This window comes from Streptomyces sp. NPDC051051 (assembly GCF_040682975.1).
Classification (GTDB): domain Bacteria; phylum Actinomycetota; class Actinomycetes; order Streptomycetales; family Streptomycetaceae; genus Streptomyces.
On sequence record NZ_JBFBCB010000010.1, the window covers coordinates 54,056 to 164,860 of the forward strand.

The 110,805-nt window shown below is 72.3% G+C and carries 120 protein-coding genes and 3 pseudogenes (1 of these 123 running past the window's edge); 95 read left to right on the top strand and 28 right to left on the bottom strand.

The window, feature by feature from the left end; translation table 11 throughout:
* The first annotated feature begins 104 nt into the window (after nt 1–104).
* Nucleotides 105–347 carry a hypothetical protein gene (locus AB0N31_RS10455; protein WP_366058000.1) on the top strand — a complete coding sequence of 81 codons (243 nt, stop codon included), beginning with the start codon at nt 105–107 and terminating at the stop codon, nt 345–347.
* Here the strand turns inward: AB0N31_RS10455 and AB0N31_RS10460 are convergent.
* Entirely contained in the window at nt 344–1,393 is a 1,050-nt protein-coding gene (locus AB0N31_RS10460; RefSeq protein WP_366058001.1) for a helix-turn-helix transcriptional regulator, read from the bottom strand. The two genes, AB0N31_RS10455 and AB0N31_RS10460, sit on opposite strands and share 4 nt — an antisense overlap.
* Before the next feature lie 101 nt (nt 1,394–1,494).
* Here AB0N31_RS10460 and AB0N31_RS10465 point away from each other — a divergent pair, with 101 nt between their 5' ends.
* The 4 genes from AB0N31_RS10465 to AB0N31_RS10480 all read left to right on the top strand — a co-directional run bounded on the left by AB0N31_RS10465 (nt 1,495) and on the right by AB0N31_RS10480 (nt 4,567).
* On the top strand, nt 1,495–2,088 hold the full coding sequence (locus AB0N31_RS10465; RefSeq protein ID WP_366058002.1) for a hypothetical protein: 594 nt from the start codon (nt 1,495–1,497) through the stop codon (nt 2,086–2,088).
* Between the two features lie 189 nt (nt 2,089–2,277).
* Nucleotides 2,278–2,676, top strand: coding sequence for a hypothetical protein (locus tag AB0N31_RS10470; protein WP_366058003.1), 399 nt, complete (start codon nt 2,278–2,280; stop codon nt 2,674–2,676).
* An 80-nt stretch (nt 2,677–2,756) separates the two neighbouring features.
* On the top strand, nt 2,757–2,930 hold the full coding sequence (locus AB0N31_RS10475; protein ID WP_366058004.1) for a hypothetical protein: 174 nt from the start codon (nt 2,757–2,759) through the stop codon (nt 2,928–2,930).
* Between the two features lie 137 nt (nt 2,931–3,067).
* Nucleotides 3,068–4,567, top strand: a complete 1,500-nt coding sequence (locus AB0N31_RS10480) for a recombinase family protein (protein WP_366057952.1) — start codon at nt 3,068–3,070, stop codon at nt 4,565–4,567.
* Here AB0N31_RS10480 and AB0N31_RS10485 read toward each other — a convergent pair.
* Together AB0N31_RS10485 and AB0N31_RS10490 are read right to left on the bottom strand one after the other, a co-directional pair.
* A complete protein-coding gene (locus AB0N31_RS10485) occupies nt 4,547–4,897 on the bottom strand; it encodes a hypothetical protein (RefSeq protein WP_366057953.1) in 351 nt (116 codons plus the stop codon). The two genes, AB0N31_RS10480 and AB0N31_RS10485, sit on opposite strands and share 21 nt — an antisense overlap.
* Nucleotides 4,898–5,007: 110 nt before the next feature.
* Nucleotides 5,008–5,478, bottom strand: a complete 471-nt coding sequence (locus tag AB0N31_RS10490) for a hypothetical protein (RefSeq protein ID WP_366057954.1) — start codon at nt 5,476–5,478, stop codon at nt 5,008–5,010.
* Between the two features lie 171 nt (nt 5,479–5,649).
* Between AB0N31_RS10490 and AB0N31_RS10495 the strand changes: the two genes are divergently transcribed.
* From AB0N31_RS10495 to AB0N31_RS10710, 44 genes are all read left to right on the top strand, one after another.
* Nucleotides 5,650–5,892: a helix-turn-helix domain-containing protein gene (locus AB0N31_RS10495; RefSeq protein WP_366057955.1), complete on the top strand. Its 243-nt coding sequence runs from the start codon at nt 5,650–5,652 to the stop codon at nt 5,890–5,892.
* Nucleotides 5,889–6,062: a hypothetical protein gene (locus AB0N31_RS10500; RefSeq protein ID WP_366057957.1), complete on the top strand. Its 174-nt coding sequence runs from the start codon at nt 5,889–5,891 to the stop codon at nt 6,060–6,062. The genes AB0N31_RS10495 and AB0N31_RS10500 overlap by 4 nt, the downstream gene beginning before the upstream one ends.
* A gap of 86 nt (nt 6,063–6,148) precedes the next feature.
* Nucleotides 6,149–7,138 carry a hypothetical protein gene (locus AB0N31_RS10505; RefSeq protein ID WP_366057958.1) on the top strand — a complete coding sequence of 330 codons (990 nt, stop codon included), beginning with the start codon at nt 6,149–6,151 and terminating at the stop codon, nt 7,136–7,138.
* Entirely contained in the window at nt 7,135–7,791 is a 657-nt protein-coding gene (locus AB0N31_RS10510; RefSeq protein WP_366057959.1) for a hypothetical protein, read from the top strand. Before AB0N31_RS10505 ends, AB0N31_RS10510 begins: the two co-directional genes overlap by 4 nt.
* Nucleotides 7,788–8,309: a hypothetical protein gene (locus AB0N31_RS10515; protein ID WP_366057960.1), complete on the top strand. Its 522-nt coding sequence runs from the start codon at nt 7,788–7,790 to the stop codon at nt 8,307–8,309. The genes AB0N31_RS10510 and AB0N31_RS10515 overlap by 4 nt, the downstream gene beginning before the upstream one ends.
* Nucleotides 8,306–8,533: a hypothetical protein gene (locus AB0N31_RS10520; RefSeq protein WP_366057961.1), complete on the top strand. Its 228-nt coding sequence runs from the start codon at nt 8,306–8,308 to the stop codon at nt 8,531–8,533. Before AB0N31_RS10515 ends, AB0N31_RS10520 begins: the two co-directional genes overlap by 4 nt.
* Entirely contained in the window at nt 8,533–8,730 is a 198-nt protein-coding gene (locus AB0N31_RS10525; RefSeq protein ID WP_366057963.1) for a hypothetical protein, read from the top strand. Before AB0N31_RS10520 ends, AB0N31_RS10525 begins: the two co-directional genes overlap by 1 nt.
* Before the next feature lie 82 nt (nt 8,731–8,812).
* Nucleotides 8,813–9,409: a hypothetical protein gene (locus tag AB0N31_RS10530; protein ID WP_366057964.1), complete on the top strand. Its 597-nt coding sequence runs from the start codon at nt 8,813–8,815 to the stop codon at nt 9,407–9,409.
* Nucleotides 9,406–10,002, top strand: a complete 597-nt coding sequence (locus AB0N31_RS10535) for an HTH domain-containing protein (protein WP_366057965.1) — start codon at nt 9,406–9,408, stop codon at nt 10,000–10,002. Before AB0N31_RS10530 ends, AB0N31_RS10535 begins: the two co-directional genes overlap by 4 nt.
* Before the next feature lie 163 nt (nt 10,003–10,165).
* Entirely contained in the window at nt 10,166–10,390 is a 225-nt protein-coding gene (locus AB0N31_RS10540) for a hypothetical protein (RefSeq protein ID WP_366057966.1), read from the top strand.
* Nucleotides 10,387–10,785, top strand: coding sequence for a hypothetical protein (locus tag AB0N31_RS10545; RefSeq protein WP_366057967.1), 399 nt, complete (start codon nt 10,387–10,389; stop codon nt 10,783–10,785). The genes AB0N31_RS10540 and AB0N31_RS10545 overlap by 4 nt, the downstream gene beginning before the upstream one ends.
* Nucleotides 10,782–11,024, top strand: coding sequence for a hypothetical protein (locus AB0N31_RS10550; RefSeq protein ID WP_366057968.1), 243 nt, complete (start codon nt 10,782–10,784; stop codon nt 11,022–11,024). The genes AB0N31_RS10545 and AB0N31_RS10550 overlap by 4 nt, the downstream gene beginning before the upstream one ends.
* A gap of 6 nt (nt 11,025–11,030) precedes the next feature.
* The gene (locus AB0N31_RS10555) at nt 11,031–12,563 is read left to right on the top strand and encodes a hypothetical protein (RefSeq protein WP_366057969.1); all 1,533 of its coding nucleotides are present in this window, start codon (nt 11,031–11,033) and stop codon (nt 12,561–12,563) included.
* 19 nt (nt 12,564–12,582) lie between these two features.
* Nucleotides 12,583–12,921: a hypothetical protein gene (locus tag AB0N31_RS10560; RefSeq protein ID WP_366057970.1), complete on the top strand. Its 339-nt coding sequence runs from the start codon at nt 12,583–12,585 to the stop codon at nt 12,919–12,921.
* Nucleotides 12,918–13,541 carry a hypothetical protein gene (locus AB0N31_RS10565; RefSeq protein WP_366057971.1) on the top strand — a complete coding sequence of 208 codons (624 nt, stop codon included), beginning with the start codon at nt 12,918–12,920 and terminating at the stop codon, nt 13,539–13,541. The genes AB0N31_RS10560 and AB0N31_RS10565 overlap by 4 nt, the downstream gene beginning before the upstream one ends.
* Nucleotides 13,538–13,759, top strand: a complete 222-nt coding sequence (locus AB0N31_RS10570; protein ID WP_366057972.1) for a hypothetical protein — start codon at nt 13,538–13,540, stop codon at nt 13,757–13,759. Before AB0N31_RS10565 ends, AB0N31_RS10570 begins: the two co-directional genes overlap by 4 nt.
* On the top strand, nt 13,756–14,109 hold the full coding sequence (locus tag AB0N31_RS10575; RefSeq protein ID WP_366057973.1) for a hypothetical protein: 354 nt from the start codon (nt 13,756–13,758) through the stop codon (nt 14,107–14,109). The genes AB0N31_RS10570 and AB0N31_RS10575 overlap by 4 nt, the downstream gene beginning before the upstream one ends.
* A 66-nt stretch (nt 14,110–14,175) precedes the next feature.
* Entirely contained in the window at nt 14,176–14,937 is a 762-nt protein-coding gene (locus tag AB0N31_RS10580; protein WP_366057974.1) for a hypothetical protein, read from the top strand.
* Nucleotides 14,938–15,044: 107 nt separating this feature from the next.
* The gene (locus tag AB0N31_RS10585; RefSeq protein WP_366057975.1) at nt 15,045–15,287 is read left to right on the top strand and encodes a MerR family transcriptional regulator; all 243 of its coding nucleotides are present in this window, start codon (nt 15,045–15,047) and stop codon (nt 15,285–15,287) included.
* A gap of 209 nt (nt 15,288–15,496) precedes the next feature.
* Nucleotides 15,497–15,934: a hypothetical protein gene (locus tag AB0N31_RS10590; protein ID WP_366057976.1), complete on the top strand. Its 438-nt coding sequence runs from the start codon at nt 15,497–15,499 to the stop codon at nt 15,932–15,934.
* A gap of 66 nt (nt 15,935–16,000) precedes the next feature.
* Nucleotides 16,001–16,294 (top strand): HNH endonuclease, encoded by a 294-nt coding sequence (locus AB0N31_RS10595; protein ID WP_366057977.1) that lies wholly within the window; start codon nt 16,001–16,003, stop codon nt 16,292–16,294.
* Between the two features lie 204 nt (nt 16,295–16,498).
* Nucleotides 16,499–16,813 (top strand): hypothetical protein, encoded by a 315-nt coding sequence (locus AB0N31_RS10600; protein WP_366057978.1) that lies wholly within the window; start codon nt 16,499–16,501, stop codon nt 16,811–16,813.
* A gap of 109 nt (nt 16,814–16,922) precedes the next feature.
* Nucleotides 16,923–17,459 carry a helix-turn-helix domain-containing protein gene (locus tag AB0N31_RS10605; RefSeq protein ID WP_366057979.1) on the top strand — a complete coding sequence of 179 codons (537 nt, stop codon included), beginning with the start codon at nt 16,923–16,925 and terminating at the stop codon, nt 17,457–17,459.
* Nucleotides 17,425–18,966, top strand: coding sequence for a terminase (locus AB0N31_RS10610; protein WP_366057980.1), 1,542 nt, complete (start codon nt 17,425–17,427; stop codon nt 18,964–18,966). The genes AB0N31_RS10605 and AB0N31_RS10610 overlap by 35 nt, the downstream gene beginning before the upstream one ends.
* Before the next feature lie 12 nt (nt 18,967–18,978).
* Entirely contained in the window at nt 18,979–20,193 is a 1,215-nt protein-coding gene (locus AB0N31_RS10615; RefSeq protein WP_366057981.1) for a phage portal protein, read from the top strand.
* Nucleotides 20,190–20,867: an HK97 family phage prohead protease gene (locus tag AB0N31_RS10620; protein WP_366057982.1), complete on the top strand. Its 678-nt coding sequence runs from the start codon at nt 20,190–20,192 to the stop codon at nt 20,865–20,867. The genes AB0N31_RS10615 and AB0N31_RS10620 overlap by 4 nt, the downstream gene beginning before the upstream one ends.
* Nucleotides 20,864–21,154 carry a hypothetical protein gene (locus AB0N31_RS10625; RefSeq protein WP_366057983.1) on the top strand — a complete coding sequence of 97 codons (291 nt, stop codon included), beginning with the start codon at nt 20,864–20,866 and terminating at the stop codon, nt 21,152–21,154. Before AB0N31_RS10620 ends, AB0N31_RS10625 begins: the two co-directional genes overlap by 4 nt.
* Before the next feature lie 136 nt (nt 21,155–21,290).
* Nucleotides 21,291–22,682, top strand: coding sequence for a hypothetical protein (locus tag AB0N31_RS10630; protein WP_366057984.1), 1,392 nt, complete (start codon nt 21,291–21,293; stop codon nt 22,680–22,682).
* An 11-nt stretch (nt 22,683–22,693) separates the two neighbouring features.
* Nucleotides 22,694–22,885, top strand: coding sequence for a hypothetical protein (locus AB0N31_RS10635; RefSeq protein WP_366057985.1), 192 nt, complete (start codon nt 22,694–22,696; stop codon nt 22,883–22,885).
* A gap of 68 nt (nt 22,886–22,953) precedes the next feature.
* Entirely contained in the window at nt 22,954–23,163 is a 210-nt protein-coding gene (locus AB0N31_RS10640; protein WP_366057986.1) for a hypothetical protein, read from the top strand.
* Nucleotide 23,164: 1 nt separating this feature from the next.
* Nucleotides 23,165–23,758 carry a phage gp6-like head-tail connector protein gene (locus tag AB0N31_RS10645; protein ID WP_366057987.1) on the top strand — a complete coding sequence of 198 codons (594 nt, stop codon included), beginning with the start codon at nt 23,165–23,167 and terminating at the stop codon, nt 23,756–23,758.
* Nucleotides 23,759–23,769: 11 nt separating this feature from the next.
* Entirely contained in the window at nt 23,770–24,219 is a 450-nt protein-coding gene (locus tag AB0N31_RS10650; protein WP_366057988.1) for a hypothetical protein, read from the top strand.
* Nucleotides 24,216–24,425: a hypothetical protein gene (locus AB0N31_RS10655; protein ID WP_366057989.1), complete on the top strand. Its 210-nt coding sequence runs from the start codon at nt 24,216–24,218 to the stop codon at nt 24,423–24,425. The genes AB0N31_RS10650 and AB0N31_RS10655 overlap by 4 nt, the downstream gene beginning before the upstream one ends.
* Complete coding sequence (locus AB0N31_RS10660; protein WP_366057990.1) at nt 24,422–25,159, top strand: hypothetical protein; 738 nt, start codon at nt 24,422–24,424, stop codon at nt 25,157–25,159. The genes AB0N31_RS10655 and AB0N31_RS10660 overlap by 4 nt, the downstream gene beginning before the upstream one ends.
* A 63-nt stretch (nt 25,160–25,222) precedes the next feature.
* Nucleotides 25,223–25,633 (top strand): phage tail tube protein, encoded by a 411-nt coding sequence (locus AB0N31_RS10665; RefSeq protein ID WP_366057991.1) that lies wholly within the window; start codon nt 25,223–25,225, stop codon nt 25,631–25,633.
* Complete coding sequence (locus AB0N31_RS10670; RefSeq protein ID WP_366057992.1) at nt 25,633–26,145, top strand: hypothetical protein; 513 nt, start codon at nt 25,633–25,635, stop codon at nt 26,143–26,145. The genes AB0N31_RS10665 and AB0N31_RS10670 overlap by 1 nt, the downstream gene beginning before the upstream one ends.
* A 10-nt stretch (nt 26,146–26,155) precedes the next feature.
* Nucleotides 26,156–26,569, top strand: coding sequence for a hypothetical protein (locus AB0N31_RS10675; protein WP_366057993.1), 414 nt, complete (start codon nt 26,156–26,158; stop codon nt 26,567–26,569).
* A gap of 179 nt (nt 26,570–26,748) precedes the next feature.
* A complete protein-coding gene (locus AB0N31_RS10680) occupies nt 26,749–29,067 on the top strand; it encodes a phage tail tape measure protein (RefSeq protein ID WP_366057994.1) in 2,319 nt (772 codons plus the stop codon).
* A gap of 16 nt (nt 29,068–29,083) precedes the next feature.
* Nucleotides 29,084–32,275, top strand: a complete 3,192-nt coding sequence (locus AB0N31_RS10685; protein WP_366057995.1) for a hypothetical protein — start codon at nt 29,084–29,086, stop codon at nt 32,273–32,275.
* A gap of 11 nt (nt 32,276–32,286) precedes the next feature.
* Nucleotides 32,287–32,724 (top strand): hypothetical protein, encoded by a 438-nt coding sequence (locus tag AB0N31_RS10690; RefSeq protein ID WP_366057996.1) that lies wholly within the window; start codon nt 32,287–32,289, stop codon nt 32,722–32,724.
* Between the two features lie 74 nt (nt 32,725–32,798).
* A complete protein-coding gene (locus tag AB0N31_RS10695) occupies nt 32,799–33,902 on the top strand; it encodes a peptidoglycan-binding protein (RefSeq protein ID WP_366057997.1) in 1,104 nt (367 codons plus the stop codon).
* A gap of 6 nt (nt 33,903–33,908) precedes the next feature.
* The gene (locus tag AB0N31_RS10700) at nt 33,909–34,190 is read left to right on the top strand and encodes a hypothetical protein (RefSeq protein WP_366057998.1); all 282 of its coding nucleotides are present in this window, start codon (nt 33,909–33,911) and stop codon (nt 34,188–34,190) included.
* Nucleotides 34,187–34,528 carry a hypothetical protein gene (locus AB0N31_RS10705; RefSeq protein ID WP_366057999.1) on the top strand — a complete coding sequence of 114 codons (342 nt, stop codon included), beginning with the start codon at nt 34,187–34,189 and terminating at the stop codon, nt 34,526–34,528. Before AB0N31_RS10700 ends, AB0N31_RS10705 begins: the two co-directional genes overlap by 4 nt.
* 152 nt (nt 34,529–34,680) lie before the next feature.
* The gene (locus AB0N31_RS10710) at nt 34,681–34,923 is read left to right on the top strand and encodes a hypothetical protein (RefSeq protein ID WP_366058000.1); all 243 of its coding nucleotides are present in this window, start codon (nt 34,681–34,683) and stop codon (nt 34,921–34,923) included.
* Here AB0N31_RS10710 and AB0N31_RS10715 read toward each other — a convergent pair.
* Nucleotides 34,920–35,969 carry a helix-turn-helix transcriptional regulator gene (locus AB0N31_RS10715; RefSeq protein WP_366058001.1) on the bottom strand — a complete coding sequence of 350 codons (1,050 nt, stop codon included), beginning with the start codon at nt 35,967–35,969 and terminating at the stop codon, nt 34,920–34,922. The two genes, AB0N31_RS10710 and AB0N31_RS10715, sit on opposite strands and share 4 nt — an antisense overlap.
* 101 nt (nt 35,970–36,070) lie before the next feature.
* Between AB0N31_RS10715 and AB0N31_RS10720 the strand changes: the two genes are divergently transcribed.
* The 4 genes and pseudogenes from AB0N31_RS10720 to AB0N31_RS10735 form a co-directional block, all read left to right on the top strand.
* Nucleotides 36,071–36,664, top strand: a complete 594-nt coding sequence (locus AB0N31_RS10720) for a hypothetical protein (RefSeq protein ID WP_366058002.1) — start codon at nt 36,071–36,073, stop codon at nt 36,662–36,664.
* A gap of 189 nt (nt 36,665–36,853) precedes the next feature.
* Nucleotides 36,854–37,252: a hypothetical protein gene (locus tag AB0N31_RS10725; RefSeq protein WP_366058003.1), complete on the top strand. Its 399-nt coding sequence runs from the start codon at nt 36,854–36,856 to the stop codon at nt 37,250–37,252.
* Nucleotides 37,253–37,332: 80 nt separating this feature from the next.
* Entirely contained in the window at nt 37,333–37,506 is a 174-nt protein-coding gene (locus AB0N31_RS10730; protein WP_366058004.1) for a hypothetical protein, read from the top strand.
* A gap of 91 nt (nt 37,507–37,597) precedes the next feature.
* Nucleotides 37,598–38,194: pseudogene (locus tag AB0N31_RS10735) on the top strand (cytosine permease); the annotation flags it as partial.
* 75 nt (nt 38,195–38,269) lie between these two features.
* Here AB0N31_RS10735 and AB0N31_RS10740 read toward each other — a convergent pair.
* A complete protein-coding gene (locus AB0N31_RS10740; protein ID WP_366058005.1) occupies nt 38,270–38,953 on the bottom strand; it encodes a hypothetical protein in 684 nt (227 codons plus the stop codon).
* Between the two features lie 297 nt (nt 38,954–39,250).
* Nucleotides 39,251–39,730, bottom strand: a complete 480-nt coding sequence (locus tag AB0N31_RS10745) for a YbhB/YbcL family Raf kinase inhibitor-like protein (RefSeq protein ID WP_366058006.1) — start codon at nt 39,728–39,730, stop codon at nt 39,251–39,253.
* 319 nt (nt 39,731–40,049) lie between these two features.
* On the opposite strand from AB0N31_RS10745, the gene AB0N31_RS10750 reads away from it, so the two are divergent.
* Complete coding sequence (locus AB0N31_RS10750; RefSeq protein WP_366058007.1) at nt 40,050–40,442, top strand: DUF3224 domain-containing protein; 393 nt, start codon at nt 40,050–40,052, stop codon at nt 40,440–40,442.
* Nucleotides 40,443–40,580: 138 nt separating this feature from the next.
* Here the strand turns inward: AB0N31_RS10750 and AB0N31_RS10755 are convergent, their stop codons facing one another.
* Nucleotides 40,581–40,859 (bottom strand): hypothetical protein, encoded by a 279-nt coding sequence (locus AB0N31_RS10755; RefSeq protein WP_366058008.1) that lies wholly within the window; start codon nt 40,857–40,859, stop codon nt 40,581–40,583.
* Between the two features lie 173 nt (nt 40,860–41,032).
* Here AB0N31_RS10755 and AB0N31_RS10760 point away from each other — a divergent pair, with 173 nt between their 5' ends.
* From AB0N31_RS10760 to lpdA, 7 genes are all read left to right on the top strand, one after another.
* Entirely contained in the window at nt 41,033–42,862 is a 1,830-nt protein-coding gene (locus AB0N31_RS10760) for a gamma-glutamyltransferase (RefSeq protein ID WP_366058009.1), read from the top strand.
* A gap of 139 nt (nt 42,863–43,001) precedes the next feature.
* Nucleotides 43,002–43,850 carry an inositol monophosphatase family protein gene (locus AB0N31_RS10765; RefSeq protein ID WP_366058010.1) on the top strand — a complete coding sequence of 283 codons (849 nt, stop codon included), beginning with the start codon at nt 43,002–43,004 and terminating at the stop codon, nt 43,848–43,850.
* A gap of 152 nt (nt 43,851–44,002) precedes the next feature.
* Nucleotides 44,003–45,415, top strand: coding sequence for an NAD(P)/FAD-dependent oxidoreductase (locus AB0N31_RS10770; RefSeq protein ID WP_366058063.1), 1,413 nt, complete (start codon nt 44,003–44,005; stop codon nt 45,413–45,415).
* Nucleotides 45,416–45,525: 110 nt separating this feature from the next.
* Complete coding sequence (locus tag AB0N31_RS10775) at nt 45,526–46,035, top strand: O-acetyl-ADP-ribose deacetylase (RefSeq protein ID WP_366058011.1); 510 nt, start codon at nt 45,526–45,528, stop codon at nt 46,033–46,035.
* Between the two features lie 369 nt (nt 46,036–46,404).
* Nucleotides 46,405–50,682, top strand: coding sequence for a molybdopterin-dependent oxidoreductase (locus AB0N31_RS10780; RefSeq protein WP_366058064.1), 4,278 nt, complete (start codon nt 46,405–46,407; stop codon nt 50,680–50,682).
* 168 nt (nt 50,683–50,850) lie between these two features.
* Nucleotides 50,851–54,747, top strand: a complete 3,897-nt coding sequence (locus tag AB0N31_RS10785; protein WP_366058012.1) for a glycoside hydrolase family 2 TIM barrel-domain containing protein — start codon at nt 50,851–50,853, stop codon at nt 54,745–54,747.
* A 167-nt stretch (nt 54,748–54,914) separates the two neighbouring features.
* Nucleotides 54,915–56,327: a dihydrolipoyl dehydrogenase gene (gene lpdA, locus AB0N31_RS10790; protein ID WP_366058013.1), complete on the top strand. Its 1,413-nt coding sequence runs from the start codon at nt 54,915–54,917 to the stop codon at nt 56,325–56,327.
* A 187-nt stretch (nt 56,328–56,514) separates the two neighbouring features.
* Here lpdA and AB0N31_RS10795 read toward each other — a convergent pair whose 3' ends face one another.
* Nucleotides 56,515–56,871 (bottom strand): metalloregulator ArsR/SmtB family transcription factor, encoded by a 357-nt coding sequence (locus AB0N31_RS10795; RefSeq protein ID WP_366058014.1) that lies wholly within the window; start codon nt 56,869–56,871, stop codon nt 56,515–56,517.
* A 44-nt stretch (nt 56,872–56,915) separates the two neighbouring features.
* Here AB0N31_RS10795 and AB0N31_RS10800 point away from each other — a divergent pair, with 44 nt between their 5' ends.
* From AB0N31_RS10800 to AB0N31_RS10820, 5 genes are all read left to right on the top strand, one after another.
* Nucleotides 56,916–58,910 carry a heavy metal translocating P-type ATPase gene (locus AB0N31_RS10800; RefSeq protein WP_366058015.1) on the top strand — a complete coding sequence of 665 codons (1,995 nt, stop codon included), beginning with the start codon at nt 56,916–56,918 and terminating at the stop codon, nt 58,908–58,910.
* Nucleotides 58,911–59,002: 92 nt separating this feature from the next.
* Nucleotides 59,003–60,583, top strand: a complete 1,581-nt coding sequence (locus tag AB0N31_RS10805) for an AlkA N-terminal domain-containing protein (protein WP_366058065.1) — start codon at nt 59,003–59,005, stop codon at nt 60,581–60,583.
* 23 nt (nt 60,584–60,606) lie between these two features.
* Nucleotides 60,607–61,098 (top strand): methylated-DNA--[protein]-cysteine S-methyltransferase, encoded by a 492-nt coding sequence (locus AB0N31_RS10810; RefSeq protein WP_366058016.1) that lies wholly within the window; start codon nt 60,607–60,609, stop codon nt 61,096–61,098.
* Nucleotides 61,099–61,343: 245 nt separating this feature from the next.
* Nucleotides 61,344–62,909: a right-handed parallel beta-helix repeat-containing protein gene (locus AB0N31_RS10815; protein WP_366058018.1), complete on the top strand. Its 1,566-nt coding sequence runs from the start codon at nt 61,344–61,346 to the stop codon at nt 62,907–62,909.
* 150 nt (nt 62,910–63,059) lie between these two features.
* A complete protein-coding gene (locus AB0N31_RS10820) occupies nt 63,060–63,260 on the top strand; it encodes a type II toxin-antitoxin system VapB family antitoxin (RefSeq protein WP_366058019.1) in 201 nt (66 codons plus the stop codon).
* 59 nt (nt 63,261–63,319) lie between these two features.
* Here AB0N31_RS10820 and AB0N31_RS10825 read toward each other — a convergent pair whose 3' ends face one another.
* A complete protein-coding gene (locus tag AB0N31_RS10825; RefSeq protein ID WP_366058020.1) occupies nt 63,320–63,811 on the bottom strand; it encodes an NUDIX hydrolase in 492 nt (163 codons plus the stop codon).
* 75 nt (nt 63,812–63,886) lie between these two features.
* Nucleotides 63,887–64,963: an ADP-ribosylglycohydrolase family protein gene (locus AB0N31_RS10830; RefSeq protein WP_366058021.1), complete on the bottom strand. Its 1,077-nt coding sequence runs from the start codon at nt 64,961–64,963 to the stop codon at nt 63,887–63,889.
* 240 nt (nt 64,964–65,203) lie between these two features.
* Between AB0N31_RS10830 and AB0N31_RS10835 the strand changes: the two genes are divergently transcribed.
* Nucleotides 65,204–66,322: a glycerate kinase gene (locus AB0N31_RS10835; RefSeq protein WP_366058066.1), complete on the top strand. Its 1,119-nt coding sequence runs from the start codon at nt 65,204–65,206 to the stop codon at nt 66,320–66,322.
* A gap of 111 nt (nt 66,323–66,433) precedes the next feature.
* Here the strand turns inward: AB0N31_RS10835 and pssA are convergent, their stop codons facing one another.
* The 9 genes from pssA to AB0N31_RS10880 all read right to left on the bottom strand — a co-directional run bounded on the left by pssA (nt 66,434) and on the right by AB0N31_RS10880 (nt 77,382).
* Nucleotides 66,434–67,252 (bottom strand): CDP-diacylglycerol--serine O-phosphatidyltransferase, encoded by an 819-nt coding sequence (pssA, locus tag AB0N31_RS10840; RefSeq protein ID WP_366058067.1) that lies wholly within the window; start codon nt 67,250–67,252, stop codon nt 66,434–66,436.
* A 22-nt stretch (nt 67,253–67,274) separates the two neighbouring features.
* Nucleotides 67,275–67,931, bottom strand: a complete 657-nt coding sequence (locus AB0N31_RS10845) for a phosphatidylserine decarboxylase (protein ID WP_073496205.1) — start codon at nt 67,929–67,931, stop codon at nt 67,275–67,277.
* A gap of 170 nt (nt 67,932–68,101) precedes the next feature.
* On the bottom strand, nt 68,102–69,307 hold the full coding sequence (locus AB0N31_RS10850; protein ID WP_366058022.1) for an acyl-CoA dehydrogenase family protein: 1,206 nt from the start codon (nt 69,305–69,307) through the stop codon (nt 68,102–68,104).
* Nucleotides 69,308–69,309: 2 nt separating this feature from the next.
* Nucleotides 69,310–69,822: a MaoC family dehydratase gene (locus tag AB0N31_RS10855; protein ID WP_366058023.1), complete on the bottom strand. Its 513-nt coding sequence runs from the start codon at nt 69,820–69,822 to the stop codon at nt 69,310–69,312.
* A 5-nt stretch (nt 69,823–69,827) separates the two neighbouring features.
* Nucleotides 69,828–70,787, bottom strand: coding sequence for a CoA ester lyase (locus AB0N31_RS10860; RefSeq protein ID WP_366058024.1), 960 nt, complete (start codon nt 70,785–70,787; stop codon nt 69,828–69,830).
* On the bottom strand, nt 70,784–72,811 hold the full coding sequence (locus tag AB0N31_RS10865; RefSeq protein WP_366058025.1) for a protein meaA: 2,028 nt from the start codon (nt 72,809–72,811) through the stop codon (nt 70,784–70,786). The genes AB0N31_RS10860 and AB0N31_RS10865 overlap by 4 nt, the downstream gene beginning before the upstream one ends.
* 17 nt (nt 72,812–72,828) lie before the next feature.
* Nucleotides 72,829–74,166, bottom strand: coding sequence for a crotonyl-CoA carboxylase/reductase (gene ccrA, locus AB0N31_RS10870; protein ID WP_366058068.1), 1,338 nt, complete (start codon nt 74,164–74,166; stop codon nt 72,829–72,831).
* A gap of 461 nt (nt 74,167–74,627) precedes the next feature.
* Nucleotides 74,628–75,440 carry a TetR family transcriptional regulator gene (locus AB0N31_RS10875; RefSeq protein ID WP_366058026.1) on the bottom strand — a complete coding sequence of 271 codons (813 nt, stop codon included), beginning with the start codon at nt 75,438–75,440 and terminating at the stop codon, nt 74,628–74,630.
* A 136-nt stretch (nt 75,441–75,576) separates the two neighbouring features.
* Nucleotides 75,577–77,382: a 3-hydroxybutyryl-CoA dehydrogenase gene (locus AB0N31_RS10880; protein ID WP_366058027.1), complete on the bottom strand. Its 1,806-nt coding sequence runs from the start codon at nt 77,380–77,382 to the stop codon at nt 75,577–75,579.
* A 402-nt stretch (nt 77,383–77,784) separates the two neighbouring features.
* Between AB0N31_RS10880 and AB0N31_RS10885 the strand changes: the two genes are divergently transcribed.
* Nucleotides 77,785–78,360 carry an adenylosuccinate lyase gene (locus tag AB0N31_RS10885; RefSeq protein ID WP_366058028.1) on the top strand — a complete coding sequence of 192 codons (576 nt, stop codon included), beginning with the start codon at nt 77,785–77,787 and terminating at the stop codon, nt 78,358–78,360.
* Nucleotides 78,361–78,377: 17 nt separating this feature from the next.
* Here the strand turns inward: AB0N31_RS10885 and AB0N31_RS10890 are convergent.
* The 4 genes and pseudogenes from AB0N31_RS10890 to AB0N31_RS10905 all read right to left on the bottom strand — a co-directional run bounded on the left by AB0N31_RS10890 (nt 78,378) and on the right by AB0N31_RS10905 (nt 82,116).
* Nucleotides 78,378–78,904: pseudogene (locus AB0N31_RS10890) on the bottom strand (GNAT family N-acetyltransferase).
* A complete protein-coding gene (locus tag AB0N31_RS10895; protein WP_366058029.1) occupies nt 78,901–79,299 on the bottom strand; it encodes a RidA family protein in 399 nt (132 codons plus the stop codon). Before AB0N31_RS10895 ends, AB0N31_RS10890 begins: the two are co-directional and overlap by 4 nt.
* A gap of 60 nt (nt 79,300–79,359) precedes the next feature.
* Complete coding sequence (locus tag AB0N31_RS10900; protein WP_366058030.1) at nt 79,360–80,937, bottom strand: alpha/beta hydrolase; 1,578 nt, start codon at nt 80,935–80,937, stop codon at nt 79,360–79,362.
* A gap of 135 nt (nt 80,938–81,072) precedes the next feature.
* Complete coding sequence (locus AB0N31_RS10905) at nt 81,073–82,116, bottom strand: Rv2578c family radical SAM protein (RefSeq protein WP_366058031.1); 1,044 nt, start codon at nt 82,114–82,116, stop codon at nt 81,073–81,075.
* A 179-nt stretch (nt 82,117–82,295) separates the two neighbouring features.
* On the opposite strand from AB0N31_RS10905, the gene AB0N31_RS10910 reads away from it, so the two are divergent.
* The 10 genes and pseudogenes from AB0N31_RS10910 to AB0N31_RS10955 all read left to right on the top strand — a co-directional run bounded on the left by AB0N31_RS10910 (nt 82,296) and on the right by AB0N31_RS10955 (nt 94,498).
* Nucleotides 82,296–82,739 (top strand): SRPBCC family protein, encoded by a 444-nt coding sequence (locus tag AB0N31_RS10910; RefSeq protein ID WP_366058032.1) that lies wholly within the window; start codon nt 82,296–82,298, stop codon nt 82,737–82,739.
* 180 nt (nt 82,740–82,919) lie between these two features.
* Nucleotides 82,920–85,334, top strand: a complete 2,415-nt coding sequence (locus AB0N31_RS10915) for an MFS transporter (protein WP_366058034.1) — start codon at nt 82,920–82,922, stop codon at nt 85,332–85,334.
* A gap of 142 nt (nt 85,335–85,476) precedes the next feature.
* Nucleotides 85,477–87,993, top strand: a complete 2,517-nt coding sequence (locus AB0N31_RS10920) for a SpoIIE family protein phosphatase (protein WP_366058035.1) — start codon at nt 85,477–85,479, stop codon at nt 87,991–87,993.
* A gap of 229 nt (nt 87,994–88,222) precedes the next feature.
* Nucleotides 88,223–88,357 (top strand): annotated as a pseudogene (locus AB0N31_RS10925) (SAM-dependent methyltransferase); the annotation flags it as partial.
* A 149-nt stretch (nt 88,358–88,506) separates the two neighbouring features.
* Nucleotides 88,507–89,340: a M55 family metallopeptidase gene (locus AB0N31_RS10930; RefSeq protein ID WP_366058036.1), complete on the top strand. Its 834-nt coding sequence runs from the start codon at nt 88,507–88,509 to the stop codon at nt 89,338–89,340.
* On the top strand, nt 89,333–90,637 hold the full coding sequence (locus AB0N31_RS10935) for a M20/M25/M40 family metallo-hydrolase (RefSeq protein WP_366058037.1): 1,305 nt from the start codon (nt 89,333–89,335) through the stop codon (nt 90,635–90,637). Before AB0N31_RS10930 ends, AB0N31_RS10935 begins: the two co-directional genes overlap by 8 nt.
* A gap of 11 nt (nt 90,638–90,648) precedes the next feature.
* A complete protein-coding gene (locus tag AB0N31_RS10940; RefSeq protein WP_366058038.1) occupies nt 90,649–92,601 on the top strand; it encodes a prolyl oligopeptidase family serine peptidase in 1,953 nt (650 codons plus the stop codon).
* Nucleotides 92,598–93,521 (top strand): LD-carboxypeptidase, encoded by a 924-nt coding sequence (locus tag AB0N31_RS10945; protein ID WP_366058039.1) that lies wholly within the window; start codon nt 92,598–92,600, stop codon nt 93,519–93,521. The genes AB0N31_RS10940 and AB0N31_RS10945 overlap by 4 nt, the downstream gene beginning before the upstream one ends.
* Before the next feature lie 129 nt (nt 93,522–93,650).
* Nucleotides 93,651–93,899 (top strand): DUF1049 domain-containing protein, encoded by a 249-nt coding sequence (locus AB0N31_RS10950; RefSeq protein WP_366058040.1) that lies wholly within the window; start codon nt 93,651–93,653, stop codon nt 93,897–93,899.
* A 20-nt stretch (nt 93,900–93,919) separates the two neighbouring features.
* A complete protein-coding gene (locus AB0N31_RS10955; protein WP_366058041.1) occupies nt 93,920–94,498 on the top strand; it encodes a GNAT family protein in 579 nt (192 codons plus the stop codon).
* Here the strand turns inward: AB0N31_RS10955 and AB0N31_RS10960 are convergent.
* Complete coding sequence (locus AB0N31_RS10960; RefSeq protein WP_366058042.1) at nt 94,443–94,829, bottom strand: DUF6204 family protein; 387 nt, start codon at nt 94,827–94,829, stop codon at nt 94,443–94,445. The two genes, AB0N31_RS10955 and AB0N31_RS10960, sit on opposite strands and share 56 nt — an antisense overlap.
* Nucleotides 94,830–94,918: 89 nt before the next feature.
* Here AB0N31_RS10960 and AB0N31_RS10965 point away from each other — a divergent pair, with 89 nt between their 5' ends.
* Entirely contained in the window at nt 94,919–95,818 is a 900-nt protein-coding gene (locus AB0N31_RS10965) for an arginase family protein (protein WP_366058043.1), read from the top strand.
* A gap of 27 nt (nt 95,819–95,845) precedes the next feature.
* Here AB0N31_RS10965 and AB0N31_RS10970 read toward each other — a convergent pair whose 3' ends face one another.
* A complete protein-coding gene (locus tag AB0N31_RS10970) occupies nt 95,846–96,196 on the bottom strand; it encodes a VOC family protein (protein WP_366058044.1) in 351 nt (116 codons plus the stop codon).
* A gap of 132 nt (nt 96,197–96,328) precedes the next feature.
* Between AB0N31_RS10970 and AB0N31_RS10975 the strand changes: the two genes are divergently transcribed.
* Nucleotides 96,329–96,808, top strand: coding sequence for a phage holin family protein (locus tag AB0N31_RS10975; RefSeq protein ID WP_366058045.1), 480 nt, complete (start codon nt 96,329–96,331; stop codon nt 96,806–96,808).
* Between the two features lie 76 nt (nt 96,809–96,884).
* Here the strand turns inward: AB0N31_RS10975 and AB0N31_RS10980 are convergent, their stop codons facing one another.
* A complete protein-coding gene (locus AB0N31_RS10980; RefSeq protein WP_366058046.1) occupies nt 96,885–97,838 on the bottom strand; it encodes an LLM class F420-dependent oxidoreductase in 954 nt (317 codons plus the stop codon).
* Nucleotides 97,839–98,023: 185 nt separating this feature from the next.
* Here AB0N31_RS10980 and AB0N31_RS10985 point away from each other — a divergent pair, with 185 nt between their 5' ends.
* The 13 genes from AB0N31_RS10985 (at nt 98,024) to AB0N31_RS11045 (ending at nt 108,142) form a co-directional block, all read left to right on the top strand.
* Complete coding sequence (locus tag AB0N31_RS10985) at nt 98,024–99,646, top strand: FAD-dependent oxidoreductase (protein ID WP_366058047.1); 1,623 nt, start codon at nt 98,024–98,026, stop codon at nt 99,644–99,646.
* Nucleotides 99,647–99,650: 4 nt separating this feature from the next.
* A complete protein-coding gene (locus AB0N31_RS10990) occupies nt 99,651–101,507 on the top strand; it encodes a transketolase (protein ID WP_366058069.1) in 1,857 nt (618 codons plus the stop codon).
* Nucleotides 101,508–101,605: 98 nt separating this feature from the next.
* Nucleotides 101,606–102,508: a non-homologous end-joining DNA ligase gene (ligD, locus tag AB0N31_RS10995; RefSeq protein ID WP_366058070.1), complete on the top strand. Its 903-nt coding sequence runs from the start codon at nt 101,606–101,608 to the stop codon at nt 102,506–102,508.
* A 105-nt stretch (nt 102,509–102,613) separates the two neighbouring features.
* On the top strand, nt 102,614–103,012 hold the full coding sequence (locus AB0N31_RS11000; RefSeq protein WP_366058049.1) for a gas vesicle protein: 399 nt from the start codon (nt 102,614–102,616) through the stop codon (nt 103,010–103,012).
* A gap of 65 nt (nt 103,013–103,077) precedes the next feature.
* On the top strand, nt 103,078–103,503 hold the full coding sequence (locus tag AB0N31_RS11005; protein ID WP_363088720.1) for a gas vesicle structural protein GvpA: 426 nt from the start codon (nt 103,078–103,080) through the stop codon (nt 103,501–103,503).
* Nucleotides 103,500–104,252 (top strand): GvpL/GvpF family gas vesicle protein, encoded by a 753-nt coding sequence (locus AB0N31_RS11010; protein WP_366058050.1) that lies wholly within the window; start codon nt 103,500–103,502, stop codon nt 104,250–104,252. Before AB0N31_RS11005 ends, AB0N31_RS11010 begins: the two co-directional genes overlap by 4 nt.
* A gap of 29 nt (nt 104,253–104,281) precedes the next feature.
* On the top strand, nt 104,282–104,545 hold the full coding sequence (locus AB0N31_RS11015; protein ID WP_366058051.1) for a gas vesicle protein GvpG: 264 nt from the start codon (nt 104,282–104,284) through the stop codon (nt 104,543–104,545).
* A complete protein-coding gene (locus AB0N31_RS11020; protein WP_366058052.1) occupies nt 104,542–105,339 on the top strand; it encodes a hypothetical protein in 798 nt (265 codons plus the stop codon). The genes AB0N31_RS11015 and AB0N31_RS11020 overlap by 4 nt, the downstream gene beginning before the upstream one ends.
* The gene (locus tag AB0N31_RS11025) at nt 105,339–106,487 is read left to right on the top strand and encodes an SRPBCC family protein (RefSeq protein ID WP_366058053.1); all 1,149 of its coding nucleotides are present in this window, start codon (nt 105,339–105,341) and stop codon (nt 106,485–106,487) included. Before AB0N31_RS11020 ends, AB0N31_RS11025 begins: the two co-directional genes overlap by 1 nt.
* The gene (locus AB0N31_RS11030; RefSeq protein WP_366058054.1) at nt 106,484–106,825 is read left to right on the top strand and encodes a gas vesicle protein; all 342 of its coding nucleotides are present in this window, start codon (nt 106,484–106,486) and stop codon (nt 106,823–106,825) included. Before AB0N31_RS11025 ends, AB0N31_RS11030 begins: the two co-directional genes overlap by 4 nt.
* Nucleotides 106,822–107,673 carry a GvpL/GvpF family gas vesicle protein gene (locus tag AB0N31_RS11035; RefSeq protein ID WP_366058055.1) on the top strand — a complete coding sequence of 284 codons (852 nt, stop codon included), beginning with the start codon at nt 106,822–106,824 and terminating at the stop codon, nt 107,671–107,673. Before AB0N31_RS11030 ends, AB0N31_RS11035 begins: the two co-directional genes overlap by 4 nt.
* On the top strand, nt 107,670–107,858 hold the full coding sequence (locus tag AB0N31_RS11040) for a gas vesicle protein (RefSeq protein ID WP_363088727.1): 189 nt from the start codon (nt 107,670–107,672) through the stop codon (nt 107,856–107,858). The genes AB0N31_RS11035 and AB0N31_RS11040 overlap by 4 nt, the downstream gene beginning before the upstream one ends.
* Nucleotides 107,855–108,142: a gas vesicle protein K gene (locus AB0N31_RS11045; RefSeq protein WP_366058056.1), complete on the top strand. Its 288-nt coding sequence runs from the start codon at nt 107,855–107,857 to the stop codon at nt 108,140–108,142. Before AB0N31_RS11040 ends, AB0N31_RS11045 begins: the two co-directional genes overlap by 4 nt.
* Nucleotides 108,143–108,198: 56 nt before the next feature.
* Here AB0N31_RS11045 and AB0N31_RS11050 read toward each other — a convergent pair whose 3' ends face one another.
* Together AB0N31_RS11050 and AB0N31_RS11055 are read right to left on the bottom strand one after the other, a co-directional pair.
* Nucleotides 108,199–108,369: a hydrophobic protein gene (locus tag AB0N31_RS11050; protein WP_366058057.1), complete on the bottom strand. Its 171-nt coding sequence runs from the start codon at nt 108,367–108,369 to the stop codon at nt 108,199–108,201.
* A 42-nt stretch (nt 108,370–108,411) separates the two neighbouring features.
* Nucleotides 108,412–109,233: a methyltransferase domain-containing protein gene (locus AB0N31_RS11055; protein WP_366058058.1), complete on the bottom strand. Its 822-nt coding sequence runs from the start codon at nt 109,231–109,233 to the stop codon at nt 108,412–108,414.
* 256 nt (nt 109,234–109,489) lie between these two features.
* Between AB0N31_RS11055 and AB0N31_RS11060 the strand changes: the two genes are divergently transcribed.
* The gene (locus AB0N31_RS11060) at nt 109,490–110,146 is read left to right on the top strand and encodes a histidine phosphatase family protein (RefSeq protein WP_366058059.1); all 657 of its coding nucleotides are present in this window, start codon (nt 109,490–109,492) and stop codon (nt 110,144–110,146) included.
* A gap of 83 nt (nt 110,147–110,229) precedes the next feature.
* Nucleotides 110,230–110,805: the beginning of an ATP-binding cassette domain-containing protein gene (locus AB0N31_RS11065; RefSeq protein ID WP_366058060.1), read on the top strand. 1,044 nt of this gene lie beyond the right edge of the window; 576 of the gene's 1,620 nt are visible here — the first part of the coding sequence; the start codon lies at nt 110,230–110,232; the stop codon falls past the right edge of the window.

Here is a 110,805-nt window from a genome sequence, read left to right on the forward strand (position 1 = left end):
GTCATTTGCTGCCCACGCTGTCATGGGTGGCCGTTATGCTGCCTGTATCGCCCCGGGCCCCGACACCTGGGGCGCTCTGCTGTCGGGAGTAGAAGGGCGCCGTCATGACCAGCCGTTACCTGGTGAGGTACCGAGTCCTGCCGCCTGGCGCCGGGCCGGACGACTATGAGCCTGCCGACCTCCCGCTGCGCGAGGAGGAGTTCGAGTTGTCCGACCCGGAGCCTGCGGGCGAGGCCGGTGGACAGGCACTCCGCTACGGCCCTCATCACCACGAGGTCGAGGCCGCTGTGCGCGAGCGCCTGGCCGACGGCGAAAGCCCGCTCATCCTCCGCTACGACCTGGTCTAGGCCCGCTGCTCGGCGTCCTCCGCCCGGGCCTGGTAGTACGCGTAGTCCCTGGGGTAGCCGGCCAGGGCGGGTAGCGCCTGGCGGAAGCCGTCCGCGGCGTCCCGCCATCTGTGGCAGGCGTAGGCGGCATCGGCGACCTGCAGCTGAGACCTGGTCGCGTCGAGCCAGTACAGCCAGCCCGGGCGTTCCTCCTCTTCCGGTGCCCGCAGCGCGAGGGCGTGGGCCTCGTCGGCGAGCCGCGCCGCCCGGTTCCGCTCGCCGAGCCGGGCGGCCGCCATCGCCTCCTGGTGGACAGCCACCGCCTCCGCCGCGGGAGAGAGCGGCCTCGGGCCCACATACCGGGCGGCCTCAGCCGTGCGCAGGGCACGCACCGGATCGCCGTACGTCAGGCTGTAGTACGCCCGTACGCGCTGGGCCCAGGACGCCATGTCCGCGTGGCCGCCGTCGACAGCCCAGCCGTGCGCGAGGTCGATCCACGACAGGGCCGGTCCCCGCTGTTCTTCCTGCCAGGCCACCCACGACAACCAGTGCGCGTGCTCCGCGGCGAGCAGCATGAGGGAGTCCGCGGCCGCGCCGGCGGCGAGGGGGATGAGCTGTGTGACCGCGTCGAGCTGCGAGCGGACGACGGGCCACAGGGCGCGGCCGCCGATCGTGTCCTCGGCGCGTCGGTGCTGGCTGAGTACGACGCCGATCCAGTCGGCCGTACGCAGGTCCGCGCGGCCGGTGGTGTGGGCATGGGCTATCCGGTCGCGCAGCTCTGCGGACGGAGCCCACTGCTGTGACTCGTCGCCGCTGTTGCGTACGCCGCCCAGTTCGATCGGCACTTGCAGTCCTCTCACGAATCGGGCGATGACGTCTTCACTGACCACCCGCAGCCTGCCCCGTTCGAGGCGGGACACGTAGCCCTGCGTCATCCCGACCAGTTCGCCGAAGCGCTGCTGCGAGATGCCCGCCAGGGCCCGGTACCGGCGGATGAGCGTGGGCCAGTCGCGGGCAGCCCACGCTGCACGCAGACGCCCGTCAGCCCAGAGTTCCCGACCACTCATGCCGTGACCATACGGCCACGGTATGTCAGGTTGGTATGGGATCGGCGAATCTTCCTCCTGACGATGGGGCTCCATACCGAGTCGGGTCGGAAGGAAAGCGCATGTCGTCCCACATCAGGGCTCTGTCGCCCGTACAGACGGACCCCGGAGTGCTCGTGCACCCGGGAGCCGATCGTCGACTGGCCACCGAGCACTGGCTGTTGTCCACTCTCCCGAAGGACGCCCGGGAACGGGCACGCAAGGAGTGGGGTGAGCACCGGATCGCGATGCTGCCGCTGGGCACGTTGTTCTCCGCCGTACGGCTGCCCGCCCACCTGGTCTACGCGGTGGCCGGCGGGACCCGGCCCTCGAGGGAGGTCGATGCCTTCCTCGACGAGGCCCTCGACGGAGGCCCGGTCATCTGCGACCCGCACGGCCGCCGCTACTACCTCATCGTCCCGGCCAGCATGCCGAGGACGTGGAACGAGGCCGTCGACGACTGGCGCCGGCGGGACCACGAGGTCGACTTCCTCGGCCGCGAGTCGTACCTGGGAGTGCCACGGCTGGACGTCACGGACCCGGACCCGGCGATCGCCTCCTACTGGGCGGTCCCGATGTCCTCTGCCGCGACGCTGTGTGCGCCGCTCACCGTCGCGCGGCTGATCTCCGCCGCGGTGCACATGCTCGGGAAGGGGGCCGACGATGCGCAGGATTGACTGGCGCCTGGTCGCGTACCTCACGGTCCTGGCCGCACTCGGAGCCGCACTGACCTGGGCAATCGCTGATTGCACCTGCTAGGCCGCGTACCAGACGGCTGTCGTTCTTCGCCGATCGGGGCGTCGGCATGTCGCCCGCCCCCCGCTCCTAGACTGGCGCGGCCAGCCCGCCACGAAAGGGAGATCCACATGCGTCCACGAAGGCTTCAGGACTTCGTCCTCGACACCCTGAAGAACACCGCGGGAGCCCTCCAGGTGCGGACCCTGGCGGAGGCCGGCGACGACAAGCACCCCTTCGGTATCGCGGTCAGCACGGCAGACGGCGAGGCCCGCTGGCAGATCATCGGCCAGCTCGCCGACGGCGAGCGCCACGACCACCAGGAGCAGCCTGTCGAGGGCGAGCCGGCCGCATGGACCGACGCAGTCCCTGGGGACAGCCCCGAGGGCTGGCTCGCCGGGGCGATCGGCCAGGCACGCTCGCCGGAGATCGCGCGCATCGAGCGCTGGTCGACCCGCGACGGCAAGCAGGAGCAGGGGATGACCCTGTACTTCCACAACGGCGCGAAGGCGTACGTGCGGAAGCTCTGACCCTCCCCGCCCGGCCGGCCGGGCGGGGAGCAGCACAGCACCACCTGTCAGCACCACCCACACGACGTGAGGAGCTCGATATGGAGGAATGCATGCACGCCCGCCCCGGTGGCCGGTTCGACCCGGGCATGACCGAAGGCTCGTGCCCTGTCTGCGGGGCCGGCGTCGGCGCCGCACCCGGTGAGCCCGTGGCCATGCACCAGCGGCAGGGCTCGCTGGAGACCTGCCCCGGCAGCGGCCAGCCCGCCAGCTGACGACCCCACCCGCGCGGCCGCCGCACCCCCCCGGTGCGGCGGCCGCAGCGCGTTGGCACCACACCTTTGGTTCCTTTAACAGACAGACTGTGGAGAATCAGCTTCATAGAGGACCCAGACTCTGGTAGACCGTACGCATGTGGGATGTGCGAGGGCTGAGGGCCCGGGAGTACCGGCGGCTGTCCGACCGTAAGGGCGGCCGGTCCATCGAGGATCAGGGGCGGGACAACCGGCTCGCCGCCGACGACCAGGAGTGGACGCTCGGGGAGCCGTACATCGACGACGGCCGCAGCGCGAGCCGGTACGCGCGGCGCCGGCGCGACGACTTCGATCGCCTGGTGGCCGACCTCCAGACCGGCCCGACCGGCAGGCAGAGCGCGTTCGGCGCGGACGTCCTGATGCTCTGGGAGTCCAGCCGCGGCAGCCGCAAGGTGGGCGAGTGGGTTGCCTTCATCGAGCTGTGCGAGCAGCAGGCCGTCCGTATCTGGGTCACCACCCACGAGCGGCTCTACGACCCCGCCAACGGCCGCGACCGCAAGGCGCTCATCGACGACGCGGTGGACTCCGAGTACGAGTCGTACAAGACACACCGGCGCCTGGTGCGCACCGCGCCGGCGGACGCCGAGCGGGGCCGCCCGTACGGGAAGGCGCCGTATGGACTGCGGCCCGTCTACGACCAGAAGAACGGGCGACTCCTCACGTGGGAGGCGGACCCGGCGCGCGCCTACGTCGTCCAGGAGCTGTTCAGGATCCTGGAGGCAGGGCACACCCTGGCGGCCGCCGAGCGGGAGTTCCTCGGCCGCGGCCACCTCAACGCGAGCGGCCGGCCGTTCCAGCGGGAGCAGCTGCGGGCCATGGCGCTGCGCCATGCGTACGCGGGCCTGCGCTACTACAAGGGCACGGTCTATCAGGGCATCTGGAACGGCATCGTGCCCGAGCCGCAGTTCTGGAACGTGCACGGCATGCTCACCGCGTCCGGCCGTGGGACCTCCCCCGGCGGGGAGCTGTTGCACGCCGTCACGGCCGCACTGACGTGCGGCCGCTGCTGGACGCTCCTGGGGCCCCGGTATGAGGAAGGCCGGCCGGACGTCTACCGGTGCGCGAAGTGCGGCGGGTCCAAGATCCAGAAGGACCCGGTGGACGACTTGCTGATCGGGACGGCAGAGGAGCCCGGGGTGATGCTCGCCTACCTCGCCCGCCCCGACATCTACGAGGTGCTGAGCGCGCCCGCCGGCACTGACACCACCGTCCGCCAGGTGCAGGCGGACCTGGCCCGCGCCCGGGCGGAGCGCGACGAGCTGAGAGCGGCGACCGGCGAGACGCTCGCCGAGGTCCGGCTGCTGGCGGCCTCGCTGGCCAAGAAGGAGCAGCAGGTCTTGGAACTGGAAGCCAGGGAGCGCGCGCTGCTGCTGCCGTCGGTGGTGCAGAGCATCGTGCAGCCCGGTAGGGACGTGGGGGAGTCCTGGGCCGCCGCTCCGTTGAAGGCGCAGCGGATGCTGGTCCGGTTGATCTGCAGGCCCGGCTATCTCGGCCGGCCCTGCGTCATACCCAGCACGCATGCCGGCCGCAATCAGCCGCCTGTCACCACCCGGATCGAGTGGCGGCATGAGATCCCGTCATCTGCGCTGGAAGCGTGATCTGCGCCGGACCGGAGTCGGGCGGCTGGACCGCTGAGGTCTGCTGCTGGCGGTCGACGGAGCCGCGGCCGGCCGTATGAGCAGCCGGAGATGGGCCTTCGCGTACACCTCGACCGATGCGTCCGCGCCCGACTCTTCGCTGTCTACGTCCGGCGGCCAGTCACGCCGGTACGACTCCACACCGGCCACGATCGCCTGCACTGCAGTATCGATCCTGCGCTGCCGCTCGGCCCTTCGCTCGACATCCCTCGCATTGACGACGAGCACCGCGGCGATACCGAGCAGGGCGCCGCCCGCGAGGGCTGCAACGAGCTGGCCGAAATTAGACATGTGCGACTCCCCCAGTCCATGTATGTGGCATATGCAGTGACTGGGGACCACTGTCTGTAAGACGAGTGTCACTCTGGTAGAAACTGAAACGGTTCGTGACCTTACCGTTACTATCCAGTGCGGTCATTTCGGTCATTACCCCCGCTATCACCCTTACGTGACCGGTGGGTAACCTCGATATTCAGCCGCACCCGCTGCCATACCTCGTCAGCCTCTTCGCGTGACAGCTTCATCTCCCGGACGGTTGCCGCAAGAAGGCGTTCGGCCAGCTCCAACTCCTGCCCGAGCGAGGGCCCTTGAGGGGGTGATTCAGCGTCGGGGGCTGGCGGGGCCGGCGCCTCCAGCAGTGTCGGCTCGCCGCCGTCGAGGACTGAGGCGATGCTGCCCCGACCCCATTCCAGGGCCCTCTCCAGCTTGAGGTATGTAGAGCCGCGCGCCTTCATGCCCTTGCGGATCTTGCCGAGCGTCTCGTCGGAGATCTCCGCGCGTCGGCAGACCTCTGCGTACTCCAGGGCCAGTGCCGCGATCCGGCGTTCGATGTACTGCGCGAGCCGGACTCTGGGCTCAGGGGCAGCTGTCATGGGCCGAGAGTACATGGGCACTCCAATGCATTCCAATGTTGTCGAATGTGGCCCTGCGCTGCGGGTCTGCTGCCTCGCGGAGCGCTGAGTAACTCCAATGTCACCCAATCACTGTCCAAGTTACTCCACGGTAAGGATTGAGAAATCCAATAAGTGGAGTACCTTGGAGTCATGTTGAGCCGGAAGATATCCGGGGCCAAGCTCCGGCGTGCTCGCGAGGATCGGTGCCTGAAGGTATCCGAGGTCGCGGAAGTCGCCGGATGCTCGCGCTGGAACATCTACAAGATCGAGCAGGGCGAAACCCAGCCTTCCCCGCAGGTGTACGCGGCCCTGAAGACCGTTCTGCAGGTCGCGGACGAGGACCTCGTCGACGAGATCCCCGCCGGAGCCAGCGCTCCCAGGAGCGCGGGGTGACCGCGGAGGAACGGCAGGCCTACGTCCGCCGGATCGCCAACGCTGCGCCTCCGCTGTCCCGCGAGGACGCCGACCTGGTACGCGCGCTCATGCCGCTGCAGTCGCGCCTCGCCGCAGAGCGCGCGGTCGTCCACGGCCGGCCGCAGCCGGTGCACCGCCACGCCGCCTGACCCCCAGACATCAGTACGGGGCCGCGCCCGGCTCGACCCCGGAACGCGACCCCTCGGCACATCCACACACCACAGGAGTGGAAACCGTGACCACAGCATCTCAGACCCCCGGAGCACTGCCCCCGGAGACGCCGCCCGCGCGGCCGCCGCTGCCGCTCAGCGAGGCACTCGCCGCCCCGACGCCGAACCCGGAGGTGCCCCACCGCCTCCGTGCGCCGTTCCCCGAGCCGGCCATGCCCGAGTGCTGCATGTGCAGCACGGGCCCGCAGGCCGGCCCCCTGTCCCCGGACCCGCGCGGCCGCCGGTACGAGTCCGGTGCCCAGGTCCTGTACTGCAAGGCGTGCCTGCCTCCGCCTCTGCCGGTGCAGGCCGCCGAGGGCGTCATCGCTGCGGCGATGAAGGCCGGTGCGGTGACGTCCCGTGAGATCGCGCAGGCCGAGCACGAGGCCGGGATCCTCTTCGACGCGCAGGCCGCCGCCGACATCGCGGCCGCCGCGTACGAGCAGGCCCAGGCCGAGGACGAAGCCGAGCTCGTCGAGCGCGGCCGTCAGCTCGCCCGCATGGCCGGCGACCACCGCAAGCTCACCGCGGTGCTGCGTCTCATCGAGGGCCGCCCGGGCACCGACCTGCTGACCGTCGCGCAGATCGCGGTGGCCGCCGAGTACGGCACCACCGCCCTGGACTCCTTCCCGATGACGCTGGCCTGGAACGGCAGCGTGGACATTCCCGGGCCCGGCGACACGCACAAGAAGGCCGTCATCGGGTGCACGTCGTCCTACGGCGGCCGCGCGGACCTGGTCGTCGAGGGCGACGCCCGGATCCGGCTCGCGTCCCTCGTCGACGCCGAGGTCCGCGACGTCCACGCGCCGTGCCCCACCGATGGCTGCGGCACGGTCGAGACTCCGCGCTTCGGTACGGCCCTGTCGGGCTGGGTGCGCATCGAGGTCGCTGGCACCGAGGACACGGCGCCGCGCTGGTACTGCTCGCCGATGTGCGTGTCCGACGCGCTGGCCCGCGCCGGCGAGCAGCTGGCCGCCGCCGACGACCAGGCCGCGGCCGCCGGCGGTGAACTGTGAACTCGGCCCTCGACACCTACCTCGGCTGGGAGCAGCCGCAGCACCGCACGGGCTGCAAGCGCCCGTCGTGGGAGATCGGCCTCCGCCGTGAGGAGAACGCCTACCGCCGCACCTGGCACGGCGACCCGCCGCTCACGCACTCCTGCCCCCAGGAGGAGTGCGGGCACGGCAACAGCTACGAGCAGACGATGGTCCGGATCGTGTGCCGCTCGTGCGGCGCCGCGCAGGTGATCACCGGCGAGGCCACCGTGGACACCGGCACCACGATGACCAGCACGAAGACGCTCGGCTACGGCCTGCCGCCGCGCCAGGCGGCCGGCCTGCTGCTGTGGCCCGGTCAGCCGTGGCTCGACTTCGGGCGCGCCGTCGACGACGAGCCGCACGACTTCGTCGTCACCCGCACCGGCACCAAGGAAGTCACGAAAGACACCGTCGTCGGGCAGATCAGCCAGGGCCGCGGGAAGCTCGGCGGCATCCTCTGGACGGCGCTCGCCGTGCCCGACCCGCAGGGGCCGTACGGCTACGGGCAGCACGTGCGGTGGGCGCACGCCAGCGACGGCCGTGGCCGCGGTGGTTCGCCCCTGCGTACCGTCGCGGCGGCCGCGAGGTGGATCGGCGCCCGCCTCGCCGAGCAGACGGGCGGTGCGAAGTGAGCGCCGCGGGCCAGGCCGCCGTGGCGGACGTGTCCGGGAAGAGCACCCACGACAGCGCGCTGTCCGTGGACGACGCCACCCGCGCCACCCTGCCGCAGCTGCCCTACGCCGACGCCGTGCATGGCGCGCTCGCGGAACTCGTGCTGCTGCCGGACACGGTGGAGACCGGCATGCGGATCGAGGGCGACAGCCGCCGCCGTGAGCTGTTCTTACGGCTGGAGTGGCTGCCCGGCCACGACGACCTGGTGCAGCCCGAGGCCTGCGCGTCCGGGATGACGGTGCAGTGGTCGCACCTGGCCGGCTGGTCCGTGGCCGCCGCGGGCGACCTGGTCGTCCTCGACGTCGACGAGCTGGCCGACCCGGCCATGGTCGCAGAGGCCGCAATGCACGCCGCCCTGTGCGGCCTGCGCTGCGCCTGCGAGCGGGCCCCCGGCCAGGACGCCCGATGGGACCAGGCTGTCTACCTCGACATCGCCCTCGTCGCCTACGACGAGCGCACGAACGGGGTGACCGGATGATCTGGCTCATCGTCCTCGCCGCGGTCCTGGCCGCGTTCGTCGTCCTCGCCGCCGACGACACCCGGTGGAGACGACGGCGCCTGCCGCCGGTGACCCAGCGCCCGCCGCGCGTGCCGTACCTGCCCGAGACCACCACCGGTCCGTGGCATGCCCAGTTCCACCTGACCCGCGGCCGACGCGTCCGCCAGGCCCGCGCCCGCTACCGCTACCCACAGGAGCCCTGATGGCCCGCACCGGCATCGTGACCGCCGCCGCGATCGACCTCCTCTCCGCTGCTCTGTCCCGCGAGTTCCGGCTGGAGCAGGACGAGCTGCGCCGCATCGCCGAGCGCCAGGCCGCCGACCTCGCCCGCGCCGGCTTCCGCGTCACGGTCCCGGTGGAGGCCCTCCCGACCACTCGGCGCCGCACCCGCGGCGCCTGACCACCCGAGACCGCCGGGCGGGCGGGACGTGCCCTGACGACCGTCCCGCCCGCCCGGCCACCACCTCAGCGAAGGACACCCCATGCGCCGCACCGAGGCATTGCAGATCATCACCCGCGTCCTGAAGAAGCCGGTCGACGACGTCGTCACGGCCGACATGATCAGTGGCTACCCCGCCGCCTACTTCGACCCCCAGGTCACCGAGCGCCCCCAGCCGTGGGCCATCCAGGTCGACGTGCTCGCCATGCGCATCGCCGCCCAGCTCCCGCTGAGCGACGACGTGGACCAAAGCCCGCTCGCCCAGGCCGAGGACGCCAAGCGTCGCCGTGACCTCGGCGGCGAGATCGACGCCCTCATGAAGGCGGGCAACGCGCTGGAGTCCGCGCCCTGGTACCCGGCCCGGCCCGGGGACCTGGTCCACGTCCACTACCCGGCCGCCGGCGACTTCCCCGCCTTCGGCGAGACGTACATCGTCGGCGACGCCGGCGACGGCCTGCTGTCCCTGCAGCCGCTCGCCCACACGCTGCCCGACACCGTCGAGCACGCCGCGGGCATGGTCGGCTGCTTCGCCACCGAGGCGGCCGACGAGCCGCTCTACGAGCTCTGGTTCGAGGCGGGCCCGCACCTGCTGACCATCGTCCGCGACGGCCGCCCCGTCCACACCGGAGGCACCCGGTGAGCCCGGCGTCCGCGCGCGCATTGCGCCGCCGCCGGGTGGCCGAACTGCGGGCCGCCGAGCCCGACCTGAGCCTGCGCCAGATGGCCGACCGGCTGGGCATCTCACGCGACACCGTGACCCGCGACCTGGAGGAGATCGACCGCGCGGCGGCCGATTCTGCGCCACCGACCGACGAGCCCGTACGGCCGGTGGACGATTCTGCGCCGCAGGCCAGCGCCGGTGACAGCCCCGTATCGGTCACCCCGGCGGCCGAGGACGCGCCACCGGCCGAACCGGTCCAGGCCGCCGGCCCCGACCGACCGGCCGAGACTGCGCCGACCGCTCTGCCCCGGCGCACTCCGGCCGAGGAAGTGGTGATCGACCTCGGCCAGTGGCCGAGCCTGCGCCGGGACCTGGCCGTGCTCGCATCGGCCGGCCTGAGCCACCAGGAGGCGATCGCCCAGGCGGTGAACGTGCTGGCGGCCGGCTACCGGCAGGGCATCACCCGGCAGCGCATCCAGCCGGGCCCGTTCGTCGTGCGGGACGTGATCGTCGGCCCACTGCTGCCCGACCAGTTCCGGCCGCGCAAGCCCACCGTGCCCGAGAGGGCCTGAGACCGGTCCGGCCGCCCCACCGTTCACCCCGCGGCGGAGGGCGGCCGGACCACCCCACCAATTCGAACACATAACCGAATCGAGGACCTGTGTACCGGACCTGGCTGCTCGTATCGACGCTCATGCTCGCCGCGGTCCTCGACGCCGCCGGCCAGCTGCCGACGTGACCCACTGGCCGCCCGCGCTCGCCTTCTTCGGCCTGCACGTCGACGGCGGCCACTGGCACAACGACCGCCGCATCTGGCTGCGGCTGCCCGTCGCCCGCTTCACCTGTCGCCACGGCTGCGAGTACACCGCGGTCGGCGCGGCTGACGTCGCCCACCTCACCCAGACCATCACCGCCACCCACGCCCGGACCTGCCCCGGGCCGTCAGAAGGAACCGCATGAACACGAGAACCGCACCCACCCCGGCCGTCCTCGCCCCGCCCCGCGGCTACGACCGCGACCGCTGGGTCAGCGCCGTCCTGGCGAGCAACCTGCAGCGCAACCAGCGCCACCTCGCGCTCATCCTGGCCCACCGCGCCGGCCCGTCGGGGGAGCTGCCCGCGGGCGGTAAGCACCAGGAGGCCGGACACCTCGCCGGCGACATGCACCTCGACCCCAAGCGCGTCCGCCTGGTCCTGACCGAGCTGGAGCTGGCGGGCTGGATCCGCCGGCCGGACATCCACACCTGGAGCCCCGGCTACATGGTCCGACCGATCACCCTCGTCTTCCCCGTGGTCGCAGACGCGCCCTGTGCCGACCGCACCGAGCCAGCCCATACCGGCGAGCCCGCCTCATGACCGACAGCCACCAGGCGCCGGGGCAGTTACCGCTGCTGCCCGCCGACCCGCCCCGCTGGGGCGGCCCGGCCGCCGTCACCGCGGACCCCATCGCCACCTCCGGCCGCACCGAGTACACGGTGCGCTGCGACGGCGAAGGAGGCTGCGGCCAGCGCCACCGCCACACCGCCCCGGGCATCCGCACCGCCCCCTGCGGGGCCACCTACACCGTCCCCGAGTCCGACGACGACACCAGCTAGGACACCGTGACCCGCCAGCCCGCGCGCTCCGCCGAGCCCCGCCACTCCCGTGGCGGGGCCGGTGGTGCTGCGGGTGCGGACGCGGAGCCCTGGTACGGGCAGAAGGTCAAGGTTCCCAGGCGCGTGTGGGGGAGCGGCCGTTACAGCCCCGGGGCCGTGGCCTGGCACGCGCAGATCACCGCTCTGCAGAAGCGCCCGGAGCGCTGCCGTGCGTCCGTCGCGCGGCTCGCCGGGTGGATGGGCGACAGCAAGCGGACCGGCGAGCGCTACCTGGCCGAGCTGCACGCTCCAGGCCCGGACGGTGTTCCCGAGCTGACCACGATCCGGCACACCGACTCGGCCGGCGATGGCGAGACCGCCGAGCGCTGGACCCGTTCCCTCGCCCGTGACGAGCACTTCGCGTACGTCCCGGTCCTCGCCGCGAAGACGCTGCGCCACCGCCTGTTCGTCCTGTACTGCGCCCTCGCCTACGCCGTCGCGACCCGCACCCCGGCCACCGCCGTCGACCTCGCCGGCGTCCTCGGCGTCACCGAGATGACCGCCCGCCGCATGACCACCGAACTCGAGGGCCTCGGCTGGATCACCGTCCACCGCCGCGCCGGCGCCCACGGCCGCCACGACTACGAGGTCCACGACGGCCCCCTGCACGCCGTACCCGCGCCCGCGGCCGTGTCGTCAGATGGCGGATCGGGAGCGAGCGCAGGTGGCGGATCCCTCGCGACTAAGGAAGACGCTGTACTGACAGACCAGAGAAACAACCCGCCCACCGCCGTCTTGGGTATCCGCCGTAGGCGACCTACAGCAACCAGCGCGTGCGAACGCGACCTGGTCGTGGACACGTTCGGACGGCGCACCGGCCTCGACCTCACCGCTGCCGCCTGGAAGACCGTCCACGCAGTCCTGGCCCCCGTACGACACGAACTCCCCAGGCTGACCGGCTGGGAGTGGGAACGGGCCGTCCACGAGGTCCTGCGCCACCTCGGCGACGGACAGCACCCCGACCGCCTCCGAGACCGACTCCAGCGCCGCTACCCCCAGATGCGCTCCGCAGGTACCCCCGACGACGGCCGCCCCGCTGTGCGCTCTTTCGCCCGCTGGCTCATCGGAGCCGCCCTCGTCCGCCGCGGCTGCGCCGACCCGCGCTGCGAGACCGGCGTCATCTGGTCAGCCGACCCCGACGACCACCAGGCCGGCACCGACTGCCAGACGTGCGCCTACGCCCGGGAAGCAGCCACCGCCCACAGACAGCTCCTGCGGGAGATCGAGGAGAGCGAACGCCGCGTTGCCGCCCGACGCGCCCAGAAGCGACCCCACACGCCCCCACAGGCACCTCCGGCACCCGAGCCTGCCCCGGGCTCCCCTCACGCCCCACAAGCGCCCCCGCACGCCCCCACCGGCCCCGTAGGCCCACCACCCGGCACCGGCGGATGGCGCGCCCTCGTCGCCCGCGAACGCCCCCACGCCGCCGCCCAGGCCTACCAACATCGCTGGACCGGCGACCACGCCGAACACATCCGCCCCGCCCGCGACACCGCCTGACCAGAACGGACCCGATGCCATGTCCACCCCGATACCCCGCCCGGCTCCCACCACCGGCTACGGAACCTGCGACGACTGCGGAGCCCGCGTCCTGTGGTGCCTCACCGAGGCCAACCGCCGCCGCATCCCCATCGACCCGCCCGAGGACCCCACCGGCAACCAGGCCGTCCGCGTCGACGCCGACGGCACCTACTGGGCTCGCCAGCTCTCCCGCAGCCGCCCCCACGTCGAGCTGCGCGAGGTCCTGCGCCGCCCCCACATCGCCAGCTGCCGCATCGCCCGCGCCCGGGCCGCCGCCCGCCGCCGCACCCCCCACCGAGCCACCCACGGCGTACGGCCCGTCAGGTGGCAGCGATGAAGATCCGCGACGACGTCGCCCGCATGCTCCGCGCCGGCACCCCCTACCGGAAGATCAAGGCCGAGCTGCACGTCAGCCACGCCACCATCGTGGCGACCCGGAAGGCCCTGCGGATCGACCTCGTACGCCCGGCCCCGCTCACCCAGCTCGCCGGAGACGAACTCCGCGCCGCCATCGAGGAGCGCTACCCCCAAGTCGCCGCCATGCTCCGCGCCGGCGCCACCCTCCAGGAGATCTCCGACGTCACAGGCGTCTCACCGCCCACCAGCGTCAAGGTCCGCCGCATCCTCGGCATCCCCACCCCCCAGCGCGGCATGCAGGCCCGCAGCATCGGCCAGACCATCGACCGCTACCTCGAGCACCACGGCGACGGACACGCCCGCTGGACCGGCCCCTTCGCCAACGGGCAGCCGCAGCTGTGGGCCAACGGTCGCTGCTACGCCGCACGCCGCGAGATCTTCCGCAGCCACCACGGCCGCACCCCCGAAGGCACCGTCCGCACCACCTGCACCCAACCCGGCTGCATTGCCGGCGCCCACCTCGCCGACCGCATCCACCGACAGGCCGAACAACAGCTCGACGCCCAGTACGCCGCGATCTTCGGACCGGAGGCACCGTGACGCCCAACCAGGTATTCGCCGTCGCCATGCTCGGAGGCCTCGCTGCCGTCATCGGCCTGGTTGCCGTCGCCGCCCTCGCCGCCGGCCTCTACACCGCCGTCGACCGCCTGCTCGACAAGCAGCAGCAACGGCGCGAAGAGCAGCAGCATCGCGAGGCCATCGCCGTCTGCCGCGCCATCGAGGCCCTGCCCACCCACGACCCCAGGAAGCCCAGATGAACGACTGCCAGCCCGGCACCTTCTGCCCCGACCAGCCCTTCGACATCGCCCTCCTGGTCCTCATCGGTGCGGCCGCACTCGCCTTCACCCTCGCCGCTATCGCCCTCATCGCGCTCACCGCCATCATCACCGCGGCCGCCAAGGCCCTACGCCGCCGCCTCACCCACACCACGGCGGCCGCCGAGGACCTGGAACCCGTACCACCCGCCCACCTCGCCGTCATCGCCGCCGCCCTCGACGACTGGTGGCTCATCACCGACCCGCACGTCGAGTTCAACGGCGCCGACATAGCCCCCCGCGTCGAGATGTACCTCCTCAGCAGCGGCTACCGCGTCACCCCCAACCCCTGACCCCTCGCGCGCGCGTACGCGCCTGCGATCGCACGCGCGCAATCGCAGGCGCGCGAGGAACCACCCTTGCCCACCACCACGCACCACCGGAGACGCTCCACCATGACCGCCTGCGCGATCTGCCCCCGCACAGCCCCCGACGGGCAGTACGCGTGCGCCCGCTGCGCCGATGACCTCCGCGGGTGGCTCGCCGAGCTCCCCGGGCAGGCACGCCTCCTGGGCGCCGAGTTCCTCACCCCCGGCCAAGCGCCCACCCGCGGCCGCCTCGGCGGGACCGGCCGCGCCCACGCCCCGCTCCCCGTCGACCTGCGAGTGCTCACCCTGCTCGGCCCCGGCCGCTACGACCCCACCGGCCCCGACGACGACGGCACCGCACCCATCGCCGCCATCCTGGCCGCCTGGGCCGGCCACATCGCCTACCTGTACCCCGCCGCCGGCCGCGACGCCCACGGCACCGCCCACGTCCGCCCCTGCGAACAGGCCGTCCCCCACCAGGGCCCCACCATCACCGGATGGTGCACCTGGCTCACCGCCTACCTGCCCTACACCCTGACCCAACCCGTCGTCGCCGGCCTGCACGACGCCCTCGGCGAACTCGTGCACCGCATCCGCGGCCTCACCCACGCCACCCCCCACCGCCACCCCAAGGCCGCCCCCTGCCCCGAATGCGACGCCTTCGCCCTCGTCGCCGTCGACGGCCAGTGGGGCATCACCTGCACCGCCTGCGGCCACCACCTCGAACCCCTCGCCTACGACGCCCACGCCGCCGCCTACTACACCGCCCACCAGAGCACCGAACCCGCCCCGCTGGACAAGATCGCCACTTAGCGTCAACATGGCGCCAGCAGCACACGTCTGCCCATAACTGAACATCGGCAGCCCCGGACCCCCACGGGCCCGTGGCTGCGGCACATCTCAGGGAAGGAAGGCGGCACATGAGCGACCTCTACACCGGCACCCAAGCCGCCGCCCTCGCCACCCGATGGCGACGCACCGTGAGCGCCAACGCCGCCGCCGTCAGCCGCTCCGCCATCTGCCACTGGGTCCGACGCGGCCACCTCACCGCCGCCGGCCTCGACGACCAGAACCGCCCCCTCTACGCCCTCCCCGACATCGCCCGCGCCGAGAAAGCCACCCGCGGCCGCGCCCTCCGCCTCGTCGGCATCGGCACCCCCTGAACGGTGCGGGGCCGCGTCCGACCCTCCCAGCCCGTTGGACGGCGCGCCCCAGGCAAGGCCGTCACGGACCGGCGCGGCTCCGGCGGCCCCGCACCCCGCCCTGCAGACGCGAGACCGAACACGCGTCACAGGCTCGTCACAACGCCACCACGCCCCCCGCACGCCCCGCATGATGGCCCCTCACCACACACCAGTCCCTGGGGGGAACCATGCGCACCCGTACCGCCACCGCCACGGCGGCCGCCGTCCTCGGCGTACTCGCCGTCACCGGCTGCAGCAGCACCGACGACAAAGCCACCGCCAAGCCCACGCCGAGCACCACCCAGTCCGGACTCACGGACGAACAGAGGGCCCAGGCACGCGAGGCAGCCGGCTTGCCGCCCACGCCCCAGGCCGCCGACTGGAAGGCCTACATCAAGGCCCTCGACGCCCTCGACCCCGACATCGTCCACGGCAAGGAAGACAAGGCCGTCAGCCGGGGCATCGACACCTGCAGTGCCTACAAGCGCTACCCCGGCGACAGCGCCCAGCAGGTGAAGGTCACCCGCATGCGCTTCACGTCGCCCACGCACCCCGAGGGCCGCGACGCCACCACCGCGCAGAAGATCCTCGACGTGGCGCACAAGCACATCTGCCCCACCTACTGAGCCCAGCGCCCACCGGCCCGGTCCCTCGCAGAGCGGCCGGGCCTCACCACGTCCAAGGGGAGGCACGTGGCCACCGACCGCGCCGAACTCACCGGCTACCAGTTCAGACAGCTACGCGCCCGGATCCTGCGCGAGAGCGACGTGTGCATCGTGTGCGGCCACGGCCATGCCGACGCCGTCGACCACATCCACCCCGTCAGCAAGGGCGGCGCCCGCCTCGACCCCGACAACCTCGCCCCCATCCACGGCGTGGCCGGCTGCCCCATCTGCCTCCGCCGCTGCAACAACGAGAAGGGCGACCGGCCCCTGGCCGACGTCGTCCAGCTCCACACCAGCGTCGACTGGTTCGCCGGACCGTAGAGAGGACGCCATGCTCGGGCTGCTGCGCCGCATCGCCCGGCGGTGCGAAACCCACGACCGCCCGTCCTACCCACGCATCCGGGACCTGGAGGCCAGCCTCGGCCTGGCGCCCAGCGCCCCGCCAGCCAGCCTGGTCGACGCCCTGTGCGATCCCGCGCTCATCGACTGCGGTCACGCCTGGTGCCGCAGCCGAAGGAGGTAACCGTGCCCGCTGACTACGACACCCCATACGGCCCGCGCACGGCGGTAGCCGAGTGGCTGTGTGCCAACGACGTCGACCCCAACGGTGTGCCGATCGAGGGACCGATCACCATCGAGCCGTTGACTCTCGGCGGTCAGCGCTGCATCCGCTACGACGCGCTGCTGCGCAACGAGGACGGCCACCTCTACGTGGACCCGGCCACGGGCGAGGCAGCCCGCGAGGAACGGACCGCAATCCTCAAGGTGGCGCCACCTGAAAACGTGCAGGTCAGAGACGAATCTGACGAGATCTCCGAGGAAATCGACGGAGTTTTTTAGGAAAGATCATCTCCTCAACCCCGCGCCCAGCTTTTATTTTTCTCTCCCCGGGCCGGCCAGGCCCCCGCCATGATCGCGGGCTGACCCTCGGCGTACAGAGGAGGCGATGATGGCGGCTCGGGCCATCCAGATTGGCGAGTCCGGCGCGCACTTCGCGGGCGCCGTCGTCGAGCACCGCCAGCGCCGCGGCTGGGACCAGGCCCACCTCGCCGGCCGCATCACCGACGCCGGCCGCGCCATGAGCACATCGGTCCTCGGCAAGATCGAGTCGGGTGCGCGCCGCGTCGACGTCGACGACCTGGCGGCGATCGCGGCCGCCCTCGACGTCGCGCCGCAGCAGCTGCTGCCCGGCGCCGACACCCCGGCCAGCGATCCGTCCGGGGCAGCCACCCGGCCGGGCCCGGTGCAGGCCCGGGTGCTGGAGGACATCGCCGCACTCGGAGACCTGGAGACCCTCGACACCACCGCCCCCACACTGGCCGCCATCGCCGTGCGGCTCGCCGCCGAGGTCGATGCGCCGGCGTCCCTCGGTAACTCGCTGCAAGGGCTGTCCAAGGAGCTGCGCCAGGTCCTCGCTGATCTGCGCTCCCTCTCGCCGGAGGAGCCGGACGATGACGACCTCGACGATCTGGCGACCCCCGACTGAGTTCACCGAGGACCTGCGCGAGCGGTACGGGCTGACCTGCCCCCCGGTGTGGGGCACCCCGCGCCGCCCCGACTTCCTGACGCTAGGCGGCAAGGTCGCCAAGGTCATGGAGCGCCTGGGCTACAAGCCGATGCCGTGGCAGCGGTACGTGTGGGACGTCGCCCTCGAGATCGACCCGGTCACGGGGAACTTCTGGTATCGGCACGTGGGCCTGTCCGTCCCCCGGCAGCAGGGCAAGACCCAGGGCCTGCTCGCCGTCATGGTCCACCGCGCCCAGGCGTTCCGGCGGCAGCGCATCGTCTACGCCGCCCAGAACCGGACCATGGCGCGCGAGCGCCTGGAAGACGAGTTCTGGGCGACGATCGAGATCAGCCGGCTGGCCCGCAGGTTCTTCATCCGCAAGGCCAACGGGCGCGAGGCGATCATCAGCCGGACGACCCGTTCCCGCATCGGCATCACCGCCAACACCGAGTCCGCCGGCCACGGGCCCTCGCTCAACCTCGGCCTGATGGATGAGCTGTTCGCCCACGTCGACGACCGGCTGGAGCAGGCATTCTCGCCGGCCATGCTGACGCTCGAGGAAGCACAGCTGTGGTGGGCGTCCGCCGGCGGCACCGAGAAGTCGGTGCCGCTGAACAAGAAGCGCGCGGCCGGCCGGGCGATGATCGAAGAGCTGTGGGAGACCGGTGTGTTCCCGCGCACCGCGTACTTCGAGTGGTTCGCCCCGGACGACCTGGACCGGGCGGACCCGGCGACCTGGCGGGCCACGCTACCCGCGCTCGGCTACACCGTCTCCGAGGCCGTCATCCAGCACGAGCTCGACACGATGGACCCGGCCGAGTTCGACCGCGCCTACCTCAACCGCACCCGCAAGAAGACCCCGCCGCCTGACGTCAACGTGCCCGCGGCCGCTTGGCCCGCGCTCACCGACAAGACCAGCCGGCCGGTGCAGGCCAGCGTGGCGCTGGCGCTGGACGTCGCGCAGGACCGCAAGCATGCATCTATCAGCGCGGCCTCGCTGCGGCCGGACGGTCGGGTGCACCTGGAGGTCGTGGCGCACCGGCCCGGCACGGACTGGGTAGTGCCCGCGATGGCGCGGCTGCACCGGCTGTGGGACCCAGTCGCCGTGGCGGTCGCATCCTCCGGGGCGCCGGCCGCCTCGCTGATCGACGACCTGATTGCGGCGGGCATCGACGTGCCGAAGGACAAGGACAAGCCGCAGCGCGGGGACCTGGCCGTCATGCGCGCGGGGGACATCGCCGAGGCGTGCGGGCAGATGGCTGACGCCATGAACCAGGGGACGATCCGGCACCTGGACCAGGTGCCGTTCACCGCCGCGGTGACCGGCGCCCGGACCCGCCGCGTCGGGGACGCCTGGACGCTCGACCGAACCAACAGCCTGACCGAGGTCAGCCCGTTCGCCGCGGCGATCTTCGCCCGGTGGGCACTGGTCATCCGAGGGCCGCACGTGATCGACGACTACGACATCGCGGACTCGTTCGCGTGAGGGGAGGTGGACATGGGCGCCTGGTCCAGGCTCAAGGGCGCGTTCACCCGGGACGCCCAGATCGGCTCCGCCGAGGACGCCCTGACGCAGTCGCGGGAGCGGCGCTCCAGCCGGGTGCACGTCACCAGCGAAACGGCGCTGCGCAACAGCGCGGTGTGGGCGTGCCTGCGGCTGCGGGCCGACCTGATGTCCAGCTTCCCGATCGACGTCTACCGGTACGTCAACGGCATCCAGGTCGAGGTGCCCAAGCCTCCGGTCCTGGTCTCGCCGGGCGGCACCGAGGTCGGCATGAAGGAGTGGATGTACTCCACTGAGTTCGACCTCGACCGGGGCGGCAACTGCTTCGGGATCATCACTGAGCGGTCCGGGGTGATCGGCCCGGACGGGCGCGGCCTGCCCGGCCGGGTCGACCTCGTCGAGCTGGGTTCGGTATCGGTCCGCGGCAACGGTTCGACGATCACGAAGTTCGTGATCGGCGGCAAGGAGTACGAGCCGTGGGAGGTCTGGCATGAGAAGCAGTACACCGTCGCCGGTTGCCCGCTCGGTCTGTCGCCGGTGGCGTTCGCCGCGTGGACGATCGAGGAGTCTCTGTCCGCCCAGCAGTTCGCCCGCGACTGGTTCGCCGGCGGGGCGGTGCCGCTGGCTGAGCTGAAGAACAACCAGAAGACCGTCGACAAGGACAACGCCCGGATCGCCCGTGAGCAGTTCCGCGCCGCCGTCGACAGCTCTGGCCTGTTCGTCCACGGCATGGACTGGGAGTACAAGCCGATCCAGGCCGTCGCCTCGCAGTCCTCGTTCCTCGAGGCCCGCCAGTACGGAGCCTCCGACATCGCCCGCTTCTTCGGTGTCCCCGGCGACCTGGTCGACGTGGCCGTGTCGGGCAGCAGCATCACCTACGCCAACATCGGGCAGCGCAACCTCCAGTTCCTGATCATGAATCTGGGGCCGGCCGTCGGCCGCCGCGAGGACGCGTTCAGCCGCAAGCTCGTGTCCGGCCCGCGGTTCGTGAAGCTGAACACCGACGCACTGCTGCGCATGGACCCCGAGGCCCGGGCCCGCACGATCGGCTCGCAGATCACCAGCCGGATCCTCGCCCCCTCCGAGGCGCGCGCGCTGGAGAACCGGCCGCCGTTCACGGACGACCAGCTCGCCGAGTTCGACCGGCTGTTCGGCTCGCGGTCCGTCCCCGCCCAGCCCACCACCGCCGTACCGGGAGCACCGTCATGACCACACCCACGCTCGCCGCGGCTGCGGCGGAACGAGCCCAGCACATCCGTCAGCGCGCAGACCGCCCCTCGCAGCGGAGGTGCGCCGAGCACGCCGGCGCCCGGGCCACGGTCCGCGCCGCACTGTCCGGCGTCCAGGTCCGCGAGAGCGGCGACGCCGGCGGCACGCTGGAGTTCGTCGGCCGGGCTTCGGTGTACGAGCAGGCCTACGAGATGTGGGACATGTTCGGCCCGTACACCGAGATCGTCACCGAGGGGGCGGGCTCCGACTCGCTCGCCCGCGCGGACCTCGACGTGCCGCTCGTCCTCGGGCACGACCAGCTGCGGCGCCTGGCCCGCACCACCACCGGCACGCTGTTCCTCACCGAGAGCGCCGACGGCCTGGACGTGCGCGCGCCCGCTCTGGACCCGGCGGACTACGACGTCGCCTACATCGCGCCGAAGCTGCGGTCCGGCCTGGTCGACGAGATGTCCTTCGCGTTCCGCATCGAATCGGGCCAGTGGTCCCCGGACTACACCGAGTACCGGATCAACCGGTACGACATCCACCGCGGTGACGTCGCGATCGTCGGCTACGGCGCGAACCCCTACACCGGCGCGAGCATGCGCCAGCCCGCGGCCGCACCGACGTCGAGCCGCGCCCGCGCCCTCCTTGAGATTGCGCTCGCCCGATGACGCGCCGCATGCTCCGCCACCGCATCTTCGTCACCGGCGAGCCGCAGGTCCGCAACATCCACAGTGACCCGCTGCACGTCGCGGCCGAACGACTCGGTGTGAGCGAGGACGCCCCGCACGTCGTCGACTTCTGGGCTGAGGGCTCCCTCGAGGAACCGGGCGCCGACCGGACGTTCCTCGTCGTGGGCACCGGCCAGCCGATCCCCGACGGCGCCCGCTGGTGGGGCACCACCGCCCGCACCGCCGACGGCCTGGTCTGGCACCTCTACGAGCTGCCCCAGACCTGACCCTTCATTTTCCCGCCGCCCGGCGGGAGCTACTGCCCTGCGCTCTGCGCGCACGAGTCCACCCGGCGCACTGCCTCGGGTGGCCGTCTGTCTGGACCGGGGCGCCTGGAATCCATACTCAGAGAGGACCGACGAGATGACTCTCGCCGAGCTGATCGCCCAGGCGCGCACCGCGCTGGACACGGCGATCACCGCACGCCAGCAGGAGCAGGACGCGCTGATGGCGCTGCGCTCCGACGACAACCTGATCGAAGAGGCGGTGGCCGCGCAGGTCGCCCGCCGTGACGCCGCGGACGCGGAGGTCACCCGCCGCCAGGAGGCCCTCGCCGGCCTGGAGGCGGAGCAGGTCCGCGAGGACGAGCTGGCCGCGCTGCAGGCCCGCACCGTCCCGGCTGCCACCCGGGCTCCGGCCTACGACCAGGTCCACCGCGTCGGGCAGGACGAGCGCACCTACCGGCCCGACCAGGACCGGCGCGGCGCCGCCTTCGAGCGGGACGTCGCGGCCGCGTTCATCGGCGACTACGACGCCCAGGCCCGCCTCGCCCGGCACATGCAGGAGGAGCGCGTCGAGCGCGGCGACCAGCTCCAGCGCGCCGTGGGTACCGGGGCGTTCGCTGGCCTGGTCGTGCCGCAGTACCTGACCGACATGTACGCCCCGGCCGCCCAGGCGAACCGTCCGTTCGCGGACGCCATCCGCCGCCACGACCTCCCGCCGCAGGGCATGCAGGTCAACATCTCCCGCGTCACGACCGGCTCGTCCGTCGACCTCCAGTCGGCGGAGAACGCGGCCGTGGCCGAGCAGGACATGGACGACACGAACCTGTCGATCCCGGTCCAGACCGCGGCGGGCCAGCAGACCATCGCCAGGCAGGCCGTCGAGCGCGGCGCCGGCGTCGAGGCCGTCGTCCTCGACGACCTGTTCCGCCGGTACAACACCAACCTCGACAACAAGCTGCTGAACCAGGCCGCCACGGGCCTGACGAACGTGGCCACCGCCGTCGCCTACACCAGTGGTTCGCCGACCGCGACCGCGCTGTACCCGAAGGTCATCGAGGGCCTCGCCGGGGTCGAGGGCGCCATGCTCGACATGGCGTCCGGCGACAACCTCGCGGTGATGCACTCCCGCCGCTGGTACTGGATGCAGAACGCGCTGGGCTCCACCTGGCCGCTGATCACCCAGCCGGGGATCATCGCCCAGACCCTCGGCGCGAACTACGCCACCGCCTACGGGCGCGGCATCCGGGGCGTCCTGCCCAACGGCACGCCGGTCGTCGTCGACAACAACATCGCGACGAACCTCGGCGCGGGCACGAACGAGGACGAGATCTACCTCGTCGACCGGCAGGAGTGCCACCTGTGGGAGGACCCCGACGCCCCGATGTACATCCGGGCGGAGCAGGCCAAGGCGGCCTCGCTGGGTGTCCTGCTGGTGGTCTACGGCTACTTCGCCTACACCCACCAGCGCTACGCCCACGCCCGCAAGATCGGCGGGACCGGCCTGGTCGCGCCGGCCTTCACCGGCCAGTAAGGGGCGCTCAGATGGCGTGCAACGTCGAGACCTTCGCGTACCCGGCCTGGTGGTCGGGGGCTTCCACCGTGCAGATCAGCTACGTCAGCGGCGGCTTCACCACGGTCAACCGGGCCGACGTGGAGTTCCTGCCGCAGGGCGTGTCCACGGCGGCCGGTCTGCTGGTGCCGTGGGCGAACGTCAAGGACGTGCAGCTCGTCTGACCATGCCCGTCACGTGGTGCCCGCTCTCACCCCGGGGGCGGGCACCCGCTCAACGCAGGAGCCAAGCAATGACCGAAGACACGATGATCGCTGCCCTTCTCCGTGAGCGGGAAGGGTACGCGGGCCTGGGCCTGGACGACCGCGTCGCCGAGGTCGACGAGCAGTTGCGGCTGCGCGGCGTGCAGCCGCCCGCCGCCGTCCGTGACGTGCCCGCCGGGCCGTCCACCCGCACGACGCCGCCGAAGGGCCGCCGGGTCCGGGGCGCCGAGCAGGCCTGACGTGGCCAACGAGTACGTCACCCTTGAGGAGCTGAAGGCCCAGTTCGGCATCGAGCCTGGCGACACCAGCCGGGACGCGCAGCTGAACCGGGCCCGTGCCTCCGCGTCCCGCAGCATCGACAAGACCACCGGCCGCCGCTTCTGGCTCGACGAGGCTCCGGTGCAGCGGGTGTTCAACCCGCGGGGCCGCATCGTGCGCGAGGACGACGGGGACCTGTTCCTCGTCGACGACATCGGCAGCGCCGAGGGCCTGGTCGTCGAGACCGGCTCGGGCTCGTCGTGGTCGGCGGTCACCGCCTACGAGACGAGCCCCGACAACGCGCTGGCCGACGGCCGGCCCGTCACCGGACTGTTCCGCTCGCTCGGCACGTGGGGCACGTCGACGGGGCGTCTGCGGATCACCGCCCGCTTCGGCTGGCCGGCGGTCCCGGACGACATCCACGAAGCCGCCCTCATCCAGGCCTCCCGCCTCTTCAAGCGGAAGGACAGCCCCGAGGGCATCATCGGCTCGGCCGAGTGGGGCGTGCGCAACCTGTCCCGCCGGGACCCGGACGTGTGGAACCTCATCGAGCCGTACATCATCCCCGGGTTCTGAGAGGAGGCAGCGTGCAGATCTCCGCCGTGCGTGAGGCGATCGCCGAAGCGGCCCGCTACGTGGTCCTGCCCGAAGGCGTCGGCAAGCTCACCTGCTCCGGCTACGTGCCGGACGCCGTGACCGCGCCGCACTTCTTCGTCGCCGAGTACGAGCAGCTATTCGACCGGGCCATGAGCCGCGGCCTGGACGAACTGACCTTCACCAGCCGTGTCCTGGTGGGCAGGGCTGACGACCGGGCAGCTCAGCGGATCCTCGACGCGATGCTGTCCGGCTCGGGCCCGGCCTCGCTGAAGCAGACGATCGAACTCGCGCGAGGGGCGCCCGGCGAGTACGCCCTGGGCGGCCTCGCCCACGACCTGCACGTGATGCGCGTGCAGGGCTACCGCTGGTACGAGCACGCCGGCACCACCTACGTCGGCGCCGAACTGATGATCAAGATCATCGGACAGGGGGACGGATGAGGATCCGCATGCTGGTCGCCATGCCCGAAGGTGCCGCCCGCAACGGCGAGCCGTGGCCGGCCGAGGGCGAGGAGGTGGATCTGCCGACCGCTGAGGCCGCGCACCTGGTCGCCTCCGGCGTCGCCGAGGAAGTCGCCGCCGATGCGGAGCCTCCGGCCGCGCCGCGCCGGCGCCGGGCGGCCCACCCCGAGGGCGAGGCGACATGAGCAAGACCGTCCTGCTCAACGTCCGCACCTTCGCCGCGGGCGTCGACCTCACCGGAGCGTCCAACAAGATCGAGCTGTCCGCCGAGGTCGAGGACAAGGACAGCACGAACTACGCCAGCCAGGGCTGGACGGAAGTCCTCGGCGGACTCCGCTCGGCCGAGCTGTCCGGCGAGGGCCAATGGGAAGCGGGCGACCCGAGCAAGGTCGACGACTCCTCATGGGCCCACCTCGGCACCGTCATCCCCTGGTCGGTCAGCGCGAACAACGGCGCCGCCGTCGGGGACCTGGCGTACTTCATGGCGGCGCTGCGCTCGGACTACAAGCTGTTCGAGGCGGTCGGGGAGGTTGCCCCCTGGTCCGGCACCGCGAAGTCGTCGTGGCCGCTGGTGCGCGGGCAGTTCGCCCACCCGCCCGGCACCGCCCGCACCGCGACCGGCACGGGCACCGCCCTCAACCTTGGCGTGGTCGCCGCCGGCAAGCGGCTGTACGCGGCGCTGCACGTCCTGTCCGTGGCCGGTACGACGCCGTCGCTGACGGCCCGTGTCGAGTCGGCTCCGGACAACACCTTCGCCGCGCCGACGACGCGGGCGACGTTCACCGCGGCGACGGCCGCCGGCGGCCAGGTCGCGCGCACCGACGGCACCGCGATCACCGACAGTTGGTGGCGGATCGCCTGGACCATCACCGGCACCACGCCGTCGTTCCTGTTCGTCGCCTCGCTCGGCATCCAGTAACCCCACACCACCCCGCGGCCCGGCCCCTGTCGGGTGTTTCGCCATGCCCTGGAAGGGGGCCCCATGCCCAAGATGGTTCTGCTCGCTCAGCACCTCACGCTGAACGGCACCGATCTGAAGGACTTCACCAAGAAGGCCGAGCTGTCCGTCGAGGTCGAGGACAAGGACGTCACCACCTACGCGTCGCTCGGGTGGAAGGTCGTCCTCGGTGGCCTTAAGTCGGGTGAACTCTCGTGCGAGTTCCTCCAGGACTTCGCCGCCTCGCAGCTCGACGCGATCATGTGGCCGCTGCTCGGGCAGGTCGTCCCGTTCACAGTCCGCGCGGACCAGGCCGCGGTCGGCACGTCCAACCCCCAGTACTCCGGCAACGTCCTCATCAAGGGGTGGAACCCCATCGAGGGCAGCGTGGGTGACGAGGCCACCGTGGGGCTGACGTTCCCCACCTCGGGGGCCGTGGCGAGGGCGACGACCTGATGGCCGGCGGGGGCCCGCCGTTCAGCCTCGGCGTGGAGACGCACGAGGGCCTGGCCGCTCTCACCCGTGCGATCCGTGCGGAGGAGGACGGGAAGCAGCTGCGCAAGGAGCTGGCCCGCGATATGCGCGAGGCGCTGAAGCCGGGGGCCGCCGCGGCGAAGAGCGCCGTCATGGCCGTCTCGTCGGCCGGCCTGCCCACGGCCCCCGCCCTGCGCTCGTCCGTCGCGAAGAAGATCCGGCCCGAGGTCAAGCTCGGCGGCCGCTGGAGCGGGGCCCGGGTGAAGGCCTTCAAGACAAAGAACATCCGCGGCTTCCCCAACGCGCCGAAGCGGCTGAACAGGGCGGGCGGCTGGCGGCACCCGGTGTACGGCAACCGCGAGATCTGGGTGCAGCAGCACGGCAAGACCGGCTGGTTCGACGAGGCATTCCAGGGGCGCGAGGGCGTCTACAAGCAGGCCGTCGAGGCGGCCATGGAGAACATGGCCCGGCGCATCGCCGACCGGGCCGGATGAGGAGAGACACGTGTTCCTGGTCTACACGCCCGAGGGGCAGGACGAGCCGACGCGCTGGAAGTACAACCCGCGCAAAATGATGTCCTCCGAACGGGAGAGCATCGAGCGCCTGACCGGCCGCACCTGGACGGAGTTCACCAAGGACGTCGTCCAGGGATCGAGCCTGTGCCGGCGCGCGCTGCTGTTCACCTTCCTCAAGCGCGACCACCCCGGCGCCGTGAAGTTCGACGACGTCGACTTCGCGTGGGACGAGCTGTCGCTGGAGTACTCCCGGGGCGAGCTGCGGCAGATGCGCGAGGCCGCCGAGGAAGGGGCCAGCGCCGAGATGCGGCCGATGATCCTGGCCCGCCTCGACGAGCAGATCGCCGCCGCGGCGGAGGACCCGGAGGAAGAGGGAAAAGCCCAGCCGCCCGTCGCCGAGTAGCGCGCTACGGCGACGCGGCCCGCCTGCTGTCCATCCGCCCGTGGGAGTGGGAGCTCCTGACGGTCGAGCAGGAAGACGCCGTCCTGTCCTGGCTGGACGCCTACGAGGAAGCGCAGACCAAGGCGCTCGAACAGATGAAGAGCAGGGGCCGCTAGCCCCCTGACCACAGGGGGTGCGCGGTGAGCGATACGTCGCTGGTGTTCAACCTCGTCGCGAGGGACAACACCGAGCAGGGTCTGTCGTCCGCGCGCGAGCGGTTCGACACCGCGGCCACCGGCATCGGTGCCGGTGTCGCGGCCGCGCTCGGCGTCAGCCTGGCACAGGAGATCAACACGGACGCGGCCAACGCCAAGCTGGCCGCGCAGCTCAGCCTCGGCCCGCAGGAAGCGGCCGACGTCGCGAAGGTCTCAGCATCGGTCTACCAGAACGCCTGGGGCGACTCGGTCGACACCGTGAACCTGGCGATCAAGGGCGTCTACCAGAACATCGGCGACACCTCCGCCGCCGAGGGCGGCCTTGAGGGCGTGACCACCAAGGTCACTGCACTGGCCGAGACCTTCGACCAAGACCTGACGATGGCGACCGCGGCCGCCGGACAGATGGTCCGCACCGGCCTGGCGGACAACGTCGACGAGGCCCTCGACATTCTCGCGGCCGGGCTCGGCACCGCGGCCGACAAGTCCGGCGACCTGCTGGAGACCTTCAACGAGTACTCCACCCAGTTCCGCCGGCTGGGCATCGACGGCCAGACCGCCACCGGCCTGATCTCCCAGGGCCTGGAGAACGGCGCCCGCGACGCCGACCAAGTCGCGGACGCACTCGGCCAGTTCGGCGAGCGCGCCCTGGCCGGCGGCACCGCAGTCGACACCGCCTACAAGAGCATCGGCCTGTCCGCCTCCGACATGGCGAAGATGATCGGCGCGGGCGGGGACAGCGCCGAGCAGGCCCTGTCGATGACCCTCGACGCGCTGCGCGGGACAACGGACGAGCAGACCAGGCTGAACGCCGCGGCCGCCCTGTTCGGCGACCCGGCCAACGTCATGGGTGACGCCCTGTACGCGCTCGACCCGGCGACGGCGGCGGCCGCCTCGGGCATGGACAAGGCGGACGGCGCCGCCGACCGGCTGACCGAGACCATGGGCGACAGCGCGGCCAAGAGCCTGGAGCGCTTCAAGCGGCAGGCGCTCGGCAAACTCGGCGAGGTCACCGGCGGCTTCGTCTCGTTCGCGATGGACAACCAGGCCGTGTTCGAGCCGCTCGCCTACACCCTGGCCGGGCTGGCCGCCACGGTGCTGGTGGTGCGCGGCGCGATGATGACGTACTCGGCTATCTCCACCGTGGTCACCGCGGCGCACACCGTCATGACCGCCTCGACGTGGGGCGTGATCGGCGGCTGGCTGCGGATGAACGCCGTGGGCCTGGGCGTCTACCTGCGGCTCGGCGCGGCCGCCACGCTGTCGGCGCTGCGGACCGCCGCGGCGTGGACCGGCTCCGCCCTGGTGTCGATCGGTACCTGGATCCTGGCCGTCATCCGCGCCGGCGTCACCGCCGCCGTGCAGTTCACGCTGATGGCCGCGCGGGCGGTCGCCTGGGCCGCGGTCATGGCCGCCCAGTGGCTGATCGCCATGGGCCCCATCGGCTGGATCATCCTCGCCGTCGCCGCCCTGGTCGCGCTGATCGTCGTGTACTGGGACCAGATCAAGGCCTGGACCCTGGCCGCCTGGAACTGGGTGGTGGACAAGCTGATCTGGGCGAAGGACATGATGATCAATGCGTTCATGAACTTCACCCTGATCGGACTGCTGATCAAGCACTGGTCCTCGATCAAGAGCACGGCCGCGTCCTGGTGGAACGCGCTCGTCACCTGGATCAAGGGCGTGCCCGGGCGGATCTACAACCTGTGGCTGAACTGGACGCTGGCCGGACTGATCGTCAAGCACTGGCAGTCCGCCAAGCAGGGCACGATCACCAAGGCCAACGAGATGATCGCCTACGTGCGCGGCCTGCCCGGCCGGATCAAGAGCGGCCTCGGCAACCTCGGCAGCCTGCTGTGGAACTCCGGCTCCGCCCTCATCAGCGGCTTCATCAACGGCATCAAGTCGCGGATCGGCTCCGTGCGCGACGCGGCCAGTGACATCGTCTCCGCGGCCCGGGACTTCTTCCCGTTCTCCCCCGCCAAGACCGGCCCGTTCTCCGGCCGCGGCTACACCAGCTACTCCGGCCAAGCCCTCGTCGAGGACTTCCAGCAGGGCATCGCGGGCCGGATCCCGGCACTGCGCGCCGAGCTGGACGCCATGCCCGGCGTGGCCCCGCAGTCCGTGCAGCCCGCCCCGCTCGGCCTGGGCATGGCACCCGTCCTGGGCATGGCCGCGGGCGGAGGCACGGCCCGCGTCATCCTCGACGTGCGCGGCGCCGACGAGGACTGGAAGCGCCTGCTCCGCAAGATGATCCGCGTCGACGGACGCGGCAGCGCCGACGGCCTCGTCGGCCGGCGATAGGAAGGAGACATCCGCGGTGGCGTTCCCCCAGACCCCGCTCGACATCCAGGCGGACCTCAAGATCGACGGCGTATGGCAGCCCATCACCGCGGACGTCTACACCCGCGACCTGATGACGATCGTGCGCGGCCGCCCCGACGAGGGCGCCCGCACCGACCCGGGCAAGTGCAAACTGACCTTCAACAATGGGGCCAGCAAGGTCGCGCCGGGCGTCTCCGGCCGCTACAGCCAGGGCAACCCGCTCTCCGACCTGTACGGGAAGATCGGCCGCAACACGCCCGTGCGGGTGCACCTGCCCGCGGCCGAGGCGCACCTGGAACTGGACGGCGATGCGACCGGCACCGTCTCCACCCCGGACACCGCCGTGCTCGACATCACCGGCGACATCGACGTCCGCGCCGAGTTCGACATCGACATGACCGACACCGCCCTGAGCCAGGCCATCATCGGCAAGTGGGGGCCGACCCCAGCCGAGCGGTCCTGGACGCTGCGCGTCTTCAACGGGAACATCGTCTTCAACTGGCTGGACGCCGGCGCCGTCGTGCAGACCGCGTTCCTGACGGCGGCCTACTACGGCGGCCGCGCCCTGCGGGTCACCCTCGACGTCGACAACGGCGCGGGCGGTCTGACCCTGCGCTGGTACCAGGCCGACTCCCTGGACGGCCCGTGGGAGCAGATCGGCGGCGACGCCGTCGGCGCGACCACGACCAGCATCCAGGCCACCAACAGCCCGCTGTACATCGGCCCCGCCGACGCCACCACCACCCCGCCGAGGAAGCCGTTCACCGGCATCGGCACCCGCTTCCAGGTCCGCTCCGGCATCGACGGCACGATCGTCGCCAGCCCGGACTTCCGTTCCCTGGCCGACGGCGCCACCTCGTTCGTCGACAGCGCGGGCCGGACCTGGACCGTCAACGGCACCGCCAAGGTACGGGCACGCGAGGACCGGTTCGTCGGGGAGATCTCCGCCTGGCCGCCACGCTGGGACGTCTCCGGCAACGACCGCTGGGTGCCGGTCGAGGCGGCCGGGGTGCTGCGCCGCTACGGCCGCGCGACCGCCCCGCTCGCCTCGACGCTGCGCCGCCGCATCCCCTCCGGGAACCCGGACGCCTACTGGCCGATGGAGGAAGGCTCCGGCGCCACCCAGGCCTACAGCCCCATCACCGGCGTCGCACCCATGACGGTGACCGGCCTGCAGTTCGCCGGCGTCGACACCCTGCCCGGATCAGAGGCGCTGCCCACGCTCGGCTCCGCGTCCACCGTGAAGGGCACCGTGCCGAGCGGCACGGCGACCGGCTGGCACGTCGAGATGGTCTACCGGCTGGAGGCCCTGCCCGCCACCCAGCAGCAGATCGCCTGCGTCCGCGTCTCCGGCTCCGCCATGGCGTACTGCACCGTCCTCGTCGGCACCGGCGGCATCCGCATCGAGGCCCGCGACTCCGACGACACGGTCCTCGGCTTCATCAACTACACCGACGCCGACGCCCTCGCCGCGCTCACCGGACCCTGGAACCGCCTGCAGATCTACACCTCCGCCAGCGGCGGCACGACGTTCCTGCACGCGTCCTGGCGCCGCACCGACGGGCTGGCCTCCTACTGGTTCGCGCGCACCTCCTTCACCGGCACGCCCGGCCGCGCCGCCCAGATCCTCGGCAGCTGGGGCTCCGACTTCCAGGGCATGAGCCTCGGGCACGTCGCGGTGTGGACCGGGGTCGCCGCGTCCCTCGCCTCCCCCTACCCGTCGGCCGTCACCACCTACGAGTCCGCCGACGACGGGTTCCTCGGCGAGTACGCCGGGACCCGGCTGCTGCGCCTGGCCAGCGAGGAGAACATCCCGCTGTCCGTGCGCGGCCTCATCACCGGGCAGGAGGCGATGGGCGCCCAGCGTCCCGCCCAGCTACTCGAACTGCTCGGCCAGGCCGCCGACTCCGACGGCGGCATCCTGATGGAGCACCGCGCCCGGCCGGCCCTGCGCTACCGCGGCCGCACCACCCTCTACAACCAGGCCCCGGCCCTCACCCTCAACTACGCCGCCGGCGGGGAAGTGGCGCCGCCGCTGGAGCCGCTGGACGACGACGCCGACGTGGTCAACGACGTCACCGTCCAGCGCATCGACGGCAGCGCGGGCCGCGCGGTCCTCGAAGACGGGCCGCTCTCCGTCAAGGCCCCGCCCGACGGGGTCGGCCTGTACGACAGCAGCATCCAGCGCTCCCTCGCCCGCGACGACCAGGCGCAGCCGATCGCCGCCTGGATGCTGCACCTGGGAACCTGGGACGCGCCCCGCTACCCGGTCGTCCACGTCAACCTCGCGGCCGCCCCGCACCTCATCCCGGCCCTCCTCAAAGTCGACCAGGGCGACCTGATCCGCATCACCAACCCGCCGCCGTGGCTGCCGCCCGGCGACATCAACCTGATCGTCCAGGGCTACACCGAGTCCTTCGACCAGTACGCCTGGGACGTCTTCTTCACCTGCACCCCGGCCGACCCCTGGACCGTGGCCGGCCTCGCCTACTACGAGGACTTCCAGGACACCACCTACGTCATCCCCTTCACCAACGGCGGCACCCTGCCCTGGACCCGCTCGCAGGCCCACTACAACAGCGGCACCTGGGCACTGCGCTCCGGGGCGATCACCAACAACCAGACGTCCGACGCCATCGTGGCCGTCCCGCCGGGCATGACCGAACTGCGGTTCTGGTACTGGACGTCCAGCGAAGCGTCCGGGCCCGGCTTCGAGGGCGACCGGCTGCTCGTCCTCGTCGACAGCGTCCAGGTCCTGCGCGCCCAGGGCATCACCCCGTGGACGCAGGCCATCGTCGACGTCACCGGCAAGAGCACCGTGACGTTCCGCTACGTGAAGGACAACAGCACGGCGGGCGGCGAGGACGCCGTCTACATCGACGACCTCTCCTTCACCGGCCGGGCCCCGGTGCGCGTGGACACCGACGGCTCCGCACTCACCGCCGGCATCTCGGCAACCGCCACCTCGATCTCCGTCACGACCACGTCCGGACCGGTGTGGACGCAGGACCCGGTAGAGCTCCCCCTCGACATCCGTGTGGGAGGCGAGGTCATGAAAGTCACCGGCATCACCGGCGCGTCCAGCCCGCAGACGTTCACGGTCGTCCGGTCGGTCAACGGCATCGTCAAGAACCACTCCGCAGGCACGGACGTGCGCCTCGCCCACCCCGCCTACCTGGCTCTCTGAAGGGAGAACACATGGCCTTCCTCGCAGGAGAGCGGCTCACCGCCGGACGCGCCAACCGGTTGCAGCCGCGGACGTACCCCATAGCGATCGGTACGGGCACCGTCCCCGCCTCGTCCACCAACGTGGACGTCACCGGCGCCACCATCACCCTGACCACCGAGATGCCGGGGGCGACCTTCAAGGCCTGGGCGGTCTTCGACTTCAACTCGCTGGGTGCGTCGGCCGGATCCTCGACAGGCCGTCTCGTGGTCGACGGCGCCAATCAGCTGCCGTTGGCGGTGTTCCGCCAGGACGCCGCCGCAGACCGCGGCACACACCCCCAGAGCTACGTCGGCACCCTCGCCGCAGCGGGCAGCCACACCTTCAAACTCATCGCGAGCACGTCCACGAACACGGAGTGCCTGGGCAGCAACTGCAGCCTCGTCGTCGAGATCACAGAGGTGGCCTGACCGGTCGCGTACCGTCCCGCACCCATCGCCCCGCGCCGATCCGGCCCGGGGCTTACCCATGCCCTGGAGGGCCCATGGACCTCATCACTCGAGCAGAATGGGGCGCACGGCCGTCCCGCTACGACCTCGTCTACATCTCCTCCACCGAGGGCACGAAGGTGCACTACGAGGGCGCCTACGTCCCCAAGAGCCTCGCGGACCCGGGCGCGCACAGCAGCTGCTACGCCCACATGCGCGACCTCCAGGCCGCCCACCTGGCCAACACGAAGGAGGACTACTCCGACATCGCGTACAACGACGTCGTCTGTCCGCACGGCAGCGTCTTCGAGGGTCGGGGCGTGCACCGCAGGACCGGCGCGAACGGCACCGCCACCCTCAACTCCCGGCACTACTCGGTGTGCGCGATGCTCGGCGCCTCCGGCCTGGTGCAGCCGACCGACGCCATGCTGCACGGCCTGGTCGACGCGATCGAGCGCAACCGCAGCGCGGGCGCCGCCGGCGACGACGTCCTCGGCCACCGCGACGGCTACGCCACCGCCTGCCCGGGCGACCCGCTGTATGCGTGGGTGCAGGCGGGCGCGCGCCGGCCGGACGGCACCAGCACCGGTGGCGGTACGGGCGGCGGCACAGGAGAGATCGCCCGCTACCAGGTCGTGATCAACGGCTTGTCGTACGGGTACGGGGCGCACGGCGACCACGTCACCACCGTCGGCGAGGCGCTCGTGGCGCGCGGCTTCGGCTCGCACTACCAGGTCGGGCCGGGCCCGGACTGGAGCGACGCCGACACCGAGAACTTCAGCGACTTCCAGGTCAGTCTCGGCTACTCCGGGACCGCCCCGCACGAGGATGCCGACGGTGTGCCCGGCGCGGTCAGCCTGCAGCAGCTGCTCGGCTACCTGCCCGGCGCCACCGCTACGACCGCCGCACCGCCATTCCCCGGCCGCTCCGCCTTCATCCTCGGCAAGACCAACCCGGCTGTGACCGTCCTCGACAAGGGCCTGATCCGGCGCGGCTTCGCCCGTCACCACGACGGCGACGGCTACCAGCCCGGGCCCCGATTCACCCGGCACACCCGCGACAACGTCCGTGACTTCCAGCGGGCGACGCCCGCTCTCGCCGGCGACGCGGACGGCTACCCCGGCCCGCTCACCTGGCGGCTGCTCCTCTCCGGAAAGTGAGACACCATGCAGGACTCCACGAAGCGCACCGCACGCACGATCCTCCAGACAGCGATCGGTATTGCCGTCGTGCTGCCGGCCGTCGTCGACGCGTCCGGTATCCCGGCCGCGCTGCCGTGGGTCGCGGGCGCGCTGGCCATCGCGGGCGGCTTCACCCGGGTTATGGCCGTGCCCGGCGTCCAGAGGCTGTTGCCCGGCTGGCTGCGTACTGACGGCGCAGGCCGCCAGGACGACGACGTCCTCGCCGCGCTGAAGCGTGCGGGCCGTGAGAGCGGGGGGACGAGATGAGCCAGAGCACGGGAGTGACCGCGGTCGACGCCGCGGCGGTGTGGAGCGTGGCAGCCGTGACGATCGCGGGTGCCGCGGTACTGGCGTGGCGTGTGGCCCGGGGGCTGCGCAGGCTGGTCGACCGGATGGACGACATGGCCGACGACTGGCACGGCGTTCCGGAGCGGCCCGGCGTCCCGGCCCGCCCCGGCGTCATGGTCCGCCTCCACCACATCGAGGAGCGCCTGGCCCGTGTCGACCATGAGCTGCAGCCCAATTCGGGCGGGTCCCTCCGGGACGCGGTCGACCGCGTTGACCGGCGCACACAGACCCTTGCTCCCGACCCCGGAACAGAATGAGCGACGCCCCCTGCACGGCCCGTAAGCGGGCCGTGCAGGGGGCGTTCCGTCATTTGCTGCCCACGCTGTCATGGGTGGCCGTTATGCTGCCTGTATCGCCCCGGGCCCCGACACCTGGGGCGCTCTGCTGTCGGGAGTAGAAGGGCGCCGTCATGACCAGCCGTTACCTGGTGAGGTACCGAGTCCTGCCGCCTGGCGCCGGGCCGGACGACTATGAGCCTGCCGACCTCCCGCTGCGCGAGGAGGAGTTCGAGTTGTCCGACCCGGAGCCTGCGGGCGAGGCCGGTGGACAGGCACTCCGCTACGGCCCTCATCACCACGAGGTCGAGGCCGCTGTGCGCGAGCGCCTGGCCGACGGCGAAAGCCCGCTCATCCTCCGCTACGACCTGGTCTAGGCCCGCTGCTCGGCGTCCTCCGCCCGGGCCTGGTAGTACGCGTAGTCCCTGGGGTAGCCGGCCAGGGCGGGTAGCGCCTGGCGGAAGCCGTCCGCGGCGTCCCGCCATCTGTGGCAGGCGTAGGCGGCATCGGCGACCTGCAGCTGAGACCTGGTCGCGTCGAGCCAGTACAGCCAGCCCGGGCGTTCCTCCTCTTCCGGTGCCCGCAGCGCGAGGGCGTGGGCCTCGTCGGCGAGCCGCGCCGCCCGGTTCCGCTCGCCGAGCCGGGCGGCCGCCATCGCCTCCTGGTGGACAGCCACCGCCTCCGCCGCGGGAGAGAGCGGCCTCGGGCCCACATACCGGGCGGCCTCAGCCGTGCGCAGGGCACGCACCGGATCGCCGTACGTCAGGCTGTAGTACGCCCGTACGCGCTGGGCCCAGGACGCCATGTCCGCGTGGCCGCCGTCGACAGCCCAGCCGTGCGCGAGGTCGATCCACGACAGGGCCGGTCCCCGCTGTTCTTCCTGCCAGGCCACCCACGACAACCAGTGCGCGTGCTCCGCGGCGAGCAGCATGAGGGAGTCCGCGGCCGCGCCGGCGGCGAGGGGGATGAGCTGTGTGACCGCGTCGAGCTGCGAGCGGACGACGGGCCACAGGGCGCGGCCGCCGATCGTGTCCTCGGCGCGTCGGTGCTGGCTGAGTACGACGCCGATCCAGTCGGCCGTACGCAGGTCCGCGCGGCCGGTGGTGTGGGCATGGGCTATCCGGTCGCGCAGCTCTGCGGACGGAGCCCACTGCTGTGACTCGTCGCCGCTGTTGCGTACGCCGCCCAGTTCGATCGGCACTTGCAGTCCTCTCACGAATCGGGCGATGACGTCTTCACTGACCACCCGCAGCCTGCCCCGTTCGAGGCGGGACACGTAGCCCTGCGTCATCCCGACCAGTTCGCCGAAGCGCTGCTGCGAGATGCCCGCCAGGGCCCGGTACCGGCGGATGAGCGTGGGCCAGTCGCGGGCAGCCCACGCTGCACGCAGACGCCCGTCAGCCCAGAGTTCCCGACCACTCATGCCGTGACCATACGGCCACGGTATGTCAGGTTGGTATGGGATCGGCGAATCTTCCTCCTGACGATGGGGCTCCATACCGAGTCGGGTCGGAAGGAAAGCGCATGTCGTCCCACATCAGGGCTCTGTCGCCCGTACAGACGGACCCCGGAGTGCTCGTGCACCCGGGAGCCGATCGTCGACTGGCCACCGAGCACTGGCTGTTGTCCACTCTCCCGAAGGACGCCCGGGAACGGGCACGCAAGGAGTGGGGTGAGCACCGGATCGCGATGCTGCCGCTGGGCACGTTGTTCTCCGCCGTACGGCTGCCCGCCCACCTGGTCTACGCGGTGGCCGGCGGGACCCGGCCCTCGAGGGAGGTCGATGCCTTCCTCGACGAGGCCCTCGACGGAGGCCCGGTCATCTGCGACCCGCACGGCCGCCGCTACTACCTCATCGTCCCGGCCAGCATGCCGAGGACGTGGAACGAGGCCGTCGACGACTGGCGCCGGCGGGACCACGAGGTCGACTTCCTCGGCCGCGAGTCGTACCTGGGAGTGCCACGGCTGGACGTCACGGACCCGGACCCGGCGATCGCCTCCTACTGGGCGGTCCCGATGTCCTCTGCCGCGACGCTGTGTGCGCCGCTCACCGTCGCGCGGCTGATCTCCGCCGCGGTGCACATGCTCGGGAAGGGGGCCGACGATGCGCAGGATTGACTGGCGCCTGGTCGCGTACCTCACGGTCCTGGCCGCACTCGGAGCCGCACTGACCTGGGCAATCGCTGATTGCACCTGCTAGGCCGCGTACCAGACGGCTGTCGTTCTTCGCCGATCGGGGCGTCGGCATGTCGCCCGCCCCCCGCTCCTAGACTGGCGCGGCCAGCCCGCCACGAAAGGGAGATCCACATGCGTCCACGAAGGCTTCAGGACTTCGTCCTCGACACCCTGAAGAACACCGCGGGAGCCCTCCAGGTGCGGACCCTGGCGGAGGCCGGCGACGACAAGCACCCCTTCGGTATCGCGGTCAGCACGGCAGACGGCGAGGCCCGCTGGCAGATCATCGGCCAGCTCGCCGACGGCGAGCGCCACGACCACCAGGAGCAGCCTGTCGAGGGCGAGCCGGCCGCATGGACCGACGCAGTCCCTGGGGACAGCCCCGAGGGCTGGCTCGCCGGGGCGATCGGCCAGGCACGCTCGCCGGAGATCGCGCGCATCGAGCGCTGGTCGACCCGCGACGGCAAGCAGGAGCAGGGGATGACCCTGTACTTCCACAACGGCGCGAAGGCGTACGTGCGGAAGCTCTGACCCTCCCCGCCCGGCCGGCCGGGCGGGGAGCAGCACAGCACCACCTGTCAGCACCACCCACACGACGTGAGGAGCTCGATATGGAGGAATGCATGCACGCCCGCCCCGGTGGCCGGTTCGACCCGGGCATGACCGAAGGCTCGTGCCCTGTCTGCGGGGCCGGCGTCGGCGCCGCACCCGGTGAGCCCGTGGCCATGCACCAGCGGCAGGGCTCGCTGGAGACCTGCCCCGGCAGCGGCCAGCCCGCCAGCTGACGACCCCACCCGCGCGGCCGCCGCACCTCCCCGGTGCGGCGGCCGCAGCGCGTTGGCACCACACCTTTGGTTCCTTTAACAGACAGACTGTGGCGAGACGATCTGGGACCCGGTACAGCTCGCCGCCAAGACGGACAACGTCGTGGGACTGCTGTTCGCGCTGGTGACGGTGCTGGTGGCGACGCTGTCGGTGAACATCGCGGCCAACCTGGTCTCGCCGGCCTTCGACTTCTCCAACATCGCGCCCCGGAGGATCAGTTTCCGCACCGGTGCGCTCGCCACCTGCGTGCTCGGTGTGCTGATCTTCCCGTGGAAGCTGTACTCCGACCCGCAGGGCTACATCTTCACCTGGCTCGGCCTGGTCGGCGGGCTGCTCGGCACGGTCGCCGGCATCCTCATCGCCGACTACTGGATCCTGCGCCGCGGCAAGCTCGACCTGGCCGACCTCTACCGCACCGGAGGCCGGTACTGGTACGACGCCGGCTGGAACTGGCGGGCCGTCGTGGCCTTCGCGGTGGGCGGTGTCCTCGCCGTCGGCGGCGCGAGTTTCGAGCCGATCGTCGACGGGCGGCCCGTCCCGGCGCTGGAACCGCTGGCCGACTACGGCTGGGCCGTGGGCCTGGGCACCTCGATGGCGCTCTACGTGGTGCTGATGCTGTCGAGGGGACGGGAGGGGAGCACCGCGTGACGCGTGACGCGTGAGGAACGGTGGGCGGGGCGGCCGGCGGGTGGGAACCCTCCGGCGCCCTGTTCCGGCCGGGGCTCAGTTCACCGCGGCGGCCTTCAGCGAGGCGACCGCCTCCTTCGCCGCCTTGATCGCGCCCTTGTTGATCTCGTCCGTGCTCGGAGCCTTCTTCGACTCGAAGTCGCTGCCGTTGTAGGTGACGACGACGAGCGCGTTCGCCACCCGCGCGATGACGGTGCCCTCACGGGTCTGCTGCTTGTCCTCCGTGGTCAGGTTCACCACCGAGTAGCCCTCGTCCCCGAGCCCCGGAACGGCCCCGCCGCCGTTCTTCTCCGTGGTGCGGTCCTGGTACGAGGACGCGGCGGACTCGTCGGACTCCAGCAGCTCGAAGGAGACGTCCAGCCACCGGTAGTCGTAGCCCTTGAGCGCGTTCCAGGAGCAGGTGCGGCGCAGGGAGGTGTCCGTCGACGGGATCTCCTTGCCCGCCGTCTTGGCGGCCGGCACCAGCGAACTCACCGTCTTGGCGGCCACACTCGTGCAGGGCGGGGGAGCGGCGCCGTACGTCTTCGTGACCGCCGTCGAGGACGGGGCGGACGACTCGGACGACTCCGACGACTCCGAGCGTGACTTCTGCGTGTCCTTGGCCGCGGTCTCCTTCCCGGAGTCGAGCGGGCCGGACGACAGCGCCCAGCCCGCGCAGGCGAGCACGATCACCGGGGTCAGTCGCGCGGTGAGGGCGAGCGGCAGGGGGAGAGAACGCACGGCGCGCTTTCGTGGGGACGGCGCGGACGAGGTCCACGACGCGGACGGGGACGTCAGTTTCACACGACTCCCTGTGGGGAGGAAGTGCGAACTCGCTCCGTGGTGGCGTGGTGACAGCGGAGGGGAGAATTTCCGCCACGGCGGCCGGGGACACCGTCCGGGCGCCGGGCCACCGGCCGCCGCGTCGGCGCGGAGGCGGGAAGCGGGGCGAGAGGTGCCGTTCACCACCCGTCCCACCCTCCGGAGCTGCCCGGACGGTGTACCGGGTTCACGGGCGGCACCGCGCTGCGGCGTGGGTCAGCGGCCGAAGACGACGGTCCGGTGTCCCGCGGCCAGGGCGTGCTCCCGCATGACGACGTTGACGGCGGCCATGGGCAGGTCCTGAGGCACGTCGAGGTCGGCCGTGGCCAGTGCCACCACGGTGAACACGTACCGTTGGGCGCGGTCCCCGGGCGGCGGGCACGCGCCGCCGTACCCGGTCTCGCCGAAGTCGCTCCGGCCCAGTACCGCGGGCGCCGGCAGGCCCGGATCGCCCGGTGCGACGGTACCCGCGGGCAGCGAGTGGGTGCTTGCCGGGATGTTCCACGCGGACCGGTGCCAGAACCCGCTGGAGGTCTCCGAGTCGACGTCGAACCTGGAGATCAGGAAACTCCTGGTCCCGGAAGGAGCGCCGTGCCACTTGATCGCGGGTGACTTGTTCTTGCCCGTGCATCCGTACCGGTTGAGCGTTTCCTCCTCCCCGAAGGTCCCTCCTCGGGGGATGTCCGGCAGGGTCACGCGGGAGGTCGGGAGGTCGGGAGGTCGGCGGGGAGCGCCGGCCGCTGGGCCACGGTGACCGTCGTCTCGTCCTTGGATCGAGCAGGCGCCGCCGCACCGGACGCTAGCGCGACTCGGCGTCACGTCGGGCGCAGCGCTGCGCGCACAGATTCGTCGAGGCCTCCGGGGCCGACGGGCTCGGCGGCATTTCCGAGGAGGCAGGGGTGCTCCGTGGGGAACAGGTTCCGCCGTCCTGGCCGTTACTCTGACTTCGCGTCACGCCAGCCGGCGCAGTGCCACCACCATGGCCGACCGTCTCGATCGAGAGGACCGTCACAGGATGACCACCCGAGCAACCGGTACGTACACGACGAAGTCGTGGAAGGAGAACCCGTACCACAAGGAAGACGGCTCGGCGACCCTGACCCGCGCGAGCGTGGAGAACGGCTTCACCGGTGATCTCGCAGGCGACGGGATTCTGGAGTACCTCATGGTCTACGCGGCGGACGGAACGGCGACCTACGTCGGCCTCCAGCGCTTCGAGGGACGCCTAGGTGAGGCGCAGGGAACGTTCGTCGCCCGCATCGAGGGCGCCTTCACCAGCGCCGCCGCGGAGACGTGGACCATCGTCGAGGGTTCCGGGACCGGTGGGCTCAGCGGCATCTCGGGCACCGGCTCCGTCCGGTCGCTGGACGAGAAGACGGCCGAGTACACCGTCGACTACACCCTCTGACGCGTATTCAGGGACCGCGGGGGCCGGGGCGCGCGTCGTCCCGGCCCCCGCGCCGCGTCGCGGCCGCCGCACGGGAAATTCTTCCGATCGCATGCCCGCGATGCGCTGTGGTGAGCATCCTGTTCCGTTCCCCGTTCCTCACGTGGGCTCGTCCGAGTCCGCCGGAACGGCGAGTATGCAGAAGATCAGGAGCGCCATGACCGTCAGGCCCGCCGACGACCGGTCGGCCGCCGAGGAACGCCACGACTCGGGCCGGAGCAACGTGCTCGTTCGGCTGATCCTCGTCACGCTGCCGATGCCGAGTTGCTCATCCAGGTCGACCAGACCGTCGTCAACGTTGCCCCGCTTTTCATCCAGCGCGATCTCGACTTCACGCAGTCGAACCGGGCTTCCCACCCACCGGGAGCCGGGGAACACCCGCAACACCGACCCTGCGCGCGGCAGCGGCCGACACCGGCAGCCGGAGCCGGGCGGAGGAGGCGACGGGGCCACGGGGAGGAGAGGGTCTCACTCGTTGCTCCCCAGCTGCTCCCCACGGCCCGTTTCGTGGGGGACAGGCCGACCGGCGTACACGAACATCGAGGTCAGACATGCAGTTCACGACTCGCCCCACCCTGAGCGGCACCTTCGGCATGGTGTCCGCCACCCACTGGCTGGCCTCCCAGTCGGCGATGGCCGTCCTGGAGGACGGCGGCAACGCCTACGACGCCGCCGTGGCCGGCGCCTTCGTGCTGCACGTCGTCGAACCCCACCTCAACGGTCCCGCCGGAGAGGTGCCGATCCTGCTCGCCCCCGCGGGCGGCGAGGTGCGGGTGCTGTGCGGGCAGGGCGTCGCCCCGGCCGGCGCGACCGTCGCCCACTACCGCGGGCTCGGTCTGGACCTCGTCCCCGGCACGGGCCCCCTCGCGGCGGCCGTGCCCGGCGCCTTCGACGCCTGGCTGCTCCTGCTCCGCGACCACGGCACCAAGTCCCTCGACGACGTCCTGAAGTACGCCATCGGCTACGCCGAGCACGGGCACGCGCCCGTGGAGAACGTCGGCGCGACCGTCGAGACCGTACGCGAGCTGTTCGAGACCGAGTGGACGTCCTCCGCGGAGGTCTACCTGCCCGGTGGCCGGGCGCCCGGCCCCGGCCGGCTGCTGCGCAACCCCGCGCTCGCCGCCACCTGGAAGCGGCTGCTCGCCGAGACGGCCGGCGCCGGGGACCGGACCGCCCGCATCGACGCCGCGCGGGAGGTCTGGCGCAGCGGATTCATCGCCGAGGCCCTCGTCCGGCAGGCCGGGCGCCCCACCCTGGACACCAGCGGCGAGCGCCACGCCGGCACCCTCACCGCCGCCGACCTCGCCGGCTGGTCCGCGTCCTACGAGGCGCCGGCGACGTACGACTGGAACGGCTGGACCGTCTGCAAGGCGGGCCCCTGGAGCCAGGGCCCGGCCTTCCTCCAGCAACTCGCCCTCCTCCCGCCGGAGCTGCCCGCCCACGGCTCCGCCGACTACGTCCACCTCCTCGTGGAGGGCTGCAAACTCGCCATGGCCGACCGCGAGGCCTGGTACGGCGACGCGGCCGGGGTCCCGCTGGACGAGCTGCTCTCGGCCCCGTACAACGCCGGCCGGCGCGCGCTGATCGGCGACAAGGCGTCGTACGAGCTGCGGCCGGGCCGCCCCGGCGGACGCGAGCCCCGGCTGAGCGCCCACGCGCGCGTGGTGACCACGGACGAGCCCGGGTTCAGCCCCATGGGCGCCGGCGAGCCGACCGTCGCCAGGCGTCCGGCCCCGCCGGTGCCGGGGGAGCCCGAGACCGCCGCGGACGGGACCGTCCGCGGCGACACCTGCCACCTCGACGTCGTCGACCGCTGGGGCAACATGGTCGCCGCCACGCCCAGCGGCGGCTGGCTCCAGTCCAACCCGGTCGTGCCCGAACTGGGCTTCCCGCTCGGCACCCGGCTGCAGATGACCTGGCTGGAGGAGGGCCTGCCGAACTCCCTCACCCCCGGCCGCCGCCCCCGCACCACCCTCACGCCCTCGATCGCGCTGCGCGACGGCGTCCCGGTCCTGGCCTTCGGCACCCCCGGCGGCGACCAGCAGGACCAGTGGCAGCTGCACTTCTTCCTGGCCGTGGCCCTGCGCGCGCGGGTGCGCGGCGGCCTGGACCTCCAGGGCGCGATCGACGCCCCGAACTGGCACACCGACGCCTTCCCGGCCTCCTTCCACCCCCGCGGCATGCGGCCGGGCAGCCTGACCGTGGAGTCCCGCATGCCGCGGCCCGTCGTCGAGGACCTCCGCGGCCGCGGCCACGACGTGACCGTCGCCGACCCGTGGTCCGAGGGCCGGCTGTGCGCCGTCGCCCGGGACCCGGAGACGGGGATCCTGTCGGCGGCGGCGAACCCACGCGGGATGCAGGGGTATGCGGTGGGGCGCTGAGGCGGGGCCGGGACAAGGGCCGGAGGCGGGGACCCTCTCCCCTCTCCCCTTGTCCCCCCTTCTCCTCTCTTCATCCCGATTCCACCGAGTGTGCACCGGCGCGGCGGGGATTGTCAGTGGGGCGTGTTCTCATGGAGGCATGATCGGAGACACGGAAACCATCGACGAGTTTCTCGCCCGCCACGCCGGTGACGTGGCGGACGCCGTCCGCAAGGCCGCCGCCGCGGAGATCCTGCCGCGCTTCCGGCAGCTCGCCGCGCACGAGGTGGACCAGAAGACCGGGCCGCACGACCTGGTCACGGACGCCGACCGCAATGCCGAGCTGTACCTCACCGAGGCCCTCGGCGCCCTGCTGCCCGGTTCGATCGTCGTCGGCGAGGAGGCGGTGCACGCCAACCCGGTCGTCTACGAGGCGATACGGGGCGACGCCCCGGTGTGGATAGTCGACCCGGTCGACGGCACCCGGCAGTTCGTGCACGGCGACGACGGCTTCTGCACCCTGATCGCCCTCGCCCGGCACGGCGTCGTGCACGCCTCCTGGACGTACGCCGCCGCCCGCGACCAGCTGGCCACCGCCGTGCGCGGCGGCGGCGCCTTCCTGGACGGCGAGCGGCTGTTCGCCGGTCCGCCCGCACCCGGTCGCGACCTCACGGTGGCGACCTCGCACCCCGACTACACCACCGACGACCAGAAGCGCGCCCTGCTCGGTCTGTGGACGGACGGCGTCGCCCCGCGCGCCTGCGGCTCGGCGGGCCTGGAGTACCTCGCCGTGGCCCGGGGCGAGTTGGACGCCACGGCCTTCTCCTGGGAGGCGGCCTGGGACCACGCGGCCGGACTGCTGCTGGTCGAGGAGGCGGGCGGCGCCCACCTCACCCTCACCGGCGAGCCGTTCAGGATCACGGGCGGCAACTCCCTGCCGTTCACGGCCGCCCGGGACACGGCGACGGCCCGGCGGGTGACCGGCCTGCTGTCCGGGGCCCGTCCCTGACCCCCGCCGCCTGAACCCCGTCCCCGGCCGTGACGGCGTCCGCGTCGGCGGCGGCCCACCGCCACGTTCCACCGCGCCGCCTACGCCGTCGTGCTCCCGGCATATCCTGATCCCGGAGGCCGCCGGCTGACGAAGGGGTCCAAGTGTCGTCGATGCTCGATGTCGTCGTGGTGGGAGCGGGGCCGAACGGCCTGACGGCCGCCGCGGAGCTGGCCCGCCGCGGTTTCTCCGTGGCCCTCTTCGAGGCGAAGGACACGGTGGGCGGCGGCGCCCGCACCGAGGAACTCACCCTCCCCGGCTTCCGCCACGACCCGTGCTCCGCCGCACACCCCCTCGGCGTCAACTCGCCCGCGTTCCGCGCCCTGCCCCTGGAGCGGTACGGCCTCGAATGGCTCCACTCCGAGCTGGCCATGGCGCACCCCTTCCCCGACGGCAGCGCGGCTGTGCTGTCCCGCTCGGTCGCCGAGACGGCCGCCTCCTTCGGCCCCCGCGACGCGGGCGCGTACCGCAGGCTGGTCGAGCCCTTCCTGCCCAAGTGGGACGCCCTGGTCCGGGACTTCATGGCGCTGCCGCTGACGGCACTGCCCCGCGATCCCGTCACCCTCGCCCGTTTCGGACTGGTCGGCCTGGCCCCGTCCACCTGGCTGACCCGCCGCTTCCACGACGAGAAGGCCAGGACCCTCTTCGCCGGACTCGTCGCCCACGTCATGGCCCCCCTCGGCGGCTTCGCCACCGGCGCGGTCGGCCTGGTCTTCGCGCTCGCCGCGCACGCCCGCGGCTGGCCGGTTGCCCGCGGCGGTTCCCAGGCCATCTCGGACGCCCTGGCCGCCTACCTGAAGGACCTCGGCGGCGCCATCCACACCGACTACGAGGTCAAGCGCCTCGACGACCTGCCCCCGGCCCGCGCCTACGTCTTCGACACCTCGCCCACCGCCCTGGCCCGCATCGCCGGCCTCGGCCGCTTCTACGAGCGCTACCGGTACGGCGCCGGCGTCTACAAGATCGACTACGCGCTCGACGGCCCGGTCCCCTGGACCGCCGACGAGGCCCACCGCGCCACCACGGTCCAGATCGGCGCGGACAGCGCGGAGATCGGCGCCGCCCTGCGCGCCGCCTCCCGGGAGGGTCGCCCCCCGCGGAAGCCCTTCATGATCACGGTGCAGCCCGGTGTCGTGGACCCCACCCGGGCCCCGGCCGGCAAGCAGGTCTTCTGGGCCTACGCCCACGTGCCCAACGGCTGGAGCGGCGACCTCACCGACACGATGGAACGCCAGCTGGAGCGCTTCGCGCCCGGATTCCGCGACCGCGTCCTGGCCCGCGCGATCGCCGGCCCCGCCGAACTCGCCGCCCGCAACGCCAACTACGTCGGCGGCGACATCGGCACCGGTGCCGCCTCCGGCCTCCAGCTCCTGCTGCGCCCCAGACTCTCCCTGTCCCCGTACTCCACCCCGCACCCGGCCGTCTTCATCTGCTCCTCGGCGACCCCGCCCGGCCCCGGCGTCCACGGCATGTCGGGCCACAACGCGGCCAAGGCGGTCTGGCGCAAGCTGCGGCAGCAGCCGTAGCGCCGCCGTCACCGCGTCGCAGACCCCGCGTCGCAGACCCCGCGTCGCAGACCCCGCGTCGCAGACCCCGCGTCGCAGACCCCGCCTTCGCGGAGAGAGGCCGATCCGCCATGACCGCCGTCACGTTCGTCCAGGGCGACATCACCGCCCAGTCCGTGGACGCCGTCGTCAACGCCGCCAACTCCTCGCTGCTGGGCGGCGGCGGGGTCGACGGCGCCATCCACCGCCGCGGCGGACCCGCCGTCCTGGAGGAGTGCCGCAAGCTCCGCGCCGGACACCTGGGCAAGGGCCTGCCCACCGGCAGGGCCGTCGCCACCACCGCCGGCCGGCTTCCCGCCCGCTGGGTGATCCACACGGTCGGCCCCCGCCACAGCGCCGAGGAGGACCGTTCGGAGCTGTTGGCCTCCTGCTACCGCGAGTCCCTACGCGTCGCCGACGAACTCGGCGCCCGCACCGTCGCCTTCCCGGCCGTCTCCGCCGGCATCTACGGGTGGCCCGTGGACGACGCCGCACGGATCGCGGTGGAGACCGTACGGGCGACGCCGACGGCGGTGGAGGAGGTCAGGTTCGTCCTCTTCGACGAACGGGCGTACGCGGCGTTCGCCGCGCGACTGGGCTGACGGGGGACACGGCCCCCCCGCCGCCTCGTCCCCCGTTCCCGGCGGGCCGGCTCCGTCCGGCACCCGTCGCCGTCGACGACACGCGGGCCGGGCCGGGCCGCAGCGACCGTGGCCGGCGTCCGTCCGGCATCCGTCGCCGTCCGCGGCACGGGAGCCGGGCCGCCACGCCCCGGACCGGTGCCCCGCCGGTGAGCCCGAGCGCGGGCCGCCGCGCGCGTGCCCGCTCACATCCGGCCGTCCTCGGCTGTGCGCCGGGATTAACCCCCGGCGGCCGGTCCGGGAGACACCTGTGTAATGCACGGTTCGTACCGTCGCGGAAGGCTCGCGGTGGCTCTCACCAGGCCGATCGTCAGGAAGAAGGGGGCGCCCGTGGCCGTGCCGGACCCGCGGACCGACAGCACGACGAAGGTGCGCACGGTCTGCTCGTACTGCGGCGTCGGCTGCGGCCTGGTCCTCGACGTGGGCCGCGGACCGGACGGACGCCGTACGGTCCTGAAGGCGTCCGGCGACAAGGAGCACCCGGCGAACCTCGGCCGGCTGTGCACCAAGGGCGCCACCACCGCCGACCTGCTCGCCGCACCGGGCCGGCTCACCACCGCCCTGGTCCGCCCGGACCGCGGCGAGGAACCCGAGCCGGCGCCCGTCGACGCGGCCGTCGCCGAGACGGCACGCCGGCTGCGCGCCGTCGTCGACGAGCACGGCTCCGACGCGGTCGCCCTCTACGTCTCCGGCCAGATGAGCCTCGAAGCCCAGTACCTCGCGAACAAGCTGGTCAAGGGGTACCTGCGCAGCAACCAGATCGAGTCCAACTCGCGGCTGTGCATGGCCAGCGCGGGAACCGGCTACAAGCTGTCCCTCGGGGCGGACGGCCCCCCGGGCTCCTACGAGGACCTCGACCGGGCGGACGTCTTCCTCGTCATCGGCTCCAACACGGCCGACTGCCACCCGATCCTCTTCCTGCGGATGATGGACCGGGTCAAGGCGGGCGCGAAACTGATCGTCGTCGACCCGCGCCGCACCGCCACCGCCGCCAAGGCCGACCTGTTCCTGCAGATCAGGCCGGGCGCCGACCTCGCCCTGCTCAACGGCCTCCTGCACCTCCTGCACGAGAACGGGCACACCGACCCCGCCTTCATCGCCGCGTACACCGAGGGCTGGGAGGCGATGCCGGAGTTCCTCGCCGACTACCCGCCCGCGACCGTCTCCGGCATCACCGGCATCCCCGAGGCCGACCTGCGCGAGGCGGCCCGGCTGATCGGCGAGGCGGGGGAGTGGACCAGCTGCTGGACGATGGGCCTCAACCAGTCCACGCACGGCACCTGGAACACCAACGCGCTGGTCAACCTCCACCTCGCCACCGGCAGGATCTGCCGTCCCGGCAGCGGTCCGTTCTCCCTCACCGGCCAGCCCAACGCCATGGGCGGCCGGGAGATGGGCTACATGGGCCCAGGCCTGCCCGGACAGCGGTCCGTGCTGGTCGACGCCGACCGGGCCTTCGCCGAGGACGTGTGGGGGCTGGAACCCGGCACGATCCGCGCCGACGGCGTCGGCAAGGGCACCGTCGAGATGTTCCGGAAGATGGCCGCGGGCGACATCAAGGCCTGCTGGATCATCTGCACCAACCCCGTCGCCTCCGTCGCCAACCGCCGCACGGTCATCGAGGGCCTGGAAGCCGCCGAGTTCGTCGTCGCGCAGGACGTCTTCTCCGAGACGGAGACCAACGCCTACGCCGACGTCGTCCTGCCCGGCGCGCTGTGGACCGAGACCGAGGGCGTCCTCGTCAACAGCGAACGCAACCTCACCCTGGCCCGCCCCGCCGCCGACCCGCCCGGCGAGGCCACGGCCGACTGGCGGCTGATCGCGGCCGTGGCCCGCGCGATGGGCTACGAGAGCGGCTTCTCCTACGACAGCGCGGAGCAGGTCTTCGAGGAGATCAAGCGCTTCCACAACCCGCAGACCGGCTACGACCTGCGCGGTGTGACGTACGAGCGGCTGCGTGCCACCCCCGTGCAGTGGCCGGCCGCCACCGTCGACGGCCCCCACCGCAATCCCGTCCGGTACGTCGGCGAGGGCGGCTCGCTCACCTTTCCCACCCCCAGCGGCCGTGCGGTCTTCCACGCCCGCCCGCACGTCCCGCCCGCCGAGATGCCGGACGACGACTACCCGTTCGTCCTCAACACCGGCCGCCTCCAGCACCAGTGGCACACCCTGACCAAGACGGCGAAGGTGGCCAAGCTCAACAAGCTCGATCCGGGCCCGTTCGTCGAGGTGCATCCCGAGGACGCGGCCGGGCTCGGGATCGCCGACGGCGACTCGGTGGAGGTCGCCTCGCGGCGCGGCCGGGCCGTGCTGCCCGCCGTCGTCACCGACCGGGTGCTGCCCGGCTCCTGCTTCGCGCCCTTCCACTGGAACGACCTGTTCGGCGAGTACCTCAGCGTCAACGCCGTGACCGGCGACGCCGTCGACCCGCTGTCCTTCCAGCCGGAGCTGAAGGTGTGCGCGGTGTCGCTGTGCAGGGTGTCGACGCCGGTGAGCGTGCGGGCGCCCGGCAGCCTGCCGGCGCCCCCGCCGGCCGTCGGGCCGACCGCGGTCCGTCCCGCCACCGCGGCTCCCGGAACCGTGCCCCCCGTCACCGCGGCCCTCGTCGCGCCGGCCGTCTCCCCGTCCGACTCCGCGGCCGCCGCGTTCGGTCTGGAGCCCCTCCCGCCGCCGGTCCTGACCGAGCCGGAACGGCGGTACCTGGTCGGGTTCCTCGCGGGGATCCCGGCCGGCGCCCCCGGCGTACCGGTGCTGCCGCCGGACGCGCCCTTCAGCCCGGACCACGCCCTCTGGGTCAACGGCACCCTGGCCGGGATGTACTCCCGCACCGGCGAGGGGCCCGGCGCCCACCCGGTCACCGGCACCGCGCCGCGGCGGCCCGCGGGGCGCCGGGTGGTGATCCTGTGGGCCTCGCAGACCGGCAACGCCGAGGAGGTCGCCGCCGCCACCGCCGACCGGCTCGCCGCGGGCGGCCACACCCCCGCCCTCGTCGCCATGGACGAGGCCGACCCCGCCGCCCTGCCCTCCGACGCCGATCTCCTGCTGATCACCAGCACCTTCGGCGACGGCGACGCCCCCGACAACGGCGCCGGCTTCTGGGACGGCCTGGCCGGCCTGGACGCCGGACGCCTGACCGGCCGCCGCTACGCCGTCCTCGCCCTCGGGGACTCCTCCTACGACGACTTCTGCGGACACGGCCGCCGGCTCGACCACCGCATGGACGAGCTGGGCGCCGTACGGCTGGCGCCCCGCACCGACTGCGAACCGGACTACGAGCCGCAGGCCGACGCCTGGCTGGACCAGGTGCTCAGCGCGCTCAAGGAGGCCGAACCCGGGGGAGCGGCGGGGACCGGGGAGGCGGTACGTTCCGCACCGGCGGCCGGGTTCCTCACCCAGGCCCCACCGGTCCCATCCGTCCTGTCCGTCCCACCGGTCCCGTCAGCCGCGCCCTCCCCGCCCGTCACCGCCGCCGCCCGCCGCTCCGGGCGCCCCGCGCCCGTGACCGCCCGTCTGGTCGGCAACCGGTTGCTGAGCCGGCCCGGTTCCGGCAAGGAGGTGCGCCGCTTCACCTTCGACACCCGCGACAGCGGGACCCCGCTCGTCCACGAGGCCGGTGACGCCCTCGGCGTACGCCCCCTCAACGCACCCGATCTGGTCGCGGAATGGCTCTCCGTCACCGGGCTCGACGCGCACGCGCGGGTACGGCTGAACGGTGTCGGTGAGGTCGCCCTCGACGAGGCCCTGCTGCGCCACCTCGACATCACCCGGATCACCCCCGCCCTGCTGCGGTTCACCGCCGACCGCGTCCGCGACCCCCGCGAGCTGCGCAAGCTGCTGCGTCCGGACAACAAGGGCGAGCTGGCGAAGTGGTCCTGGGGACGGCAGGCCGTCGACGTGGCCGCCGAGTTCGGGGTGCGGGCCGGGGCGCAGGACTGGGCCGAGGCGCTCGGACGGCTCCAGCCACGCCTGTACTCCATCTCGTCGAGCCCGCTCACCGACCCCCACCTCGTCTCGCTCACCGTCTCCGTCGTGCGGTACGAGAACCTGGCGGGCCGCCCCCGGCAGGGCGTCTGCTCACCCTTCCTGGCCGACGCCGGGCCGGGCACCGAGGTGCCGGTGCACGTGCAGCGCTCACCGCACTTCCGGCCGCCCGCCGACCCGTCGACCCCGATGGTGATGGTGGGACCCGGCACCGGCGTGGCGCCGTTCGTGGGCTTCCTCGAGGAGCGCCGCGCGCGCGGCCACCGTGCCCCCAACTGGCTGTTCTTCGGCGAGCAGCGCCGGGCCACCGACTTCCTCTACGAGGAGGAACTGACCGCCCTGCTCGCCGACCGCACCCTGGAACGCCTGGACACCGCCTTCTCGCGCGACCAGCGCGCCAAGATCTACGTCCAGGACAGGATGCGCGAGCACGGCTCCCAGCTGTGGTCCTGGCTGCGGGACGGCGCCCACTTCTACGTCTGCGGGGACGCCTCCCGCATGGCCAGGGACGTCGACGAGGCCCTGCGGGACGTCGCCGTCGTCCACGGCGGCCTGGGGGAGCCGGAGGCGGCGGCGTACGTCAAGCAGCTGGCCGCTGACAAACGGTACGTACGCGACGTCTACTGACGGCCGGTCACCCAGGGTGATCTCCGTCAAGTCGCGTTGCGCCGACTTGAGTTGATATTCGGCCAATATCGGCGCGTCTCTGTTCGGTTTATCAACACCAACGGACAAGATCTGACGCACCCTCCGTCCCGTGCATCCGCACGGTTCGCCACGAGGAAGGTCATGGTCATGTCGCACCCGCACGTGTCGTCCATGGACCGGCCGGACCGCCCCCCGCGGGTGGTCGTCAGCCGTCGTCGTCTCCTCGAGGGATCGGCCGCCGTACTCGGCGCGCTCGCCCTCTCCGCCCCCGCCGCCGGCCGCCGCGCCGCCGCCGCGGAGACGACCCCGGAGTGGAACGGCCGGCTCGACGTCTTCCGGCTCGGCACCGAACCACCCCACACCACCCTCATGCCGTACGCGGACCTCGCCCAGGCCCTCACCGCCGACCGCACCCGCTCCCCCTACCGGATCGGCCTGGACGGGACCTGGAAGTTCGCGCACGCCGACCGCCCCGACGACCGCGACGCCGACTTCCACCGCACCGACCTCGACGACAGCGCCTGGGACACCATCCCCGTGCCGTCGGTCTGGCAGCTGCACGGGTACGACCGCCCGATCTACGTCAACATCACCTACCCGTACTGGGGCCCCAACGGCCACGGCGAGAACCCGCAGCCGCCCGCCGCGCCCACCCGCCACAACCCCGTCGGCCAGTACCGGCGCACCTTCACCGTGCCGGCGAACTGGGCCGGTCGACGAACGTTCCTGCACTTCGAAGGGGTCAAGTCCGCGCACTACGTGTGGATCAACGGCCGTCTCGTCGGCTACCACGAGGACTCCTACACCCCCGCCGAGTACGACATCACCGACCACCTGAAGCCCGGCACCAACCAGATCGCCGTCGAGGTGTACCGCTATTCCGACGGCGACTGGCTGGAGGACCAGGACATGATCCGGCTGAGCGGCATCTTCCGCTCGGTCTACCTGTTCTCCACCCCGGCCGTCCACCTGCGCGACTTCAAGCTGGACACCCCGCTCGGCGCCGACCACACCACCGCGGAGCTGGCGGTGACGGCGAGCGTGCGGGACTACGCGGGCGGATCCGGTGGACGGTACACCGTCGACACCCTTCTGTACGACGCCGACGGGCACCCCGTCTGGCCCCGCCCGCTCCGGCAGACCGTCGACCTCGACTCCGGCGCCGAGGCGACCGTACGCGCCGCGAGGGCCGTCCCCTCCCCCCGCCTCTGGTCCGCCGAGGACCCCTACCTCCACACCGCCGTCCTGCGCCTGCGCGACCCCGCCGGAAAGGTGATCGAGACCCTCTCCCACCGGGTCGGCCTGCGCGAGTTCGCCATCGAGGACGGGCTGATGCGCATCAACGGCCGCCCCGTCTCCTTCCGCGGCACCAACCGGCACGAGATGCACCCCGCCCGCGGCACCGCCCTCACCCGCGCCGACATGATCCAGGACATCAGGATCATCAAGCGGCTGAACATGAACTCCGTCCGCACCTCGCACTACCCGAACAACCCGCAGTGGTACGAACTCGCCGACCAGTACGGCCTCTACCTCGTCGACGAGACCAACCTCGAGACCCACGGCATCCGCGCCGAGTACCCCGGCGACCACCCCGACTGGACGGCCGCCTGCGTGGCCCGCGCCCAGAACATGGTCCACCGCGACAAGAACCACGCCTCGGTCGTCATCTGGTCCCTCGGCAACGAGGCCGGCGGCGGCAGCACTTTCACCGCCATGCACGACTGGATCCGCTCCTACGACCCCACCCGCGTCATCCAGTACGAGGGCGACGACCGCCCCGGCGTCAGCGACATCCGCTCCGAGATGTACGACAGCCCTCAACGCGTCGAACAGCGCGCGAAGGACACCGCCGACACCCGGCCGTACGTCATGATCGAGTACAGCCACTCGATGGGGAACTCCACCGGGAACTTCAAGAAGTACTGGGACCTCGTCCGCCGACACGACGTCCTCCAGGGTGGGTGGATCTGGGACTTCGTCGACCAGTCCCTCAACTGGCCCACGCCGGCCCGCACGTTGTTCACCGAGGCCGGCCCCGCCCGGCTCCGCGGTGAACTCATGGCGTCCAGCGGCACCTTCGACCGCGCCCGGGGTGTCTCCGGAGCCACCGTCTTCGCCCGCGACCCCCGTCTCGACCTCACCGGCTCCCTCACCCTGGAGGCGTGGGTCACCCCCCGCTTCACCGGTTACCACCAGCCGATCATCGCCAAGGGCGACACCCAGTACGCCCTGAAGCAGAACGACCGGACCCTGGAGTTCTTCATCCACGGCGGCGGCCAGTGGATCACCGCCAACTGGACCGTCCCCGAGGACTGGACCGGCCGCGAACACCACGTCGCGGGCGTCTTCGACGCGGACGCCGGCACCCTCACCCTGTACGTCGACGGCGTGCCGCGGGCCACCCGCGCCACCACCCGCCGCCCGAGCGGCAACACCGCGCCCCTTGCCCTCGGCAACGACACCGACAACCACACGCGCGAGTTCAGCGGCACCATCCGCCGCGCCCGCGTCTACGCCCGCGCGCTGACCGCGGCCGAACTCGCCGACGACGACCGAGGTCCCGGCGACGACGGCGTGCGGTTCTGGTTCGACGCGGCGACCGTCGTCGTCGACGAGAGGCAGCCGCGCGAGAAGACCTTCCTCGCCTACGGCGGCGACTGGGGCGACCTGCCCAACGACGGCGCCTTCGTCGCCGACGGCATCGTCACCGCCGACCGCCGCCACACCGGCAAGGCCGCCGAGGTCAAGCGCGTCCACCAGGCCGTCGACGCGGCAGCGGTGCCGGGCGGCAGCCCCGGCGCGGTCACGCTGACCAACGAGTACCTCTTCACCAACCTCCGTGCCTTCGACGGAAGCTGGTCGCTCGTCACCGACGGGAAGGTCACGCAGAAGGGCCGGCTGACCCGCGGCCAGCTCGACGTGCCGCCGCTGACCCGCAAGGACATCACCGTCCCCCTGAAACTGCCCGCCGCCCCGCCGCCCGGCAGCGAGTACTTCCTCGAACTGTCCTTCACCCTCCGGGAGTCCACCCCCTGGGCCGAGGCCGGATTCGAGGTGGCGCGGCAGCAGCTCCCCCTGGAAGCGGGCAGTCCGGCCGTCACCCCCGTCCCCCTCCGGAGCGTGCCCGCCCTCACCCACGAGGACGGCGGCACGACGGTCACCGTCACCGGCCGGGACTTCTCCGTCACCGTCGACAAGCGCACCGGTGCCATCACCTCCTACGAGGCGGGCGGCGTCCCCCTCGTCGTCTCGGGGCCGGCGCCCAACTTCTGGCGGGCGCCCACCGACAACGACCTCGGCAACGGCCAGCACATCCGCAACCGCACCTGGCGCGACGCGGGCACCCTCCGCACGGTCACCGGTGTGAGCGTGCGCGCCCTGCGCGACCGGGCCGTGGAGATCGAGGTCACCGGCACCCTGCCGACCACGACCCCGTCGTCGTACACCACCACCTACACCGTGTTCGGGAACGCCGAGATCAAGGTCGACCACACCCTGCATCCGGGCGCCGCGGACCTGCCGTACCTCCCGGAGGTCGGGAGCATCCTGTTCCTGCCGGCCCGCCTGGAGCACGTGCACTACTACGGCCGCGGCCCCGAGGAGAACCACTGGGACCGCAACAACGGCACCGACGTGGGCCTGCACTCCGGGACGGTGACCGGCCAGTGGACGCCGTACATCCGCCCGCAGGAGAACGGCAACAGGACCGACGTGCGCTGGATCGCCCTCACCGACCGCGACGGCGCCGGACTGCTCGCCACCGGCGAACCCCTGCTGGAGGCCAACGCCTCCCACTTCACGCCCGAGGACCTGTCGGTCGGCGCTCGCCACGACTACCAGCTCACCCCGCGCCCCGAGGTCGTACTGCGCCTGAGCCACCGGCAGATGGGCGTCGGCGGTGACAACAGCTGGGGCGCGCACACCCACGACGAGTACAAGCTGTTCGCCGACCGCGACTACGCGTACACCTACCGGCTGCGTCCGCTGAGCCGCGTCGCGGACGCCACGGCGGCCTCGCGCCGGCCGACGGCGACGGAGTAGGCGCCACCTCGCACCCACGGCGGAGAGGACCTGCCGGAGCCGTCCCCGGCGGGTCCTCTCCGCAGCGATCTCGGACACACCGCGACGACCTCTGTGGCGGCGGGCGCGGGGGAGCGGAACAATCCACCACGGAACGGATAACGCCGAGCAAGGAAGAGGAACGTCCCATGGTGGAGCAGGACGAGCACTTCGATGTCGTCGTACTCGGCGCCGGGCCCGGCGGCTACGTCGCCGCGGTGCGCGCCGCCCAGCTGGGGAAACGCGTCGCCGTCGTGGAGGAGAAGTACTGGGGCGGCGTCTGTCTGAACGTGGGCTGCATCCCGACCAAGGCCCTCCTGCGCAACGCCGAACTCGCGCACATCTTCACCCGTGAGGCGAAGACGTTCGGGATCAAGGTCGACGGAGAGGTCTCCTTCGACTACGGCGAGGCCTACCGCCGCAGCCGCAAGGTCGCCGACGGCCGCGTCAAGGGCGTCCACTTCCTGATGAAGAAGAACAAGATCACCGAGTACGACGGCCGCGGCACCTTCCTCGACCCGCACACGCTCCAGGTGAGCGGTTACGACGGCGAGACCCGCACCATCGGGTTCACGCACTGCATCATCGCCACCGGCGCCACCCCGAAGCTGCTGCCCGGCACCAAGCGCAGCGCCCGGGTGGTGACGTACGAGGAGCAGATCCTCGCCGAGGACCTGCCGCAGTCGATCGTCATCGCGGGAGCCGGCGCGATCGGCATCGAGTTCGCCTACGTCCTGCACCACTACGGCGTGAAGGTCACGATCGTCGAGTTCCTGGACCGGATGGCGCCGCTGGAGGACGCCGAGGTCTCCGCCGAACTGGCCAAGCAGTACCGCCGGCTGGGCATCGACGTGCTCACCTCGACGCGCGTCGACGCGATCGACGAGTCCGGCCCGCAGGTCCGGGTCACCGTCACCGGCAAGGACGGCGCCCAGCAGGTCCTGGAGACCGACAAGGTCCTCCAGGCCATCGGCTTCGCCCCGAACGTGACCGGTTACGGCCTGGAGAACACCGGTGTGACGGTCACCGAGCGCGGCGCCGTCGACGTGGACGGCCGCTGCCGCACCTCGGTCCCGCACATCTACGCCATCGGTGACGTCACCGCCAAGCTGATGCTCGCGCACGCGGCCGAGGCGATGGGCGTCGTCGCCGCCGAGACCCTCGCCGACGCGGAGACCATGGAACTCGACTACGCGATGATCCCCCGTGCCACCTTCTGCCAGCCCCAGATCGCCAGCTTCGGCCACACCGAGACCCAGGCCCGCGACCTCGGGTACGACGTCAAGGTCGCCAAGTTCCCCTTCACCGCCAACGGCAAGTCGCACGGGCTCGGCGACACCACCGGTTTCGTGAAACTGATCAGCGACGCCAAGTACGGCGAGCTGCTCGGCGGCCACCTCATCGGTCCCGACGTCACCGAGCTGCTGCCCGAGCTGACCCTGGCCCAGCAGTGGGACCTCACCGTCCACGAGGTCGCCCGCAACGTCCACGCCCACCCCACCCTGAGCGAGGCCGTCAAGGAGGCCGTGCACGGCCTGGCCGGACACATGATCAACATGTGAAGAAGGGCGGCGGGCCCGTTCACCCGGACGGCCCCGCCGCGCTCGCCCCCGCCGTGGACCCGCGGTGTCCCGGCAACCGGCGGAACCGCGGCGGCGGACAGCGCCGGCGTCCTGGCGGGCGAAGACCGGCTGACGGGGGAAGGACGGCTTCCGTCGGCCCGGACCCGGCGGTGCGGCGGGTTCCGGGTCACTCGGAGGTGTCGCTGATGCCCAGGCGCAGGTGCTCCACGTGGTAGACGGCCTGGTCGAGGAGTTCGGCGACGTGGTGGTCGTGCAGTGCGTAGACGACCGAACGGCCGCGCCGCTCGCCGACCACGAGGCCCAGGTTGCGCAGCAGCCGCAGCTGGTGCGAGCACGCTGACTGCTCCATGCCCACCGCGGCGGCCAACTCCGTGGCGGGGAGCGGGCCTTCGCGCAGGCGCGCGAGGATCAGCAGCCGGGAGGGGGTGGAGAGGGCCTGGAGGGTGGTGGCCACCTTCGCCACGTTGTCCGCGTCCAGGCGCACGCGCTCGGTGGCTGTGGTGGTGACGGCTCCATGACCCATGCCGGTATCTTACCCACCTGACATGAACGAATGAACTGGTCTTCATGTGTTCCTGTACGGTGGGGCGGGTGTCCACCACCCTTGCCTCTCCCCCCACCGCCGCGGGCCCGGCGGCACCCCGCCGCCGCACCCGCCTCCTCGCCCTTCCGGAGGCCCGCTGGGCCCTCGCGGCCACGGTCGCCTTCCTGGCCGGCCTGGGCTTCGACGTCGGCGGCGCACCGTCGTGGGTGTACGGAATCCTGTACGCGGTCGCCTATGCGGCCGGCGGCTGGGAACCGGCCCTCGAAGGGCTGCGGGCCCTGCGCGAGAGGACCCTCGACGTCGACCTGCTGATGATCGTCGCCGCGCTCGGGGCGGCCGCGATCGGGCAGGTTCTCGACGGAGCCCTGCTCATCGTCATCTTCGCCACCTCCGGCGCCCTGGAGGCGCTGGCCACCGCCCGCACCGCCGACTCCGTCCGCGGCCTCCTCGACCTGGCCCCGGACACCGCCACCCGCCTCACCGACGACGGGGAGGAAACCGTCCCGGCCGCCGAACTCCGCGTCGGCGACCTGCTGCTGGTCCGCCCCGGCGAACGCATCGGCGGCGACGGCCGCGTCGTCGACGGGGTCAGCGAGGCCGACCAGGCGACCGTCACCGGCGAACCGCTGCCGGTGGTCAAGCGTCCCGGCGACGACGTCTTCGCCGGCACCCTCAACGGCACCGGCGTCCTCCGCGTGCGCGTCGAACGCGACCCCGCCGACTCCGTCATCGCCCGCATCGTCACCCTCGTCGAGGAGGCCTCCCGCACCAAGGCGCCGACGCAGCTGTTCATCGAGAAGATCGAGCAGCGCTACGCCGTCGCCGTCGTGGCCGCCACCCTCGCCGTCTTCGCCCTGCCGCTCGCCTTCGGCACGGACCTCACCGACGCCCTGCTCCGCGCGATGACCTTCATGATCGTCGCGTCGCCGTGCGCGGTCGTCCTGGCCACCATGCCGCCGCTGCTGTCCGCCATCGCCACCGCCGGCCGGCACGGCGTCCTGGTCAAGTCCGCCGTCGCCATGGAACGCCTCGGCGAGATCGACACCGCCGCCCTCGACAAGACGGGCACCCTCACCGAGGGGGCACCCGAGGTCACCGACGTGCGCCCACTGCCGGGCTCCGGCCTCGACGCCGACGCCCTCCTCGCCCTGGCCGCGGCCGCCGAGCACCCCAGCGAACACCCGCTGGCGCGGGCGGTCGTGGGAGCGGCCCGCGCCCGCGGACTGCGGATCTCCCCGGCGCGGGAATTCGTGGCGACTCCGGGACGCGGGGTCGGCGCGGTGGTGGACGGGTGCGTGGTGGAGGTGGGCAGGGTGGGGGACACCCACCTGCCGGCGGACGCCGACACACACGATCCGGCCCCCGCCCCCCTCCACTCCCGCCTCGACCGCCCTCACCCACGCCCCCCGGCCGGCACCACCGTCCTCGTCACCCGCGACGCCACCCCCGTCGGCACCCTCGTGCTCACCGACCGCCTCCGCCCCGCCGCCCCGGCCGCCACCGCCGCCCTCGCCGGGCTCACCGGCACCACCCCGGTCCTCCTGACCGGCGACAACGCACCCGCCGCCGCCCGGGTCGCCGAGGCCACCGGCATCACGGACGTCCGAGCGGACCTGCTCCCCGAGGACAAGGTGAACGCCGTCCGCGGCCTCCACCTCGCGGGCCGCAAGGTGCTGTTCGTCGGGGACGGGGTCAACGACGCGCCCGCGCTCGCCGCCGCCCACGCGGGTCTCGCGATGGGCCGGGCGGGCTCCGACCTCGCGCTGGAGACGGCCGACGCCGTCGTGGTCCGCGACGACCTCACGGCCGTACCGGCGGTCGTACGGCTCTCGCGGACCGCGCGCCGGCTGGTGCTGCAGAACCTGGTGATCGCCGGCACGTTCATCACCGGCCTCGTCCTGTGGGACCTCGTCGGCCACCTCCCGTTGCCGCTCGGTGTGGCCGGTCACGAGGGGTCGACCGTGCTGGTCGGACTCAACGGGCTGCGGCTGCTGCGGGAGCGCGCCTGGCAGGGGTGACCGGCGAGGGCGCAGTACACGCGAGGCTGATGTCGGATTCCCGCCAGCATGCGACGGGCCCGATGGCCGATGCTGGACGCATGCTGAACGGGATGTACACCGACCGGGAACGCTGTGTACGCGCCGTGCAGTCCAAGGACGCGCGGTTCGACGGCTGGTTCTTCACAGCGGTCCTGACCACCGGCATCTACTGCCGGCCGAGCTGTCCGGTGGTGGCGCCGAAACCGGAGAACATGGTTTTCCACGCGAGCGCCGCCGCCTGCCAGCAGGCCGGGTTCCGGGCCTGCAAACGCTGCCGGCCCGACACCAGCCCCGGCTCCCCGGAGTGGAACCGGCGCGCCGACCTCGTGGCCCGCGCCATGCGGCTGATCGCCGACGGCGTGGTCGACCGCGAGGGCGTGCCCGGCCTCGCCGGCCGCCTCGGCTACAGCACCCGCCAGGTCGAGCGCCAACTCCTCGCGGAACTCGGCGCGGGCCCCCTCGCGCTGGCCCGCGCCCAGCGGGCCCAGACCGCCCGACTGCTCATCGAGTCCACCGCACTGCCCATGGCCGACGTGGCGTTCGCGGCGGGCTTCGCCTCCGTCCGCGCGTTCAACGACACCGTGCGCGAGGTCTTCGCCCTCTCCCCGACCGAGCTGCGCGCCCGCGTCCCGAAGCGCGGCGACGCCACCGCGGCGGCACTCCGCACCCCCACACCCCCGACCCTGCCCTCCCCGACCCTGACGTCCCCGACCCGGCCGACGCCGGGCACGCCACTCGCCGGAACGGCCGCGGCACCCGCCGCCCCCGTCACCCTCCAGCTCCGCCTGCCGTTCCGCGCCCCCCTCAACCCCGACAACCTCTTCGGGCACCTCGCGGCGACCGCCGTGCCGGGCGTCGAGGAGTGGCGGGACGGGGCGTACCGGCGCACGCTGCGGCTGCCGTACGGGCACGGGATCGTGGGGCTCGCCCCGCGCCCCGACCACATCGCCTGCCGACTCACCCTCAGCGACCTGCGGGACCTCACCGTCGCCATCAGCCGCTGCCGGCGGCTGCTCGATCTGGACGCCGACCCCGTGGCCGTCGACGACCGGTTGCGGGCCGACCCGCTGCTCGCCCCGCTGGTGGACAAGGCGCCGGGCCGCCGCGTCCCGCGCACCGTGGACGAGGCGGAGCTCGCCGTGCGCGCGGTCCTCGGCCAGCAGGTGTCCACGGCGGCGGCCCGCACCCACGCGGCCCGGCTGGTGACCGCGTACGGGGACGCCGTCGACGACCCGGAGGGCGGCCTCACCCACCTCTTCCCGACGCCCGAGGCGCTCGCCGCCCTCGACCCCGCCTCGCTGGCGATGCCCCGCACCCGCCGTACGACGTTCACCACCCTCGTCGCCCGACTCGCAGACGGCGGACTGCACCTGGGAGTGGAGTCCGACTGGGCCGAGGCCCGTGCCCGACTGCTGGCACTGCCCGGTTTCGGCCCCTGGACGGCCGACGTCATCGCGATGCGCGCGCTCGGCGACCCCGACGCCTTCCTCCCCACCGATCTCGGAATCCGGCGCGCCGCCGAGGAGTTGGGCCTGCCGTCCACCCCGGCGGCGCTGACCGCCCGCGCGGCGGCGTGGCGCCCCTGGCGGGCGTACGCGGTCCAGTATCTGTGGGCGACCGGCAGCCACCCGGTCAACCACCTTCCGGCCTGAGCATGTTCACGAAGGGACGCACCATGAAGCGGCACACCGTCATCGACAGCCCGTACGGGCCCCTCACGCTCGTCGCCGACGACGGCGTCCTGTGCGGTCTCTACATGACCGAACAGCGCCACCGTCCGGTCGAGGAGAGCTTCGGCTCCCGCGACGACACCCTCTTCGGCGCTGTCGAGGAGCAGCTGGAGGCCTATTTCGCGGGTGAGTTGAAGGATTTCGCGCTCCCGCTCAGGTTGCACGGCACACCGTTCCAGCGCACGGTCTGGGAGGCCCTGCGGCAGATCCCCTACGGCGAGACCCGCACCTACGGTGAACTCGCCGGGGCCCTCGGCCAGCCGACCGCCTCCCGCGCCGTGGGTCTCGCCAACGGCCGGAACCCGGTCGGCATCATCGTCCCCTGCCACCGTGTCGTCGGCGCGAACGGCAGCCTCACCGGTTACGGCGGCGGCCTGGAACGCAAGCGGCAGCTGCTGGACTTCGAGAGCGGAAGGGGCGCCGCGGCACTTTTCTAGGCTCCGCTGACTTCGGGCCGTTTTCGTTCAGGTCCCTGAACAACAATCACATGCAGGACTGTTGACGCGCTCATGGCAAGCGCTTACCTTCCAGGGGCAAGCGCTTTCGTCCCCTGCGTGCCGGGCCCGGTCGTCCGCCGTGTTCACCTCGTCGAACCAGCCGTATGGTCGCACCGGGCCCGCCGCAGGGCAAAGGGGTCAGCGAACCCTCGTCGGTAGAGCCGCAACCACCTGGAGAGAGAACGATGCAACGGAGACCCGTCATCGCGTGCGTCGGCCTGCTGGCCGGCACACTCGTCGCGTTGTCCGGCAACACGGCGCAGGCAGCGTCCACCCGCTACGAGGCGGAGACCTCGCCCGCGGTCTGCACCGGCACCATCGACTCCGACTGGGCCGGCTACTCCGGCAGCGGATTCTGCAACGCCACCAACGCGGTCGGCGCGTCGGCGCAGTTCACCGTGAACGCCTCCGCCGCCGGCACGGCGACACTCGGCGTCCGCTTCGCCAACGGGACCACCGCCGCCCGGCCCGCGACCCTCACGGTGAACGGCTCGTCGGCCACCACGGTCTCCTTCGAGAGCACCGGCACCTGGGGCGCGTGGACGACGAAGACGCTGTCGGTGCCGGTGACGTCGGGCAGCAACATCATCCGGCTCAGCCCCACCACGGCCGCCGGACTGCCCAACATCGACCACCTCGACGCCGAGACCGGCGGCACCACCACCCCGCCGCCCTCGGCGACCGCCCTCTACGTGGCGCCCAACGGCACCGACAGCGCCGCCGGCACCCAGACGGCGCCCACCACACTCACCTCGGCGATCAGCCGCATCACCCCCGGCGGCACCATCTACCTGCGCGGCGGAACGTACAGCCACGCCCAGACGGTCACCATCCCGGCGGGCAACGACGGCACCGCCGCCGACCGCACCGAACTCCTCGCCTACCCCGGTGAGACGCCGGTCCTGAACTTCTCCGCCCAGGCCGAGGACCCCGCCAACCGCGGCCTCGCCGTCAACGGGTCGTACTGGCACGTCAAGGGGATCGTCGTCGAACGCGCCGGGGACAACGGCATCTTCGTCGGCGGCAGCAACAACATCATCGAGCGCACGGTGACCCGCTTCAACCGCGACACCGGCCTGCAGCTCTCCCGGATGCTGTCCAGCACCCCCAGCAGCCAGTGGCCGTCGAACAACCTCATCCTGAGCGCGGAGTCGCACGACAACGCCGACTCCGACGGTGAGGACGCCGACGGCTTCGCCGCCAAGCTCACCACCGGTCCCGGGAACGTCTTCCGCTACGCCGTGTCCCACAACAACATCGACGACGGCTGGGACCTCTACACCAAGTCGGACACCGGCCCGATCGGCCCGGTCACCATCGAGGACTCCCTCGCCTACGACAACGGCACCCTCAGCGACGGCTCCCAGGCCGGCAACGGCGACCGCAACGGATACAAGCTCGGCGGCGAGGACATCGCGGTCGACCACATCGTCCGGCGCAGCATCGCCTACCACAACGGCAAGCACGGCTTCACCTACAACAGCAACCCCGGCTCCATGACGGTGTCGGACAACATCAGCATCGACAACGCCCAGCGCAACTTCAACTTCGACGCCGGCACCTCGGTGTTCCGCAACAACACCTCCTGCCGCAGCGGCAGCGGCACCAACGACCGGATCATCGGCAGCGCCGACGGCACCAACCAGTTCTGGTCCGGCACGAACGGCTCCCGCTGCTCGTCCTACTCCGGGGCCCTGCACTGGTCCTACGCCTCGGACGGCCGGCTGGTCGTCACCTTCGGCGCCAACTGACCCGTACGGCGGGCGGACCGCCCACCCGCGCGCTCCGCCCCGACGCCCCGACGGCCTCCACCGGCCGCCGGGGCGTCACCGTCGCCCGGCGGGGGATCCGGGGGCCGCGAACGGACACCGAGCGGTCCCGTCCGGTGCTACCGTCCGGCCATGGCCAAGGTCGAAATCTCCCTCGAGGCCGATCTCGTCGTCGAGGTCATGGTCCTCACCGGTGTGGGGAGCCCCCGGGACGCCGTCGAACTCGTGGTGCGCGACTACGTCGAGCGCGGTCACCGCACCGAGGCGCGGACCGCCACCCGCGACGAGGCGCTGCGCGCGGTGGACGTCAAGCCGCGTGACGTGGAGGGCTGAGACCCCCACGAACACTCCGCCCCGGCGAGGGCGCCCCGCGGAACCCGCGGGTCCGCCCGTCACACCACCCGGTGGCCGTTCTCCAGCTCCGCTGTCCCCGAGCCGTCGGCCAGGACGTCCAGCGCGGCCAGCACCCGGTGGCCGAGGGTGCCCAGGAGGTGGTCGGTGATCTCCTCGCGCGGTACCAGTCGCCAGGACAGCAGCTCCTCCTCCTGGAGGCGGATCGCCTTGAGGTCCTCCTCGTCGAGGACTCCGCCGTCGTACACGTACGCCACCAGCGGTGGCCGGTTCCGACCCTGCACCCAGTCCACGGCGAGCAGCCGTCCCGGCTCGCGGTCGAGGCCGATCTCCTCCAGCGTCTCGCGGCGCGCGCCCTGGCGCGGGGTCTCGCCCTCGTCGGACTCGACCGTGCCGCCCGGGAGCACCCACCCGGCACGGTAGTTGGGCTCGACCAGCAGCACCCGCCCCCGCGCGTCCCGGAAGAGCGTGGCGGCGCCGGCCAGGACGCGGGGCAGCGAGGCGATGTACGCGGCGTAGTCAGTGGTGGTCATCCCCGAAGGGTATCCAGCCGGGTGTCCGGCCCCGCGCCCGCCGACGCCGCGCGCGGAGGCGGGGGACCGGCCCGGTCACGGGGCGTCCGCCCCCACCAGCCGCAGGGTGCGCCCCGCGAGCTCGCTGATCCGCACCCCGTCGAAGCCGAACACGGCACTGCGCACGGTGTCCTCCAGCGGCTCCGTCCACTGCGCGGGGATCGCGGCCGCCCCGGTCAGCACCCCGGCCACGGAACCGGCCGTCGCCCCGTTGGAGTCGGTGTCCAGGCCGCCGCGCACGGTGAGGGCGATGGTGCGGGTGAAGTCCCCGTCGCCGTACAGCAGCCCGGCGGTGAGGACGGCGGCGTTCGGGACCGTGTGGATCCAGCCCAGGCCCGCCGTCTCCTCCGCCACCGTGCCGAGCGTGTCCTCCCAGCTCAGGCGGGTGCCGTGGAGGGAGGTGACCCGGCGTACGGTCCGGGCGAGCCGGCTGCTCGCCGGGATCACCGCCAGCGCCTCGTCCACGGCGTGCCGCACCGACGGCGCGGTGAACGCGGCCGACACCAGCGCCGCCGCCCACATCGCGCCGTAGACCCCGTTGCCGGTGTGCGACAGCACCGCGTCCCGGCGGGCCAGCGCGGCGGCGCGGCGGGGCAGACCCGGGTTGGTCCACCCGTGGATGTCGGCGCGGATCAGGGCGCCGATCCACTCCTGGTACGGGTTGTCGTACGTCGCCGTCAGCGGCGGCTTCAGCCCGTTCGCGAGATTGCGGTAGGCCGCGCGCTCCGCGGTGAACGTCTGGAGGTACGGCAGCCGCAGCAGCCACAGATCGCCGACCTGCTCGGTGCTGAAGCCGAAGCCGTGGGTCTCCAGGAGGTCCAGGCCGAGGATGGCGTAGTCGACGTCGTCGTCGCGGCAGCTGCCGTGGACGCGGCCGCGGACGCACTGGCGCCACTCGGGGCGCAGCGGCGGCCCGTCGTGGCCGGGTCCCGGTTCGGGAAGGTAGTCGGTGAGCGGCAGGGCGCCCGCCCGCCGCAGATAGCGGTCGATGCGCTCGCGCGTCCACAGGTCGCCCTGCTCGACCGGCTTGCCCAGCATGTTCCCGGCGATGCGACCCAGCCAGCCCCCGAGGACACGGTCGGCGAGTCCGGGCTCGTTGCCCACAGCGGTCATGCTTCCGGTCTACCCGATCCCGCGACCTGCCGCGCCCCCGCGCGCCGCCCGTCCGCGCCCGGCCCGCAGGGGGACGGCGGCCGCGGACGGTGTCGTCGTGGCTGTTCACGGCCCGGACAGGGTATGACGGCGGGGGCGTCCGCCGGTTAAGGTCACAGCGGCGCGACGGCCCCGATGCGCGTGGGCCCGGAGAGCAAGGGGATGGAAGTGGCGGACGCTGGAGCGCGGGGCACCCGCAGGGTGCTCGTGGCCGCGGACAAGTTCAAGGGCTCGCTGACGGCCGTCGAGGTCGCCGAGCGGGTGACGGCCGGACTGCGCCGGGCCCTGCCGGAGGTCGAGGTCGAGGCCCTGCCGGTCGCCGACGGCGGCGACGGCACGGTCGCCGCGGCGGTCGCGGCCGGGTTCGAACGCCGGGAGGTACGGGTCGCGGGTCCCCTCGGGCAGGAGGTCACCGCCGCGTTCGCGCTGCGCGGCGACACCGCCGTGGTGGAGATGGCCGAGGCGAGCGGACTGCAGCGGCTGCCGGCCGGCGTGTTCGCCCCGCTGACGGCCTCCACGTACGGCTCGGGCGAGCTGCTGCGGGCCGCGCTGGACGCGGGGGTGCGCACGATCGTGTTCGGGGTCGGCGGCAGCGCCACCACGGACGGCGGCGCGGGCATGCTGTCCGCGCTGGGCGCCCGCTTCCTGACCGCGGACGGCGAGCCCGTCCCCCCGGGCGGCGGCGGCCTCGCGGATCTGGCGAGCGCGGACCTCTCCGGCCTCGACCCGCGCCTGGCCTCCGTGGAACTCGTCCTGGCCAGCGACGTCGACAATCCGCTGACCGGCCCCAAGGGCGCCCCGGCGGTCTACGGCCCGCAGAAGGGCGCCTCGCCGGACGACGTGGCGGCGCTGGACTCGGCGCTCGCGCACTACGCCACGGTGCTGGAGACCTCGGTCGGGCCGCGCGCCGCCGAGTACGCCGCCGCGCCGGGTGCGGGCGCCGCGGGCGGCATCGGGTACGGCGCCCTGCTGCTCGGCGCCCGGTTCCGGGCCGGCATCGAGGTCATGCTCGACGTGCTGGGGTTCGCGCCGGCGCTGGAACGGGCCGAGCTGGTGATCACCGGCGAGGGGTCCCTCGACGAGCAGACCCTGCACGGCAAGGCGCCCGCCGGGGTCGCCGCGGCGGCCCGCGCGGCCGGCAAGGAGGTGGTCGCGGTGTGCGGCCGCCTGGCGCTGCCGCCCGAGGTCCTGGGCCGGGCCGGCATCCGGCGGGCGTATCCGCTCACGGACGCCGAGCCGGACGTGGCCACGTGCATCGCGGAGGCCGGCCCGATCCTCGAGCGGGTCGCGGAGCGGATCGGCCGGGACTTCCTGACCTGACCTGATCCGGGCCGACCGATCCGCCACGAGGCGGGGAGAGGGACCGGCGGACGAAACGGGTGTGGCCCGGACCTCGCGGTCCGGGCCACACCCGTCGGTGAGGGGAGAGGGCTACGGCAGCTGTGCCGCCCGCGCCTCGCGCCGGTTGCCGCGGAAGTTGTTCACCCGGCGGGCCGTGGCGAACAGCGGGATGACCGCGCCCATGACCAGCTGGAGCGCGCAACCCGTCTGGAGCAGCAGCTGGCCACCGGGGGCGTCGAAGGCCCAGGCGGTCAGCAGACCCATCGACAGCACGATCCAGCCGAGCACCGCGCCGGCCAGGCGGCCCCGCGGCTTCGGGTACTCGACCCGGCTCACCATCAGCCAGGCGGTGCCCAGAATGGCGAGGAGCGTCGCCACGAAGGGCAGCTCCAGCAGCACGATCGACACGACCGTCAGCGCTCCGAACGGTGACGGCATGCCCTGGAACATGCCGTTCTTCGGTGTCACACAGGAGAAGCGCGCGAGTCTCAGCACCACCGCCAGCAGCACGACGATCGCCCCGACCGCGGCCACTCGCTGGTAGGCGTCGTCCGCCACCATGCCGTAGACGAGGACGAAGTACGCCGGTGCGAGGCCGAAGCTGATCAGGTCGGAGAGGTTGTCCAGCTCCGCGCCCATCGGCGACGAGCGCAGCTTGCGCGCGACCAGGCCGTCGAACAGGTCGAAGACCGCGGCGCAGAGCATCAGGATGACCGCCGTGGCCGCGCTGTTGCGCGCCATGCCGGATTCCTGGCTGTCGGTGAGGTGCGGGATGAGGATGCCGGTGGTGGTGAAGTACACCGCCATGAATCCGCACGTGGCGTTGCCGAGGGTGAGGGTGTCGGCTATCGACAGGCGGAGGGAGAGGGGCATCTCCTCCTCTTCGTCCACCTCGTCGGCCTCGGGCACCCAGCCCGCCTGGGTCTCCGGGTCAATCACGGTCAATGCGAGTCACCCCCGCCACGGTCTTCTGTCCCACCTCGACCGCGACGTCCACGCCCTCGGGCAGGTAGATGTCGACGCGGGAGCCGAAGCGGATCAGGCCGATCCGCTCGCCCTGCTCGACCTTCGTGCCCTCGGGGATGTAGGGGACGATGCGGCGGGCGACGGCTCCGGCGATCTGGATCATCTCGATGTCACCGAGCTCGGTGTCGAAGTGCCAGACGACGCGCTCGTTGTTCTCGCTCTCCTTGTTGAAGGCCGGCACGAACCCGCCCGGGATGTGCTCGACCGACGTCACCGTGCCGGCCAGCGGGGCGCGGTTGACGTGGACGTTGAGCGGGCTCATGAAGATCGCGACCCGGGTCCGTCCGTCCTTCCACGGCATGATGCTCTGCACCACACCGTCGGCGGGGGAGATGACCCTGCCGGACGCGATCTCGCGCTCGGGGTCGCGGAAGAACCACAGCATGCCCGCCGCGAGAGCGGTGGCGGGCACGGCGACGGCCTTGGCGACACCCGAGCGGCGGGCGCGGACCAGGCTGACGGCGGCGGTGGCGACGGTCGGGAGGAGCCACGGCGATGCTCCGCGCGCAAGGCGTACGCCGGCCAGGCTGTCGCGAGGTGCAGAGGTTTGGCTGTGGGGCATGGATGACCTTCGTAGCGAATGATGCCGCGCTTCGACAGGGGGACGGCGGCTTTACCGCGATCGTAGCGGTTCGGGGCCGTAACTGGGTAAGCCAGGAAGCCGAGTCGACGGCGTGAGGTGGTTGACGGGGTGTGATCTTCTTCTCGAAGAAAACACCCCCAACCGGACATCTAGCCCTGGAATCGATACTCTTCGAGCAGCCTGCGCCCGATGATCATCTTCTGGATCTCGGCCGTACCTTCACCGATGAGCAGCATCGGGGCCTCCCGGTAGAGGCGCTCGATCTCGTACTCCTTGGAGAAGCCGTAGCCGCCGTGGATCCGGAAGGCGTCCTCGACGACCTCCTTGCAGTACTCGGAGGCGAGGTACTTCGCCATCCCTGCCTCGAGGTCGTTTCGCTCCCCGGAGTCCTTTTTGCGTGCGGCATTCACCATCATGGCATGGGCGGCCTCGACCTTGGTAGCCATCTCGGCCAGTTTGAACTGGATGGCCTGGTGCTGGGCGATCGGCTTGCCGAAGGTGTGCCGCTGCTGGGCGTAGCCCACACCCAGCTCGAAGGCACGCTGGGCGACGCCGCAGCCACGCGCGGCGACGTTGACGCGGCCGACCTCCACGCCGTCCATCATTTGGTAAAAACCGCGGCCGGTGACCCCGCCGAGCACCCGGTTCGCGGGAACGCGCAGGCCGTCCATGATCAGCTCGGTGGTGTCGACGCCCTTGTAGCCCATCTTGTCGATCTTGCCCGGGATGGTGAGGCCCGGGCGGACCTCGCCGAAGCCCGGCTCCTTCTCCACCAGGAAGGTCGTCATCGACTTGTGGGGCGCGGTCCCCTCGGGGTGTCCTTCGTCACTTCGCACGAGAACGGCCACCAGCGACGACGTGCCGCCGTTCGTCAGCCACATCTTCTGGCCGTTGAGGACGTACTCCTCGCCGTCCCGCACCGCCTTCGACGTGATCGCCGACACGTCGGAGCCGAGCCCCGGCTCCGACATCGAGAACGCGCCCCGGATGTCGCCGGCCGCCATCCGCGGCAGGAAGTGGTCCTTCTGCTCCTGGGTGCCGTGCTGCTTGAGCATGTACGCCACGATGAAGTGCGTGTTGATGATGCCGGAGACGGACATCCAGCCGCGGGCGATCTCCTCGACGCACAGGGCGTAGGTGAGGAGCGACTCGCCCAGGCCCCCGTACTCCTCGGGGATCATCAGGCCGAACAGCCCCAGTTCCTTCAGGCCGTCCACGATCGCCTGCGGGTACTCGTCGCGGTGCTCCAGCTCGGTGGCGACCGGGATGATCTCCTTGTCCACGAAGTCGCGGACGGTGGCGAGGATCTCCTGCTGGACGTCGGTCAGACCGGCGGTCTGGGCGAGTCGCGCCATGGCTACTTCTCCTGTGCCTTCAGCTCGGGGCGGCCGGGCTGCTCGCCGCCGCGCTCCTTGATGTACGTCTCCGTGGGCACCATGACCTTGCGGCGGAACACGCAGACCAGCGTGCCGTCCTGCTTGTAGCCCTTGGTCTCGACGTGGACGATCCCGCGGTCGTTCTTCGACTTCGACGGCCACTTGTCGAGCACGGTCGTCTCGCCGTAGATCGTGTCGCCGTGGAAGGTCGGCGCCACGTGCCGCAGCGACTCGATCTCCAGGTTGGCGATCGCCTTGCCGGAGACGTCCGGCACGGACATGCCGAGCAGCAACGAGTAGACGTAGTTCCCGACGACGACGTTCTTGCCGAAGTCGGTCGTGTGCTCCGCGTAGTTGCTGTCCATGTGGAGCGGGTGGTGGTTCATGGTGAGGAGGCAGAACAGGTGGTCGTCGTACTCGGTGACCGTCTTGCCGGGCCAGTGCTTGTAGACCGCGCCGACCTCGAACTCCTCGTAGGTGCGTCCGAACTGCATCGCGCTCAGGCCTCCGGGATCTCGAACTTCGTGGTGCGCCGCATGCCGGCGGCGCGCCCCTTGCCGGAGATGACCAGGGCCATCTTGCGGCTGGCCTCGTCGATCATCTCGTCGCCGAGCATCGCCGAGCCCTTCTTGCCGCCCGCCTCGGACGTGTAGTAGTCGTACGCGTCCAGGATCAGCTCGGCGTGGTCGTAGTCCTCCTGGGACGGCGAGAAGATCTCGTTGGACGCCTCGACCTGGCCCGGGTGCAGCACCCACTTGCCGTCGAAGCCGAGCGCGGCGGCGCGCTGCGCGACCTCGCGGTAGCCGTCGACGTTGCGGATCTGGAGGTAGGGGCCGTCGATGGCCTGGAGGTCGTTGGCGCGGGCGGCCATCAGGATCTTCATCAGGATGTAGTGGTAGGCGTCCGCCGGGTAGCCGGGCGGCTGCTCGCCCACGACCAGCGACTTCATGTTGATCGACGCCATGAAGTCGGCCGGGCCGAAGATGATCGTCTCGATGCGCGGGGAGGCCTGAGCGATCTCGTTGACGTTGTTGAGGCCCTGGGCGTTCTCGATCTGCGCCTCGATGCCGATCCGGCCGACCTCGAAGCCCATCGTCTTCTCGATCTGCGTCAGCAGCAGGTCGAGGGCGACGACCTGCTGGGCGTTCTGCACCTTCGGCAGCATGATGCAGTCGAGGTTCGGACCCGCGCCCTCGACGACCGTGACGACGTCGCGGTACGTCCACTCGGTCGTCCAGTCGTTGACGCGCACGACCCTCGTCTTCCCCGTCCAGTCGCCCTCGTTGAGGAACTTGACGATGGTGTGCCGCGCCTCGGGCTTGGCGAGCGGCGCGCACGCGTCCTCCAGGTCGAGGAAGACCTGGTCCGCCGGGAGGCCCTGCGCCTTCTCCAGGAAGCGGGGGTTGCTGCCCGGAACCGCGAGACACGAGCGGCGGGGACGCAGACGGTTGACGGTCATGCGGGGACCTCCAGGGGGTCGAGCTTGTTCGCTTTCCGGATCTCGTCGACGATGCGGCCGATGATTCCGGTGATGTCGAAGTCCTTCGGGGTGAAGACCGCGGCCACGCCGGCAGCCCTGAGCTGTTCGGCGTCTCCATTCGGGATGATGCCACCGGCGATCACCGGGATGTCTGTGGCACCGGCCACACGCAGCCGTTCGAGGACGTCCGGCACCAGCTGGGCGTGCGAGCCGGACAGGATGGACAGGCCCACGGCGTGCACGTCCTCCTCCAGCGCGGCGTCCACGATCTGCTCGGGCGTCAGCCGGATGCCCTGGTAGACCACCTCGAACCCGGCGTCCCGCGCGCGTACGGCGATCTGCTCGGCGCCGTTGGAGTGCCCGTCCAGGCCCGGCTTGCCGACCAGGAAGCGCAGCTTGCCGACGCCCATGTCCTTCGCGGTCACGTCGACCCTGCGGCGGACGTCGGCCATGGCCGAGCCCTCCTCGGCCGGCACCGCCACCGGCGCCGACGACACGCCCGTCGGGGCGCGGAACTCGCCGAACACCTCGCGCAGCGCCCCGGCCCACTCGCCGGTCGTGACCCCGGCGCGGGCGCACTCCAGGGTGGCCTCCATGAGGTTGGCGGTGCCCTTGGCGGCCTCCTTCAGCTTCTCCAGCGCCTTGCACGGGCGCGGATGGTTGAAGGGCGGCTGGTAGCGCGTGTCGCGCCAGTTCTGCAGGGAGGCGACGACCCGGGCCTCGACCGCCGGATCGACCGTCTGGATGGCCGTGTCGAGATCCGCGGTGAGCGGGTTGGGCTCCGTCGTCTCGAAGACGTTGACGCCGATGATCTTCTCCTGCCCGGACTCGATCCGGGCCCTGCGCTCGGCGTGCGAGGAGACGAGCTGCGACTTGAGGTAGCCGGACTCGACGGCGGCCATCGCGCCGCCCATCTCCTGGATCCGCTCGATCTCCGCGAGCGACTCCTCGACCAGCTCGCCCACCTTCGCCTCGATCACCTTCGAGCCCTCGAAGATGTCGTCGTACTCCAGCAGGTCGCTCTCGTAGGCCAGCACCTGCTGCATGCGCAGCGACCACTGCTGGTCCCAGGGGCGGGGCAGGCCCAGCGCCTCGTTCCAGGCCGGCAGCTGCACGGCACGCGCGCGTGCGTCCTTCGACAGGGTCACGGCCAGCATCTCCAGCACGATCCGCTGGACGTTGTTCTCCGGCTGCGCCTCGGTCAGTCCGAGGGAGTTGACCTGGACGCCGTAGCGGAAGCGGCGGTGCTTGGGGTCCTCGATGCCGTACCGCTCGCGCGTGACGCGGTCCCAGATGCGGCCGAAGGCGCGCATCTTGCACATCTCCTCGACGAAGCGGACGCCCGCGTTGACGAAGAAGGAGATGCGGCCGACGACGTCGCCCATGCGCTCCTGCGGCACCTGGCCGCTGTCGCGGACCGCGTCCAGCACGGCGATCGCCGTCGACATCGCGTACGCGATCTCCTGGACCGGTGTGGCGCCCGCCTCCTGCAGGTGGTAGCTGCAGATGTTGATCGGGTTCCACTTCGGCATGTGGGAGACCGTGTACGCGATCATGTCGGTCGTCAGGCGCAGGCTCGGCCCCGGCGGGAACACGTGCGTGCCGCGGGACAGGTACTCCTTGACGATGTCGTTCTGGGTCGTGCCCTGGAGCCGGGTGACGTCCGCGCCCTGCTCCTCGGCGACGACCTGGTAGAGCGCCAGCAGCCACATGGCGGTGGCGTTGATGGTCATCGAGGTGTTCATCTGCTCCAGGGGGATGTCCTGGAACAGCCGGCGCATGTCACCGAGGTGGGCCACCGGCACGCCGACCCGGCCGACCTCGCCGCGGGCGAGGACGTGGTCGGAGTCGTAGCCGGTCTGCGTCGGCAGGTCGAACGCCACCGACAGGCCCGTCTGGCCCTTGGCGAGGTTGCGCCGGTACAGCTCGTTGGACGCCTCTGCCGTGGAGTGACCGGCGTACGTGCGCATGAGCCACGGCCGGTCCTTCTGACGCTCAGTCATCTATGACCCCGGGTGTCTCAGATGTTGCGGAAGCGGTTGATGGCGTCGACGTGCCGGGCGCGCTTCTCCTCGTCGCGCACGCCCAGGCCCTCCTCGGGGGCCAGGCACAGCACGCCGACCTTGCCCTGGTGGAGGTTGCGGTGCACGTCGTAGGCGGCCTGGCCGGTCTCCTCCAGGGAGTAGACCTTCGACAGGGTCGGGTGGATCTTGCCCTTGGCGATGAGGCGGTTGGCCTCCCAGGCCTCGCGGTAGTTCGCGAAGTGCGAGCCGATGATCCGCTTCAGCGACATCCACAGGTAGCGGTTGTCGTACTCGTGCATGTAGCCCGAGGTCGAGGCGCAGGTGGTGATGGTGCCGCCCTTGCGGGTGACGTAGACGCTCGCGCCGAAGGTCTCGCGGCCGGGGTGCTCGAAGACGATGTCGATGTCCTCGCCGCCGGTGAGTTCGCGGATGCGCTTGCCGAAGCGCTTCCACTCCTTCGGGTCCTGGGTGTGCTCGTCCTTCCAGAACCTGTAGTCCTCGGCGTTGCGGTCGATGATCGCCTCGGCGCCCATCGCCCGGCAGATGTCCGCCTTCTGCGGTGAGGAGACGACGCAGATCGGGTTGGCGCCGCCCGCCAGCGCGAACTGGGTGGCGTAGGAGCCGAGTCCGCCGCTGGCGCCCCAGATCAGGACGTTGTCGCCCTGCTTCATGCCGGCGCCGTTGCGCGAGACGAGCTGCCGGTAGGCGGTGGAGTTGACCAGGCCCGGGGCGGCGGCCTCCTCCCAGCTGAGGTGGTCCGGCTTGGGCATCAGCTGGTTGGACTTGACCAGCGCGATCTCGGCGAGGCCGCCGAAGTTGGTCTCGAAGCCCCAGATGCGCTGCTCGGGGTCGAGCATCGTGTCGTTGTGGCCGTCGCTGGACTCCAGCTCGACCGACAGGCAGTGTGCGACGACCTCGTCACCGGGCTTCCAGGAGTTGACGCCGGGGCCGGTGCGCAGGACGACGCCCGCGAGGTCGGAGCCGATGATGTGGTACGGCAGGTCGTGGCGCTTGCTGAGCTCGCTGAGCCTGCCGTAGCGCTCCAGGAAGCTGAACGTCGACACCGGCTCGAAGATCGAGGTCCACACCGAGTTGTAGTTGACCGAGGAGGCCATCACGGCCACCAGGGCCTCGCCCGGGCCGAGTTCCGGCACCGGCACGTCGTCCAGGTGGATCGACTTTCGGGGGTCCTTGTCGCGGGTGGCGAGCCCCGCGAACATCTCCGTCTCGTCCTTGTGCACGGTGATCGCGCGGTACGACTCAGGGAGCGGCAGAGCGGCGAAGTCGTCCGGGGTCGAGTCCGGCGACTGGATCGCGTCCAGGATGTCCTTCACGGTCACGGTGTTGCCTCCGGCGGTGAGCGCCCTGAGGGAGGGGCGCCGATGGTTACGTCGGTGTTGCTGAGGGTGGGTGGGGGTGTGCCGTCGGTTCGGCGGGTGGTGCTGTTCGGCGGCGCTTTGTGGCGCGGGAGGTTGCCTGTGACGCAGGCGTCCGGGCGCGCGAGCCGGGGTCCCCCCGGCCGGTGGGGCACTGGGGGAGAGCTTGCGGGGACAGCCGACGTACGAAAGGTCTCTGCACGCCGGCCGCCCGGACCCCTTCAACGTATGACACCGCGTGTCACCTCGCAAGGCACTGAGTGCCAGAACTTCACCTCAGATGAAATCTTTACGTAACAAATGAGCGATGATCGATCGAAGGGGCTCGGAAATCTGCGGGAAAAGGTGCTCTGACATGCCAAAACGGCCACCCGGTGGGGTGGCCGTCGTCACAGCGTCATGGGCTCGTGAGGGGTGGTTCAGCGCTCCTTGAGCGCCTGCTCGATGGTCCGCATGACCTCGTGCAGCGGGGCGTCGGTGCGGGCGACGGTCACCAGGACCTCGCCCTGCTCGGAGACCGCCGCGGCGGCCGGACGCGCCCCGGCGGTGCTGCGTCCGGCGCCGATGCCGGTGCCGAACGTCTTCCGCACGATCCCGAAGGCGTGGTCGAGCTGGGCCTCGACGTCGCCCTGGCCGCCGGCCCGCAGCCAGCGCCGCAGGACGTGGTTGTGGGCGGTGACCACCGCGGAGGCGGCGACCTCGGCCAGCAGCGGGTCGTCGTTGGCGTCGTCGTCGTGGGCGTGCTCGTCGAAGTGGCCCAGCAGGTAACGGGTGAAGAGGCGCTCGTAGCGCGCCACCGACGCGATCTCCGCCTCGCGCAGGGTGGGCACCTCGCGGGTGAGCTTGTAGCGGGCGACCGAGATCTCCGGCCGGGCCGCGTACATCCTCATCACTTCCTTGATGCCGCGGCACACCGTGTCGAGCGGGTGCTCGTGCGCGGGAGCCGCGTTCAGCACCGCCTCGGCCCGGATCAGGGTGTCGTCGTGATCGGGGAAGATCGCCTCTTCCTTGGAGCGGAAGTGGCGGAAGAAGGTGCGGCGGGCGACCCCGGCCGCTGCCGCGATCTCGTCGACGGTGGTGGCCTCGTACCCCTTGGTCGCGAACAGCTCCATCGCGGCAGCCGCCAGTTCGCGGCGCATCTTGAGCCGCTGGGCCGCCGCGCGGGAGCCGGCGGCACTCTCCGGCGCGTCGGGCGCGGCTGGTGTACGTGAGGACTTGGCGGGCTGGGGCATGCCCTGAACGTACTGCATGTGCGCAGCTCGGTGCGCGTGTCCGGCCCCTCCCCCGCCCCACGCGGGCGGGGGAGGGGGCGCCGGTCCGAGCAGCCCGCCCCAGTCCTCACCGGCCCTGAACCGGTCGCCGGCGCGGTCAGCGGCGGGCATGTTCGCGGAAGCCACGGCCCGTCTTGCGGCCGAGGCAGCCCGCGGCCACCAGGTGCTCCAGGAGCGGCGCCGGGGCCAGCCCCGGGTCGCGGAACTCGCGGTGCAGGACCTTCTCGATCGCCAGCGAGACGTCCAGTCCGACGACGTCCAGCAGCTCGAAGGGGCCCATCGGATAGCCGCCGCCCAGCTTCATCGCCGCGTCGATGTCGTCGAGCGACGCGTAGTGCTCCTGCACCATCTTGATCGCGTTGTTGAGGTACGGGAACAGCAGGGCGTTGACGATGAAGCCGGCCCGGTCGCCGCAGTCCACGGCGTGCTTCCTGATCCTGACGCAGACCTCGTGGACCGTCGCGTGGACGTCCTCGGCCGTCAGCACCGTGCGGACGACCTCGACCAGCTTCATCGCGGGCGCCGGGTTGAAGAAGTGCATGCCGATCACGTCCTGCGGACGCGAGGTGGCGCGGGCCAGCGCGACGACCGGCAGTGAGGAGGTGGTCGTGGCCAGCACCGCGCCCGGCTTGCACACCTTGTCCAGCGCCGCGAACAGCTGCCGCTTGACGTCCAGGTCCTCGGCGACCGCCTCGACGGCCAGGTCGACGTCGGCGAAGGCGTCGTAGGAGCCGGCCGGGGTGATCCGCTCCAGCGTCTGCGCGGCGGCCTCGGCGGTGAGCCGGCCCTTGTCCACGGAACGCGCGAGGGACTTGCCGATCCGGGCCCTGGCCGTCTGCGCCTTCTCCTCGCTGCGGGCGGCCAGGACGACGTCGTAGCCCGCCTTCGCGAACACCTCGGCGATGCCGGAGGCCATCGTCCCCGAGCCGGCGACACCGACGGCGCGCACCGGACGGCCGTGGGTGCCGGACGCGCCGGCGACGGGCGTCAGGGCGTCCGGCACGACCGTCGCGCTGCCGGGGGCGTCGTAGGTGTAGAAGCCGCGGCCCGACTTGCGGCCGGTCAGGCCCGCCTCGCCGAGTTGCTTGAGGATCGGCGCGGGGGCGTGCAGCCGGTCGTGGGACTCGGCGTACATGGCCTCCAGGACCGTCCGCGCGGTGTCGACGCCGATCAGGTCGAGCAGCGCGAGCGGGCCCATCGGCAGACCGCAGCCGAGCCGCATCGCGGCGTCGATGTCCTCACGGGAGGCGTACTTCGCCTCGTACATCGCGGCGGCCTGGTTGAGGTAGCCGAACAGCAGCCCGTCCGCGACGAAACCGGGGCGGTCCCCGACCGCCACCGGCTCCTTGCCCAGATCGAGGGCGAGATCGGTGACCGCGGCGACGGCGGCGGGGGCGGTCAGCACCGAGGAGACGACCTCGACCAGCTTCATCGCCGGCGCCGGGTTGAAGAAGTGCAGGCCGAGCACCCGCTCGGGGCGCGCCGAGTCGGCGGCGAGCCGGGTGACGGACAGTGCGTTGGTGCCGGTCGCCAGGATCGCCTCGGGGCGCACGATCCCGTCCAGCTCCCGGAAGATCTGCTGCTTGATCTCGTACGACTCCGGCGCCACCTCGATGACCAGGTCGGCGTCGGCCGCCGCCGCGAGGTCGGTGGAGGTGCGGACCCGGGCGAGGACGTCGGCGCGCTCCTGACCGGTGAGCCGGCCGCGCTCCACGGCGCGGGCGGTGGCGGCCTCCAGGGTGGCGAGCGACCGCGCGGCCTGGGCCTCGCTGACGTCGATGCCGATCACCGTGCGGCCGGCCTTGGCCAGGACCTCGGCGATGCCGGTGCCCATGGTGCCGAGACCGACGACGGCGATCGTCCGCAGGTCGGAGAGGGGGGTGGGGGACAGGGGAGTGGCCATGGCGGAACTCCAGGAATGAGGGTGACGACTGGAAGCGGCCCCGGGTGCGTCCGGGCGCCCCGAAGGGCGGTCCGGACGCACCGGGGGTGCGTGAAGAAGAGTGCTCGGTGCGGGTGTTGCCGGGCTGCGAGCGCACACGCCCGGGACCGTCACAGCGGACGTGCACACGTCCGGGGAACGGTGATGACCGACCGGCCCTGTCCCGTGGCCGGGTCGTGCGAAGCGGTACCTGGGGTACCGAACCGACTCCGTCGCGGCGGCTGCGTCACCAGGCCGTCACGAACGGGGGTGCGAGTGGGTAACTCGCTCGTATGAGCTTAACCGGCGGGTAACGAGCGCGCCAGCCCCTCGTGTTTGTGATGTACGTCCCGGCGCCGGCGCCACCGCTCTAGGCTCGACTCCATGGACGAAGAGTTGCGATCGCTCACGGAGCGCTTACGGCAGGAGTCGGGAGGGGCCGCCGCCTTCGAGGAGTTGGCGGCGACCGGTGACCACGACGCGCTCGCGGAGGTGCTCACCGCCGCCGCACAGCCCCTGTGGGCAAGGGAGCTGGCCGCTTTCCGCCTCGGGCTGGCCGGGGACCGGCGCGCCTTCGAGGCCCTCGTCCTCTTCCTGAACCACCGCGACCCGCCCCGCTGCGCCTCCGCCGCTCACGCCCTGGCCCGTCTGGGCGACCCGCGCACCGCCAGGGCGGCGGCCGCCCTCGCGACCAACGAACTGCGCGTCGCCTACGCTCTGCACCCCGTCCGGCTCCTGGTGGAGCTGCGCGCACCCGAGGCGGTGCCCGCGCTGATCACCACGCTGCGGCGGCGGCTGCGCCCGCACGACCCGTACCGGCGGGTCGCCCTCGCCTGCGTCGACGGCCTCGGCGACCTGGGCGACGCCCGCGCCCGCCCCGTGCTCGACGACGCCCTCGCCCACCCCCGCCTCGCCGAGGCGGCGGTACGCGCGCTGGCGCGCATCCCCCGACAGCGGTGAGCGGCGGGGCCGGGCCGTCACGCCGTCGTCAGGGAGCGGGTGTAGCGGACCTCCGGCACCCGCGCGCCGGCGACCTCGAAGGGTTCCTCCGTGCCGTCCGCCCGGAAGCCCGCGCGTTCGTAGAAGCGGCGGGCCGGGGTGTTGTCCTTGAGCACCCACAGGCGCATGCGGCGGTGGCCGGCGGCCGTGCTCCGCCGTACCGACTCGGCCAGGAGCGCCCCTCCGATGCCGCCGCCGACGCGGGCCGCGTCGACGTAGATCGCGTACAACTCGGCCTCGTCGGTGCGCACTTCGCCCTCGCGGTAGGCGCCGTGCGCGGCCCAGCCCACCACCTCGCCGGCCCGCTCCGCGACCAGGTTCACCACGCTGCCGTCGCCGCGCGTGAACCAGCCGCGGCGCCGCTCGGCGTCCTGGTCACGCTGAGGGCGTCGAGGTAGGACTGCGGCATCAGGCCCCGGTAGGCGCTCTGCCAGCCGCGGACGCGGATCTCCGAGACGCGGTCGCAGTCGCCGAGGGTCATCTCGCGCACCCGGAGGGCCGTCATGTGCCGACCACCGCGAACGCCTCGATCTCCATCAGAAACTCCGGCCGGACCAGCGCGGCCACCTGCACGGCCGAGGCGGCCGGCAGCCGGTCGTCGGGTATGTGCGCGGCGCGGGCCTCGCGGATCGCCGGCATGTGCGCCATGTCGGTGACGAAGCAGGTGAGTTTGACGACGTCGTCGAAGGTCGCCCCGGCGGCGGCCAGGCAGCGCCGCAGATTCTCGAAGACCTGACGGGCCTGGGCCCGCGGATCGCCCTCGCCGACCGTTCGGCCCCGCTCGTCCAGGGGCAGCTGGCCCGAGACGGCCACGAAACGGCCCGTGCCCAGCACGACGTGCGTGTACTGGGCTGAGGCGGCGACGCCGTCGGGAGCGGGAATCCTGGTCAGCTCACTCATGCGTCCATGGTGGACCACGGGGGTGACGACGCCCCCGACGGGGTCGCGGCCGACGGTGCGTCAGCCGCGGAAGCCGAGCAGCCCGTGCAGCGTCGTACCGTGCGCCGTCCCCGAGCCGACCTTCGCGCTCAGCGGCTTCGGGTCGGGCAGCGCCTTGCACACCGCGTCGGCCCGTCCGGGCCCGCGCGGCACCGTGCCGTCGCTCAGGTAGGCCGCCAGATGCTTGTCCAGGCAGGTGTTCCCGCTCAGCGTGATGCCGTGGTTGCCGCCGCCCTCCTCGACGACGAGGCTGGATCCGCCGAGCAGGGCGTGCATCATCGCGCCGCCCTCGTACGGGGTGGCCGCGTCGTCCGTCGCCTGGAACAGCAGCGCCGGCGACAGCCGGCCGTTCGCGACGTTCACCGGTCCCCGCGAGGGGGTCGGCCAGAACGCGCACGGCGCGTTGTACCAGGCGTTGCTCCAGGTCATGAACGGCGCCTTCCGGTAGGCCGGCCAGTTGTCGGAGCGCCACTCGTCCCAGTCGCGCGGCCAGTGGGCGTCGCGGCACTGCACCGCCGTGTAGACGCTGTAGCCGTTGCCCCCGGCGGCGTCGACCGCGCCGAAGTTCTCGTACGCCTCGATCAGCGGATCGGCGTCGCGGTCGTTGACGTACGCGGCGAACGCGTCGGCCAGATAAGGCCAGTAGCCGTTGTAGTAACCGCCCGGCATGAAGGTGTCCTCCAGCTCGGCGGCCCCCACCCTGCCGCCCGCCGGTTCCTCCGCCAGGGCGGCCCGCACGGCGTACCACTTCGCCTCGACGCGGTCCGGGTCGGTGCCGAGCCGGTAGGTGGCGTCGTGCCGCGCGATCCACGCCATCAGGGCACGGTGGCGGTCGTCGAAGGCCTGGTCCTGCGTGAGGTTGTTGTCGTACCAGACGCCGGTGGGGTCGACGATCGAGTCGAGGACCAGGCGCCGCACCCGATCCGGGTAGAGCTTGGCGTAGACCGCGCCGAGGTAGGTGCCGTACGAGTAACCGAAGTAGTTCAGTTCCGGCGCGCCGACGGCCCGGCGGATCGCGTCCATGTCCCGGGCCGCGCTCAGGGTGTCCAGGTACGGCAGCACGCGCGCGTACTTCTTCCCGCAGTCCTCGGCGAAGGCCCGGACCCGCGCGAGGTTGGCGCGCTCGATCTCACCGGTGGACGGGACGGAGTCCGGGCGCACCGGGGCGAAGTGGCCCGGCCGGCAGTTCAGGGCCGGCGTGCTCCGGCCCACCCCGCGCGGGTCGAAGCCGATGACGTCGTACTGCGCGGCCACCTTCTTCGGCAGCGACGACGCGACGAATCCGGCGAGCGTCAGTCCGCTGCCGCCGGGCCCGCCCGGGTTGACGAGCAGCGGCCCCTGGTACGTCCCGGCGGTGTGCGGCACCCGGGACAGCGCGAGCGTGATCTGCTCCCCGCCCGGGTCGGCGTGGTCGAGCGGCACCTCCAGGGACGCGCACTGGAGCGTCGGGTGGTCGGTGGTGCCGCACTTCTTCCAGGCGGGTCCGGCCGCCGTCGCGGCCTGTGCGGCGGGCGACGGGATCGCGTCGGCGGGCACGGCGGTCAACGCCCCGGCCATGACGGCGGCGGCACCGCACAGCGCTGCTGCGCGTTTCCTCATGGGGTCCTCCCAGGACGGAGGTCGACGGACCGCGTGGATCACGGTCCTCGGCGCATCGTCCCGGCATCGACGCCCGGAAGAACCTGTTCTGCCGATACTTGACCCGATTGGTCCGCCGGTTGCCCACGAACGTGCTCAGAGCAGGCTGAGCTGGGCCGGTCCGGCCGCGGCGGGCTCCGCCGCCGGCTCGGGCGGCCGGATCCGGCGGGGCATCCCCGCGCGCGTGGGGCCGATCCCGTACTCCTGGGCCAGGTCGTGGACCTGACGGGTGAGCCGGCGCTGGTACCACTTCGGCGCGTAGGCGCCGTCCGCGTACAGCCGCTCGAAGCGGCGCACCAGATGCGGGTGGTGCTCTCCGAGCCAGGTCGTGAACCACTCGCGGGCGCCGGGCCGCAGGTGCAGCACCAGCGGGGTGACGGAGGTGGCCCCGGCCGCCGCGATCGACCGCACGGTGGCGCGCAGTTGGTCCGGCCGGTCGCCGAGGAAGGGGATCACCGGCGCCATCAGCACCCCGCAGCCGATGCCGTGCGCGGTCAGCGTCCGGACCACCTCCAGGCGCCGCTGCGGGGCCGGGGTGCCCGGCTCGACGGTGCGCCACAGCTCGGTGTCGGTGAAGCCGACCGACACGGAGATGCCGACGTCGGTCACCTCGGCGGACTGCTTCAGCAGGTCGAGGTCGCGCAGGATCAGGGTGCCCTTGGTCAGGATCGAGAAGGGGCTCGCCCGGTCGCGCAGGGCGGTGAGGATGCCCGGCATCAGCCGGTAGCGGCCCTCGGCGCGCTGGCAGCAGTCGACATTGGTGCCCATCGCGACGTGCTCGCCGTGCCAGCGCGGCGAGGCCAGTTGGCGGCGCAGCAGCTCCGGCGCGTTCACCTTCACGACGATCTGGGTGTCGAAGCCGACGCCGGTGTCCAGGCCGAGGTGGCCGTGCGTCTTGCGGGCGAAGCAGTACACGCACGCGTGCGTGCAGCCCCGGTAGGGGTTCACCGTCCACTCGAACGGCATCCGGGAGGCGCCCGGCACCCGGTTGAGGATCGTGCGGGCCCGGATCTCGTGGAACGTCGTCCCGGCGAACTCCGGGGTGTCCAACGTCCTGGTGGTGACCGCGTCCGCGCCGAACAGCGCGGCGTCCGCCGGCCGGTCGCGGCGGGGTTCCACGGTGAGGTTCTCCCAGCGCATGAGGCCTCCTCGGTAGCACTGGACTCACAATGGAACACTTGCTCCCATGATCGTGCGAGGGTGCTTTCCGACCGGCCCGCGACCGCTTCCGCACCCCCGATTTGGGCGGCCGGGGACCGGGGTGGTTGGCTTGCCCCGATCCGAGGAACCACCGAGCAACAAGGACCTGGAGGAACCCCATGGCGCAGGTCGAGGCCACCACCGAGCGGGTCGTCGCGGCGGCCCCGGACACGGTGTTCGACGCGATCGCCGACTACAGCGGCACGCGCGCGAGGCTGCTGCCGGAGCAGTTCAGCGAGTACGAGGTGCGCGAGGGCGGCGACGGAGAGGGCACCCTCGTCCACTGGAAGCTCCAGGCCACCAGCAAGCGCGTCCGTGACTGCCTCCTGGAGGTCACCGAGCCCACCGACGGCGAGCTGGTCGAGAAGGACCGCAACTCCTCCATGGTCACCGTCTGGCGGGTCACCCCGGCCGGGGAGGGCAGGTCCCGCGTCGTCGTGACCACCACCTGGACCGGCGCCGGCGGCGTCGGCGGCTTCTTCGAGAGGACCTTCGCCCCCAAGGGCCTCGGCCGGATCTACGACGCGATCCTCGGCAACCTCGCCACCGAGGTCGAGAAGTAGCCCGCCCTCGGCGGCGGCTCGCCGCAGGTCAAGAGCCCGACGACTCCTGACCGTTGCTCCACCTCACCGGTTCGAGTGGTTCTCCCTTCGGACCGGGTCGATGCCGTAACTCGTCGCACTTGCTCGGAGTTGTCGCTTCACGCGGGACTTGTGCGGCAGGTGCGACGAGGGGAGCGATAGGTGGGTGGGACCACTCTGGTGCAGGAAGACCTGCACGACGGAGCGCGGAGCGCACCGGCGGCGGCACCTCCACCGCCCGCCCCGCCCGGGGCCGCCCGGAGCGCCGAACCGAGCCCTCGCCAGGTGCGGCTGGTCTTCTTCGCGCTGATGCTCGCGCTGCTCCTCGCGGCGCTGGAGCAGATGATCGTCGCCACCGCGCTGCCGAAGATCGTCGGCGAACTGCACGGCCTGGACAAGATGTCCTGGGCGATCACCGCCTACCTGCTCACCGCCACCGTCGGACTGCCGGTCTACGGCAAACTCGGCGACCTCCTCGGCCGCAAGGGCGTCTTCCAGTTCGCCATCGTCGTCTTCGTCGTCGGCTCCGCGCTGGCCGGACGGGCGCGGACCATGGACCAGCTGATCGCCTTCCGCGCCGTGCAGGGCGTCGGCGCCGGCGGGCTCATGATCGGCGTACAGGCGATCATCGCGGACATCGTGCCGCCCCGGCAGCGCGCCCGCTTCATGGGCCTCATCGGCGCCGCCTTCGGCCTCGCCTCCGTCGCGGGACCGCTGCTCGGCGGCTACTTCACCGACCACCTGTCCTGGCGCTGGTGCTTCTACGTCAACGTCCCCTTCGGCGTGCTCACCCTCGCCGTCGTCGCCGTCGTCCTCAAGCTGCCCAAGCCGCGCACCAGGCCCCGCTTCGACGTGCTCGGCACCCTGCTGCTCGCCACAGCCTCCACCTGCCTGGTCCTGCTGACCAGTTGGGGCGGCACCGAACACGCCTGGGACTCGCGCCTCATCCTGTCCCTCGGCGCGGGCGCCGCCCTGGCCACCGTCCTCTTCCTGGTCGCCGAGCGCTTCGCCGCCGAACCCCTCATTCCGCTGCGGCTGTTCCGCGACTCCGTCTTCACCCTGACCAGCCTCGTGGGGCTGGTGATCGGCGTCGCCCTCTTCGGCGCCGCCAGCTATCTGCCGACCTTCCTCCAGATGGTCGACGGCGCCTCCGCCACCGAGTCCGGGCTGCTCATGCTGCCCATGATGGGCGGCATCGTCGTCAGCTCGGTCGTCTCCGGACAGCTCATCACCCACACCGGCCGCTACCGGATGTACCCCGTCCTCGGCGGCGCCCTCGCCGTGCTCGGCATGTGGCTGCTGTCCCGGCTCGAGGCCGACACACCCCGGCTGCACTACAGCCTCTGGATGGCGGTCCTCGGCGCCGGCATCGGGCTGGTGATGCCCGTCCTCGTCCTCGCCGTGCAGAACTCCGTGCGTCCCGCCGATCTCGGCACCGCCACCAGCGCCCACAACTACTTCCGCCAGATCGGCGGCAGCGTCGGCGCCGCCGTCTTCGGCACCCTCTTCGCGAACCGGCTCACCGACTCCCTGCGCGAGCGCCTCCCCGGCGGCGCGGATGCCGGTGCCGGCCTCCCCGACCCCGAGTCGATCACCCCGCAGCTCGTCCACACCCTGCCCCCGGCGCTGCGCGACGCCTACATCGGCGCGTACGCCGACGCCATGCCGAGGATCTTCCTGTACCTGGTACCGGTGCTCGCCCTCGGCCTCGTGCTCACCTTCTTCCTCAAGGAGAAACCGCTGGTGTCCCACCACGCCACCGAAACGGAACCCGCGCCCGTGACCACCCCCATCCCGCAGGCCCGCGCCGCGTACACCGCGGGCATCCCCGTCTGCGGCACGGTCCAGCACCCCGACGGAACCGCCGTGCCGCGCGCCGCGCTCACCCTCATCGACGTGGCCGGACAGCAGATCGGGCGCGGTGCCAGCGGCGAGGACGGACGGTACGCGCTGGCCACGCCCGGCTCCGGGTCGTACGTCCTGATCGCCGCAGCCGGCGGGCACCAGCCGCAGGCGGTCTCCGTGACCGTCGGTGAGCGCCCCGTCGAGCTGGACGTCGTCCTCGGCGGTGCCGGACGCCTCGCCGGCGCCGTCGTCACCGCCGACGGCACGCCCGTGCGGGACGCCGCCGTCACCCTCACCAACGTCCACGGCGAGGTCGTCGCCAGTACCCGCAGCGGGCGCGAGGGCGGGTACGTCATCACCGAGCTGGTGGCCGGCGAGTACACCCTCGCCGCCAGCGCCCCCGCCTTCCGCCCCGCCGCGCTGCCGGTCACCGTGCAGGCCTCGCGGGAGACCCGCCAGGACGTCGAACTCGCCGGCGGCGCCGTGCTGCGCGGCACGGTCCGGGCCACCGGCGGGCGGCCCGTCGAGGACGCGCGCGTGACGCTCCTGGACGCCGCGGGCAACGTGGTGGACACCCTCACCACGGGCCCGGACGGCACCTTCCGCTTCGTCGACCTGTCCTCCGGCGAGTACACCGTCATCGCCGCGGGTTACCCGCCGGTCGCCACCGTGCTGCAGGTGGCCGGCGGCGGCCGCACGGAGCGTGATCTGCAACTGGGCCACGAGGACTGAGAGAACCCCGGGGAAGCCCGTCACCCAGCACTTCCCCGGTGGAACCAATTCCAGAATTGCCGCACATCCCGTACGGCGCGCGCCGTACGGTGGGGACTGCGGGGGAGATCATGTGCAGCTCTGGGGAGAGAGGGTCTGGGCCATGGACCGTGGCACCGAGAGGGACGCACCTCCCAGCCGCGGGGCGGAGAGCGGTGCGCCACCCGAGGCCGCGGACACCGGACGCATCCCGCTCGCCGTGGTCGTCGTCGACCGGGCCGGCCTCGTCTCGCACTGGAGCAGCGGCGCCCGCCGGCTGTTCGGCGTCCCCAGGGAAGAGGCGATCGGCGAGCCCGCCATCGACCTGCTGCCCGTCTCGGGCGCCCTCCCCGACATCGACGACCACCTGCCGTACGACGACCACGCGCCCTACGACGGCCTCGGACCCGGGCTGGGGAACTCCCTCGACGGCGGGCTGGGCTACCCGGCCGCCGGGCGGGCCCGGCTGACCGTGCCCGAGCGGGGCGGGACGGAGCCCCGGCCCGCAGGGTGGGAGAGACCCCGCGTCGACGTCCTGTGGTGGGCGTACCCCCTGGTCGGACCGGGCAGCGAGCGGCTGCTGGTGCTGGCCGCCGACGCCGAGCGCCTGCACCGGCCCGACAGGGACGACGGCCGGCGCGTCGAGCGCATCGCGCCCGGCTTCGCCCTGCACACCGACTTCCCCGGCGCCGAGGACCTCGCCCGCAGGCTCCCCGAGATCCTGCCCAGCATGAGCGTCCACGAGAGCGCCCGCATCGTCTCCCAGGTTCTCGAACTGGGCTATCCCGTACTGGAGTTCAGCCAGAACGACCGGGTGCCCGTCACCCCCGACTGGGGGGTCGCGCGGCGCGTCGAGCGCAGAGCCCGCCGCGAGCGGGCCGCCCGCGCCGCGGCCGCCGGCCGGCCCGCGCCCGCGGACCCCGACGACGAGGGCGAGGACCTCGAACACGCCGCCGTCCGCGAACGCCTGGAGTTCCTCAACGAGGTCAGCGGGAGGATCGGCACCTCCCTCGACCTGTCCCGCACCATCGGCGAGGTCAGCAGGGCCGTCGTACCGCGCTTCACCGACGTCGCCTGCACCTATCTGCGCGAACAGGTGCTCGCCGGCGAGGAGTTCCCCGACGGCGTGCCGAACACCACGACCATGTGGCACCGGGTCGCCCTGGAGCACACCGACGAACCCGGCCGCTGGGACGACGTGGTGCCCGTCGGCGAGGCCATGCCCTTCCCGGAGCACACGCCGTTCTTCCAGTGCATGACCAGCGGCGAACCCGTCCTCGTACCGCGCATCGACGAACGGCTGGGCCACGCCGTCGCCTCGCAGTTCGACAAGCGCGACCTCCGGCCCCTGATCACGGGCCGCTCGATGCTCGTCGTCCCGCTGAAGGCCCGCGACGTCGTCCTCGGCTTCATGGTCCTGCTGCGCCACCCCGAGCGCTCCGAGTTCGACGACATGGACCGGGTCACCGGCGCCGAACTCGCCGCCCGCGCGGGTCTGGTGCTGGACAACGCGCGCATGTACACCTACCAGGAGAGCATCGCCGACACGCTCCAGGACAGCATGCTGCCGCGCATACCGCCGCGGATGGCGGGCTGCGACATCGCCACCCGCTATCTGCCCGGCACCCTGCTGGGGCGGGTCGGCGGCGACTGGTTCGACTCCGTGAAACTGCCCGGCGCCCGCACCGCGCTCGTCGTCGGCGACGTGATGGGCCACGGTCTCCACTCCGCCGCCAAGATGGGCCAGTTGCGCACGGCCGTGCAGACCATGGCTGCGCTCGACCTGCCGCCCGCGCAACTCCTGCGCAACCTCGACGACCTGGCCCGGCGCCTCGGCGACACCTACCTCGCCACCTGCCTGTACGCCGTCTACGACCCGATCGCGAGCGAACTGCACCTCGCCAACGCGGGCCACGTCCCGCCCGTGCTGGTACGCGCCGACGACGGCCGCAGCGAACTGCTCGACCTGCCCACCGGCGCCCCCGTCGGCGTCGGCGGAGTGCCCTTCGAGGAGGTGCGCGTGCGCGTGGCGCCCGGCGACCGGCTCGTGATGTGCACCGACGGACTCGTCGAGATGCGCGGCGAGGACATCGGCGTGGGCCTGGCGGCCCTGTGCGAGTCCGCCGCCCACCCGGCCGCCTCCATGGACGACGCCTGCGACACCATCGTCCGCGCCCTCGCCGCGACGTTCTCGAAGGCCGGCCGGGGCAGCCGCAAGGACGACGTGGCACTCCTGATGGCCCGTCTCCACGGCATCGAGCCCGGGGACGTCGCCGAGTGGACCCTCCCCCTCGATCCCGCCCAGGTCGGCCGGGCCCGCGCCGCGGTCCGCGAACAGCTCCACGACTGGCGGCTCGCACAGTTGGCCGACCCGGCCGAGCTGATGGTCAGCGAAGTGGTGACCAACGCCCTGCGGCACGCGCACGGACGGCCGGTCACCCTGCGGCTCGTGCGCGGGGAGACACTGCTGTGCGAGGTGGACGACGACGACCACGAGCTGCCGACGCTGCTGAGCGCCGGACCCGACGACGAGTCCGGGCGCGGACTGCGGGTGGTGAGCACGCTGGCCCGGGAATGGGGCACCAGCCGGACCGCTGCGGGCAAGTCGGTCTGGTTCGAACTGACCCTTCCCCGGCGCTGACCGGCTCTTCACGGGCGCGGGGGGCGCACGACGGCGTACGCCGTTCGAACGAGGCGTGAAGGAATTCGTACGGCGCTTGTCCGCGCCACCGGGGAGCGATACACCGTACTGGCCCGTCACCCACGGCGGATCGACGTCGCACCCTGAGGAGTCGGGCATGAGCGTGACGAGTCGGTACCGGGCGGCCTGGGAGGGCTTCTGGCGGGAGGCCCCGCCGACGACCCGGTAACCGGTGTACCTGGCGGCCGCCGGGCTCACCGTCCTCGCCTTTGGCGCGCTCCCGCTCGTCACGACCGAGTTCGCCGCCGACGGGACCCGGATCGAGCTGCCGTCGCAGTGGGTCCTCGCGGGCCGGGAGAGGTGACCGAGACCGCGCGGACGTGACCACCGGTGCCCCGGTACCGGTCGTCGCGGCGGGGGCCGCCGTCACCTGCCCCGTCGGGGAGGTCTTCCGCCGGCCGTCCGGTGGACCGTTAAGCTCAGGGGGTTTTCCGGGAGAGGACGGACGCGGGCATGAAAATCCTGATCAGCGCCGACATGGAGGGCGCCACCGGCGTCACCTGGCCGGCCGACGTGCTGCCGGGGACGCCCCAGTGGGAGCGGTGCCGGGCGCTGTTCACCTCCGACGTCAACGCGGCCGTCCTCGGGTTCTTCGACGGCGGCGCCGACGAGGTCCTGATCAACGAGGCGCACTGGACGATGCGCAACCTGCTCCTGGAACGGCTCGACGAGCGGGCGCAGATGCTCACCGGGCGGCACAAGTCGCTGTCGATGGTCGAGGGCGTCCAGCACGGCGACGTCGACGGCATCGCGTTCGTCGGCTACCACGCCGGTGCCGGCGCGGAGGGCGTCCTCGCCCACACCTACCTCGCCAACTCCATCACCGGGGTGTGGCTGAACGACGTGCGGGCCAGCGAGGGGCTGCTCAACGCGCGGGTCGTCGCTGAGTACGGGGTGCCGGTCGTGCTGGTCACGGGTGACGACGTGGCCTGCGAGGACGCGCTCGGGTACGCGCCCGAGGCGCTGAAGGTCGCCGTCAAGGACCACGTGTCGCGGTACGCGGCGGTGTGCCGGACCCCGGTCAGGACCGCCGCCGACATCCGGGCCGCGGCCGAGGAGGCCGCCCGGCTGGCGGTGCGCCGGGAACCGGTGGAGGCGGGACCGTTCACCGTCGCCGTGGAGTTCGACGCCGAGCACCTGGCGATGGCCGCGACCGTGGTGCCGGGCGTGGCGCGGACCGCGGAGCGCAGGATCGCCTACACCAGCGGCACCATGTACGAGGGCATTCGCACGTTCAAGGCGGTCACGACGGTCGTCTCGGCCGCGGTGGAGGAGCAGTATGGCTGACGGGCAGGCGAGGGACGAGGTCGTTCGGTTCACCTCGGACCTCATCCGGATCGACACGACCAACCGGGGCGGCGGGGACTGCCGGGAGCGGCCCGCCGCCGAGTACGCGGCCGAACAGCTCGCCGCGGCGGGCCTGGAGCCGACGCTCCTCGAGCGCACGCCGGGCCGCACCAACGTGGTCGCCCGCATCGAGGGCACCGACCCGTCCGCGGACGCCCTGCTCGTCCACGGGCACCTGGACGTGGTGCCGGCCGAGCCCGCGGACTGGCGCGTGCACCCCTTCTCCGGGGAGGTGCGCGACGGCGTCGTGTGGGGGCGCGGGGCCGTCGACATGAAGAACATGGACGCGATGATCCTCGCCGTCGTCCGGTCCTGGGCCCGCCAGGGCGTCCGGCCCCGGCGCGATCTCGTCGTCGCCTTCACCGCGGACGAGGAGGCCAGCGCCGAGGACGGTTCCGGGTTCCTCGCGGACCGCCACCCCCACCTCTTCGAGGGCTGCACGGAGGGCATCGGCGAGTCGGGCGCGTTCACCTTCCACGACGGCACCGGACGCGAGATCTACCCCATCGCGGCCGGTGAACGCGGCACCGGCTGGCTGAAGCTGACCGCGCGCGGACGCGCGGGACACGGCTCCAAGGTCAACCGGGAGAACGCGGTGACCCGGCTGGCCGCCGCGATCACCCGCATCGGCGAGCACGAGTGGCCGCTGCGGCTCACCCCCACGGTGACGGCCGCGCTCACTGAGATCGCCGCCCTCTACGGCGTCGAGGCCGACCTGGACGACGTGGACGGTCTGCTGGAGAAGCTCGGTCCGGCGGCCAAACTGGTCGAGGCGACCGTCCGCAACAGCGCCAACCCGACCATGCTGGAAGCCGGTTACAAGATCAACGTCATTCCGGGGGAGGCGGTGGCGTACGTCGACGGACGGTATCTCGCGGGCTGCGAGGACGAGTTCCGCGCCACCCTCGACGCGCTGACCGGGCCCGACGTGAGCTGGGAGTTCGAGCACCGCGAGGTCGCCCTCCAGGCGCCGGTGGACTCGCCGACGTACGCCAGGATGCGGGCGGCCGTCGAGGAGTTCGCGCCGCAGGGCCACGTGGTGCCGTACTGCATGTCCGGCGGCACGGACGCCAAGCAGTTCTCGCGGCTCGGGATCACCGGCTACGGCTTCGCCCCTCTGAAGCTGCCGGAGGGTCTCGACTACCAGGCCCTCTTCCACGGAGTCGACGAACGGGTCCCCGTCGAGGCGCTGCACTTCGGCGTCGACGTCCTCGACCGTTTCCTGCGCACGGCCTAGAGGAGCGAGACGTGCAGAACCTGCCGTACGGCGCTTGGCCCTCCCCCCTCGACGCGCGTCTCGCCGCCGCGCACGACGGGCGTCCCGAGTACGTCGGTTTCGTCGGCGACGAGGTGTGGTGGACGGCCCCCCGGCCCGCCGAGGGCGGTCGGCGCACGCTGGTGCGACGGCGGGTCGACGGTACCGAGGAGTCGGTCCTGCCCGCGCCGTGGAACGTGCGCAGCCGAGTCCTCGAGTACGGCGGACAGCCCTGGGCGGGCCGGGTGCTGGGCGGACGGACCCTGGTGGTGTTCGTGCACTTCGCCGACCAGCGGCTGTACGCCTGCGAGCCCGGCGGCGAGCCCCGTCCGCTGACCCCGGTGTCGGAGGTGGGCGGCGGACTGCGCTGGGCGGAACCGCAGTTCCCGCCCGGACGGGACGAAGTGTGGTGCGTGCTGGAGGAGTTCACCGGCGACGGACCCACCGACGTACGCCGGGTCCTGGCCGCCGTGCCGCTGGACGGCTCGGCGGCCGCGGACCGCGGTGCCGTGCGCGAACTCACCGACGCGCGGCGGCGGTTCGTCACCGGAGCCCGGCTGTCGCCCGACGGCCGGCGGGCCGCCTGGCTGGCCTGGGACCACCCGCGGATGCCGTGGGACGGCACGGAGGCCCTGGTCGCCGAGGTCGGTGCCGACGGGACGTTCGGGGAACCCCGCGTGGTGGCCGGTGGTCCGCAGGAGTCGATCGCGCAGGTCGACTGGTCGACGGACGGCTGTCTGCTGTACGCGAGCGACCGTACGGGCTGGTGGAACCTCTACCGGGACCACCGGCCCGTGTGCCCGCGCGAGGAGGAGTTCGGCGGCGCGCTCTGGAAGCTCGGCCACCGCTGGTTCGCCCCGCTGGCGGACGGCCTGGTCGCCGTCGTGCACGGCCGCGGGGCCGCCGCGCTCGGCGTCCTCGACCCCGAGACCGGTGAGGTCGTCGACGCCGCCGGGCCCTGGACCGAGTTCGCTTCCACCCTCGCCGTGCACGGGGAGCGGATCGTCGCCGTCGGCGCCGGCCCGCGCAGCGCCCACGAGGTCGTCGAGCTGGACGTCCGCACCGGCCGCGCCCGGGTGATCGGCGCCGGGCACGACGACACCGTGGACCCCGCGTACTACCCCGACCCCCGGATCCGCACCTTCACCGGCCCCGAGGGCCGCGAGATCCACGCCCACGTCCACCCGCCGCGCAACCCCGGCTGCGTCGCCCCCGGCGCCGAACTGCCGCCCTACGTGATCTGGGCGCACGGCGGGCCCACCGACCGCTCCCCGCTCGTACTGGACCTGGAGATCGCCTACTTCACCTCCCGCGGCATCGGCGTCGCCGAGGTCGACTACGGGGGGTCGACCGGATACGGGCGCGCGTACCGGGACCGGCTGCGCGGGCAGTGGGGGGTGGTCGACGTCGAGGACTGCGCCGCCGTCGCCCTCGCCCTCGCCGACGAGGGCACCGCCGACCGCGGCCGACTGGCGATCCGCGGCGGCAGCGCGGGCGGCTGGACCGCCGCCGCGTCCCTGGCCGGCACCGACGTCTACGCCTGCGGCACGATCAGCTACCCCGTCCTCGACCTCACGGCCTGGGCGACGGGGGAGACCCATGACTTCGAGTCGCGCTACCTCGACACCCTGGTCGGCCCCCTCGACGAGGTGCCCGCCCGCTACGCGGAACGCTCGCCCGTCGAGCACGCCGACCGCATCGACGTACCGTTCCTGCTGCTCCAGGGCCTCGACGACGTGATCTGCCCGCCCGCCCAGGCCGAACGGCTCCTCGCCCGCATCGCGGGACGCCGGGTGCCGCACGCCTACCTCGCCTTCGAGGGCGAGGGGCACGGCTTCCGGCGGGCCGAGACGGTGGCGCGCGCCCTGGAGGCCGAACTGTCCCTGTACTCCCAGGTGTTCGGGCTGAACACGCCCGGCATCCCCACCCTGGAGCTGGCCACGTGAAGGAACTCGTGCGGCCGCCCCGGCTCGCCTCCGGCGCCCGGGTGGCGGTCGTCGCGCCCAGCGGACCCGTCGCCGAGGAACGGCTCCAGGCGGGCCTCGACCTGCTGCGCGGCTGGGACCTCGACCCGTTCGCCGCACCCCATGTCCTGGACGTGCACGGCGCGTTGCCCCATCTGGCCGGCACCGACGCCGACCGGGCCGCCGACCTCCAGCGCGCCTGGTGCGACCCGTCCGTCGACGCGGTGATCTGCGCGCGCGGCGGTTACGGCGCCCAGCGCATGGTCGACCTGCTCGACTGGGAGGCCATGCGGGCCGCCGGGCCGAAGGTGTTCCTCGGCTTCAGCGACAGCACCACCCTGCACGAGGCGTTCGCCGTCCGCCTCGGCCTGGTCACGCTGTACGGCCCCGTCGCCGCCGGCGTCGACTTCGTGAAGAACGCCCGCGCCCAGGAACACCTCAAGGCCACCCTGTTCGCCCCGGAGACCGTCCGCACCCTCACCTCCACCGGCACCGCCCTCGCTCCCGGCCGGGCCCGCGGCGTCACCCTCGGCGGCTGCCTCACCCTCCTCGCCACCGGGTACGGCACCCCGCACACCCGGTCCGGCGCCCGCGGCGGACTGCTGCTCCTGGAGGACGTCGGGGAACGGCCGTACCGCGTCGACCGGACGCTCACCCACCTCCTGCGCACCGGCTGGCTCGACGGCGTCGCCGGGATCGCGCTGGGCTCCTGGGCGCAGTGCGGTCCTTACGAGGAGCTGCGGCCCGTGCTGGCCGACCGGCTCGGCGGGCTCGGCGTGCCGGTCGTCGAGGAACTCGGCTTCGGCCACTGCGACGGCGCACTGACGGTGCCCTTCGGGATCGCCGCCGAACTCGACGCGGACACCGGCACGCTCACCCTCGCCATGCCCGCCCTGAGCTGACCCCCGGCCGGCCCCGTCACCCGCAGGGCCACCGCCGGCCGGAGCGGGCGGCGGGGCGGGTGGCCGGGGCGTCACCCGTGGGCAGTCCTCCGCCGCGCCGGAGGGCGCCGGCGGGCCCACCCTGGGCGTATGAGTCCGAAGACCTCCGAGAGCGACGGAAAGACCAGTGGGACGGGTGGCGCGCCGACGCCCGCCCGGATCACCGTCCTGGCGCTCGCCCTCCTCGCACTGATCTTCGTCTTCGAGAACACCGGCGCCACCCGGATCAGGCTGCTGGTCCCCGAGGTGACGGTGACGGTGCCGCTGTGGACGGCGATGCTCGCCACCGGGGCCGTCGGCGCGCTGTGCGGCGCGTACGCCGTCAGACGGCGCGACTGACCACGTCGTACGCTGGCCCGATGCCGCACACCACATCCCGCCACCTCGCCGAGGGCTCCCGCGTGGGCATACGCCACTTCTCCCACGCCGACGCGGACGAGTTCACGGCCCGGGTCCGGGAGAGCAGGGACCTGCACCGTCCGTGGCTGTTCCCGCCGGCCACCGTTGAGGCGTACGGGGCCTACGCGGAACGGCTCATCGAGGACCCGACGAAGGCCGGGTTCCTCGTGTGCACCCTGGACGACGGGGCCCTCGCCGGGTTCATCAACATCAACAACATCGTCGGGGGCGGCTTCCAGTGCGGCGCGCTCGGCTACGGCGCCTTCGCGCACGCCGCCGGGCGCGGACTGATGCGCGAGGGGCTCGACCTCGTGGTGGCCCACGCCTTCGGGCCGATGCGGCTGCACCGGCTGGAGATCAACGTGCAGCCCGGCAACGCCGCCTCGATCGCCCTCGCGCGGGCCTGCGGGTTCCGGCTGGAGGGCTTCTCCCCGAAGATGATCCACATCGACGGGGACTGGCGCGACCACGAGCGGTGGGCGCTCACCACCGAGATGCGTGCCCCGCGTTCCCCCGGGACCGCCCGCCCTTCCGGTTGATCTTCATCGTGTCCAGGTCCGTGACCGTCGACTTCAGACCCGTGAAGCCGTAGCCCAGCTCCCGCAGCGTCGTCTCGGCGCGCTCCTCGGCGAGCGCGCCCGCCATCTCCTCGCCGTCCGCCGCGTCCGAGACCACCACGTACCGCAGCGAGAAGTGCTTCAGCGGCGACGGCTCGTACGTCAGCGAGCCCTCCTCGGTGAACCGCATGCTCGTCAGGCCGTGCTCGGCGGCCTCGGAGAGCAGCCGGGCACGCGCCGCCTCCGTCAGACCGTCCCAGGTGCCCCGGACGATGACCCGGTAGGTGTGCCGCTCGGCCGTCTGCTCGCTCACCGCGTCCGCTCCTTCGTTTCCCGCATGTCCCGCGTGGTCCGCGGGAAAGCCGTTGAACGCCCGACTGTACGTCGGCGAGGATGCCGGGCATGCGGAATTTCGTGGTGCTCGACGCCCCTTCCAACCTGGGGCTGCGCCCGCCCGCCCCCGGCACGGTGCCCGGCTGCCACAAGCTCGCGGGCGCCCTGCGCGACCAGCGGGTCGTGCGGAGGCTGGGCGCCGCGGAGGGCGGGGTCGTCGTCCCCCCGCGCTACGACCGGGGGGACTGGAAGGAGGGCGACGGCGTCTTCAATGCGGCCGCCCTCGCCTCCTACACCCGCCGGCTCGCCGACCGCGTCGAACGGCACGTGCGCGCCGGGGACTTCCCCGTCGTCCTGGGGGGTGACTGCTCGATCCAGCTCGGCGCCGCCCTCGCGCTGCGCCGCATCGGCCGGTACGGGCTGGTCGCGGTGGACGCCTCCCACGACTTCCGTCACCCCGGCAACTCGACCGCGGTCGGCGCGGCGGCAGGCGAGGAGGTCGCGCTCGCCACCGGCCGGGGCCAGAGCGACCTCACCGACCTGGAGGGCCTCAGGCCCTATCTGCGCGACGAGGACGTGCGGTTCCTCGGCATCCGCGACGAGTTCGCCGACGACACCGCCGAACTCGCGGCTCTGGGGATGCCCGTCGTCACCGTGGGCGAACTGCGCGGGGGAGGCGCCGGGGCGCTCGGCGAGGTTACCGCACGCGCCTTCGAGAGCCCCGAGCTGGACGGCTTCTGGGTGCACCTGGACGCCGACGTCCTCGACCCGACGGTCATGCCCGCCGTCGACAGTCCCGACCCGAACGGTCTCTTCCCCGACGAACTCGTCCCGCTGCTGCGGCCGTTGCTCGCCTCGCCGCGCTGCACGGGCCTCGACGTCACCGTCTACGACCCCGACCTGGACCCCGACGGCACCGCGGGCGCGCTGCTCGCCGACCTCGTCGTCACCGCCCTCGGCCGCTCCTGAGCCGCCGCCCGCCGCCCGCCGCCCGCCTCACGCCGGACGGCGGTCCACGTACTCGTACACCGCGCCGTCCGGATGCCGCACGATCAGGTTGCGGCCCGCCGGGGTCGCCACCGGCCCCGCGATGATGTCCGCGCCCAGCTCGTCCAGCGTCCTGTGCGCCTGGTCGACGTCCGTCACGGCGATCGTCGCGGCGACCTTGCGCAGCACCTCCAGCTCGGCCGCGGGCCCGCTCATCAGCAGGAAGCAGCCGACCGCGGCGACCCGCACGCCGCCGCGCTCGAAGCGCAGCGCCGAGGCGCCCGAGAGGCGCTCGTAGAAGGGGACGGCGGCTTCCAGATCGTCCACGCAGACACGCAGGGTGGCTCCCAGAATGTTCATGCGCGAAAGCCTAGTTGGGCCGGACGGGCCGCGGAGATCCCTTCACCCGATCCCCTCGGCGGCCCGCGCCGGGCCCTCGCGCACCCGCCCCGCACCGCGTTACCGGCCGATGGCGCCGGGTACCCGGGAAACATGGAGCGCATCGATCACCTGGAGCATCTGGACAAGCACCTCGTCGACGAGCTGGCGCAGGTGGCACGCGAGACCATCCGCGAGGAACTGCGCGAACAGACCCGCAAGCAGCGCCGCAGGGCCACGCTGTACGCCGCCTCCGGCGCGCTCGCCCTGTACGCGGGAGCCGCCGTCGCGCTGGCCGTGGGCCTCGCCCTCGACATCGGGCTGCCCGACTGGGCCGCCGCACTGATCACCGCGGCCCTCCTCGGCGTGCTGGCCTACGTCCTGCGCGGCGCCGCCCGCCCGCACCCGGCCCACCACGGCACGGCCCCGTCCGCACAGCCGGGACCCGCCGCACCGCCCACGGGGGCGGCCACCGGCACGGGCACGCCCTACCCGCCGATGCCGCCCACCGCACCCGGCGTGGGCGTCCCCGAGCCGGGCGAGACGCCGCGGCCCGGCCGCATCGACCCCGAGACGCCCCACCACCGGGCCTGACCCACGACGTGGACGCACGGCAGGACCGTCGTGCTGACCGGGGCCGGGGCCGAGGACTCGGCCCCGGCCCGGGGGCTCAGGGAAGCCGCGGCAGCACCTTCGTGCGGTAGAAGTCGAAGAAACCACGCTGGTCGGGGCCGATCTGGTTGACGTAGATCCGGTCGAAGCCCGCGTCGGCGAACGCCTTCAGCGCCGTGACGTGGGCGTCCACGTCGTCGCCGCACACCGTGTTCCCGGCCACCATCTCCTCCGTGATCAGCGGTTCCAGCTGCTCGAAGTGGCTCGGCGTGGGCAGCACCTGGCCCATCTCGCCGGGCAGCAGCTGGTTGGACCACAGCCTGCGGACCGTGCGGACCGCCTCCTCGCGGTCGGGGCCGTAGCAGACCTTCATGCCGCCGCTGACGAGCTTGGCCCCGCCGCCGCCCTTGCGGAACTGCTCCACCAGCGGCTCCTCCGGCATCATCGTGATGTAGCCGTCGCCGATCCGGGCGGCGAGGGAGGTGGCCTTCGGGCCGAAACCGGAGACGTCGATCGGGACCGGCTCGTCCGGGACCGTGTAGAGGCGGGCGTTCTCCACCGTGTAGTGCGTGCCGACGTGGTTGACCTCCTCGCCGGTGAACAGCCGCCGCATGATCTGGACCGCCTCCTCCAGCATTTCCAGACGCACGTGCGCGGGCGGCCAGGCGTCGCCCAGGATGTGCTCGTTGAGGGCCTCGCCCGAGCCGACGCCGAGCCGGAAGCGGCCGTCCGTCATCACCGCGCTCGTCGCGGCGGCCTGCGCCACCACCGCCGGGTGCATCCGCACCGTCGGGCACGTCACGGCCGTCTCGACGGGCAGCGACACCGCCTGCGACAGCGCGCCGATCACCGACCAGACGAACGGGCTCTGGCCCTGTGCGTCGTTCCACGGGTGATAGTGGTCGGAGATCCAGAGCGCCGTGAAGCCGGCCTGTTCGGCCATCCGCGCCTGTTCGACCAGGTCCGCGGGGCCGAACTCCTCGCAGGACAGGAAATAGCCGTACTCGGGCATGGGGGGTACCTCCGCTGGGGTGCGGCGGGTGGGCGGTCGCGGTCCGGGTTACCCCGCGCGCGGGCGGGAAACCGGGCCCCCGCAGGGGCCCGCGGACGTTTGGCGGGCCTGCCCGGGGGGACGCGGAAACCCCGTACGACACACTTCCCCGCGGCCCCGACGGCGCGGGGCCACCGGAGGCGAACGTGAGTCGACCCCGCATCGTGATCGTCGGAGCCGGCTTCGCCGGATACCGCACGGCCCGCACCCTCGCGCGGGCGGCCCGCGGCCGGGCCGACATCACCCTGCTGAACCCGACCGACTACTTCCTCTACCTGCCCCTGCTGCCCCAGGTGGCCGCCGGCATCCTCGAACCGCGCCGGGTCACCGTCTCCCTCACCGGCACCCTGCCGGACGTGCGGCTGGTGCTCGGCGAGGCCGGCCGCATCGACCTCGACGGGCGCACCGTGCACTACACCGGCCCCGAGGGCGAGGCGGGCACCCTCGGCTACGACCGGCTGGTGCTGGCCGCCGGCAGCGTCAACAAGCTGCTGCCCATCCCCGGCGTCGCCGAGCACGCGCACGGCTTCCGCGGCCTGCCCGAGGCGCTCTACCTGCGCGACCACGTGACCCGGCAGGTCGAACTGGCCTCCTCCGCCGACGACGCCGCGCTCTGCACGGCCCGCTGTACGTTCGTGGTGGTCGGCGCCGGCTACACCGGTACCGAAGTCGCCGCCCACGGGCAGCTGTTCACCGACGCGCTGGTGCGCGCCCACCCCCTGCGCAAGGGCATGCGGCCGCGCTGGCTGCTGCTCGACGTCGCCGACCGCGTCCTGCCCGAACTCGACCGACGGCTCTCCGCCACCGCCGACCGGGTGCTGCGCGAACGCGGCGTCGACGTGCGGATGGGAACCTCCGTGAAGGAGGCCACCCCGGACGGAGTCCTGCTCACCGACGGCGAGTTCGTCGACACCCGCACCCTCGTGTGGTGCGTGGGCGTACGGCCCGATCCCCTCGCGGAGTCCCTCGGCCTGCCCATGGAGCGGGGGCGGCTCCTCGTCGAGCCGACCCTGCGCGTGCCGGGCAGGCCCGAGGTGTTCGCGTGCGGTGACGCCGCCGCCGTACCCGATCTGGAGAAGCCGGGAGCGTACACGCCCATGACGGCACAGCACGCCTGGCGGCAGGGCAAGGTCGCCGGACACAACATCGCCGCCTCGCTGACCGGGCGCGAGCTGCGGCCCTACCGGCACAAGGACATGGGCTTCGTCGTCGACCTCGGCGGGGTCAAGGCCGCCGCGAACCCGCTGGGCGTCCCGCTGTCGGGGCTGCCGGCCGGCGCGGTCACCCGCGGCTACCACCTGGCCGCCATGCCCGGCAACCGCGTGCGCGTCGCGGCCGACTGGCTGCTGGACGCCGTACTGCCGCGCCAGGCAGTCCAGTTGGGCCTCGTCCGGTCCTGGTCGGTGCCCTTGGACACGGCCTCGCCGGAACTGGCGCGGATGCCGGACGGACGCGAACGGCAGCGGGACGCGACGTCCGCGGCCGGCGTCCCCGCCACCGCCGGGCAGAAGGCCCTGGGCGGAGGCGGCGGTGACGACACCTCCCGGACGATCACCTCACCGACCCCCGAGCCGGTGAAGAACGAGCCGGCCAGGAACCGCCCGGCACCGGAACCGGCGAAGAACCAGCCGGGCGGCGAGCCCGCGAGGAACCAGCCCGGCGGCGAACCGGCGAAGAACCAGCCCGGCGGCGAGCCCGCCAAGAACCAGCCCGGCGGCGAGCCCGCCGGTGACCAGCCGCGTCCCCTCCCCCGAGAAGGAGAGCAGTAACCCGATGGACACCGCCGAACTCAGCGAGCTCGCACAGCAGTTGCGAGTGGACAGCGTCCGCGCCTCCGCCGCCGCGGGGTCCGGGCACCCGACCTCGTCGATGTCCGCCGCGGACCTGATGGCCGTCCTGCTGGCGAACCACCTCCGCTACGACTTCGACCGTCCCGCACACCCGGCCAACGACCGCTTCGTCCTCTCCAAGGGCCACGCCTCCCCGCTGCTGTACGCGGCGTACAAGGCGGCCGGCGCCATCGACGACGAGGAGCTCCTCACCTTCCGCGAACTCGGCAGCCGCCTCGAAGGACACCCCACCCCGCAGCGCCTGCCCTGGGTCGAGACGGCCACCGGCTCCCTCGGCCAGGGGTTGCCCGTGGGCGTGGGCATCGCCCTCGCGGGCAAGCGGCTGGACCACTCCGACCACCGGGTGTGGGTGCTGTGCGGGGACAGCGAGATGGCCGAGGGCTCGGTGTGGGAGGCCGCCGAGCACGCGGGCCACGAGCACCTGGACAACCTCACGGTGATCGTGGACGTCAACCGGCTCGGCCAGCGCGGCCCCACTCGGCACGGCCACGACCTCGACGCCTACGCCCGCCGCTTCCAGGCCTTCGACTGGCACACCGTCGAGGTCGACGGCCACGACGTGGACGCCGTCGACCGTGCCTGCGGCGAGGCGATCTCCACCAAGGGCCAGCCCACCGCGATCCTCGCCCGCACCCTGAAGGGCAGGGGCGTCGAGGCCGTCCAGGACCGCGAGGGGCTGCACGGCAAGCCGCTGCCGGACGCCGACGAGGCGATCGCGGAACTCGGCGGGATCCGCGACCTGCGCGTCGAGGTGCACGAGCCGCCCGCCACCCGCATGCTGCACTCGGTGCCCACCGGCCGTCTCGACCTGCCCCGCTGGGAGAAGGGCGACCCCGAGAAGGGCGTCGCCACCCGCGACGCCTTCGGGCAGGCCCTCGCCGCCCTCGGCACGGCCCGCGGCGACGTCGTCGCCCTCGACGGGGAGGTCGGCGACTCCACCCGCACCGAGTTCTTCGCCAAGGAGCACCCCGACCGCTTCTTCGAGTGCTACATCGCCGAGCAGCAGCTCGTCGCCACCGCGGTCGGCATGGCCACCCGCGGCTGGGTGCCCTTCGCCTCCACGTTCGCGGCCTTCCTGACCCGGGCGTACGACTTCGTGCGCATGGCGGCCGTCAGCGGCGCCGGGATCAACCTGGTCGGCTCGCACGCCGGGGTGGCCATCGGCCAGGACGGGCCCTCGCAGATGGGCCTGGAGGACCTGGCGATGTTCCGGGCCGTGCACGGCTCCACGGTCCTGTACCCGTGCGACGCCAACCAGACCGCCCGGCTGGTCGCCGCCATGGCCGGGCTCGACGGCATCCGCTACCTGCGCACCTCGCGCGGCGAGAGCCCGGTGATCTACGGGCCCGACGAGGAGTTCCCGGTCGGCGGCAGCAAGGTGCTGCGCTCCTCCGGCGGCGACCGGCTGACCCTCGTCGCGGCCGGCGTGACCGTGCACGAGGCGCTGAAGGCCGCCGACGTCCTCGACGCCGAGGGCATCCCGGTCCGGGTGATCGACCTGTACTCCGTCAAGCCCGTCGACCGGGACACCCTGCGCCGGGCCGCCGAGGAGACCGGCTGCCTGGTGACCGTGGAGGACCACCACGAGGAGGGCGGGCTCGGCGACGCGGTCCTCGACGCCTTCACCGACGGGCGCCCGGTGCCCCGCCTCGTGCGGCTCGCCGTGCGGACGATGCCGGGTTCGGCGAGCCCCGAGGAGCAACTGCACGCGGCGGGCATCGACGCCGAGTCGATCGCCGCCTCCGCCCGGCTGCTGGTGGAGACGGCGGTCGTCCCGTGAGCGCCGGCGGCCGGCCCCGCGGCGACGGCCGTCGTCCGGAGGGTGACGGCCGTCCGGACGGGGACGGCGGCCGTCCTGAGGGCGACGACGTCCGCCGGGTGCGGGCCGGACGCCGCACCGTCGAGGTGCACCGGCCGGGCAAGGTGCTCTTCCCGGCCGGTGCCGACGGCGAGGAGTGCACCAAGGGCGACCTGGTGGCGTACTACCGGTCGGTGGCCCCGTTCATGCTGCCGCAGCTGCGCGGCCGGCCGCTGATGCTGGAACGGCATCCGGACGGCGTCGACGGCCCCCGGTTCATGCAGAAGAACACCCCCGGGCACTACCCGGAGTGGATCACCCGGACGCGGGTCGGCAAGGAGGACGGCACCGTCCTGCACACCGTCTGCGACGACACCGCCACCCTCGTGTTCCTCGCCGACCAGGCCTGCCTCACCTTCCACCGCTGGCTGTCGCGGGCCGGCCGGGCCGACCGCCCCGACCTGATGATCTTCGACCTGGACCCCTCCGGCGACGACTTCGCCGCCGTGCGCGAGGCGGCCCGGTGGCTGGGCGACCTGCTCGACGAGGTGCGGCTGCCCTCCGCCCTGATGACCACCGGCTCGCGCGGACTGCACGTCGTCGTCCCCCTGAACGGACGGCACGGCTTCGACGAGGTGCGCGCCTTCGCGCGGGACGCCGCCGAGCTGCTCGCCGCCGAACACCCGGAGCAGCTGACCACCGCCGCCCGCAAGAAGGACCGGGGCGAGCGGCTCTACCTCGACGTGCAGCGCAACGGCTACGCGCAGACCGCCGTCGCCCCCTTCACCGTGCGCGCCCGTCCCGGCGCCCCCGTCGCCATGCCCATCGGCTGGGACCAGCTCGACGACCCCGGTCTCGGACCCCGCCGCTGGACCGTCGCCGACGCCCTCGAGCAGGCCCGGACCCGGCCGTGGTCCAAGACGAGCGGCGCCGGACGTGCTCTGGGGCCCGCCCGGCGCCGCCTCGACGCGCTGCGTGCCTGATGCACGTACCGCCGGTGTGCAGGACGTCCCGCGACCGGCGCAGACGCGTGTGCTCCTGAAGGTTTGGCCATGGTCCTTCCGGCCACACGGAAGGAAGAGGTGGCCATGTCCAACACAAAGAACACGGCAGACACACAGGCTTCACGAAACACGCGGACTTCGCGGAGACCCCCGAAGGGCGGTTCCCCGACCGACGACCGGAAAGAGGGCGAGGACGACACCGTGACGGACGACCGGCCGAAGCCCATGGAGGTGCTGCGCCAGGCGCGTGCCCAGCTCGCCGAGCTGACCGGCATGACCGCCGAGAGCGTCTCGTCCTTCTCGCAGACCGAGGACGGCTGGTCCCTGGAGGTCGAGGTCCTCGAACTCGAGCGGGTGCCCGACACCATGAGCCTCATGGCGAGCTACGAGGTCGAACTCGACCCGGAGGGCCAGTTGACCGGCTACCGCCGCATCCGCCGTTACGAGCGTGGGCGGTCCGACGCGCGGTCCGGTGGCCGGTAGGCCGTTCGCCCGTCGAACGGCTCGGCCCCACAACCATTCATCACACACAAGGAGGTGCGGTCGGCATGACCGTGGTCCCGGCACAACAGTCCGGTGGCGGAGGCGGCTCCAGCGGCCTCTACGACGTCCTGGAACTCGTCCTCGACAGGGGGCTCGTCATCGACGCCTTCGTGCGGGTTTCTCTGGTCGGCATCGAGATCCTGAAGATCGACATCCGGGTCGTCGTGGCCAGCGTCGACACCTACCTGCGGTTCGCCGAGGCGTGCAACCGCCTCGACCTGGAGGCGGGCCCGCGCAAGAGCCCCGGCCTGCCCGAGATCGTCGGCGACGTCACCGAGTCCGGCGCGCGCGGCAAGTCCAAGGGGGCGCTGTCCGGCGCCGCCGAGACCATCTCCGGCGCCTTCAAGCAGGCCCGTGAGGAAGGCGAGACCGAGTCCCGGCCGCGTACGCGCAAGTCGACGTCCGCCCGCCGGAAGGAGGAGCAGGAGTGAGCACCTACGTCTACGGCATCACCGCCGCTTCCCACCCCGCCCTCCCGGAGGGCCTGAGCGGGGTGGGAGAGCCTCCGCTGCCGGTACGGGTGCTGCACGCGGGTGATCTCGCGGCCGTCGTCAGCGATGCTCCCGAGAACCTCCGGCCCAAGCGCCGCGATCTCCTCGCCCACCAGACCGTCCTCGGCGAGGCGGGCGCGGAGGGGTGCGTGCTGCCCATGCGGTTCGGCAGCGTCGCCCCCGACGACGACGCGGTCACCGGCGTCCTGACCGAGCGCGCCGAGCACTACCTGGAGCGGCTGCGAGCCCTGGAGAACAAGGTCGAATACAACATCAAGGCCTCTCACGTCGAGGAGGCCGTGCTGCACCAGGTGATGGCGGACAACCCCGAGCTGCGCGCGATGGCCGAGGCGAACCGGCAGGCCGGCGGCGGCTCGTACGAGCAGAAGATCCAGCTCGGCGAGATGGTGGCGGCCGCGGTCAAGGCCCGTGAGGCCGAGGACGCGGCGGAGGTGCAGCGGGTCCTGGAGCCCCTCGCGGCGAGCGTCGAGCCGGGCCCCGAGTCCACCGGCTGGCTTGCCAACGTCTCGTTCCTGGTGGACCGCGACGAGGCGGCGCGCTTCCTGGAGGCGGCGGACGGACTGCGCGAGAGCCGTCCCCACCTGGAGGTGCGGGTCAACGGTCCGCTGCCGCCGTACAGCTTCGTCGAGCCCGGCCCCGCCAAGCCCGCCGTACCGGTGGCCGACTAGCGGGGGCACACAAGCGAAGGAGCAGGGAGATGGGCCTGATCTCAGAGGTGCTGCTGTTGCCGTTCGCCCCGGTGCGCGGCAGCGGCTGGGTGATCCAGCAGGTCGTTCAGGAGGCCGAGCGGATCTACTACGACCCCGCCACGGTTCGGGCCGAACTCTCCCGTCTCGAGGAGCAACTGGAGGACGGAGCGATCACGGAGGAGGAGTTCGACCGGATGGAGGACGAGCTCCTCGACCGGCTGGACATCGCCATGCGCAGGAGTACAGGAACCGACGACGGGACAGCACGATGAACCGAGTGGGACTGGGCCTCGCGGTAGGGGCCGGATACCTTCTGGGACGCAGCAAGAAGATGAAACTGGCGCTCGCCGTGGGTTCGATGGTCGCGGGCAAGAAGCTGAACCTGACCCCGCGCGGCGTGGCCGACCTGGTGTCCCAGCAGCTCAAGGACAACCCGCAGTTCAAGGAGATCACCGAACAGCTCCGCGGTGAGCTGCGCGGTGTCGGCAAGGCCGCCTCGGGCGCGATGGTCGAGCGGCAGATGAGCGCCCTCGCCGACCGGCTGCACAGCCGTACGGACCGGGTCCGCGACCAGCTCGACGGCGTCGTCCCCGACGTGCCGGGCGGGAAGTCGCGGGACGAGGCTGACGACGGCGACGAGGACGAGTACGAGGAGCCCGAGTCCGCGCGCGACGAGGACGAGGACTACGACGAGGACGCCGAGGCCGACGAGGGGGCCGAGGACCGGGCCGACGAGGGCGACGAGGACGAGGCCGACGAGGACGCCGAGGACCGGGCCGACGAGGGCGACGAGGCCGAGGACGGGGCCGACGAGGACCGGGCAGAGGAGGACGAGGAGGAGGCCGACGAGGAGGAGCCGCCGCGCAAGAAGGCGGCGGCCCGGAAGACCGCGGCGAAGAAGGCACCGGCCAAGAAGACCGCCGCGAAGAAGGCACCGGCCAAGAAGGCCCCCGCCAAGAAGACGTCCGCGCGCGGGGCGGCCTCGCAGAAGAGCGCCGGCTCGGCCCGGAAGACGGCCGCGAAGACCGCGTCGCGGACCCGGCGGACGAAGGGAGGCGGTGAGTGATGACCGAGACACTGGGATCGGCGAAGTCCGCGGCCGGTGAAACGGCGGACAAGGCCGGCGGCAACCCGCTGACGGACCTCGCGCAGAGCGAGGCCGCCGACCGGCTCAAGGCGGAGGCGCAGGAGTACCTCGCCGCGCAGGCCCAGCGCGTGCTGGCCGGCGTCGGCCGCAAGCTCGGTGAAACCACCGGCAAACTCAACGACATCGCCGAGGGCAAGAGCCCCGGCCTGGCCAAGATGGCCCTCGACGGAGGCCGCAAGCTGGCCGAGGGCAAGAGCCCGATGCGCACCGCCATGGAACTCGGCGCCTCGAACATCAAGGACAAGGTGACCGGCGCCTTCAAGAACCTCGGTGGCGGCAAGGGCAAGGGCAAGCGCAAGAGCGGGTCGGGCTCCAAGCCCACCGTCATCATGGAGCAGATCGACGTCGGCGTGTCGCTGCGCACCGCCTACGACCAGTGGACCAAGTACCAGGACTTCAGCACCTTCGCCAAGGGCGTCAAGAGCGCGAGCCGCGCCGACGACACCACCAGCGACTGGCAGCTGAAGGTCTTCTGGTCCAACCGGAGCTGGAAGGCGAAGACCACCGAGCAGATCCCGGACGACCGGATCTCCTGGACGTCCGAGGGTGCCAAGGGCACCACCAAGGGCGTCGTCTCCTTCCACAGGATCGCCGACAACCTCACCCGCGTCGTGCTGGTCATCGAGTACTACCCGACGGGCCTGTTCGAGAAGACCGGCAACATCTGGCGCGCCCAGGGCCGCCGTGCCCGCCTCGACCTGAAGAACTTCGCCCGCTTCATCACCCTCAAGGGGGAGGCGGAGGACGGCTGGCGCGGCGAGATCCGCGACGGCGAGGTCGTCCGCTCCCACGAGGACGCCCTGGCCGAGGAGGAGAAAGAGGCCGAGGAGTCCGAAGAGTCGGAGGAGCCCGAGGAGTCGGAGGAGGCCGAGGGCGAGTACGACGAGGACGAGCCGGAAGCGGAGTACGACGAGGAGGACGAGGAGGAGGGTGAGCCCGAGGACGAGTACGAAGAGGACGAGGAGGAGGGCGAGCCCGAGGACGAGCCTGAGGCCGAGGCCGACGAGTACGACGAGGAAGACGAGGAAGAGGCCCCGCAGGACGAGGACAGGAGGAGCCGTCGATGAGCATGCCGAGCCGGATGCCGGAACCGTACGGCCAGAGCGGCGGCGCCAACCTCGCGGACATCCTGGAACGCGTCCTCGACAAGGGCATCGTCATCGCCGGTGACATCCGGATCAACCTGCTCGACATCGAACTGCTCACGATCAAGCTCCGCCTCATCGTCGCCTCGGTCGACAAGGCCAAGGAGATGGGCATCGACTGGTGGGAGGACGACCCGGCGCTGTCCACCCGTGCCAGACGTGACCAACTCACCAAGGAGAACGCCGAGTTGCGTGAACGACTGGCTCGCCTGGAGGAACTGGAGCCGGGCCGTGCCCGCACCAGGGAGGAGTCCTCATGACCGGACTGCGGTACGTGTACGCCGTCTGCCGGCCGGTCGGCGCGCCTCTGCAGGCCGAGCTGACGGGTGTGGCGGGCGCACCGGCCAAGATGCTGCACCACCACGGCCTGATCGCCGTCGTCAGCGACGTGCCCGCGCAGGACTTCGCCGAGGAACCGCTCCGCGCCCACCTGGAGGACCTGGACTGGCTGGCCGCGACCGCGCGCGGCCACCAGCAGGTGATCGACGCGCTCACCGCGGTCACCACGCCGCTGCCCCTGCGGCTCGCCACCGTCTTCCGCGACGACAGCGGCGTCCGCGTCATGATGGAGGAACGCGAGGAGTACTTCCGGCGCACCCTGGACCGGCTGGAGGGGCGCGTGGAATGGGGCGTGAAGGTCTACGTCGAGCCCACGGGCGAGGAGACCGCCGACCCGGACGCCGCGGCGGCGAAACCCGCCTCGGGGCGCGACTACCTCCTCCAGCGGCGCAGTAAGGCGAGGGCGCAGGAGGACACCTGGCAGCGGGCGGAACGGTTCGCCGGCCGGCTGCACTCCCTGCTCTCGGAACACGCGGACGCGGCCCGCCTCCACGCACCGCAGAACTCCGCCCTCTCCCGGTCCTCGGGGCAGAACGTGCTGAATGCCGCCTATCTCGTGCCCCGCACGGAATCCGAGGAATTCGTGGAACGCGTGGACCGCACGAAGGACGAGGAACCCGGAATGCGCGTCGAACTCACGGGACCGTGGGCGGCGTATTCCTTCGTGGATCCCCCGGCGGACGACGAGGCCGCGGAGAGCCGCGCGCAGGGCGCGGGCAGCGGCAGGGACGAGGAGAACGGCGGGAGCGCGGGGGAGGCGGGCTCATGACCGTCGTGGAGCGCCGCGAGATCGCCCTCGTCGACCTGCTCGACCGGCTGCTGGCCGGCGGGGTCGTCATCAAGGGCGACATCACCCTGCGGATAGCGGACGTCGATCTGGTCCGCATCGATCTCAACGCGCTGATCAGCTCCGTGAACGAGAACGTCCCGTCGCCCTGGGAGGAGCTTTCGTGACCACGCCGCGCAAGCGTCATGTCGATCTCGAGCCCGACACGGTCGAGCGGGATCTGATCAAGCTCGTCCTCACCGTCGTCGAGCTGCTGCGTCAGCTGATGGAACGGCAGGCGCTGCGCCGCTTCGACCAGGGCGACCTGTCCGAGGAGCAGGAGGAGCGGATCGGGCTCACGCTGATGCTGCTCGACGACCGGATGACGGAACTGCGCGACCGCTACGGCCTGCGGCCCGAGGACCTGAATCTGGACCTCGGGCCGCTCGGACCGCTGCTGCCCCGGGAATGAGGCGCCCGACGGGATGCCGCCCGCGGGGGCGGCGGTGAGGTGCTCCCGGGGCTAATTCACCACCTGTACCAACGACCCCGGCCCCCGCTCACGGTGGTACCGCGCATCAGGAACCCCAGGAGCCAGAGAACGAGAACCGCGATCGCGATCCACCAGAGCACCTTCACTGCGAATCCGACACCGAAAAGAATCAGCACCAGAAGCAGTACCAGCAGGATGGGAACCATAGTTTCGACCTCCTGCCGGCCGAGTTTCCCCGAATGTGCGATTCAGGCGTCCTTTCTGCACAGAATTTCCCCGTGCAGAACGGCGAACCAGCCGTCCTCCTGCCGTCCCCATTCCCGCCAGGCCCCGGACACGGCCCTCAGTCGCCCGGCGTCGGCGTGCCCGCCCTCGACGGCCCGGTCCGCGTAGGCGGAGGCCAGGGTGCGGTCGGCCCACAGGGCGCTCCACCAGGCCCGCTCCTCGGCGGTGCTGAAGGTCCAGGTGGCGGAGGTGGCCGTGACGTCCGTGAAGCCCGCCTCCCGCGCCCAGGCCTTCAGCCTGCGTCCGGCGTCGGGTTCCCCGCCGTTGGCGCGGGCCACCGTGCGGTAGAGGTCCAGCCAGTCGTCCATCCCGGCCGAGGCCGGGTACCAGGTCATGGCCGCGTAGTCCGAGTCGCGGACGGCGACGTATCCGCCGGGTCTGGTGACGCGCCGCATCTCGCGCAGCGCCTGCACGGGGTCGCCGACGTGCTGGAGCACCTGATGGGCGTGGACGACGCAGAACGTGTCGTCCGGGTGGTCGAGGGCGTGGACGTCGGCGACCGTGAAGTCGACGTTGGTCAGGCCGCGTCCGGCGGCCGTGGCCCGCGCCTGCTCCAGGACGCCGGGCGCCCGGTCGGCGCCGGTGACGTGGCCGTCGGGGACGAGGGCGGCCAGGTCGGCGGTGATGGTGCCCGGACCGCAGCCGATGTCCAGGATCTTCATGTGCGGCTTCAGTGAACCGAGCAGGTACGCCGCCGAGTTGGCGGCGGTCCGCCACGTGTGCGACCGCAGTACCGACTCGTGGTGTCCGTGCGTGTAGACGGCGGTCTCCCGCGTTCCCGGCATGGCTCGGCCCCTTCTTCACGGCCCGGTCCCCGGACTCGGTGGAGCCCGGGGGCTGACGTCCGTCACCGTACGCCCGCAGCCGTATGTTGAGACAGTTCGTTCCGAAAAATGGACTGACGGTGCGTCAGCGAAGCGCGGTGGGCCCGGGGCCCGACCTTGGGGCGGGCCCCGGGCGGACGGGTGCCGTCGGCAACCCGCGGGTACCCTGCAGGGGTCGATCCCCGCGCGAGGCGGCACGGCACCGGAAGGTGAGCGCATGCGTCTGCTCCTGGTCCGCCACGGTGAGACCCCCACCAACGTGGAACGCCTGCTGGACACCGCCGTCCCCGGCCCCGGCCTCACGGCGCTCGGCGAGCGGCAGGCCGCCGCCCTGCCCCAGGCCCTCGCCGACGAGGACATCGACGCCCTGTACGTCTCCACCCTCGTGCGCACCCGGCTCACCGCCGCGCCGCTGGCCGCCGCCCGCGGCCTGGACGTCCTCGAGCGCGACGGCATCCGGGAGATCTCCGCCGGCGACCTCGAACTCCTGCCGGGCGAGTCCGAGCAGGGCGAGCTGTACCTGCGCACGGTGTTCGCCTGGGCGGCCGGCGACCTGGAACTGCGCATGCCGGGCGGCGAGAGCGGCACCGAGTTCCTGGAGCGCTACGACACCGTGGTCGCCGAGGCCGCCGCGAGCGGCGCCCGCCGCGTCGCCCTGGTCAGCCACGGGGCCGCGATCCGCACCTGGACGGCGGCCCGCGCCCGCAACGTGGACGTGCCGTTCGCCGCCGCCCACCGACTCGCCAACACCGGCGTGATCGTCCTCGACGGCACTCCCTCCGCCGGGTTCGAGGCCCTGACCTGGGCGGGCGCGACCGTGGCACCCGCGGGCGAGGGCGGACCGGCCGGCGAGCCGCTCGGCGCGGCCGGATGATCTCCCGGCCCGCGGGGACCGCGCCGGCGAGGCATCGATAAGGGTTTGCCGCATCCGGCCGGCGGCCCGCAGAATGCACCCTCATGGGACATCTGGAAGCCGCGCACCTCGAGTACTACCTCCCCGACGGGAGGGCGTTGCTCGGCGACGTGTCCTTCCGGGTGGGCGAAGGGGCCGTCGTTGCCCTGGTGGGACCCAACGGCGCCGGCAAGACGACCCTGCTGCGGCTGATCTCCGGCGAGCTGAAACCGCACGGCGGCACCGTCACCGTCGGCGGCGGGCTCGGCGTGATGCGCCAGTTCGTGGGCTCCGTACGGGACGAGACGACCGTACGGGACCTGCTGGTGTCGGTGTCCTCGCCGCGCATCCAGGAGGTTGCGAAGGCCGTCGACAAGGCGGAGCACGCGATCATGACCGTGGACGACGAGGCCGCGCAGATGAGCTACGCGCAGGCCCTGTCCGACTGGGCCGAGGCGCACGGGTACGAGGCCGAGACGCTGTGGGACATCTGCACCACGGCCGCCCTCGGCGTGCCCTACGACAAGGCCCAGTTCCGCCAGGTGCGCACCCTGTCCGGCGGCGAGCAGAAGCGGCTGGTGCTGGAGGCGCTGCTGCGCGGCACCGACGAGGTGCTGCTGCTCGACGAGCCCGACAACTAC

Bases quoted from the DNA above. Each gene is read 5' to 3' on its own strand.
- AB0N31_RS11050 (WP_366058057.1), bottom strand. From the start codon at position 108,369: ATGGTTCCCATCCTGCTGGTACTGCTTCTGGTGCTGATTCTTTTCGGT.
- AB0N31_RS10560 (WP_366057970.1), top strand. From the start codon at position 12,583: ATGTCCACCCCGATACCCCGCCCGGCTCCCACCACCGGCTACGGAACC.
- AB0N31_RS11030 (WP_366058054.1), top strand. From the start codon at position 106,484: ATGAGCATGCCGAGCCGGATGCCGGAACCGTACGGCCAGAGCGGCGGC.
- AB0N31_RS11060 (WP_366058059.1), top strand. From the start codon at position 109,490: ATGCGTCTGCTCCTGGTCCGCCACGGTGAGACCCCCACCAACGTGGAA.
- AB0N31_RS10970 (WP_366058044.1), bottom strand. From the start codon at position 96,196: ATGAACATTCTGGGAGCCACCCTGCGTGTCTGCGTGGACGATCTGGAA.
- AB0N31_RS10770 (WP_366058063.1), top strand. From the start codon at position 44,003: ATGCTCGATGTCGTCGTGGTGGGAGCGGGGCCGAACGGCCTGACGGCC.
- AB0N31_RS10670 (WP_366057992.1), top strand. From the start codon at position 25,633: ATGGCCGGCGGGGGCCCGCCGTTCAGCCTCGGCGTGGAGACGCACGAG.
- AB0N31_RS10460 (WP_366058001.1), bottom strand. From the start codon at position 1,393: ATGAGTGGTCGGGAACTCTGGGCTGACGGGCGTCTGCGTGCAGCGTGG.
- AB0N31_RS10850 (WP_366058022.1), bottom strand. From the start codon at position 69,307: ATGGCGCGACTCGCCCAGACCGCCGGTCTGACCGACGTCCAGCAGGAG.
- AB0N31_RS10860 (WP_366058024.1), bottom strand. From the start codon at position 70,787: ATGACCGTCAACCGTCTGCGTCCCCGCCGCTCGTGTCTCGCGGTTCCG.
- AB0N31_RS10705 (WP_366057999.1), top strand. From the start codon at position 34,187: ATGAGCCAGAGCACGGGAGTGACCGCGGTCGACGCCGCGGCGGTGTGG.
- AB0N31_RS10660 (WP_366057990.1), top strand. From the start codon at position 24,422: ATGAGCAAGACCGTCCTGCTCAACGTCCGCACCTTCGCCGCGGGCGTC.
- AB0N31_RS10855 (WP_366058023.1), bottom strand. From the start codon at position 69,822: ATGCAGTTCGGACGCACCTACGAGGAGTTCGAGGTCGGCGCGGTCTAC.
- AB0N31_RS10825 (WP_366058020.1), bottom strand. From the start codon at position 63,811: ATGACCACCACTGACTACGCCGCGTACATCGCCTCGCTGCCCCGCGTC.
- AB0N31_RS10875 (WP_366058026.1), bottom strand. From the start codon at position 75,440: ATGCCCCAGCCCGCCAAGTCCTCACGTACACCAGCCGCGCCCGACGCG.
- AB0N31_RS10980 (WP_366058046.1), bottom strand. From the start codon at position 97,838: ATGCCCGAGTACGGCTATTTCCTGTCCTGCGAGGAGTTCGGCCCCGCG.
- AB0N31_RS10490 (WP_366057954.1), bottom strand. From the start codon at position 5,478: ATGACAGCTGCCCCTGAGCCCAGAGTCCGGCTCGCGCAGTACATCGAA.
- AB0N31_RS10640 (WP_366057986.1), top strand. From the start codon at position 22,954: ATGACCGAAGACACGATGATCGCTGCCCTTCTCCGTGAGCGGGAAGGG.
- AB0N31_RS10830 (WP_366058021.1), bottom strand. From the start codon at position 64,963: ATGACCGCTGTGGGCAACGAGCCCGGACTCGCCGACCGTGTCCTCGGG.
- AB0N31_RS10495 (WP_366057955.1), top strand. From the start codon at position 5,650: ATGTTGAGCCGGAAGATATCCGGGGCCAAGCTCCGGCGTGCTCGCGAG.
- AB0N31_RS10795 (WP_366058014.1), bottom strand. From the start codon at position 56,871: ATGGGTCATGGAGCCGTCACCACCACAGCCACCGAGCGCGTGCGCCTG.
- AB0N31_RS10905 (WP_366058031.1), bottom strand. From the start codon at position 82,116: ATGCGCTGGGAGAACCTCACCGTGGAACCCCGCCGCGACCGGCCGGCG.
- AB0N31_RS10475 (WP_366058004.1), top strand. From the start codon at position 2,757: ATGGAGGAATGCATGCACGCCCGCCCCGGTGGCCGGTTCGACCCGGGC.
- AB0N31_RS10760 (WP_366058009.1), top strand. From the start codon at position 41,033: ATGCAGTTCACGACTCGCCCCACCCTGAGCGGCACCTTCGGCATGGTG.
- AB0N31_RS10565 (WP_366057971.1), top strand. From the start codon at position 12,918: ATGAAGATCCGCGACGACGTCGCCCGCATGCTCCGCGCCGGCACCCCC.
- AB0N31_RS11035 (WP_366058055.1), top strand. From the start codon at position 106,822: ATGACCGGACTGCGGTACGTGTACGCCGTCTGCCGGCCGGTCGGCGCG.
- AB0N31_RS10700 (WP_366057998.1), top strand. From the start codon at position 33,909: ATGCAGGACTCCACGAAGCGCACCGCACGCACGATCCTCCAGACAGCG.
- AB0N31_RS10610 (WP_366057980.1), top strand. From the start codon at position 17,425: ATGACGACCTCGACGATCTGGCGACCCCCGACTGAGTTCACCGAGGAC.
- AB0N31_RS10625 (WP_366057983.1), top strand. From the start codon at position 20,864: ATGACGCGCCGCATGCTCCGCCACCGCATCTTCGTCACCGGCGAGCCG.
- AB0N31_RS10665 (WP_366057991.1), top strand. From the start codon at position 25,223: ATGCCCAAGATGGTTCTGCTCGCTCAGCACCTCACGCTGAACGGCACC.
- AB0N31_RS10815 (WP_366058018.1), top strand. From the start codon at position 61,344: ATGCAACGGAGACCCGTCATCGCGTGCGTCGGCCTGCTGGCCGGCACA.
- AB0N31_RS10725 (WP_366058003.1), top strand. From the start codon at position 36,854: ATGCGTCCACGAAGGCTTCAGGACTTCGTCCTCGACACCCTGAAGAAC.
- AB0N31_RS10550 (WP_366057968.1), top strand. From the start codon at position 10,782: ATGACCGACAGCCACCAGGCGCCGGGGCAGTTACCGCTGCTGCCCGCC.
- AB0N31_RS10655 (WP_366057989.1), top strand. From the start codon at position 24,216: ATGAGGATCCGCATGCTGGTCGCCATGCCCGAAGGTGCCGCCCGCAAC.
- AB0N31_RS10635 (WP_366057985.1), top strand. From the start codon at position 22,694: ATGGCGTGCAACGTCGAGACCTTCGCGTACCCGGCCTGGTGGTCGGGG.
- AB0N31_RS10955 (WP_366058041.1), top strand. From the start codon at position 93,920: ATGCCGCACACCACATCCCGCCACCTCGCCGAGGGCTCCCGCGTGGGC.
- AB0N31_RS10575 (WP_366057973.1), top strand. From the start codon at position 13,756: ATGAACGACTGCCAGCCCGGCACCTTCTGCCCCGACCAGCCCTTCGAC.
- AB0N31_RS10520 (WP_366057961.1), top strand. From the start codon at position 8,306: ATGATCTGGCTCATCGTCCTCGCCGCGGTCCTGGCCGCGTTCGTCGTC.
- AB0N31_RS11040 (WP_363088727.1), top strand. From the start codon at position 107,670: ATGACCGTCGTGGAGCGCCGCGAGATCGCCCTCGTCGACCTGCTCGAC.
- AB0N31_RS10530 (WP_366057964.1), top strand. From the start codon at position 8,813: ATGCGCCGCACCGAGGCATTGCAGATCATCACCCGCGTCCTGAAGAAG.
- AB0N31_RS10785 (WP_366058012.1), top strand. From the start codon at position 50,851: ATGTCGCACCCGCACGTGTCGTCCATGGACCGGCCGGACCGCCCCCCG.
- AB0N31_RS10695 (WP_366057997.1), top strand. From the start codon at position 32,799: ATGGACCTCATCACTCGAGCAGAATGGGGCGCACGGCCGTCCCGCTAC.
- AB0N31_RS10865 (WP_366058025.1), bottom strand. From the start codon at position 72,811: ATGACTGAGCGTCAGAAGGACCGGCCGTGGCTCATGCGCACGTACGCC.
- AB0N31_RS10810 (WP_366058016.1), top strand. From the start codon at position 60,607: ATGAAGCGGCACACCGTCATCGACAGCCCGTACGGGCCCCTCACGCTC.
- AB0N31_RS10800 (WP_366058015.1), top strand. From the start codon at position 56,916: ATGTGTTCCTGTACGGTGGGGCGGGTGTCCACCACCCTTGCCTCTCCC.
- AB0N31_RS10775 (WP_366058011.1), top strand. From the start codon at position 45,526: ATGACCGCCGTCACGTTCGTCCAGGGCGACATCACCGCCCAGTCCGTG.
- AB0N31_RS10525 (WP_366057963.1), top strand. From the start codon at position 8,533: ATGGCCCGCACCGGCATCGTGACCGCCGCCGCGATCGACCTCCTCTCC.
- lpdA (WP_366058013.1), top strand. From the start codon at position 54,915: ATGGTGGAGCAGGACGAGCACTTCGATGTCGTCGTACTCGGCGCCGGG.
- AB0N31_RS10750 (WP_366058007.1), top strand. From the start codon at position 40,050: ATGACCACCCGAGCAACCGGTACGTACACGACGAAGTCGTGGAAGGAG.
- AB0N31_RS11015 (WP_366058051.1), top strand. From the start codon at position 104,282: ATGGGCCTGATCTCAGAGGTGCTGCTGTTGCCGTTCGCCCCGGTGCGC.
- AB0N31_RS10730 (WP_366058004.1), top strand. From the start codon at position 37,333: ATGGAGGAATGCATGCACGCCCGCCCCGGTGGCCGGTTCGACCCGGGC.
- AB0N31_RS10930 (WP_366058036.1), top strand. From the start codon at position 88,507: ATGAAAATCCTGATCAGCGCCGACATGGAGGGCGCCACCGGCGTCACC.
- AB0N31_RS10485 (WP_366057953.1), bottom strand. From the start codon at position 4,897: ATGTCTAATTTCGGCCAGCTCGTTGCAGCCCTCGCGGGCGGCGCCCTG.
- AB0N31_RS10935 (WP_366058037.1), top strand. From the start codon at position 89,333: ATGGCTGACGGGCAGGCGAGGGACGAGGTCGTTCGGTTCACCTCGGAC.
- AB0N31_RS11005 (WP_363088720.1), top strand. From the start codon at position 103,078: ATGACCGTGGTCCCGGCACAACAGTCCGGTGGCGGAGGCGGCTCCAGC.
- AB0N31_RS10620 (WP_366057982.1), top strand. From the start codon at position 20,190: ATGACCACACCCACGCTCGCCGCGGCTGCGGCGGAACGAGCCCAGCAC.
- AB0N31_RS10900 (WP_366058030.1), bottom strand. From the start codon at position 80,937: ATGAGGAAACGCGCAGCAGCGCTGTGCGGTGCCGCCGCCGTCATGGCC.
- AB0N31_RS10910 (WP_366058032.1), top strand. From the start codon at position 82,296: ATGGCGCAGGTCGAGGCCACCACCGAGCGGGTCGTCGCGGCGGCCCCG.
- AB0N31_RS10590 (WP_366057976.1), top strand. From the start codon at position 15,497: ATGCGCACCCGTACCGCCACCGCCACGGCGGCCGCCGTCCTCGGCGTA.
- AB0N31_RS10820 (WP_366058019.1), top strand. From the start codon at position 63,060: ATGGCCAAGGTCGAAATCTCCCTCGAGGCCGATCTCGTCGTCGAGGTC.
- AB0N31_RS10965 (WP_366058043.1), top strand. From the start codon at position 94,919: ATGCGGAATTTCGTGGTGCTCGACGCCCCTTCCAACCTGGGGCTGCGC.
- AB0N31_RS10545 (WP_366057967.1), top strand. From the start codon at position 10,387: ATGAACACGAGAACCGCACCCACCCCGGCCGTCCTCGCCCCGCCCCGC.
- AB0N31_RS11055 (WP_366058058.1), bottom strand. From the start codon at position 109,233: ATGCCGGGAACGCGGGAGACCGCCGTCTACACGCACGGACACCACGAG.
- AB0N31_RS10480 (WP_366057952.1), top strand. From the start codon at position 3,068: ATGTGGGATGTGCGAGGGCTGAGGGCCCGGGAGTACCGGCGGCTGTCC.
- AB0N31_RS10765 (WP_366058010.1), top strand. From the start codon at position 43,002: ATGATCGGAGACACGGAAACCATCGACGAGTTTCTCGCCCGCCACGCC.
- AB0N31_RS10805 (WP_366058065.1), top strand. From the start codon at position 59,003: ATGTACACCGACCGGGAACGCTGTGTACGCGCCGTGCAGTCCAAGGAC.
- AB0N31_RS10470 (WP_366058003.1), top strand. From the start codon at position 2,278: ATGCGTCCACGAAGGCTTCAGGACTTCGTCCTCGACACCCTGAAGAAC.
- AB0N31_RS10690 (WP_366057996.1), top strand. From the start codon at position 32,287: ATGGCCTTCCTCGCAGGAGAGCGGCTCACCGCCGGACGCGCCAACCGG.
- AB0N31_RS10585 (WP_366057975.1), top strand. From the start codon at position 15,045: ATGAGCGACCTCTACACCGGCACCCAAGCCGCCGCCCTCGCCACCCGA.
- AB0N31_RS10990 (WP_366058069.1), top strand. From the start codon at position 99,651: ATGGACACCGCCGAACTCAGCGAGCTCGCACAGCAGTTGCGAGTGGAC.
- AB0N31_RS10605 (WP_366057979.1), top strand. From the start codon at position 16,923: ATGGCGGCTCGGGCCATCCAGATTGGCGAGTCCGGCGCGCACTTCGCG.
- AB0N31_RS10950 (WP_366058040.1), top strand. From the start codon at position 93,651: ATGAGTCCGAAGACCTCCGAGAGCGACGGAAAGACCAGTGGGACGGGT.
- AB0N31_RS10845 (WP_073496205.1), bottom strand. From the start codon at position 67,931: ATGCCCCACAGCCAAACCTCTGCACCTCGCGACAGCCTGGCCGGCGTA.
- AB0N31_RS11020 (WP_366058052.1), top strand. From the start codon at position 104,542: ATGAACCGAGTGGGACTGGGCCTCGCGGTAGGGGCCGGATACCTTCTG.
- AB0N31_RS10975 (WP_366058045.1), top strand. From the start codon at position 96,329: ATGGAGCGCATCGATCACCTGGAGCATCTGGACAAGCACCTCGTCGAC.
- AB0N31_RS11000 (WP_366058049.1), top strand. From the start codon at position 102,614: ATGTCCAACACAAAGAACACGGCAGACACACAGGCTTCACGAAACACG.
- AB0N31_RS10895 (WP_366058029.1), bottom strand. From the start codon at position 79,299: ATGAGTGAGCTGACCAGGATTCCCGCTCCCGACGGCGTCGCCGCCTCA.
- AB0N31_RS10455 (WP_366058000.1), top strand. From the start codon at position 105: ATGACCAGCCGTTACCTGGTGAGGTACCGAGTCCTGCCGCCTGGCGCC.
- AB0N31_RS10465 (WP_366058002.1), top strand. From the start codon at position 1,495: ATGTCGTCCCACATCAGGGCTCTGTCGCCCGTACAGACGGACCCCGGA.
- AB0N31_RS10630 (WP_366057984.1), top strand. From the start codon at position 21,291: ATGACTCTCGCCGAGCTGATCGCCCAGGCGCGCACCGCGCTGGACACG.
- AB0N31_RS10920 (WP_366058035.1), top strand. From the start codon at position 85,477: ATGGACCGTGGCACCGAGAGGGACGCACCTCCCAGCCGCGGGGCGGAG.
- AB0N31_RS10880 (WP_366058027.1), bottom strand. From the start codon at position 77,382: ATGGCCACTCCCCTGTCCCCCACCCCCCTCTCCGACCTGCGGACGATC.
- AB0N31_RS10720 (WP_366058002.1), top strand. From the start codon at position 36,071: ATGTCGTCCCACATCAGGGCTCTGTCGCCCGTACAGACGGACCCCGGA.
- AB0N31_RS11025 (WP_366058053.1), top strand. From the start codon at position 105,339: ATGACCGAGACACTGGGATCGGCGAAGTCCGCGGCCGGTGAAACGGCG.
- AB0N31_RS10710 (WP_366058000.1), top strand. From the start codon at position 34,681: ATGACCAGCCGTTACCTGGTGAGGTACCGAGTCCTGCCGCCTGGCGCC.
- AB0N31_RS10715 (WP_366058001.1), bottom strand. From the start codon at position 35,969: ATGAGTGGTCGGGAACTCTGGGCTGACGGGCGTCTGCGTGCAGCGTGG.
- AB0N31_RS10885 (WP_366058028.1), top strand. From the start codon at position 77,785: ATGGACGAAGAGTTGCGATCGCTCACGGAGCGCTTACGGCAGGAGTCG.
- AB0N31_RS10615 (WP_366057981.1), top strand. From the start codon at position 18,979: ATGGGCGCCTGGTCCAGGCTCAAGGGCGCGTTCACCCGGGACGCCCAG.